The organism is Burkholderia cenocepacia, from assembly GCF_014211915.1.
GTDB classification, from domain to species: Bacteria; Pseudomonadota; Gammaproteobacteria; order Burkholderiales; family Burkholderiaceae; genus Burkholderia; species Burkholderia orbicola.
Genome location: NZ_CP060041.1, coordinates 455797 through 569214, shown reverse-complemented (window position 1 = coordinate 569214; position 113418 = coordinate 455797). Strand labels below are relative to the sequence as shown.

General features: G+C 67.7%; 105 protein-coding genes and 3 pseudogenes (2 of these 108 cut by a window edge). 67 read left to right on the top strand and 41 right to left on the bottom strand.

All coding sequences use genetic code 11. From position 1 onward, the window contains the following. The 9 genes from SY91_RS31790 to SY91_RS31750 form a co-directional block, all read left to right on the top strand. Window positions 1-527, top strand: the 3' portion of a protein-coding gene (locus tag SY91_RS31790; RefSeq protein WP_023477944.1) for an HpcH/HpaI aldolase/citrate lyase family protein. 298 nt of this gene lie to the left of the window's left edge; 527 of the gene's 825 nt are visible here — the last part of the coding sequence; the start codon falls outside the window, past its left edge; the stop codon is at window positions 525-527. Window positions 528-706: 179 nt separating this feature from the next. Beyond that, window positions 707-2119: a PLP-dependent aminotransferase family protein gene (locus SY91_RS31785; RefSeq protein ID WP_023477945.1), complete on the top strand. Its 1413-nt coding sequence runs from the start codon at window positions 707-709 to the stop codon at window positions 2117-2119. Window positions 2120-2226: 107 nt separating this feature from the next. Further along, window positions 2227-3198, top strand: coding sequence for a hydroxyectoine utilization dehydratase EutB (gene eutB, locus SY91_RS31780; RefSeq protein ID WP_023477946.1), 972 nt, complete (start codon window positions 2227-2229; stop codon window positions 3196-3198). A gap of 1 nt (window position 3199) precedes the next feature. After that, entirely contained in the window at window positions 3200-4204 is a 1005-nt protein-coding gene (locus tag SY91_RS31775; RefSeq protein WP_105798407.1) for a cyclodeaminase, read from the top strand. 10 nt (window positions 4205-4214) lie between these two features. After that, entirely contained in the window at window positions 4215-5423 is a 1209-nt protein-coding gene (gene doeA, locus SY91_RS31770) for an ectoine hydrolase DoeA (protein ID WP_006481016.1), read from the top strand. A gap of 4 nt (window positions 5424-5427) precedes the next feature. Beyond that, the gene (gene doeB, locus SY91_RS31765) at window positions 5428-6456 is read left to right on the top strand and encodes a N(2)-acetyl-L-2,4-diaminobutanoate deacetylase DoeB (protein WP_006481017.1); all 1029 of its coding nucleotides are present in this window, start codon (window positions 5428-5430) and stop codon (window positions 6454-6456) included. 13 nt (window positions 6457-6469) lie between these two features. Then, window positions 6470-6940, top strand: coding sequence for an Lrp/AsnC family transcriptional regulator (locus tag SY91_RS31760; protein ID WP_077220271.1), 471 nt, complete (start codon window positions 6470-6472; stop codon window positions 6938-6940). A 122-nt stretch (window positions 6941-7062) separates the two neighbouring features. Beyond that, complete coding sequence (locus SY91_RS31755; protein ID WP_185921434.1) at window positions 7063-8541, top strand: NAD-dependent succinate-semialdehyde dehydrogenase; 1479 nt, start codon at window positions 7063-7065, stop codon at window positions 8539-8541. Window positions 8542-8561: 20 nt separating this feature from the next. Next, window positions 8562-9956, top strand: a complete 1395-nt coding sequence (locus SY91_RS31750) for an aspartate aminotransferase family protein (protein ID WP_185921433.1) — start codon at window positions 8562-8564, stop codon at window positions 9954-9956. A 140-nt stretch (window positions 9957-10096) separates the two neighbouring features. On the opposite strand, the gene SY91_RS31745 is transcribed toward SY91_RS31750, so the two are convergent. Both SY91_RS31745 and SY91_RS31740 read right to left on the bottom strand, forming a co-directional pair. Then, the gene (locus SY91_RS31745; protein ID WP_185921432.1) at window positions 10097-11029 is read right to left on the bottom strand and encodes an MBL fold metallo-hydrolase; all 933 of its coding nucleotides are present in this window, start codon (window positions 11027-11029) and stop codon (window positions 10097-10099) included. 303 nt (window positions 11030-11332) lie between these two features. Then, window positions 11333-12718 (bottom strand): MFS transporter, encoded by a 1386-nt coding sequence (locus SY91_RS31740; protein WP_185921431.1) that lies wholly within the window; start codon window positions 12716-12718, stop codon window positions 11333-11335. A gap of 264 nt (window positions 12719-12982) precedes the next feature. Between SY91_RS31740 and SY91_RS31735 the strand changes: the two genes are divergently transcribed. Continuing rightward, window positions 12983-13270 (top strand): DUF1330 domain-containing protein, encoded by a 288-nt coding sequence (locus SY91_RS31735; protein ID WP_011549330.1) that lies wholly within the window; start codon window positions 12983-12985, stop codon window positions 13268-13270. Between the two features lie 17 nt (window positions 13271-13287). On the opposite strand, the gene SY91_RS31730 is transcribed toward SY91_RS31735, so the two are convergent. The 3 genes from SY91_RS31730 to SY91_RS31720 all read right to left on the bottom strand — a co-directional run bounded on the left by SY91_RS31730 (window position 13288) and on the right by SY91_RS31720 (window position 16585). Beyond that, on the bottom strand, window positions 13288-14997 hold the full coding sequence (locus tag SY91_RS31730) for a dihydroxyacetone kinase family protein (protein WP_185921430.1): 1710 nt from the start codon (window positions 14995-14997) through the stop codon (window positions 13288-13290). 245 nt (window positions 14998-15242) lie between these two features. Then, entirely contained in the window at window positions 15243-16370 is a 1128-nt protein-coding gene (locus SY91_RS31725; RefSeq protein WP_185921429.1) for a sigma-54 interaction domain-containing protein, read from the bottom strand. Next, window positions 16367-16585, bottom strand: a complete 219-nt coding sequence (locus SY91_RS31720) for a hypothetical protein (protein ID WP_185642901.1) — start codon at window positions 16583-16585, stop codon at window positions 16367-16369. Before SY91_RS31720 ends, SY91_RS31725 begins: the two co-directional genes overlap by 4 nt. 238 nt (window positions 16586-16823) lie before the next feature. Here SY91_RS31720 and msuE point away from each other — a divergent pair, with 238 nt between their 5' ends. After that, a complete protein-coding gene (msuE, locus tag SY91_RS31715; RefSeq protein ID WP_185921428.1) occupies window positions 16824-17384 on the top strand; it encodes an FMN reductase in 561 nt (186 codons plus the stop codon). Between the two features lie 37 nt (window positions 17385-17421). Next, window positions 17422-18525, top strand: coding sequence for a dimethylsulfone monooxygenase SfnG (sfnG, locus tag SY91_RS31710; protein ID WP_006481025.1), 1104 nt, complete (start codon window positions 17422-17424; stop codon window positions 18523-18525). Between the two features lie 59 nt (window positions 18526-18584). Here the strand turns inward: sfnG and SY91_RS31705 are convergent, their stop codons facing one another. Further along, a complete protein-coding gene (locus SY91_RS31705) occupies window positions 18585-19232 on the bottom strand; it encodes a LysE family translocator (RefSeq protein ID WP_053523905.1) in 648 nt (215 codons plus the stop codon). A gap of 111 nt (window positions 19233-19343) precedes the next feature. On the opposite strand from SY91_RS31705, the gene SY91_RS31700 reads away from it, so the two are divergent. Further along, window positions 19344-20192, top strand: a complete 849-nt coding sequence (locus tag SY91_RS31700; RefSeq protein WP_185921427.1) for a LysR substrate-binding domain-containing protein — start codon at window positions 19344-19346, stop codon at window positions 20190-20192. A 20-nt stretch (window positions 20193-20212) separates the two neighbouring features. Here SY91_RS31700 and SY91_RS31695 read toward each other — a convergent pair whose 3' ends face one another. Beyond that, window positions 20213-21103 (bottom strand): LysR substrate-binding domain-containing protein, encoded by an 891-nt coding sequence (locus SY91_RS31695; RefSeq protein ID WP_185921426.1) that lies wholly within the window; start codon window positions 21101-21103, stop codon window positions 20213-20215. Between the two features lie 153 nt (window positions 21104-21256). On the opposite strand from SY91_RS31695, the gene SY91_RS31690 reads away from it, so the two are divergent. Further along, on the top strand, window positions 21257-24313 hold the full coding sequence (locus SY91_RS31690; protein ID WP_185921425.1) for an FAD-binding and (Fe-S)-binding domain-containing protein: 3057 nt from the start codon (window positions 21257-21259) through the stop codon (window positions 24311-24313). Window positions 24314-24399: 86 nt separating this feature from the next. On the opposite strand, the gene SY91_RS31685 is transcribed toward SY91_RS31690, so the two are convergent. The 3 genes from SY91_RS31685 to SY91_RS31675 form a co-directional block, all read right to left on the bottom strand. Then, a complete protein-coding gene (locus SY91_RS31685) occupies window positions 24400-24702 on the bottom strand; it encodes a hypothetical protein (protein ID WP_006481030.1) in 303 nt (100 codons plus the stop codon). Window positions 24703-24789: 87 nt separating this feature from the next. Beyond that, window positions 24790-25944 (bottom strand): branched-chain amino acid ABC transporter substrate-binding protein, encoded by a 1155-nt coding sequence (locus SY91_RS31680; RefSeq protein ID WP_006481031.1) that lies wholly within the window; start codon window positions 25942-25944, stop codon window positions 24790-24792. 619 nt (window positions 25945-26563) lie between these two features. After that, complete coding sequence (locus SY91_RS31675; RefSeq protein WP_185921424.1) at window positions 26564-27463, bottom strand: DMT family transporter; 900 nt, start codon at window positions 27461-27463, stop codon at window positions 26564-26566. Window positions 27464-27520: 57 nt separating this feature from the next. Here SY91_RS31675 and SY91_RS31670 point away from each other — a divergent pair, with 57 nt between their 5' ends. From SY91_RS31670 to SY91_RS31660, 3 genes are all read left to right on the top strand, one after another. After that, a complete protein-coding gene (locus tag SY91_RS31670; protein WP_006481033.1) occupies window positions 27521-28498 on the top strand; it encodes a LysR substrate-binding domain-containing protein in 978 nt (325 codons plus the stop codon). Window positions 28499-28732: 234 nt separating this feature from the next. After that, on the top strand, window positions 28733-29401 hold the full coding sequence (locus SY91_RS31665; protein WP_006481034.1) for a hypothetical protein: 669 nt from the start codon (window positions 28733-28735) through the stop codon (window positions 29399-29401). A 57-nt stretch (window positions 29402-29458) separates the two neighbouring features. Beyond that, complete coding sequence (locus SY91_RS31660) at window positions 29459-29923, top strand: hypothetical protein (protein ID WP_034175422.1); 465 nt, start codon at window positions 29459-29461, stop codon at window positions 29921-29923. Window positions 29924-29958: 35 nt separating this feature from the next. Here SY91_RS31660 and SY91_RS31655 read toward each other — a convergent pair whose 3' ends face one another. The 5 genes from SY91_RS31655 to SY91_RS31635 all read right to left on the bottom strand — a co-directional run bounded on the left by SY91_RS31655 (window position 29959) and on the right by SY91_RS31635 (window position 36339). Further along, window positions 29959-31116, bottom strand: a complete 1158-nt coding sequence (locus tag SY91_RS31655) for an acyltransferase family protein (protein WP_260632529.1) — start codon at window positions 31114-31116, stop codon at window positions 29959-29961. Between the two features lie 162 nt (window positions 31117-31278). Beyond that, the gene (locus tag SY91_RS31650) at window positions 31279-31923 is read right to left on the bottom strand and encodes a glutathione S-transferase family protein (protein WP_124591823.1); all 645 of its coding nucleotides are present in this window, start codon (window positions 31921-31923) and stop codon (window positions 31279-31281) included. Between the two features lie 103 nt (window positions 31924-32026). Next, window positions 32027-33199 (bottom strand): porin, encoded by a 1173-nt coding sequence (locus SY91_RS31645; protein ID WP_023476425.1) that lies wholly within the window; start codon window positions 33197-33199, stop codon window positions 32027-32029. A gap of 176 nt (window positions 33200-33375) precedes the next feature. Continuing rightward, window positions 33376-35229 carry an ABC transporter ATP-binding protein gene (locus SY91_RS31640; RefSeq protein WP_006481038.1) on the bottom strand — a complete coding sequence of 618 codons (1854 nt, stop codon included), beginning with the start codon at window positions 35227-35229 and terminating at the stop codon, window positions 33376-33378. Window positions 35230-35319: 90 nt separating this feature from the next. Beyond that, window positions 35320-36339 carry an alpha/beta hydrolase family protein gene (locus SY91_RS31635; protein WP_023476423.1) on the bottom strand — a complete coding sequence of 340 codons (1020 nt, stop codon included), beginning with the start codon at window positions 36337-36339 and terminating at the stop codon, window positions 35320-35322. Between the two features lie 147 nt (window positions 36340-36486). On the opposite strand from SY91_RS31635, the gene SY91_RS31630 reads away from it, so the two are divergent. From SY91_RS31630 to SY91_RS31600, 7 genes and pseudogenes are all read left to right on the top strand, one after another. Then, entirely contained in the window at window positions 36487-37083 is a 597-nt protein-coding gene (locus SY91_RS31630) for a TetR/AcrR family transcriptional regulator (protein WP_006481040.1), read from the top strand. Between the two features lie 138 nt (window positions 37084-37221). Continuing rightward, a complete protein-coding gene (locus tag SY91_RS31625; RefSeq protein ID WP_023476421.1) occupies window positions 37222-37788 on the top strand; it encodes a TetR/AcrR family transcriptional regulator in 567 nt (188 codons plus the stop codon). 224 nt (window positions 37789-38012) lie between these two features. Beyond that, window positions 38013-38437 (top strand): annotated as a pseudogene (locus SY91_RS31620) (organic hydroperoxide resistance protein). Between the two features lie 57 nt (window positions 38438-38494). Continuing rightward, window positions 38495-39529: an alpha/beta hydrolase gene (locus tag SY91_RS31615; RefSeq protein WP_006481043.1), complete on the top strand. Its 1035-nt coding sequence runs from the start codon at window positions 38495-38497 to the stop codon at window positions 39527-39529. A gap of 242 nt (window positions 39530-39771) precedes the next feature. After that, a complete protein-coding gene (locus SY91_RS31610; RefSeq protein ID WP_011549311.1) occupies window positions 39772-40143 on the top strand; it encodes a CidA/LrgA family protein in 372 nt (123 codons plus the stop codon). Beyond that, the gene (locus tag SY91_RS31605) at window positions 40140-40874 is read left to right on the top strand and encodes an LrgB family protein (RefSeq protein ID WP_006490940.1); all 735 of its coding nucleotides are present in this window, start codon (window positions 40140-40142) and stop codon (window positions 40872-40874) included. Before SY91_RS31610 ends, SY91_RS31605 begins: the two co-directional genes overlap by 4 nt. A gap of 227 nt (window positions 40875-41101) precedes the next feature. Further along, the gene (locus tag SY91_RS31600) at window positions 41102-41407 is read left to right on the top strand and encodes a hypothetical protein (RefSeq protein ID WP_023476419.1); all 306 of its coding nucleotides are present in this window, start codon (window positions 41102-41104) and stop codon (window positions 41405-41407) included. A gap of 105 nt (window positions 41408-41512) precedes the next feature. Here the strand turns inward: SY91_RS31600 and wrbA are convergent, their stop codons facing one another. Continuing rightward, window positions 41513-42115 (bottom strand): NAD(P)H:quinone oxidoreductase, encoded by a 603-nt coding sequence (gene wrbA / locus SY91_RS31595; protein WP_006481047.1) that lies wholly within the window; start codon window positions 42113-42115, stop codon window positions 41513-41515. 62 nt (window positions 42116-42177) lie between these two features. Further along, complete coding sequence (locus tag SY91_RS31590; protein ID WP_011549308.1) at window positions 42178-42903, bottom strand: pirin family protein; 726 nt, start codon at window positions 42901-42903, stop codon at window positions 42178-42180. 129 nt (window positions 42904-43032) lie between these two features. On the opposite strand from SY91_RS31590, the gene SY91_RS31585 reads away from it, so the two are divergent. Further along, window positions 43033-43950 (top strand): LysR family transcriptional regulator, encoded by a 918-nt coding sequence (locus SY91_RS31585; RefSeq protein WP_023476418.1) that lies wholly within the window; start codon window positions 43033-43035, stop codon window positions 43948-43950. A 90-nt stretch (window positions 43951-44040) separates the two neighbouring features. Further along, the gene (locus SY91_RS31580) at window positions 44041-45165 is read left to right on the top strand and encodes a Fic family protein (RefSeq protein WP_023476417.1); all 1125 of its coding nucleotides are present in this window, start codon (window positions 44041-44043) and stop codon (window positions 45163-45165) included. Between the two features lie 95 nt (window positions 45166-45260). On the opposite strand, the gene SY91_RS31575 is transcribed toward SY91_RS31580, so the two are convergent. After that, a complete protein-coding gene (locus SY91_RS31575) occupies window positions 45261-46358 on the bottom strand; it encodes a LacI family DNA-binding transcriptional regulator (protein WP_023476416.1) in 1098 nt (365 codons plus the stop codon). Between the two features lie 241 nt (window positions 46359-46599). Between SY91_RS31575 and rbsK the strand changes: the two genes are divergently transcribed. From rbsK to SY91_RS31555, 4 genes and pseudogenes are all read left to right on the top strand, one after another. Next, complete coding sequence (rbsK, locus tag SY91_RS31570) at window positions 46600-47526, top strand: ribokinase (protein WP_023476415.1); 927 nt, start codon at window positions 46600-46602, stop codon at window positions 47524-47526. 60 nt (window positions 47527-47586) lie between these two features. Beyond that, window positions 47587-48906 (top strand): MFS transporter, encoded by a 1320-nt coding sequence (locus tag SY91_RS31565; RefSeq protein ID WP_034175427.1) that lies wholly within the window; start codon window positions 47587-47589, stop codon window positions 48904-48906. A gap of 43 nt (window positions 48907-48949) precedes the next feature. After that, on the top strand, window positions 48950-49897 hold the full coding sequence (locus tag SY91_RS31560; protein WP_023476414.1) for a dihydrodipicolinate synthase family protein: 948 nt from the start codon (window positions 48950-48952) through the stop codon (window positions 49895-49897). 418 nt (window positions 49898-50315) lie between these two features. Continuing rightward, window positions 50316-50962, top strand: a pseudogene (locus SY91_RS31555) (hypothetical protein). 124 nt (window positions 50963-51086) lie between these two features. Here the strand turns inward: SY91_RS31555 and fliD are convergent. Then, the gene (fliD, locus tag SY91_RS31550; RefSeq protein ID WP_185921505.1) at window positions 51087-52601 is read right to left on the bottom strand and encodes a flagellar filament capping protein FliD; all 1515 of its coding nucleotides are present in this window, start codon (window positions 52599-52601) and stop codon (window positions 51087-51089) included. Between the two features lie 468 nt (window positions 52602-53069). Between fliD and SY91_RS31545 the strand changes: the two genes are divergently transcribed. Both SY91_RS31545 and SY91_RS31540 read left to right on the top strand, forming a co-directional pair. After that, window positions 53070-54506, top strand: a complete 1437-nt coding sequence (locus SY91_RS31545) for a nitrate regulatory protein (protein ID WP_260632528.1) — start codon at window positions 53070-53072, stop codon at window positions 54504-54506. Between the two features lie 328 nt (window positions 54507-54834). Continuing rightward, on the top strand, window positions 54835-55677 hold the full coding sequence (locus tag SY91_RS31540; RefSeq protein WP_011549298.1) for a formate/nitrite transporter family protein: 843 nt from the start codon (window positions 54835-54837) through the stop codon (window positions 55675-55677). 35 nt (window positions 55678-55712) lie between these two features. On the opposite strand, the gene SY91_RS31535 is transcribed toward SY91_RS31540, so the two are convergent. Further along, a complete protein-coding gene (locus SY91_RS31535; RefSeq protein ID WP_124476941.1) occupies window positions 55713-55895 on the bottom strand; it encodes a hypothetical protein in 183 nt (60 codons plus the stop codon). 31 nt (window positions 55896-55926) lie between these two features. On the opposite strand from SY91_RS31535, the gene SY91_RS31530 reads away from it, so the two are divergent. From SY91_RS31530 to SY91_RS31465, 14 genes are all read left to right on the top strand, one after another. Beyond that, complete coding sequence (locus SY91_RS31530) at window positions 55927-56433, top strand: hypothetical protein (RefSeq protein ID WP_185921504.1); 507 nt, start codon at window positions 55927-55929, stop codon at window positions 56431-56433. Between the two features lie 6 nt (window positions 56434-56439). Then, window positions 56440-56853 (top strand): DoxX family protein, encoded by a 414-nt coding sequence (locus SY91_RS31525; protein WP_006481060.1) that lies wholly within the window; start codon window positions 56440-56442, stop codon window positions 56851-56853. Between the two features lie 334 nt (window positions 56854-57187). Beyond that, the gene (locus tag SY91_RS31520; RefSeq protein WP_006481061.1) at window positions 57188-58153 is read left to right on the top strand and encodes a dTDP-4-dehydrorhamnose reductase family protein; all 966 of its coding nucleotides are present in this window, start codon (window positions 57188-57190) and stop codon (window positions 58151-58153) included. 519 nt (window positions 58154-58672) lie between these two features. Then, window positions 58673-59533 (top strand): transporter substrate-binding domain-containing protein, encoded by an 861-nt coding sequence (locus SY91_RS31515; RefSeq protein WP_034175430.1) that lies wholly within the window; start codon window positions 58673-58675, stop codon window positions 59531-59533. Window positions 59534-59633: 100 nt separating this feature from the next. Next, a complete protein-coding gene (locus tag SY91_RS31510) occupies window positions 59634-60356 on the top strand; it encodes an ABC transporter permease (RefSeq protein ID WP_006481063.1) in 723 nt (240 codons plus the stop codon). Between the two features lie 12 nt (window positions 60357-60368). Continuing rightward, window positions 60369-61115, top strand: coding sequence for an ABC transporter permease (locus tag SY91_RS31505; protein WP_006481064.1), 747 nt, complete (start codon window positions 60369-60371; stop codon window positions 61113-61115). 27 nt (window positions 61116-61142) lie between these two features. Then, window positions 61143-61934, top strand: coding sequence for an ABC transporter ATP-binding protein (locus tag SY91_RS31500; protein ID WP_023476407.1), 792 nt, complete (start codon window positions 61143-61145; stop codon window positions 61932-61934). A gap of 7 nt (window positions 61935-61941) precedes the next feature. Further along, window positions 61942-63435 (top strand): histidine ammonia-lyase, encoded by a 1494-nt coding sequence (gene hutH, locus SY91_RS31495; RefSeq protein ID WP_006481066.1) that lies wholly within the window; start codon window positions 61942-61944, stop codon window positions 63433-63435. 50 nt (window positions 63436-63485) lie between these two features. Then, window positions 63486-64241 (top strand): histidine utilization repressor, encoded by a 756-nt coding sequence (hutC, locus tag SY91_RS31490; protein ID WP_011549290.1) that lies wholly within the window; start codon window positions 63486-63488, stop codon window positions 64239-64241. 222 nt (window positions 64242-64463) lie between these two features. Next, window positions 64464-65036: a plasmid fertility inhibition factor family protein gene (locus SY91_RS31485; protein ID WP_023476405.1), complete on the top strand. Its 573-nt coding sequence runs from the start codon at window positions 64464-64466 to the stop codon at window positions 65034-65036. A gap of 252 nt (window positions 65037-65288) precedes the next feature. After that, on the top strand, window positions 65289-66638 hold the full coding sequence (locus tag SY91_RS31480; protein WP_043887623.1) for a reverse transcriptase family protein: 1350 nt from the start codon (window positions 65289-65291) through the stop codon (window positions 66636-66638). Between the two features lie 319 nt (window positions 66639-66957). After that, window positions 66958-67287, top strand: coding sequence for an H-NS family nucleoid-associated regulatory protein (locus tag SY91_RS31475; protein ID WP_011549287.1), 330 nt, complete (start codon window positions 66958-66960; stop codon window positions 67285-67287). Between the two features lie 285 nt (window positions 67288-67572). Next, window positions 67573-68820, top strand: coding sequence for an MFS transporter (locus tag SY91_RS31470; RefSeq protein WP_023476402.1), 1248 nt, complete (start codon window positions 67573-67575; stop codon window positions 68818-68820). A 44-nt stretch (window positions 68821-68864) separates the two neighbouring features. Then, the gene (locus SY91_RS31465) at window positions 68865-69422 is read left to right on the top strand and encodes an LOG family protein (RefSeq protein ID WP_226242380.1); all 558 of its coding nucleotides are present in this window, start codon (window positions 68865-68867) and stop codon (window positions 69420-69422) included. A gap of 96 nt (window positions 69423-69518) precedes the next feature. Here the strand turns inward: SY91_RS31465 and SY91_RS31460 are convergent, their stop codons facing one another. Then, on the bottom strand, window positions 69519-70499 hold the full coding sequence (locus SY91_RS31460) for a helix-turn-helix domain-containing GNAT family N-acetyltransferase (RefSeq protein WP_023476400.1): 981 nt from the start codon (window positions 70497-70499) through the stop codon (window positions 69519-69521). 275 nt (window positions 70500-70774) lie between these two features. Between SY91_RS31460 and SY91_RS31455 the strand changes: the two genes are divergently transcribed. Then, window positions 70775-71152: a hypothetical protein gene (locus SY91_RS31455; protein ID WP_023476399.1), complete on the top strand. Its 378-nt coding sequence runs from the start codon at window positions 70775-70777 to the stop codon at window positions 71150-71152. 155 nt (window positions 71153-71307) lie between these two features. Here the strand turns inward: SY91_RS31455 and SY91_RS31450 are convergent, their stop codons facing one another. Genes SY91_RS31450 through SY91_RS31435 form a run of 4 tightly spaced genes read right to left on the bottom strand, consistent with a single transcriptional unit; the run spans window position 71308 to window position 74772 of the window. Next, complete coding sequence (locus SY91_RS31450; protein ID WP_011694963.1) at window positions 71308-72486, bottom strand: ABC transporter ATP-binding protein; 1179 nt, start codon at window positions 72484-72486, stop codon at window positions 71308-71310. Then, window positions 72483-73136 (bottom strand): ABC transporter permease, encoded by a 654-nt coding sequence (locus SY91_RS31445; RefSeq protein ID WP_006481104.1) that lies wholly within the window; start codon window positions 73134-73136, stop codon window positions 72483-72485. The genes SY91_RS31450 and SY91_RS31445 overlap by 4 nt, the downstream gene beginning before the upstream one ends. 11 nt (window positions 73137-73147) lie before the next feature. Further along, window positions 73148-74059 (bottom strand): glycine betaine ABC transporter substrate-binding protein, encoded by a 912-nt coding sequence (locus SY91_RS31440; RefSeq protein WP_023476398.1) that lies wholly within the window; start codon window positions 74057-74059, stop codon window positions 73148-73150. Next, a complete protein-coding gene (locus SY91_RS31435; protein WP_043887622.1) occupies window positions 74056-74772 on the bottom strand; it encodes an ABC transporter permease in 717 nt (238 codons plus the stop codon). The genes SY91_RS31440 and SY91_RS31435 overlap by 4 nt, the downstream gene beginning before the upstream one ends. Between SY91_RS31435 and SY91_RS31430 the strand changes: the two genes are divergently transcribed. Then, window positions 74771-74953, top strand: a complete 183-nt coding sequence (locus SY91_RS31430; RefSeq protein ID WP_023476396.1) for a hypothetical protein — start codon at window positions 74771-74773, stop codon at window positions 74951-74953. The genes SY91_RS31435 and SY91_RS31430 overlap by 2 nt on opposite strands. Before the next feature lie 164 nt (window positions 74954-75117). On the opposite strand, the gene SY91_RS31425 is transcribed toward SY91_RS31430, so the two are convergent. After that, on the bottom strand, window positions 75118-75408 hold the full coding sequence (locus SY91_RS31425) for a hypothetical protein (protein WP_023476395.1): 291 nt from the start codon (window positions 75406-75408) through the stop codon (window positions 75118-75120). 17 nt (window positions 75409-75425) lie between these two features. Then, window positions 75426-76283 carry a FadR/GntR family transcriptional regulator gene (locus SY91_RS31420; RefSeq protein WP_023476394.1) on the bottom strand — a complete coding sequence of 286 codons (858 nt, stop codon included), beginning with the start codon at window positions 76281-76283 and terminating at the stop codon, window positions 75426-75428. Window positions 76284-76512: 229 nt separating this feature from the next. On the opposite strand from SY91_RS31420, the gene SY91_RS31415 reads away from it, so the two are divergent. From SY91_RS31415 to SY91_RS31375, 10 genes are all read left to right on the top strand, one after another. Continuing rightward, window positions 76513-77721 (top strand): ABC transporter substrate-binding protein, encoded by a 1209-nt coding sequence (locus SY91_RS31415; protein WP_023476392.1) that lies wholly within the window; start codon window positions 76513-76515, stop codon window positions 77719-77721. 70 nt (window positions 77722-77791) lie between these two features. Beyond that, window positions 77792-78652, top strand: coding sequence for a branched-chain amino acid ABC transporter permease (locus SY91_RS31410; RefSeq protein WP_006481108.1), 861 nt, complete (start codon window positions 77792-77794; stop codon window positions 78650-78652). Beyond that, window positions 78649-79692 carry a branched-chain amino acid ABC transporter permease gene (locus tag SY91_RS31405; RefSeq protein WP_006481109.1) on the top strand — a complete coding sequence of 348 codons (1044 nt, stop codon included), beginning with the start codon at window positions 78649-78651 and terminating at the stop codon, window positions 79690-79692. The genes SY91_RS31410 and SY91_RS31405 overlap by 4 nt, the downstream gene beginning before the upstream one ends. Beyond that, window positions 79689-80456, top strand: a complete 768-nt coding sequence (locus SY91_RS31400) for an ABC transporter ATP-binding protein (protein ID WP_043887620.1) — start codon at window positions 79689-79691, stop codon at window positions 80454-80456. Before SY91_RS31405 ends, SY91_RS31400 begins: the two co-directional genes overlap by 4 nt. Continuing rightward, the gene (locus SY91_RS31395; protein WP_006481111.1) at window positions 80453-81154 is read left to right on the top strand and encodes an ABC transporter ATP-binding protein; all 702 of its coding nucleotides are present in this window, start codon (window positions 80453-80455) and stop codon (window positions 81152-81154) included. The genes SY91_RS31400 and SY91_RS31395 overlap by 4 nt, the downstream gene beginning before the upstream one ends. 34 nt (window positions 81155-81188) lie before the next feature. After that, entirely contained in the window at window positions 81189-82478 is a 1290-nt protein-coding gene (locus tag SY91_RS31390; RefSeq protein ID WP_023476391.1) for a Zn-dependent hydrolase, read from the top strand. Then, complete coding sequence (locus tag SY91_RS31385) at window positions 82475-83977, top strand: M81 family metallopeptidase (protein WP_023476390.1); 1503 nt, start codon at window positions 82475-82477, stop codon at window positions 83975-83977. The genes SY91_RS31390 and SY91_RS31385 overlap by 4 nt, the downstream gene beginning before the upstream one ends. Before the next feature lie 126 nt (window positions 83978-84103). Continuing rightward, complete coding sequence (locus SY91_RS31380) at window positions 84104-85291, top strand: YncE family protein (RefSeq protein WP_023476389.1); 1188 nt, start codon at window positions 84104-84106, stop codon at window positions 85289-85291. A 309-nt stretch (window positions 85292-85600) separates the two neighbouring features. Then, window positions 85601-85993 carry a hypothetical protein gene (locus SY91_RS35330; protein WP_260632527.1) on the top strand — a complete coding sequence of 131 codons (393 nt, stop codon included), beginning with the start codon at window positions 85601-85603 and terminating at the stop codon, window positions 85991-85993. Continuing rightward, window positions 85990-88413 carry a glycoside hydrolase domain-containing protein gene (locus SY91_RS31375; RefSeq protein ID WP_260632526.1) on the top strand — a complete coding sequence of 808 codons (2424 nt, stop codon included), beginning with the start codon at window positions 85990-85992 and terminating at the stop codon, window positions 88411-88413. Before SY91_RS35330 ends, SY91_RS31375 begins: the two co-directional genes overlap by 4 nt. A gap of 140 nt (window positions 88414-88553) precedes the next feature. On the opposite strand, the gene SY91_RS35325 is transcribed toward SY91_RS31375, so the two are convergent. Further along, the gene (locus SY91_RS35325) at window positions 88554-88688 is read right to left on the bottom strand and encodes a hypothetical protein (protein WP_006767081.1); all 135 of its coding nucleotides are present in this window, start codon (window positions 88686-88688) and stop codon (window positions 88554-88556) included. Between the two features lie 394 nt (window positions 88689-89082). Here SY91_RS35325 and SY91_RS31370 point away from each other — a divergent pair, with 394 nt between their 5' ends. Then, a complete protein-coding gene (locus SY91_RS31370) occupies window positions 89083-89565 on the top strand; it encodes a hypothetical protein (protein ID WP_043887618.1) in 483 nt (160 codons plus the stop codon). Between the two features lie 70 nt (window positions 89566-89635). Then, complete coding sequence (locus tag SY91_RS31365; protein WP_006481116.1) at window positions 89636-90448, top strand: alpha/beta fold hydrolase; 813 nt, start codon at window positions 89636-89638, stop codon at window positions 90446-90448. A gap of 46 nt (window positions 90449-90494) precedes the next feature. Here the strand turns inward: SY91_RS31365 and SY91_RS31360 are convergent, their stop codons facing one another. From SY91_RS31360 to SY91_RS31350, 3 genes are read right to left on the bottom strand one after another with little or no spacing between them, the layout of a single operon-like run. Continuing rightward, the gene (locus SY91_RS31360; protein ID WP_239068216.1) at window positions 90495-92483 is read right to left on the bottom strand and encodes a DUF4034 domain-containing protein; all 1989 of its coding nucleotides are present in this window, start codon (window positions 92481-92483) and stop codon (window positions 90495-90497) included. Between the two features lie 14 nt (window positions 92484-92497). Continuing rightward, on the bottom strand, window positions 92498-93280 hold the full coding sequence (locus SY91_RS31355) for a DUF1266 domain-containing protein (protein ID WP_023476385.1): 783 nt from the start codon (window positions 93278-93280) through the stop codon (window positions 92498-92500). Next, on the bottom strand, window positions 93274-94581 hold the full coding sequence (locus tag SY91_RS31350) for a hypothetical protein (protein WP_006481119.1): 1308 nt from the start codon (window positions 94579-94581) through the stop codon (window positions 93274-93276). The genes SY91_RS31355 and SY91_RS31350 overlap by 7 nt, the downstream gene beginning before the upstream one ends. 210 nt (window positions 94582-94791) lie before the next feature. On the opposite strand from SY91_RS31350, the gene SY91_RS31345 reads away from it, so the two are divergent. The 4 genes from SY91_RS31345 to SY91_RS31330 all read left to right on the top strand — a co-directional run bounded on the left by SY91_RS31345 (window position 94792) and on the right by SY91_RS31330 (window position 98729). Next, window positions 94792-95040 (top strand): hypothetical protein, encoded by a 249-nt coding sequence (locus SY91_RS31345; protein ID WP_185921503.1) that lies wholly within the window; start codon window positions 94792-94794, stop codon window positions 95038-95040. A gap of 153 nt (window positions 95041-95193) precedes the next feature. Continuing rightward, a complete protein-coding gene (gene ampC / locus SY91_RS31340; RefSeq protein ID WP_023476383.1) occupies window positions 95194-96363 on the top strand; it encodes a class C beta-lactamase in 1170 nt (389 codons plus the stop codon). A gap of 343 nt (window positions 96364-96706) precedes the next feature. Further along, the gene (locus SY91_RS31335) at window positions 96707-97618 is read left to right on the top strand and encodes an NAD-dependent epimerase/dehydratase family protein (RefSeq protein WP_023476382.1); all 912 of its coding nucleotides are present in this window, start codon (window positions 96707-96709) and stop codon (window positions 97616-97618) included. A gap of 208 nt (window positions 97619-97826) precedes the next feature. Next, complete coding sequence (locus SY91_RS31330; protein ID WP_023476381.1) at window positions 97827-98729, top strand: LysR substrate-binding domain-containing protein; 903 nt, start codon at window positions 97827-97829, stop codon at window positions 98727-98729. Window positions 98730-98832: 103 nt separating this feature from the next. Here SY91_RS31330 and SY91_RS31325 read toward each other — a convergent pair whose 3' ends face one another. The 4 genes from SY91_RS31325 to SY91_RS31310 all read right to left on the bottom strand — a co-directional run bounded on the left by SY91_RS31325 (window position 98833) and on the right by SY91_RS31310 (window position 105246). Continuing rightward, window positions 98833-100227 carry an efflux transporter outer membrane subunit gene (locus tag SY91_RS31325; protein WP_124591814.1) on the bottom strand — a complete coding sequence of 465 codons (1395 nt, stop codon included), beginning with the start codon at window positions 100225-100227 and terminating at the stop codon, window positions 98833-98835. Then, entirely contained in the window at window positions 100224-103415 is a 3192-nt protein-coding gene (locus SY91_RS31320; RefSeq protein WP_023476743.1) for an efflux RND transporter permease subunit, read from the bottom strand. Before SY91_RS31320 ends, SY91_RS31325 begins: the two co-directional genes overlap by 4 nt. After that, the gene (locus tag SY91_RS31315) at window positions 103412-104593 is read right to left on the bottom strand and encodes an efflux RND transporter periplasmic adaptor subunit (RefSeq protein WP_234621743.1); all 1182 of its coding nucleotides are present in this window, start codon (window positions 104591-104593) and stop codon (window positions 103412-103414) included. Before SY91_RS31315 ends, SY91_RS31320 begins: the two co-directional genes overlap by 4 nt. Window positions 104594-104904: 311 nt before the next feature. Continuing rightward, the gene (locus SY91_RS31310; RefSeq protein WP_023476741.1) at window positions 104905-105246 is read right to left on the bottom strand and encodes a DUF4148 domain-containing protein; all 342 of its coding nucleotides are present in this window, start codon (window positions 105244-105246) and stop codon (window positions 104905-104907) included. Window positions 105247-105580: 334 nt separating this feature from the next. On the opposite strand from SY91_RS31310, the gene SY91_RS31305 reads away from it, so the two are divergent. Beyond that, a complete protein-coding gene (locus SY91_RS31305; protein ID WP_023476740.1) occupies window positions 105581-106600 on the top strand; it encodes an aldo/keto reductase in 1020 nt (339 codons plus the stop codon). A gap of 17 nt (window positions 106601-106617) precedes the next feature. Then, complete coding sequence (locus SY91_RS31300; RefSeq protein ID WP_023476739.1) at window positions 106618-107034, top strand: SRPBCC family protein; 417 nt, start codon at window positions 106618-106620, stop codon at window positions 107032-107034. 219 nt (window positions 107035-107253) lie between these two features. On the opposite strand, the gene SY91_RS31295 is transcribed toward SY91_RS31300, so the two are convergent. The 5 genes from SY91_RS31295 to SY91_RS31275 all read right to left on the bottom strand — a co-directional run bounded on the left by SY91_RS31295 (window position 107254) and on the right by SY91_RS31275 (window position 112117). Then, window positions 107254-108165: a LysR family transcriptional regulator gene (locus tag SY91_RS31295; protein WP_011549250.1), complete on the bottom strand. Its 912-nt coding sequence runs from the start codon at window positions 108163-108165 to the stop codon at window positions 107254-107256. A gap of 279 nt (window positions 108166-108444) precedes the next feature. Further along, complete coding sequence (locus SY91_RS31290) at window positions 108445-109227, bottom strand: ABC transporter substrate-binding protein (protein WP_006481129.1); 783 nt, start codon at window positions 109225-109227, stop codon at window positions 108445-108447. 40 nt (window positions 109228-109267) lie between these two features. Then, window positions 109268-110704 (bottom strand): NAD(P)/FAD-dependent oxidoreductase, encoded by a 1437-nt coding sequence (locus SY91_RS31285; protein WP_043887790.1) that lies wholly within the window; start codon window positions 110702-110704, stop codon window positions 109268-109270. Continuing rightward, window positions 110701-111000 (bottom strand): (2Fe-2S)-binding protein, encoded by a 300-nt coding sequence (locus SY91_RS31280; RefSeq protein WP_023476737.1) that lies wholly within the window; start codon window positions 110998-111000, stop codon window positions 110701-110703. The genes SY91_RS31285 and SY91_RS31280 overlap by 4 nt, the downstream gene beginning before the upstream one ends. Then, complete coding sequence (locus SY91_RS31275) at window positions 110993-112117, bottom strand: NAD(P)/FAD-dependent oxidoreductase (RefSeq protein ID WP_023476736.1); 1125 nt, start codon at window positions 112115-112117, stop codon at window positions 110993-110995. Before SY91_RS31275 ends, SY91_RS31280 begins: the two co-directional genes overlap by 8 nt. A gap of 149 nt (window positions 112118-112266) precedes the next feature. Between SY91_RS31275 and SY91_RS31270 the strand changes: the two genes are divergently transcribed. Continuing rightward, window positions 112267-113181: a LysR family transcriptional regulator gene (locus SY91_RS31270; protein WP_011549245.1), complete on the top strand. Its 915-nt coding sequence runs from the start codon at window positions 112267-112269 to the stop codon at window positions 113179-113181. Window positions 113182-113266: 85 nt separating this feature from the next. Here SY91_RS31270 and SY91_RS31265 read toward each other — a convergent pair. Next, window positions 113267-113418 (bottom strand): annotated as a pseudogene (locus SY91_RS31265) (prenyltransferase/squalene oxidase repeat-containing protein) (its annotated part continues 676 nt past the right edge of the window); the annotation flags it as partial.

Below are 113418 nucleotides of genomic sequence, written 5' to 3'. Positions count from 1 at the left end.
AATGCGAGACGCGTGCGCAGCTCGATGCCGTACTCGCGCACGCGCACGGCGCGCTCGAACTGCTGCCGATCGTCGAGACGGCGGCCGGGATCGCGGGGCTCGATCAGGTGTGTGCCGCGCCGCGCGTCGTGCGCGTGGCGTTCGGCACGCTCGATTTCCAGGTCGATCTCGGCATCGACGGCGACGGGGAAGAGTTGAACGCATTCCGCTCGCGGATCGTGCTCGCGTCGCGGCTGGCCGGCATCGCGCCGCCGGTCGACGGCGTGTCGACGATCATCGACGATCCCGCCGCGATCGAACGGCATGCGCGCCACGCGCGGCGGTTCGGCTTCGGCGGAAAACTGTGCATTCACCCGAAGCAGCTCGACGCGGTGCATCGCGCGTATGCGTGGACCGACGCGGAGCAGGCGTGGGCGCGGCGCGTGCTCGATGCCGTCGACGCGAGCGGCGGCGCGGCGGTCGCGCTCGACGGCAGGATGGTCGACATGCCGGTGATCCTGAAGGCACGGCGCATTCTGCGCGGGTAGCCGCTTCCCCGACATTCCTCCGAACAATCGAAGTGCCGCGCCGGCGTCCGTGCGGGCACGCCGATTGCACTGTCCGATTCGACCCGCAACGTCCTGCTTTCGCGCGCGATTGCACTAGGACAATATTTTCAGGGTGTCTTTCTGAGCGACCATGCGGAAGCCACGACGGAGACATCGAGATGGGACGGACCGAGGTATCGGCAGGCTGGCGCGACGCGCTCGGCGCGGTGCACGGCATCGAGTCGAAATACAAGCGGCTCGTGAAGGCGATCGCCAGCGACATCGAGAACGGCGCGCTCGCGCCGGGCGCCCGGCTCGCGCCGCAGCGCGACGTCGCATCGAGCCTCGGCGTCAGCGTGCAGACCGTCACCAACGCGTACAAGGAACTGGAGCGCCAGGGGCTGATCCGCTGCGAGGTCGGCCGCGGCAGCTTCGTGGCCGCGCGCGTGACGGAATCGATGTCGAACTACATCCTCGATACGACCGAGCGCGAACTGGTCGACTTCTCGATCGCCCGCATCGTGCACACGCCCGAGCACGATGCCGCGTGGCGCGGCGTGTGCACGGCGCTGGCCGGCACCGACGATCAGCCGTGGATTCGCTCGTTCCGGCCGATCGCCGGCCTCGATGCGCATCGCGACGCCGGCGCCGCATGGCTCGCGTCGCTGAACATGCCGGTGCACCGCGAATCATTGCTGGTCACGAACGGCGCGGCGCATGGCATCTTTCTCGCGCTCGCGTCGATCGTCGGGCCGGGCGACACCGTGTTGTGCGAGAGCCTGACCGATCACGGCGTGATCGGCTCCGCGAACGTGCTCGGGTTTACGCTGAAGGGGCTCGAGATGGACGAGCACGGCATCCGTCCCGAACATTTCGAGGAGATGTGCGACAGCGAACGGATCAGTGCGCTCGTCTGCACGCCGACCCTCAATAACCCAACCGTGTCGCTGATGCCCGAGTCGCGGCGGCGCTCGATCGCGCGCATCGCGACGCGCTACGGCGTGTACGTGATCGAGGACGACGTGTACGGCCCGCTGCCCGAGAAGACGGGCACGCCGATCGCCAGCCTGATCCCGGAGCTCGGCTTCTACTGCACGAGCATGACGAAATCGGTGCTGACCGGATTGCGCACGGGCTATCTCGCGATGCCGCGGCGGCTCGCGTTGCGCGTCGAGAGCGTGCTGCGCGTGAGCTGCTGGATGGCGACGTCGCCGATCGCGGAGATCGCGACGCGCTGGATCGCCGACGGCACCGCGCGGCGGCTCGTCGAACTGCAGCGCCAGCGGCTCGCGGTGCGTCAGGAGAGGGTGAAGGCCGCGCTGGGGCCGTATGTGCTCGGTGCGCACCCGAACGCGCTGTCGGCCTGGCTGCGCGTGCCCGACTACTGGCAGGCCGAGCGGATCGTGCGCGAACTGCGCTCCCGCAAGATCGCGGTGACGTCGCCCGATCCGTTTCTCGTCGGCGGCACGGAGCGGCCGAACGCGGTACGCGTGTGCATCGGCGCCGAAACCTCCGATGCCGCGTGCAACGCGGCGCTCGAGACGATCGCGGGCGTGTTCGAACAGTATCCGCACCTGAACGATTTCCACTGAACCGGCGGCGCTGCCGCGATGTCGCGCGCAATGTATCAGGACATTCGAAAGCGCGATTTGGAACATTAGACTGGATCGCATCACATTCGTCGCGAGGCGCGCGTTCCATGTCTTTCCTGTCGCTGTCCGACGTTTACCGCGCGCGCCGTCGCCTCGCCGGGCGCGCCGACGGTACGCCGCTCGTCGCGTCCGCCGCGCTGTCCGCGCGCGCGGGCGCCCCCGTCTACCTGAAGCTCGAAACGCTGCAGCCGACCGGCAGCTTCAAGCTGCGCGGCGCGACCAATGCACTCGCGGAACTCGCCGCGCAACGCGTGACGCGCGTGGTCACCGCGTCGACCGGCAACCACGGCCGCGCTGTCGCGCATGCGGCACGCGCGCTCGGCATCGACGCGGCCGTCTGCATGTCGTCGCTGGTGCCGGCCAACAAGGTCGAGGCGGTCGCGGCGCTCGGCGCGCGCGTGGTGATCGTCGGCGAGAGCCAGGACGACGCGCAGGCCGAAGCACGGCGCCTGGTGCGCGACGAAGGCTATGCGTACGTACCGCCGTTCGACGATCCGCGCATCATCGCGGGCCAGGCGACGATCGGCGTCGAGATCCTCGAAGCGCTGCCCGATACGGCGACGCTCGTCGTACCGCTGTCGGGCGGCGGCCTGTTCAGCGGCGTCGCGTTTGCCGCGAAGGCGATTCGGCCGCCGATCGAGATGATCGGCGTATCGATGGCGCGCGGCGCCGCGATGCATGCGAGCCTCGCGGCCGGTCGCCCGGTCGACGTCGCCGAGCAGCCGACGCTGGCCGATTCGCTTGGCGGCGGCATCGGCCTCGACAACCGCTACACGTTCGACATGACGCGCGCGCTGGCCGACGACGTCGTGCTGCTCGACGAGCCGTCGATCGCGCGCGGCATCGCGCATGCGTATCGCGAAGAGCGGCTCGTCGTCGAAGGCGCCGGCGCGGTCGGCCTCGCCGCGTTGCTGGACGAGCGGATCGTGCGTCGCGACCGCGGCGGCCCGATCGTGGTCGTCGTGAGCGGCGCGAACATCGACATGGCCGCGCATCGCCGGCTCGTTTCGGAGAACTGACATGGCCCATCCCGTCACGTTGCTCGGCCAGGCGCAATTGCGTGCGCTGGTGCCGCTCGATCTCGCCGCGATCGACCAGGTCGAGGCCGCGTTCGCGTCGCTCGCGACCGACGCGGTCGTGATGCCGCCGATCCTGAATCTCGCGCTGCCGGCGCGCCACGCCGAAGTCGACGTGAAGACCGCATACCTGCCGCGCTTCGACAGCTTCGCCATCAAGGTCAGCCCCGGCTTCTTCGACAACCCGTCGCTCGGGTTGCCGAGCCTGAACGGGCTGATGCTCGTGCTGTCCGCGCGCACCGGCCTGACCGAGGCCGTCCTGCTCGACAACGGCTACCTGACGGCCGTGCGCACCGCGGCGGCCGGCGCCGTGGCCGCGCGCCGGCTCGCGCGCGCCGATGCGCGCCGCGCGGCGATCGTCGGCGCGGGCGAGCAGGCACGGCTGCAACTGGCCGCGCTGATGCTGGTGCGCGACATCACGCACGTGACGGTGTGGGCGCGCGACGCCGAACGTGCCGCGCGCTTCGCGGCCGACGTGCATGCCGCGCATGGAATCGACGCGATCGTCGCGCGCTCGGTGCATGCGGCGCTGGCCGACGCGGACATCGCGGTGACGACCACGCCGAGCCGAGCGCCGCTCGTGCGCGCGGAAGACCTGCACCCGGGGCTGCACGTGACGGCGATGGGCTCGGACGCCGATTACAAGACCGAACTCGCACCGTCGGTGTTCGGCGCCGCACGCTATTTCTGCGACCGGCTGCAGCAGACCCGCGTGGCCGGCGAACTCGCGCACGCGATCGCGGCCGGGGCCGTTGCAGCCGACGCCGTGTTTCCCGAACTCGGCGAAGTGATCGCCGGCCGCCGCGACGGCCGCACGCATCGCGACGACATCACGATCTGCGACCTGACCGGCACCGGCGCGCAGGACACCGCAATCGCCGTGCTCGCGCTGCAACGCGCGCGGGCGGCGCAAGCAGGCACGATCTTTCACAACGACCTCACGACTTGAGAGGAGACAGATGTCCGCAGTCATCGAAACCCAGACAGCCGCGCCGCGTCTCGCGTTCGCGCGCAGCGAATATGCCGCGCGGATCGCGAAGACGCGCGCGGCGATGGAGCGGGCCGGCATCGACCTGCTGATCGTCACCGACCCGACCAACATGGGCTGGCTGACCGGCTATGACGGCTGGTCGTTCTACGTGCACCAGTGCGTGCTGCTCGCGCTGGACGGCGAACCCGTGTGGTTCGGCCGCAACCAGGACGCGAACGGCGCGAAGCGCACCGCGTTCATGGCGCACGAGAACATCGTCGGCTATCCCGACCATTACGTGCAGTCGAGCGCACGCCATCCGATGGATTACCTGTCGACCGAGGTGATCGCGGCGCGCGGCTGGAACACGTTGCGCATCGGCGTCGAGCTCGACAACTACTACTTCAGCGCGGCGGCGTACGCGTCGTTGCAGAAGCATCTGCCGGGCGCGCGCTGGGTCGACGCGACCGCGCTCGTCAACTGGCAGCGCGCGGTGAAGTCGCCGCGCGAGATCGAATACATGCGCGTGGCCGCGCGCATCGTCGAGCGGATGCATGCGCACATCGTCGAGACGATCGAGCCGGGCATGAAGAAGAGCGACCTGGTCGCGCAGATTTACGCGACCGGCATCGGCGGCGCCGACGGCTTCGGCGGCGACTACCCGGCGATCGTGCCGCTGCTGCCGACCGGCGCCGACGCGGCCGCGCCGCACCTGACGTGGGACGACTCGACGTTCGCGCGCGGCGCCGGCACGTTCTTCGAAATCGCCGGCTGCTACCGCCGCTATCACTGCCCGCTGTCGCGCACCGTCTATCTCGGCAAGCCGCCCGCGCACTTCATCGAAGGCGAGCGCGCGGTGGTCGAAGGGATCGAGGCCGGGCTCGCGGCCGCGAAACCCGGCAACGTATGCGAGGACATCGCGAACGCATTCTTCGCGGTGCTGCGCCGCGCCGGTATCGACAAGGACAGCCGCTGCGGCTATCCGATCGGCGCGAGCTATCCGCCCGACTGGGGCGAGCGCACGATGAGCCTGCGTCCGGGCGACCGGACGGTGCTCGAACCCGGCATGACGTTCCATTTCATGCCGGGGCTGTGGCTCGACGACTGGGGGCTGGAGATCACGGAGAGCATCCTGATCACCGAGACCGGCGCCGAGACGTTCTGCAACGTGCCGCGCAAGCTGTTCGTGAAGGAGTAGGGCGATGCGTGCTTCCCCGATTACGCCGACCGTCGATTTCGACGCGGACGGCGAACAGCACGGCTTCCTGAAGCTGCCTTACTCGCGCGACGATTCCGCGTGGGGCGCGATCATGATTCCGGTGACCGTCGTGAAGCGCGGCGACGGGCCGACGGTGTTGCTGACCGGCGGCAATCACGGCGACGAATACGAAGGACCGGTCGCGCTGTCGAAGCTCGCCGGTTCGCTGAAGGCGGCCGACGTGACCGGCCGCGTGATCGTCGTGCCGTTCATGAACTACCCGGCGTTCCGCGCCGGTTGCCGCACGTCGCCGATCGATGCCGGGAACCTGAACCGCAGCTTCCCGGGCCGCCCGGACGGCACCGTGACCGAGAAGATCGCCGACTACTTCCAGCGCCATTTGCTGCCGCTCGCGACGCACGTGCTCGACATTCACGCGGGCGGCCGCACGCTCGACTTCGTGCCGTTCGCGGCGATTCACGTGCTGGAGAACCGCGATCAGGAAGCACGCTGCGAGCGTGCGATGCGCGCGTTCGGCGCGCCGTATTCGATGCGCATGCTGGAACTCGACAGCGTCGGCCTCTACGACAGCGCGGCGGAGGAAGCCGGCAAGGTGTTCGTGTCGACCGAACTGGGCGGTGGCGGCACGTCGACGGCGGCGAGCGTCGCGATCGCCGAGCGCGGCGTGTACGGATTTCTCGCGCATGCGGGCGTGATCGCGAAGGACGTCATCGACGGCAATGCCCCTCGCAGCACGACGACGCTGCTCGACATGCCGGACGGCTCGTGCTTCACGACCAGCGAGCATCGCGGGCTGCTCGAAATGTGCCGCGATCTCGGCAGCGAGGTGGAGGCCGGCGACGTGCTCGCGCGCGTGCACGACATCGATCGCACGGGCGTCACGCCGATCGAATACGTCGCGCGGCGGCGCGGGCTGCTCGCGGCCAGGCACTTCCCGGGCATCGTGCAGCCGGGCGACACGATCGCGGTGGTCGCCGACATCGTCGAGCGCAACATTCCGGTGGCCGTATGAGGACGCGCACGACGTGATCAAGCTCGACCGATACGACCTCGCGATCCTGCGCCTGCTCGAGCGCGACGGGCGCATCACGAAGTCGAAGCTCGCGGAAGCCGTGAACCTGTCGATTTCGCCGGCATGGGAGCGCGTGCGCAAGCTCGAGGAAAGCGGCGTGATCCGCGGCTATCGCGCGGACGTCGACTGGATCGGCACGTTTTCCGGCAGCCGCATCGTCGTCGAGGTGACGCTGTCGCGGCACACCGCGCCCGACATGCGGCGTTTCGAGGATCGCGTGGCCGCGGCGCCCGAGGTCGCGCAATGCTATGCGACGGGCGGCGGCGTCGATTACGTGCTGCACGTGGTCGCGCGCGACATCGACCATTACCAGCGCTTCATCGATGCGTTGCTGATGGAAGACCTCGGCATCGAGCGCTACTTCACGTACATCGTGACGAAGGTCGTGAAGTGCGCATCCGGCGGCGCGCCGGACTGGCTGTGAAAGTTCGCGCCGGCGCGCGGCAATACGGAAAAAAACCGGCATTTCGAGCCGTGCAAACCGAAATTTCCGCATGCGCCGGCGCGACACAATGAAGTCCGTGCCCACCAACGAGGAGACGCAGCATGCTGCCCGGACACCCCGTTCTGTTCAAGTCGACCTGCTACGTCGACGGTCGCTGGATCCACAGCGACAGTGCCGCGACGCTCGCCGTCGTGAACCCCGCCGACCAGGCCGTGATCGGCCACGTGCCGATGCTCGAACGCGCGCAGATCGTCGCGGCCATCGACGCCGCGCAGCGCGCGTACGACACCTGGCGCTGGACGCCGCAAGCCGTGCGCAGCGCCGCATTGCTGCGCTGGCATGCGCTGATCCTGCGTCACGTCGACGATCTGGCCGCGCTGCTGTCGCTCGAACAGGGCAAGCCGCTGGCCGAAGCGCGCGGCGAGATCCGCTATGCGGCGAGCTTCGTCGAATGGTTCGCGAACGAGGCGAAACGCGTCGCCGGGCGCACGATCCCGACCCACATCGACGGCGCGCATCTCGGCACCGTGATGGAGCCGGTCGGCGTCGCGGCGCTGATCACGCCGTGGAATTTCCCGGCCGCGATGATCACGCGCAAGGCGGCGGCCGCGATCGCGGTCGGTTGCGCGGTGGTCGTGAAGCCCGCGCACGAAACACCGTTCTCCGCGCTCGCGCTCGCGCAGCTCGCCGACGAGGCCGGCTTCCCGGCCGGCGTGTTCAACGTGGTGCTCGGCGAGCCGCAGATGGCGATGGAAACGCTGGTCGGCGATGCGCGCGTGCGTGCGGTGAGCTTCACCGGCTCGACGCGCGTCGGGCGGCTCGTGACCGAAACCGCCGCGAAGGCGGGCATCCGCAAGGTCGCGCTCGAACTGGGCGGCAATGCGCCGTTCATCGTGACCGAGGATGCGGATCTCGATCAGGCCGTGCGGATCGCCGTCGGCGCGAAGTTCCAGACCTCCGGCCAGGACTGCTGCGCGGCCAACCGGATACTCGTCGCGCGCCCGCTGTACGACGCGTTCGTCGAACGGTATGCGCACGCGGTGCGCGCGCTGAAGACGGGGCCGGCGTTCGAGCAGGGCGTGGACGTCGGGCCGCTGATGCATCAGGCCGCGTTCGACGCGACCGTGGCGCGCGTCGAGGACGCGCGGGCACGCGGCGCGCGCATCGTCGCGGGCGGCCGGCCGCATGCGCTCGGCGGCTGGTTCTACGAACCGACCGTGATCGCGGATGCCGCGCCCGGCATGCGCGTGGTCGACGAGGAAAACTTCGCGCCGATCTCGGCCGTCAGTGCGTTCGACACGCTCGACGAAGCGGTCGAAACGGCCAACGACACCGAGTACGGCCTCGCCGCCTACGTGTGCGCCACGCGCATCGACACGATCTTCCAACTGGTGCGGCGGCTCGATTTCGCGATGGTGTCGGTCAACGGCGTGAAATTCACCGGTGCGCCGATCCCGTTCGGCGGAATGAAGGCGTCGGGCCTCGGGCGCGAAGGCGGCGCCGAAGGCTTCGAGCCGTTCACCGAAACCAAGTACTTCTGCCTCGGCAATCTCGGCCTGCCTGTCGCGGCGACGGCCTGACCCATTCAAAGGAGCACACCATGCAACAATCGATCGACGCACTGCTGCGCGAGGACCGCGCCCACTTCATGCACCCCTCGACGCACGCGTACGACCACGAGACCGGCGCGCTGCCGGGCAAGATCGTGCGCGGCGGCGAAGGCATCCGCATCGAGGATCACCAGGGCAAGCGTTATATCGACGCGTTTGCCGGGCTCTATTGCGTGAACATCGGCTACGGCCGCACCGAAGTGGCCGACGCGATGTACGAGCAGGCGAAGCAGCTCGCGTACTACCACACGTATGTCGGCCATTCGTCGGACGCGATCATCGAGCTGTCGTCGTGCATCATCGACTGGTCGCCGGCGGGGATGAAGAAGGTCTATTACGGGATGTCGGGTTCCGACGCGAACGAGACACAGGTCAAGATCGTCTGGTACTACAACAACGTGCTCGGCCGCCCGAACAAGAAGAAGATCATTTCGCGCGAACGCGGCTATCACGGCTCGGGCATCGTGACGGGCAGCCTCACGGGCCTACCGAGCTTCCACCAGCATTTCGACCTGCCGATCGACCGCGTGAAGCATACGGTGTGTCCGCACTGGTATCGCAAGGCGCCTGCGGGCATGAGCGAGGCGCAGTTCGTCGCGTACTGCGTCGACGAACTCGAGAAGCTGATCGCGCGCGAGGGCGCCGACACGGTCGCCGCGTTCATCGCGGAGCCGGTGATGGGCACCGGCGGGATCATCGAGCCGCCGGCCGGCTACTGGCCCGCGATCCAGGCCGTGCTGCGCAAGCACGACATCCTGCTGATCTCCGATGAAGTCGTGTGCGGGTTCGGGCGGCTCGGTTCGAAGATGGGTGCGCAGCACTTCGGGATCGAGCCCGACCTGATTACCGTCGCGAAAGGGTTGACGAGTGCGTATGCGCCGCTGTCGGGCGTGATCGTCGGCGAGAAGGTGTGGGACGTGATCGCGCGCGGCTCGCAGGAACACGGGCCGATGGGGCACGGCTGGACGTATTCGGGCCATCCGGTGTGCGCGGCCGCCGCGCTCGCGAACCTCGCGATTCTGGAGCGCGAGAACCTGGTCGGCAACGCGGCGGAAGTGGGCAAGTATTTCGGCGCGAAGCTGCGCGACGCGTTCGGCACGCATCCGCTCGTCGGCGAGGTGCGCAGCGTCGGGATGCTGGCCGCGCTCGAATTCATGGCCGACAAGGACGCGCGCACGCCGTTCGATCCCGCGCTGAAGATCGGTGCGCAGGTGTCGGCTGCCGCGCTGCAGCGCGGCGTGATCGCGCGGGCGATGCCGCACGGCGACATTCTCGGCTTTGCACCGCCGCTCGTGATGACGCGCGAGGAAGCCGACGAGATCGTCGGGATCGTGAAGAAGGCGGTGGACGAGGTCGCCGAGCGGAATATTTCGGCTGTCGCGTGATATTCAAGTGGTCCTGATGCGCGTTTCGACGCGCGAGATGACGCCGCCGCATGCAAGTGCGGCGGCGTTTTTTCTTGCCGGTACGGTGCGGGAAAACGTCAATGCGTGGTGTACGGTGCGCGCCGGCTACCGATCGTCATTCAGTAATCCCACACGACCGGAACGAAACGGAAGCCGTCGCCGTTCCGTGCAACATGCCCGATGGACGGGAACGCGACATGCGCCGCGGCCAGCAGTGCGCCAGTGTCGGCCGCTTCGTTGAACAGCGCGAGACGCACGTCGACCGCCGCGTCCGGATCGTGTTCGAAGCCGTTTTGCCAGTCGGGATGGTCGAAGTTGACTTCGAAGATCGCGTCGCCCGCGAACGTCAGCTTTTCCCCGTTCGATGCGATGTCGACCACGCAGTGCCCCGGCGTATGCCCGCCCGTCACGCGCGCCGACACGCCCGCGGCGACTTCCACGGTGCGGTCGAATTGCACGATGTTTTCGCCATACAGTTCGACGAACCTCGCCGCCGCCTTGCGCAGCGCGGGCGGAACGGTGTCCGGCATCACCGTCTTACTGAAGTCCGGATTGTTCCAGAACGCCACTTCCGCTGCCGATACGTGAATGCGTACGTCGGGGCGCAGCTTCGCCTTGACGCCGTCGACGTTCAGCCCGCCGACGTGATCCATGTGCATATGCGTGATCACGATATCGGTGATCGCGGCCAGGTCGATGCCGGCCGATTCCACGCGCATCACCGAGCGCCCGGCGCGCGTGAAGTATTCGAAGCCATCGCCCACGCCCGAATCGATCAGGATCAGGCGATCGGCGCTGCGCACGAGCGCGATGTTGAGCGCCCAGTCGAACATGTCGCGTTGCAGGAAACGGCCGTCGAACCAGGCGTTGCGGTCCGCTTCGCTCACATTGGTGGACATGGTGGAAGTCGGCAGCGGCAGTACGCCGTCACTGATCAGCACGACGTCGACATCGCCGATGCGCACGGCGTAGCGGGACGGAACGAGCTCGCCTGAACCTTCGTTGCCCAGGCGGTCGATGACCGGCTGGACGTTGCGGATGGGTGCGTTCATGTTCAGTAATCCTGTTCTTTGAGTGAGGTAGTCCGCACTGCGCGGCGCAGAGCGGTTCGCGAGCGCGATCGCGAAGGTCGCGCATTTCGGTGCGCCCGGATTCCGATCGAGCATGTCAGCGATTGTAGTGACGGCCTACACACGCCAACAGCGCCGCAGGGGTGCACATCGTGTTGTCCGGACGACAACAATTCGACAGCGGCCTTCGCCGCCCGAAATGCGCATCGCCCGCCGTCCGTTGCCGGAAGGCGGGCGATGCAATGGATGCCGTTTATGGGATGCCGGGAACCGCCGGCGCGCGGGTCAACCCGGCTGACCGGGAAGCGTTTCCCCACGCAGCGAACACCCGCGCGTCTCGATCACCGCCAGCAGCGCGACCAGCCCGACCGCGCACGCAGCCATCATGTAGTACGCGGGAATCAGTGCGTTGCCGGTCTTGCCGATCAGCCAGTCGTTGACGATCGGCGCGGTGCCGCCGAACAGCGACGTCGACACGTTGTACGCAATCGCCATGCCCGCATAGCGGACGTGGGTCGGGAACATCGCCGGGAACATCGCGGAAATGGTGGCGAGCTGCGGCACGTAGAGCACGCCGAGTACCGCAAAGCCGATGAACGCGCCGAGCGGGCCGTGCGTCATCAGCGTGAACATCGGCACGGCCGCGACGAACAGCCCGACGAGCGAGAACCACCACATCGTCTTGCGGCCGACGCGGTCCGACAGCCAGCCGGCGAACGGCAGCAGCACCATCATCGCGAGCATGCCGATCAGAGGAATCAGCAGCGACATGTTCTCGCTCACGCCGAGTTCCTTGTGCATGTAGGTCGGCATGTACGCGAGCAGCACGTAGTTGACGACGTTCAGCGCGACGACCAGCCCGCCGAGCAGCAGCAGCGGCTTCGCATAGCGCACCAGCAGCAGCCGGATCGGCAGCGCGGCGGTGGCGTTTTTCTCGCAACGGTGCGCCTGCTCCTCCAGCTCGCGGAACACCGGCGTTTCCTCGAGACGCGAGCGCAGGTAGAAGCCGATCAGGCCGAGCGGCGCCGCGACGAGGAACGGCAGGCGCCAGCCCCACGCATGCATCGCCGAATCGCCGAGCAGCAGCGCGAAGCCGAGCATCAGGAACGCGCCGAGCGAGAAGCCGGCGAGCGTCGCGAATTCGAGGAAGCTGCCGCACAGGCCGCGCCGCGAATCGGGTGCGTATTCGGCGATGAAGGTCGCCGCACCGCCGTATTCGCCGCCGGTCGAGAAGCCTTGCACCATGCGCAGCACGATCAGCGCGGCCGGCGCGAGCCAGCCGGCCGTCGCATAGCTCGGCAGCACGCCGACGAGCAACGTGGCGCCCGACATCGTCAGGACCGTCAGCGCGAGCACGCGCTTGCGGCCGAGCCGGTCGCCGAGCGGCCCCCAGAACAGGCCGCCGAGCGGGCGGATCAGGAACGAGATCGCAAACGTGCCGAGGGCGAACAGCGTCGCGCTCGCGGTGTTGCCGGGAAACAGCGCGGCGGAAATGTACGCGAGGCCGTACGCGTAAATGCCGTAATCGAACCATTCGGTCGCATTGCCGAGCGCGGCGGCCGCGATCGCGACCCGCGGCAGGCTGTGCGGCTCGTCGCCGCGTTGGGTGGTCGCGTCGTCGGGAATCGACGACGCGGCGGAAACGGAAGTCCACGATGGCACGTATCGCATGAGGGGTCCTCGCTATCAGCATGCGCCCGGGCGGGCGCCGACGAGGATCAAAGTAATCCCGCCAATTTGCGATGCCGGATGTCATAGGACGATGTGGGAATCGGGGTTTTCCCGTGCCGGGGCGGGGCGGCCCGCGGAGGCCGTGGCCGGCTCGTCGCGGCGCCGGCTGGCGAACGGCGGTAAGCTGCGCGCTGCCACGCCGGATTCCTCGGACCGTGCCGCGCGTGGCGTCCCTTTTTTCACCCTTGATCAGGAGCGCATATCGTGGCGACCTACATCGTCTTTACGCGGGAAAGCACGCAGGACCAGCATGAGCTCGACATCTACGCGAGCCAGGTCGGCGCGACCCTTGCCGGCCATCCGGTGAAGGTGCTCGCCGCCTATGGGCCGCAGGAAATCCTCGAGGGTGAAGGCCCGGAAGGCGTCGTGATCGTCGAGTTCCCGTCGAAGGAGGCCGCGCACGCGTGGTATCGCGGCCCCGAATACCAGGCGGTCGTCCAGCACCGGTTCAAGGGCGCGCGCTATCGCGCGGTGCTGGTCGAGGGCGTCTGAGCGCGGCTGCGCGCGCGTTATCGCACGTGCGGCAGCAGCGCGCGCAGCCAGTACGACACGGCCACCGCGCCGCCGTCCGGCGTGCCGATCGCGCGCTCGCCGAGATAGCTGGCCCGTCCCGCGCGCGGCGTCATGCGTGTCGTTTCCTCCGCGCCTCGTTCCGCCGCTTCGACGGCCGCCGCCCAGGCACTCGCGGGATCGCGATCGCCGTCGAGCGCGCGGCCGAATGCGTCGACGGCCGGCACCAGCGCATCGAGCATCGTCCGATCGCCCCCCTGCGCGCCGCCGAGTTCGCTGATCGCATCCACCGCCGCGCGGAACGCCGCGGCCCAGTCGCGCGGCGACGGCTCGGCGCTATCGGCGCCATCGGCCAGCCGGCGTGACGCGCGCAGCAGCGCGGTCGCATAGAACGGCCCGGAGCTGCCGGCGATCGCGCGGCGCAATGCGGCGCCGAGCGCCGCGAGCGCACCGGCCGGCGTGCCGTACGCGGTGTCGGGCAATTCGAGGATCGCCTGCGCGGCGCGCCGCATGCTCGCGCCGAGATCGCCGTCGCCGGCTGCCGCGTCGAGATCCGTCAGCGTCTGCTCGTGGTCGATCAGCGTCTGCGCCACCGCGTGCAGCGCCGGTTGCAGACGCGCGGCCCACGCACGGCCGGCCGCATCGAGCGGCGGCGGCGGTGCATCTTGCGACACGGCTGCGGCCATGCGAATCCGCGTGTTCACGAGGCCGCCGCCCGGCCAGGCGCGCGCTTGCGTCGGCGCGTCGAGCAGCGCCGCGCGTTCGTCGTTCAGCCGCAGCACCGAGATCGAGCAGCCCGGCATGTTCAGCGCGGACAGGAACGTGCCGGCCCATGCGCGCGCGATGACGATGCCGCGCCGGCTCAGGTTGTCGAACGCGGCGCGCAGCACGATCGCGAGCTCCATGTCCGGCGTCGCGCCGAGGCCGTTGACGAACAGCGCGACGCGTTCGTCGCGGTCGAGCACGAGATCGGCGACGATGCTCGACAGCAGCGTGTCGGCCAGCGCATCGGCCGGCAGCGGCGCGCGGCGCTCGACGCCTTTCTCGCCGTGGATGCCCAGGCCCAGCTCGATCTCGTGATCGGCGAGGCTGAAGCCCGATTTGTCTGCGCCCGGGATCGTGCAGCCGTCGAGCGCGACGCCCATCGTGCCGAGCTCGGCCGCCGCGTCGCGCGCGATGCTCGCGACGCGGGCCAGCGGCAGTCCGCGCGCGGCGGCGGCGCCCGCGAGCTTGTGGATCAGCACCGTGCCGGCGATCCCGCGCCGCTGGCCGCGCTCGACGCGGCCGCGCAGCGACACGTCGTCGGCGACGATGACGGTTTCGACCGGAATGCCTTCCGCGCGCGCCAGTTCGGCGGCGAGCCCGAAATTGAGCCGGTCGCCGGTGTAGTTCTTCACGATCAGCAGCGCGCCGTTCGGGCCGGCGCTCGCGCGGATCGCGGCGAGCACGGCGTCGGTCGACGGCGACGTGAACACTTCGCCGCACACGGCGGCGCTCAGCATCCCTTCGCCGACGTAGCCGCCGTGCGCGGGCTCGTGGCCGCTGCCGCCGCCGGACAGGATCGCGACCGGCCGCTGCGACGGCTCCGGCAGCGGCTGGCGGACGAGCACGTGCTCGTCGCCGAGGATCGCGAGATGCGGCGATTGCCGTGCGATGCCTTCCAGCATTTCTCGCACGACGTCGGACGGGCGGTTCACAAGCTTCTTCATGGCGACGGATTCCGGACGGGTGAACAGGGCTCGGCCGGGGCGCGCACGGGCGCCGGTCGGCTTTCGTGTTGCGGAGGATCGTGCGTGCGTCGTTGCCGGTCGCGGATGGCCGCGTAACGGGCGACCGGGTGCGGGGTGGGCAACGAAACGTACGCTTCGCGCCAAGATACATCAGGTTCGGACGTTGCGGCACGGATCGCGCTGCGATGGCGCCGGGGCCGAGCGACGGCGCCCGCCGGATGCCGCTATTTCAGCGCGGTGATCGCCTTCGCGCGAATCAGTCGCGCGCGCAGCACGTTGCGGCTGATGCCGAGCAACTGCGCGGCGCGGATCTGGTTGCGGTGACTGAATTCGAACGCGACACGCATCACGGTGTCCTCGATGTGTTCGAACAGGTTGCCGTGCCCGTCATCGAACAGGTCGCGCAGCGCATGCTCGAGCGCCGCCTGTGCATCGGCGGACGACTCGGTTGCCTGCGCGGTCACGACCGGCACACACGGCGGCGCGATGTGCAGGTCGGTGTCCTGCAGCACGTCGTGACGGCTCACGAGCAGCGCATGATGGATCACATTCTCCAGTTCGCGGATATTGCCGGGCCAGCCGTGCGCCTGGAGCCGTCGCTCGGCGCGCGGATCGATGCGACGCGGGCCGCCGCCGAGCCGGTCGCGGTACATGTCGAAGAAGTGGCGCGCGAGCGGCAGGATGTCGCCCGGACGGTCGCGCAACGGCGGGACCGCGAGCTGCACGACGTTGAGCCGGTAGAACAGGTCGCCGCGAAACTGCCCGGCCGCGACCGCCTGTTGCAAGCCGACGTTGGTCGCCGCGACCACCCGTACGTCGACCGGAATCCCGGTGCGCGAACCGAGCCGCACGACCTCGCGCTCCTGCAGCACGCGCAGCAGCTTGACCTGCATCGCGAGCGGCAGGTCGCCGATTTCATCGAGAAACAGCGTGCCGCCGTGCGCGGCTTCGAACCAGCCGGGCTTCGCGCTGAATGCGCCGGTAAACGCGCCTTTTTCGTGGCCGAACAGTTCGCTATCGACGAGCGTTTCGGAGAACGCGCCGCAGTTCACCGCGACGAACGGCCCGTCGCGACGGGCGCCGAGCTCGTGCACGTGGCGCGCGATCAGTTCCTTGCCGGTGCCCGTCTCGCCGACGATCAGCACGTTCGCGTCGCTCGGCGCGACGCGGCGAACCTGTTCGAGCAGCGCGAGCGAACACGGATCGGCGAACACCTGCGCCTGCGCGCGGGCCTGCGCGTGACGTTCGGGCAGCGTGTGCACGGGCGCCGCGGCTTGAAGGCCTGCGGGGTCGCGGGAAGCGGTAACGACACGAAGATTGAGCGGGCGCGGCGATGCGGAAATGGAAGTCATGGCGATGAACCGTTGGATGGCCGGGCAATGCGGGCCGGCTGCTGCGTAACCAGCAAAGTGTTGAACGTTTCGCCGCGCGCGAAAAGCATCGATTTCTGATAACCAAAGCGCGATTGCTGCGGAACCCGCCATGGCGCGGAAGAGCGGCGGTGCAGTGATGTCACGGCATCAAATTCAGCGCTATCGCGCGTGATGCGCTGCTGCCTGATCAGCATCGCATCAGCAGATCCGCTGCACGGGGTTCATCGCGTGACGGAATATCGATGTGACGCGTGAGCCGGAACGCTTGCCACTGCCGCGCATTTGGCCGAGCGCCATTTCTGACGGGCGATGGCGAGAAACTTCGCGGTGCAGACGAAATTTCCGTCACGCACCCGAACCAATGGCACGCTCCTTGCTGACCCGAACCGGTATCGCCGCATTGCGCGCGGCTTCACCACGGGAACGCATTGCATGAGCCATACCCTCAACGTCGTCGCGATATCGGGCGGCCTGCAGCGGCCGTCGCGCACGCTCGCGCTGACCGACGCGATCGTCACGGCGCTCGGCGCCGCGCTGCCGATCGAGACGCGATTGATCGAACTCGGCGAGATCGGCAGCCGGCTGGCCGGCGCGCTCACGCGTGCGCAGGTACCGCCTGATCTCGATGCGCTGATCCGCGCGATCGAGACGGCTGACGCACTCGTCGTCGCGAGCCCGGTGTATCGCGCGTCGTACACGGGCCTCTTCAAGCACCTGTTCGACCTCGTGCGCCATGACGCGCTCGTCGACGTGCCGGTGCTGCTCGCGGCCACCGGCGGCAGCGAGCGGCACGCGCTCGTGATCGACCATCAGTTGCGCCCGCTGTTCAGCTTCTTCCAGGCGCGCACGCTGCCGATCGGCGTGTATGCGTCCGAAAGCGATTTCGACCAGTACCAGATCGCCAGTCCGGCGTTGCGCGAGCGCATCGCGCTCGCCGTGAATCGCGCGGTGCCGCAACTGCGCGCGCCCGTGCTTTCCGCCGCGGCCGCGTAAGCCGCTTTTTCGTTTCCCCTTCGACCAGGACACCTTCATGAGCCTTCCCGACCCTTCCGCCGATGGCGTCAAATTCGCGTACTGGGTGCCGAACGTCAGCGGCGGCCTCGTCGTCAGCACGATCGAGCAGCGCACCGACTGGAGCCTCGAATACAACCAGAAGCTCGCGCGCACGGCCGAGGCGGCCGGCTTCGACTACGCGCTGAGCCAGATCCGCTTCACGGCCGGCTACGGCGCGGAATACCAGCACGAGTCGGTGTCGTTCAGCCAGGCGCTGCTGCATGCGACGACGAAGCTCAAGGTGCTCGCCGCGATCCTGCCGGGGCCATGGCATCCGGCCGTGGTCGCGAAGCAGCTCGCGACGATCGACCACATCTCGAACGGACGCATCGCGATCAACGTCGTGAGCGGGTGGTTCAAGGGCGAATTCACCGCGATCGGCGAGCCATGGCTTGAGCACGACGAACGCTATCGACGCTCGAAGGAATTCATCCAGGCGCTCAAGGGTATCTGGACGCAGGACAATTTCACGTTCAAGGGCGACTTCTACCGCTTCAACGATTACACGCTGAGCCCGAAGCCGGTGCAGAAGCCGCATCCGGAAATCTTCCAGGGCGGCAGTTCGCGCGCGGCGCGCGACAACGCGGCGAGCGTGTCGGACTGGTATTTCACGAACGGCAATACGCCGGAGAACCTGAAGGCGCAGATCGACGACATTCGCGCGAAGGCGGCGGCGAACAACCATCGCGTGCGCATCGGCGTCAATGCATTCGTGATCGCGCGCGACACCGAGGAAGAAGCGAAGGCCGTGCTCGACGACATCATCCGGCATGCGCACGTCGAGGCCGTGCACGCGTTCGGCGATGCGGTGAAGCAGGCCGGCAAGGCGTCGCCCGAAGGCGAAGGCAACTGGGCGAAATCGACGTTCGAGGATCTCGTGCAGTACAACGACGGCTTCCGCACGAACCTGATCGGCACGCCGCAGCAGATCGCCGAGCGGATCGTCGCGCTGAAGGCGATCGGCGTCGATCTGGTGCTGGCCGGGTTCCTGCATTTCATCGAGGAAGTCGAGTATTTCGGCAAGCGCGTGCTGCCGCTCGTGCGCGAACTCGAGGCGCAGCGGCAGGCCGTTGCCGCGTGACGCGGGCCGCCGCCCGCGTGCGGCCCGCGATCGTGCGGGCCCGCGCGGCGGCACGATGCTTACGCGATGCCCGCCGACTTCGACGCCTCGACGAGCATTTCCACGCCGAGGCCGCCGAGCACTGCGCCCATCGCCCAGCGCTGCGCGAGCAGCAGCGTCGGGCGGCCGTGCAGGAACTTCGCCAGGCTGCCCGAGCAGATCGCCACCAGCCCGTTGGCCGACGCGAACGCGGCGATCAGCAGCGAGCCGAGAAACAGCGACTGGCCGAACACGCTGCCATGCCCGTAGTCGATGAACTGCGGCAACAGCGACACGAACAGCATCGCGAGCTTCGGGTTCAGCACGCTGGTCGTCGCGCCCATCGCGAGCAGCCGCAGCGGCTGCTCGTTCGGCAGCGTCTTCACCTCGAACGGCGAGCGGCCGCCGGGCCGCACCGCCTGCCATGCGAGGTACAGCAGATAGGTCGCCCCGACCGCGCCCAGCACGCTGCCCGCATAGGGCACGCTCATGAACAGCGTCGTGATGCCGAACGCCGCGGCGAACATGTAGAACAGGTAGCCGAGCATCACGCCCGCGAGCGAAACGAGGCCCGCCGCCCGCCCTTGCGCGATCGAGCGCGACATCACGTAGACCATGTTCGGCCCCGGCGTGACCGCGAGCATGCCGCCGATGACGAGAAACCCGTAGAGCGATCCGGACGTTTGCATGTTTTCCGCTTCCTGCGTCGAATGAGTGCTGACGGCGTTCATTGTCCGGCGCTGGAGGCGAACAGTAAAACGGGATAAACTGAATCGATTGATCAGTTTTTCTGAATTAAAATGAAGAAGCTCGACCTCGATGTGCTCGCGATGGTGGTGGCCGTCGCGGAATCCGGATCGTTTGCGCAGGGTGCGCAGGCCGTGCACCGGTCGCCGTCGGCGGTGAGCATGCAGATCAGGACGCTGGAAGACGCGCTCGGCAAGCCGCTGTTCATCCGCGACACGCGCAACGTGACGCCGACCGACGACGGCAGGATGCTCGCCGACTATGGCCGCCGGATGCTCGCGATGCGCGACGAGGCGTGGGCGTCGGTCGTGCGTCCGGAGATCCGCGGCCGCGTGACGATCGGCGTGCCCGACGATTACATCTCGTCGCTGCTGCCGCAGGTGCTCGGGAAGTTCGCCGCGATGCATCCGCGCGTGGAAGTGCGCGTGATCGGCCAGCCGAGCAGTGCGCTCGTGCCGATGCTGAAGGACAACACGGTCGACCTCGCGTGCCTGACCCGGGTCAAGGGCGTGTCCGGCGAGCTGATCCGGCTCGAGCCGATCGTCTGGACGGGATCGCCGAAACGGAACGTGTGGGAAGAGCGGCCGCTGCCGGTTGCGCTGTTCTCGCATGGCAGCACGGCGCGCGACCATGCGATCAAGGCGCTGAACCGGCGGAAGATTCCGTTCCGGATGTCGTACGAAAGCCCGAGTTTCCTCGGGCTGCTCAGCATGGTCGAGGCCGGCCTCGCGATCGCGCCGCTCGCGCGCTGCTGCGTGCCCGATCACCTGTTGCAGCTGTCGGAGAGCCACGGGCTGCCGTCGCTCGGCGAACTCGAGGTCGTGCTCGCGCGCAGCGCGCAGTCCGCGCGGCCGCCGTGCGACTACCTTGCCGAGCAGATTCTCGGCGAGTGGCGTGCGTGAGGCTCGCTACGCGCGATGCGTCAACACGACGTCAGCAGCCATTCGCGAAACGCGACCAGCGACGGCAGCGTTTCGTTGCCCGGCGGGTAGACGAGGTAATAGCTGCGCTGGCTGGTAATCGCGTCGCCGATCGACACGAGCTCGCCGCGGCTCAATTCGTCCTCCACCAGCACCTTCGGCACCAGCCCGATCCCCATTCCCGCGCGCACGGCCTGGATCAGGTGCGACGTCAGCTCGAAACTCGGACCGATCCGCATCTGGCGATGGTCGAGCCGATAGTGCGAGAACCACTCTGCCCAGGCCTGCTGATTGCTCGTCACGCCCAGCAGCGTCTGCCTTGCGGCCCAGGCCGGCATGCGTGCGTCGGCCTTGCGGCCGCGGCCCGTGTCGGGCGGCGCGATCGCGATCAGGAACTCGTTGTACAGCCGGTGCGCGTGCAGGCCCGGCCAGTCGCCCGCGCCGACGGTGATCGCCGCGTCGAGGTCGTCGTGGAGGAAATCGACCGCGCCGATCCTTGAATGAAGGTGCACGGTCACGCCCGGATGCGCGGCGTAGAAGCCGTGCAGGTGCGGCAGCAGCCATTTCGAGCCGAACGTCGGCAGGGTGGCCAGCCGCAGCGTGCCGGCGCCGGCCTGGTGCGACATCGCCTGCAGCGTCGCGCCGCGGATGCGCCCGAGCGCGCCGCTTAGCTCGGCGAAGTAGCGGCGGCCGACTTCGGTCAGCTTGACCGAGCGGCCCTCGCGCCGGAACAGCGGCACGCCGAGCTGATCCTCGAGCGTCTGCACCTGCCGGCTGATCGCGCTCTGGCTCAGCGACAGTTCTTCGGCCGCACGCGTGTAGCTTTCATGCCGCGCGGCGGCCTCGAACACGAGCAGCAGCGACATCGACGGGGTGAGGCGGCGGTAATTCATGAGTTTTATGCAAGCTTCGCCGGGTAAGAATTCGTTTGTTTATGGCGGAAGATCGAAAGATACTGCAATTCCCGGTTGTGCGGAAACTTGCCAAAAAATCATGTTTTGGCGTGCGTGAACCGGCCGGCTCCACCCACATTGCGCCTTTGCCCCATGTCGATCGCCCCGTTGCCCCGTCCCGCCAGCCCGTCCGCGAACGTTTACCGCGATTTTCTCGCCGCGCTGCAGGTGGCCGGCTTCGCCGGGGAAATCCGTGCGGACCACGCGAACCGGACCGTGCAGGCCACCGACAACTCGATCTACCAGCGCCTGCCGCAGGCGGTGATCTGCCCCGCGCATGCGGATGACGTGCAGCTGCTGGCCCGACTGCTGGCCGAACCCGCGCACCGCGACGTCGCGGTGGCCGCGCGCGGCGGCGGCACCGGCACCAACGGGCAGTCGCTGACCGACGGCATCGTCGTCGACCTGTCGCGCAACATGAACCGGATCCTCGAAATCAACGCGCAAGCGCGCTGGGTGCGCGTCGAGGCGGGCGTCGTCAAGGATCAGCTCAATGCGGCGTTGAAGCCGCACGGGCTGTTCTTCGCGCCGGAGCTGTCGACGTCGAACCGTGCGACCGTCGGCGGGATGATCAACACCGACGCGAGCGGGCAGGGCAGCTGCACGTACGGCAAGACGCGCGATCACGTGCTCGAACTCGATTTCGTGCTGATGGGCGGCGAGCGGCTGCACAGCGACGCGCTCGACGATGAAGAACTGGCGCGCCGCTGCGCGCGGCAGGACCGCGTCGGCAAGGTGTATCGCACCGCGCGACGCATCAGCGACGACAAGGCGGCGCTGATCGACGCGAAATTTCCGAAGCTCAATCGCTGCCTGACCGGCTATGACCTCGCGCACCTGCGCGAACCCGACGGCCGCTTCAACCTGAACAGCGTGTTGTGCGGCGCGGAAGGGTCGCTCGGCTTCGTCGTCGAGGCGAAGCTCAACGTGCTGCCGATTCCGAAATATTCGGTGCTGGTCAACGTGCGCTACGCGGGCTTCATGGACGCGCTGCGCGATGCGCGCGCGCTGCTCGAACTCGCGCCGCTGTCGATCGAGACGGTCGACTCGAAGGTACTGATGCTGGCGATGAAGGACTTCGTGTGGAGCAGCGTGGCCGAGTATTTCCCGCAGGACGACGCGCGTCCGACGCTCGGCATCAACCTGATCGAATTCAGCGGCGACGACGAACGCGACGTCGATGCACGCGTGCGTGCGTTCGTCGAGCATCTGCGCACCGATACGAGCGTCGAGCGTCTCGGCCATACGCTCGCGGCCGGCGACGACGCGGTGAAGCGCGTGTATGCGATGCGCAAGCGCGCGGTCGGCCTGCTCGGCAACGTGCAGGGCGAGGCGCGGCCGCAGCCGTTCGTCGAGGACACCGCGGTGCCGCCCGAGAACCTCGCCGCGTACATCGCCGAATTCCGCGCGCTGCTCGACGGCCACGGGCTGCAGTACGGGATGTTCGGCCACGTCGATGCCGGCGTGCTGCACGTGCGCCCGGCGCTCGACATGAAGGACCCGAAGCAGGCCGCGCTGGTGCGGCCCGTGTCGGATGCGGTGGCCGAGCTCACGCAGCGCCATGGTGGCCTGTTATGGGGCGAGCACGGCAAGGGCGTGCGCTCCGAATATGCGCCGGCGTTTTTCGGCGAGCTGTATCCGTCGCTGCAGCAGCTGAAGGCCGCGTTCGATCCGCACAACCAGTTCAACCCGGGCAAGATCGCGACGCCGCCGGACCCTACGCTGCGGCTGCTGAAGATCGACGAGGTGCCGACGCGCGGCGACCACGACCGGCAGATCGACGAGCGCGTGTGGCAAAGCTACGGCACCGCGATGCATTGCAACGGCAACGGCGCGTGCTACAACTTCGATCCGGACGACGCGATGTGTCCGTCGTGGAAGGCGACGCGCGAACGCGTGCAGTCGCCGAAGGGGCGCGCGTCGCTGATGCGCGAATGGTTGCGTCTGCAAGGGCAGGCCGGCGTCGACGTCGTCGCGGCGGCGCGCACGCGGCAGCCGTTCCTGCGCGGGCTGGCGGAGCGCTGGCGCAACAGTCGCAACGCCCGCAACGCCCTCGATGGCGACGCGGATTTCTCGCACGAGGTGTACGACGCGATGGCCGGGTGCCTCGCATGCAAATCGTGCGCGGGGCAGTGCCCGGTCAAGGTCAACGTGCCCGAGTTTCGCTCGCGCTTTCTCCAGCTGTATCACCAGCGTTACCTGCGGCCGTTGCGCGACTACCTGATCGGCTCGCTCGAATTCACGATGCCGTGGATGGCGCGCGTGCCCGCGCTGTACAACGGGATGATGGGCGCCGGCTGGGTGAGGACGCTGCTCGAGCGCCAGGTCGGCATGGTCGATAGCCCGCTGCTGAGCCGCTTCGATCTCGCGGCCGTGATCCGCGCATGGCGCGTGAAGCCGGCCGACCCGCATGCGCTCGCCGCGCTCAGCGAGGCGCAGCGCGCGCGCAGCGTCGTCATCGTGCAGGACACGTTCACGCGCTATTTCGATACCGAGCAACTGGCGACGCTGATCGAGCTGGCGGCGCGCCTGGGCTTTCAGGTGTGGCTCGCACCGCTCGCGCCGAACGGCAAGGCGCTGCACGTGCAGGGATTTCTTCATGCATTCGAAAAGGCGGCGATCCGCAACGCGACGCAACTGGCCGCACTGGCGCGCTCGGGTGTCGCGCTGGTCGGCCTCGATCCGGCGATGACGCTCACGTATCGGCAGGAATACCTGAAGGTGACCGGGCTCACCGACGTGCCGAAGGTCGCGCTGCCGCAGGAATGGTTGCTGGATGCGCTGCCGCAAGCCGGTGCGGGCGGGGCGACGGTTTCATACCGGTTGCTGCCGCACTGCACCGAAAGAACCAATGCGCCCGACAGCGGCAAGCAATGGGCGCAGGTGTTCGCGCGTCGCGGGCTGCGCTTGCAGGTTCAGGCGACCGGGTGCTGCGGGATGTCGGGCACGTACGGGCACGAGGCGCGCAATCTCGCGACGTCGAAGACGATCTATGCGCAGTCGTGGGCCGCGCACGTCGACGGGGCGCAGCAGGAGGGCGAGGCGCTGGCGACCGGGTATTCGTGTCGCAGCCAGGTGAAACGCCTGTCGTCGAAGCAGGTGCGCCATCCGCTGCAGGCGCTGCTCGATCATGTGCGGGTGGTGGGGTGATGCTGTAGCGGTGCAGCCCGTAAGGGCGCGTCCCTCGCGCGTCGAGCGGCAATCCCCGTGCCGCTTTCGACCTGGGCCGGCGCTGGTCAGGCGTCGGCTTTCGCCGCTTTCCGCGAGCGCGGTTTTTCCGCTGCGGGAAGCACGCCGACGCCGCGCGGCCGTTTCGGCTCGATCCGCATTTGTCGGATCACGCGCCGGAAGTCGATCTCGTGCGCGGCCAGCGTGCCGATCAGTTTCGCGATGACCGCGAGGTGGGAAGGGACGGTGCCCTTGCTCGAATAGTTGGTGATCGAACTTTCGTTCATCCGGATCAGGCGGGCGAACTCGCGCGCCGTCAACTGCGCCTTCTTCAACTCCTGTTGGAATTCCGCATACGCCATTGCACACATGATGCTTCGTCTCCGTGAATCGGTATTCTGCCCGCGCGGCGCCGGTGCCGACGGGTGGCGTTCCCGTCGTGCCGGCGCCGCGTCGGATTACATCTTCACCTGGTCGAGGAAAGTCTTCTTGCCGCCCTTGTAGCCGTAGATCGAGATGATCCCGTGCGTCAGGTCGCCCTTCGCGTCGAACGTCGTCGTGCCGATCACGCCGTCGTACTTCGTCGCCGGCATTGCCGCGAGGATCTTCGCCGGGTCGGTCGAGTTTGCGCGCTTCATCGCGTCGACCACGATGTAGACCGCGTCATACGCGAACGGCGCATCGAACTTGATGCCCTGGTTGAAGCGCTTCTGGTACTTCGCGAGGAAGCCCGCGCCGCCCGGCATCTTCTCGAGCGCCGCGCCTGCCTGCGAGCAGAGCACGTTGTCGGCCGCCGGGCCGGCCAGTTCGGCCAGCGAATCGGTGCACACGCCGTCGCCGGACAGGATCTTCGCGCGCAGGCCGAGTTGCTTCGCCTGCTTCGCGAGCGGGCCGCCGGTGGCGTCCATGCCGCCGTACATGATCGCGTCGGGGTTCTCGCCCTTGATTTTCGTCAGGATCGCGCGGAAGTCGACCGCCTTGTCGTTGGTCGCGTCGTGCGACAGCACCTTCAGGCCGAGCGCCTTCGCCTTCTTCTCGAACTCGTTCGCGAGGCCCTGGCCGTACGCGGTCGAATCGTCGACCACCGCGACGCTCTTCACGCCCTTCGACTGCGCGTAGCTCGCGAGCGCGGGGCCCTGCTGCGCGTCGGTGGCGACCACGCGGTAGGTCGTCTTGAAGCCTTGCTGCGTGTAGGTCGGGTTCGTGGCCGACGGCGAGATCTGCACGATGCCCGCGTCGCTGTAGATCTTCGACGCCGGAATCGACGTGCCCGAGTTCAGGTGGCCGATGACGGCGACGACCTTGTCGTCGACGAGCTTCTGCGCAACCTGGGTGGCCTGGCGCGGGTCGGCCGCGTCATCCTGCGCGTCGAATTGCAGCGTGATCTTCTTGCCGCCGATCGTAAGGCCCTTCGCGTTGATTTCCTCGACCGCGAGGCGCGCGCCGTTCTCATTGTCCTTGCCGAGGTGCGAGATACCGCCTGTCGTCGGTTCGACGCTGCCGATCTTCACGACCTGGTCGGCCATCGCGCTCGACGCGGCCGCGAACGCGGCGGCTGCCAGTGCAACGGTGATCAGGGGTTTGCAGCGCATGCCGACAGTGCTTCGTTCCATCTGCCATCTCCGGATTGAATGTCTTTCTATTGACGTCTCGACTGGCCGGCTGCGGGGCCGGGGCGATCGGACGAGTCTCCATACCCATCACGGGCTTCACTTGCATGGCGCCCGGCCGACAGACCTGCGTTGCCGCTGGACGTCACGCAATCGTATGAATATATATGAAGCCGCTTTTGCGCGCTGCGGCGAATCCCGTAGCGGGCCGGCGCGGCACGGGTCGACGCCCGGCCGTCGAAGGCTCCGGATGCCGGAAATCGTGCACTGCGGCGAGCCGCAGGTTGCGATTCGCTGTCGTCGGCCTTACGGCCGCATCCATTATTCGGCCGGTCGCCGCGACGAAGCCATGGACACTGACGCGCGGTCAATCGGGAACTGTTCGGTCGATTTGTCTGCACAGTTTGGTCACTCGAGAATCGCGTCCCCGGTTTCGGGGTCCTGCTTCATCAAGAGCGATTGCTGCCGAGATGCAACTAACGGTCAAGTTCGGTAGCGCCTGTGAGTGGGTGCCGATTGCACCGGCCGAACCATTTATCGGGTTCGGCAGAGACGGGGGCGTGTTGGGCCGGCCCGCGTGCGCTTTCGGAGCGTCGCCATGCAATCCACTGCAAGCTCGACCCTACGACCGTCCGCGCAACGCGACGACGATCACCCCTGCAATCGCCAGCACGCCGCCGCACGCCGTCGCGATGCCGGGCCGCTCTCCCGTCAGCGCCACCGACAGCAGCGTCGCGACCGCCGGCGTCAGGTAGAGAAAGCTGGCCGCGCGCGCCGCGCCGAAGTAGCCGAGCGCGAAAGTCCAGGTCGCGTACCCGAGCGCGGCGGGAAAGACGCCGAGTACCACGACGGCCAGCGCCGTGTCGCGCGACCCGCCGCCGAGCGACACGAGCGCGCAGGGCAGCCAGGGCGCGAGCAATACCGCGCCGGCCAGCAGCGTGTACGCGGTGCACGGCAGCGCGCCGTACACGGGAATCAGCCGCCGCTGCAACACGAAATAGCTGGCCGAACACAGCGCCGCGCCGAGGATCAGCGTGCTTCCGGAGCCGAGGACGAGGCCGCCGGGCTGCCCTTGCGCGATCACCGCGATGCCGGCCAGGCTGACCAGCGACCCGAGCCAGCCCCAGCGATTGAAGCGCTCGCGCAGAAACACGGCGGCCAGCAACGCGGTGAAGATCGGCAGCGTGTTCACGATGAAACTCGCCGCGCCGGCCGACACGGTCTGTTCGCCGGTATTGAGCAGCGCGTTGTAGAGTGCGATGCCGAGCAGGCCGCACGCGAGAAAGCGCCACGCATCGGCTTTCGTCGGCAGCGGCGGCCGCCGCCATGCGAGCCACGCGATCACGAGCACCGCCGCGGTCGCGAAGCGCGCCGCCGCGAGCTGCAGCGGCGCGAGGCCCTGCAGGCCGATCCGGATGAACGGGAAGGCGGACGCCCACGAGACGATCGTGAACGCCACCGCGGCTGCCGCGACGAGCGGCTGTCGCGCGCCGCGCGACGTCGATGACGAAAGAGTATTCATGCGGCAATGGTGCGGCGTGGCGAGATGCTAAGCTAGCGCACAGATCAACATCCGGATATGAATATGGCTCACAGCTCGGACGCGCGGCGTGCCGACGGTCCGGCGCGTGCGCGTCGGGTCGCCGGCGGGCTGTCGGTCGCCGCGCCGATGCCGGGCCCGCGGCCGCCGCTCGCGAGCCTGGAGACGGTCTGCACGGTGGCGCGCGAGGGTTCGTTTCTCGCCGCTGCCGACGTCTCCGGCGTCACGCACGGGGCGATCAGCCGACGGGTGGCCGCCGTGGAAAACTGGCTCGGGATGGCGCTGTTCGAACGGCATGCGCGCGGCGTGCGCCTGACGCCGGACGGGCAACGCTTCGTTGGCCGGATCGAGCAGGCGTTCGCGATCATCGACGGCGCGGCCGATCAGTGGCGCTCGCCGCGTACGCCGCGGCTGGTGCGGATGAGCGTGGTGCCCGCGTTTGCGCAGCTGTGGCTGCTGGAGCGGCAGCCCGCGCTCGAGAGCGAAGCGCCCGCGTTGCGCATCGAGCTCGGCATCGAGCTCCGCAACGTGGATATCGCCGGTGGCGAAGCCGATCTGTCGATCCGCTACGGGCGCGGCAACTGGCGTCGGCTGGAAACCCGTCCATTCATGCCGGAACGGCTGTATCCGGTCGCGCATCCGCGGCTCGCCGCGCAACTGGCCAGGATGCGTCGCGCAACGGGCGACGCCGCGCTGCTCGACATGCCGTTGCTGCACGATTCCGACGTGACCGGCTGGCGCACGTGGTTCGACGCGCTCGGCATTCCGTTCAAGCCGCGTGCGCAGGATCGCCGGTTCGAGGATTACAACCTCGTGCTGGCGGCGGCCGAAGCGGGGTTGGGCGTGGCGCTTGCGCGCACGCCGCTTGCGGATGCGTATCTGCGGCGCAGCGCACTCGTGCGCGTGAGCCGTCACGAGGTCGATTCACTGCTCAGCTATCACTTCGTGCATGCGAAGGGCGAGAATCGGCCGGAAGTCCTCGCGTTGATGGAGCGGATGGTGAAGGCGCTGGGGTAGCGCATACCCGGCGGTTCGCGCAAGCGACCGCTTGGGCACTAGCACCAGCACGCGCGTCGCGACTGCGGCCGGCCGCTCGCTCCCGGTTCGTTCGGTCGCGGCCGCCAAATCGTTACAATGCAGCCGCAGAAAACGGCGAGATCGCCGCAGTGAAGCGGAATCGAGCCTTTGCCCGATGGCAGGGCAATCACCAACCATTGCAGTACGGGTTCAAATTTGTACAAAAGGGAACCGATGAATAGACCAGACAAATCGTCGAAGGCGCGTGCGGCGCTGGATCAACTTTTTTCCGGCTTGGCCCCTGCGGACGCGAAGCGCGAATCGCCGCGTCCGGGCAATCCGTTCGCGACGGACGACGAGGTGTCGAGCGCATCCGGCGGTCGCGGCGGGGTGGAAGTCACGTTGTCGACCCGCATCCAGCTGCGCGGTTATCCGAGCGCCGACGCGTTCATGAAACGCATGGCCGAAGCGTGGGGCCTCGAGTGGGGCACGTACGACAGCATTCGTGCAGTGGCGACGCTGCCTGCCGGATGGCGCTCGCGCCGGTTGCCGGAAGTCACGCAGATCGTCGACGAACGCGACGTGCTGCGCGCCGAGAGCAGCCTGCAGGGCGGCGAGATGTCGTATCTGAAGGTGCATCCGCGCTACTACATCGATGCGCGCAAGCGTTTCGGCTGGAGCAAGTCGTCGAAGGCGTCCGACGATCCGGATCTCGACGGTCCCGACTGGAACTGCTTCGTGGTCGATCGGGAAAAGTCCGTCGAAGTGCACGAACTGACGACGTCGTCGTTGAAGGCCGACATGGACAATGCGCGGGCGACGCTGCTGAAATGGCTCGACGAGCACTATCCGAAACATCGCGACCCGTTTGCATACTGGTCGGACTGCGAAGGGGCGTCGTAAACCGGTTTGCACGGCGGCTCGCTCGATGCATCGACCGGCCCGCCATGAGGGCGATCATTGAAACGAGCGAGTGGGGTCCCGATTCTCTGGGCAGCGTTCGGCGCGGCGGTCGGATCGACCGTCATCGAGTTGCTGCTGTGGGCAATCGCCGGCGATGACGCCGTCCGGAATCTGTTGCGCGACGCGCGCCTCACGGCCGCGATCGTGATGGGGCGAAGCGTGCTCGGTGCCGGCGGCTTCGATCCGCTGGTCATGGGCGTGGCGACGCTCGTCCATGCGGCGCTTTCGCTGGTCTATGCGGCCGTGCTGGCACGGCTGGTCCGCAATCTGTCGCGCGTGGCCGCGCTGTTGGCGGGCGGCGCGTTCGGGCTTCTCCTGTACGGCGTGAACCTGTACGGATTCACGACGATCTTTCCGTGGTTCATCGCGGTGCGCGGCGCGATCACGCTGATCGCGCACCTGGTATTCGGGGTCACCGCGGCGGCTGTCTATGACGTCGCCCGGCGCGACGCCAGCCGCTGATACCGTGTACGAACGAGCGGCGCGAGCCGACGCGTCTACAGAATCGACGCGAACCGCGGCACGCGAAGCAGGAGGCCGGCAATCAGATAGCTCGCGACGCAGGCGATGCTCCCGGTCACGGCGAATTTCAGGAACGGGGACGCCGGTACGTTTCGCCACGCGAGGGCGACCGCGACCAGCACGGGCGGATGGATGACGTAGATGGCGTACGCGCGTCGCGACAGCGGCCGCCACGCGCCCGTCAATGTGTCGAAGCGCTGTTGAAAACGATCGACGAGAAACAGGATTGCGCCCCACGCGACCAGCGGCTCCCAGAATGCGTAGATGACGTCCTGCGGACGGCCGCGCCACGCAGGCACGTGCTTCGCGATCAGGTAGGCGACCGGCAGGACGGGCAACGCCATGAGCGCGATGCGTGACCAACGTCGGACCTGCGGTGCCGGCAGATGCTCGATCCAGTGCGCGCGCGCCGTCCGGCAACCCGCTGCGTACAACACGACGTAGCTCGCGAAGTAGCCGAGCTGCAGCCCCCATACGTTGATACCTACCGGCCATCGCGACCGCAATGCCAGTGCCGCGATACCGGTGAGCAGTGCGGCGGCGGCCAGCGTCGTGTCGGAAGGGACGCGCGCGACGCGGTTCGTATCGCGCGCCACGGTGCGCGGGAAGACGATATGCAGCAGCGCCGCCGCCACGCTGAAAATCAGCAATGCCTCGGCGAACCACATCGGTCCGTTTTCGAACGTACCTTTTTGCCACAGATGTCGCAGCGTATCTGGAAACGGATGACCCGCGCCCGACTGAGCCAGAGCAATCGTCGCGGGGCCGATCAGGAAGCCGTAGATGAGCAACGGCAGGCCAAGCCGGAGAGACCGGTCGGCGAGGAAGCGGACGGCGCCCTTGCGCTCGATGGATGGCGGTGTGTAATAGCCCGCGAGGAAAAAGAACAGGCCCATGAAGAACGCCTGGTTGATCGCGCAGAAGAGCGTCAACAGCGCGGACGCCACCGACGGGCCTGCGGCCACCTCGTGGTAGTACCACCCGCCGACTGCCCCGTACGTGATCGCGCAATGGTGAAAGACCACCAGCAGCGTCAGGCAGGCCCGCAACGCGTCCAGCCCCGCGTTTCGATGCACGGCAACCGCGTTGTCCTTCCGAGAAGCGAACTCGACCGGAACGTCCTGGGCGCTCATCACCTTGCCTGCGTGGTTGGTCAGTCATGACCCGCTTGGCTACGATCGTCGTCGCGACGACGCATATGCATCCGGCGGGCGTACAGGTCGGCACGATACGCCGTTGTGCTTACAACCATCCAACAAGCCGCTCCGCTGCCGGCGCAACAGTCGATCAGTCGCTCAGCCGAGCTTGCCGCGCAGATCGTCGAACGGAATCATCACGTTCGTGCGATACGCGGGTCGCGCCTTCAGGCGTTCGTACCACGCCACGACATGCGGCACGTCGGGCCGCGCGATATCGAGCTCGAAATACCGGTAAAGGTGCGTGCCGGCCGCGATGTCGGCGAGCGTGATCGCGTCGCCCGCGAGAAACGGCTGCCCGGCCAGCACGGTATCGAGCACCCGGAAATACTGCGCGCATTGCGCGATGCTCTGCTCGACGCGGACGGTGTCGCGCTGCTCGGGCGGCGTGCGGTAGTAGTCGCGGAACACGCCGTTGAGGAATGCCGGCTGCAGCGTGGTTTGCGCCCAGTCCATCCAGCGGTCCGCCCGCGACTGCTCGGCGGGATCGTCGCGCCAGAAGCCGGGGCGTCCGTAACGCGCGGCGAGGTAGCGCAGGATGCTGTGCGATTCCCACACGACGGTACCGTCGTCGTCGATCACCGGGATGCGTCCGTGCGGGTTCATCGCGAGGAATTCGGGTGTATCGAGCACGCCGAACCGGCCGCCGGCCGGCACGTGGCGATGCGCGAGCGCGAGCTCGTCGACGAGCCACATCACTTTCTGGACATTGAATGCGTTGCGTCGTCCCCATACCGTCAGCATGCCGGGCTCCCTGTGTCGTGACGAACGTGAAGAGGGACAGTGTAAACGCGGCAGGCGCGCACCGCGGTGCGCGCCTGCCGGCGATCGTCGTGCAACGTGACGATCAGAACTTGTGGCGGATGCCGACGATCGCGAGTTCCTGCGTATCGGTGCCGGAATTCACGCCGTACGAGCCGACCGACGCGGCCGCTTTCACGGTCGCTCCGCTCGCGTCGAGCGTGTTGCCGCTGGCCTTCTGATAGCCGAACAGCGCATACAGGTCGGTGCGTTTCGACAGCGCGTAATCCGCGCCGAGGTTGACCTGGTTGTAGTGCGCGGAAGCCGGGCCCGTCAGCGACGTGTAGTTGTAGCCGACGCCCGCGCGCAGTGCCGGCGAGAACTGCCAGTTGAAGAATGCCGAGCCGTTGTTGAACTTCGCGTTCTGGCTGAATGCCGACAGCGTGTCCGCGCCGTACTGCGTATTCGAATACGCGAGGCCGAAGGTCGCCGGCCCGGCCACGTACTGGCCGGCCACGCGCACGATCTGGATCGACTTCGCGCTCGAGAAGCCCTGGTTGATCACGGTGTTGAACAGCGTGTCCGAGCTGCTCGACCACGTGCGCACGCCGTTCGCGACCGTCGTGCCGCCGTTCGCGTAGAAGTAGCCGGCGCCGAGCGACAGCGGGCCGTTCGCATAGCTCGCGCCGAAGCTGTACGTGCGGCCGCTGCCGGTCGCGCCCGCGACGCCGCCGAAGCCGTACAGCGCCTCGAACTGGAAGCCGGAGATCAGCGGGCTCGTGTATTTCACCGAGTTGCTGACGCGCAGGCTGTTGTCGTAGTTGTCGAGATCCCCCGGCGTCGCGAACACGCCGCCGAAGTAGTTGTCCTGCGTGAGGCCCTGCACGAGATCGACGATCGGGTCGTACTGGCGGCCGAGCGTCACGGTGCCGTAGGTGCTGCTCGCGAGGCCGACGACGGCCTTGCGGCCGAATTCGCGCCCGCCCTGGCCGAGCGCGCCGGTGCCGATGTTGAAGCCGTTCTCGAGCTGAAACAGCGCGGACAGGCCGCTGCCGAGATCCTCGATGCCGCGCAGCCCCCAGCGGCTGCCCGACAGGTTGCCGCTGCTGAACTTCACGAGGCTCGACGCGTTGCCGCCGTTCGCGTTCTTCGCGTTGTGGACGTATGCGATGCCCGCGTCGGCGATGCCGTACAGCGTGACGCTGCTTTGTGCGTGCGCGCCGGCGGCGACGAGCGCGGCCGGCAGGGCGAGCAGCGCGAATGAACGGATCTGTTTCATCGTTGGATTCCCCCGTTGGTCGATTGGTCTGACGAATCGATGAACGATACGGACCGCGCATCGTCAAGGGAACCAATAAATTGTCGGATCGTTATGAGGCGGGGCGGCGATGGATGCGCGCGCAACGGATCGACACGCGGCGCGCGGACATCCCGTGCATCGCGACAGGGCAGTGCCTATTGCGCCACGCTTTCCGCGTCCGCCGTCTCCCCGAGGAACCCGCCGCTCTGATGCGCCCACAGCGCCGCGTAAATGCCGCCCGCCTGCAGCAACTGCTGGTGCGTGCCTTCCTCGACGATGCGCCCTTCGTCGAGCACGATCAGCCGGTCCATCGCGGCGATCGTCGACAGCCGGTGCGCGATCGCGATCACCGTCTTGCCGCTCATCAGGGTGTCGAGGCTGCGCTGAATCGCGACCTCGACCTCGGAGTCGAGCGCGCTGGTCGCCTCGTCGAGCACGAGGATCGGTGCATCCTTGAGCATCACGCGCGCGATCGCGACGCGCTGCCGCTGGCCGCCCGACAGCTTCACGCCGCGCTCGCCGACTTCGACGTCGTAGCCGCTGCGGCCGTGGCGGTCGCGCAGCCGGCCGATGAACTCGGACGCCTCCGCGCGAACGGCCGCATCCTGCATCTCGCGCTCGGTCGCCTCGGGGCGGCCGTACAGCAGGTTCTCGCGCATCGTCCGGTGCAGCAGCGACGTATCCTGCGTGACCATCCCGATCGCGGCGCGCAGGCTGTCCTGCGTCACGTGCGCGATGTCCTGCCCGTCGATCCGGATCGAGCCGCCGCCCACGTCGTAGAAACGCAGCAGCAGGTTCACGAGCGTCGACTTGCCGGCGCCCGAGCGGCCGATCAGGCCGATTCGCTCGCCCGGGCGGATCGTCAGGTTCAGCCCGTCGAATACCGCGCGATCGTTGTCCTCGTGCGCGAACTGCACGTTGTCGAACACGATTTCGCCGCGCTGCACCGTGAGCGGCTTCGCATCGGGCGCGTCGACCACGCTGCGCACCTTCGTCAGCGTGTTGATGCCGTCCTGGATCGTGCCGACGTTCTCGAACAGCTCGGTCATTTCCCACATGATCCAGTGCGAGTAGCTCGACAAACGCAGCGCCATCGCGATCACGGCCGCGACGACGCCCGCGCTCGCCTCGCCGTGCATCCACAGATACAGCGCGAGCCCGGCCGAGCCGATCAGCAGCAGCGTCGACAACAGGTGGTTGACGATCTCGAACGCGCTGACGAGCCGCATCTGCGCGTCGCCGGTCGCCTTGAACGCTTCCATCGCGCGCCGCGCGTGATCGGCTTCGCGTCGCGTATGCGAGAACAGCTTCACGGTCGTGATGTTCGAATACGCGTCGGTGATGCGGCCCGTCATCAGCGCGCGGGCGTCGGCCTGCCGGCTGCCGACCGCGCCCAGGCGCGGCACGAAATACGCGCATGCCGCGCCGTAGCCGAGCGCCCACAGCGCGAGCGGAATCATCAGCCGCCAGTCGAAGCTGGCGGCGAGCACGAGGATGCCGATCAGGTAGGCGGTGACGCCGATCACGACGTCGACCGACATGAACAGCGCGTCGCGCACGGCGAGCGCGGTCTGCATGATCTTGGTCGTCACGCGGCCCGCGAATTCGTTCGCGTAGAACGACAGGCTCTGGTCGAGCATCAGCCGGTGAAACAGCCAGCGCAACCGCATCGGGAAATTGATCGCGAGCACCTGGTGCTTGACCATCGTATGCAGCGCGATCAGCAGCGCGCTGCCGGCGAGGATCGCCGCGAAACCGGCGAGCGTGCCGAAGTGGCGGCCGCCGAATCCGGCCGGTGTCGACGACGACAGCCAGTCGACCACGTGCCCCATCATCGCGAACAGCGCGGCTTCGTACGCGGCCAGCGCGGCCGACGTCAGCGCGATCAGCAGAATCCAGCCGCGCGCACCTTTCGTGCACGCCCAGACGAACGAGAAGAATCCTTTCGGCGGCGTGACGGGATCTTCGAGCGGGAAAGTCGGCAGGCGCCGTTCAAACCACGAGTACATTGAAACCTCTCCTTGATGCGGTCGCGCGGGCGGGCGCGACCGATATTGCGTGATGCCTGTGACCTGCGCGGCGGCGCGCGGTACGCGCGCTTACTGCGACCGGATCCACGCCTCGATCGGGCCGAGCGTGTCCGGCGCATAAGCGTGACGCCCGAGCGCCATGTACAGCCACGTCTTCCATTTCGGCCAGTCGGACTCGAGCTGATAGTCGAACCAGCGGGCGCGCAGCAACGCATGCGTCGCGCCCGGCACCACGACGACGTGCCGGTCGGCCCGCTTCCCGAATGCGTGCGCGTAAGCGTTCGCTTCGTCGGCCGCATCGACGTTGCGGTCCAGCGCGCCCCACACGGCCAGCACCGGCCCTTGCATCGTCGCCAGCGCCTGCGATGCGTCTTCCCGGTAGTTCAGCGCGATGAAACCGAAGCGGCGCGGCTCGATGTCCGGGCGCCGGGCCGGATCGGCCGGCACGTCCGCCCGGCCGAAGATTGCGTCGTTGCTGCGTCGCTCGGCGGCCAGTGTCGCATCGATTCGATCCGGCTGCAGGCCGGTTGCCTCGAGTTGCCGGCGCGTCAGGTAGGCGCCTTGGCGCCGCCAGCTGACGGCGCCGCCGACGATCACCGAGAACGCGGGCCGCACCGCATTCGCCACGCGCGGAATCACCCAGCCGCCCTGCGAGAAACCGAGCAGGCCGATCTTGTGCATGGGGCCGGCGGCGGCGCGCACGCGCGCCATCGCGGCGACCGTTTCGTTCGCGCGGTCCTGCATCGATTGCGCGAGCCAGTCGCCGCTGCTGCGGCCGGTGCCCTGCTTGTCCCAAGCGAACACGCCGATGCCGGCGTCGAGCAGGCTGTTGACGAGCGGCAGCATCGCGTCGTCCGAGAAGCGCGTGCGCGGCCCGTCGCCGTGGACGAGCAGCGCGATCGGCGCGTCGGGTGCGTGCACCGGCAGCGCGAGCGTGCCGACGAGGTCGGCGTCGCCCGCGTGGAACGTCAGTGTCGATACGTTCGCGCCCTTCAGCTCGAAATCGGACAGGCCGCGCAGCGCAAGCGCGCCCGCCGCGACGCAGCCGAACAGGACGAGTGCGATACCGGCGATGACGATGCGTTTCATTGGTCCTCTGATCGTTTGTGTGAGCGGATGCCGCGGGCGACACATGCATGCGCACGCTGCCTTGACGCTCCCGACGTCTCGCATAGATAATAGATCGACTAATCAGTCTAATAAATATTTGAGCCATCGTCGAGCACGGAGTTCCCGTTGAGAAAGATCGATCCTGAAAGAGTGGAAGCGAAGCGGCGCCAGATCCTCGATGCCGCGATCGACTGTTTTGCGCGCGACGGCTTCCATGCGACGTCCACAGCCTCGATCTGCAAGGCGGCCGGGATGAGCCCGGGCAACCTGTTTCACTATTTCCCGACCAAGGCGGCGATCATCGAGGCGATCGCGCAGGACGACCAGCGCGAGATGGCCGAGCTGTTCGCGAAGCATGCGGACGCCGACGATGCGCTGGCCGCGATCGAGGAGATCGCGCTGACGTTGATGGAACTGTCGAGCGATCCCGTCTATGCGCGCATCTGCGTCGAGACCGCGGCGGAGGCGACGCGCAATCCGGACGTCGCCGCGTTGTTCGCGGCGAACGAGGCGCAGGTGAAAGGGCGGATGGTCGCGCTGATCAAGCGTGGTGTCGCGCAAGGGCGGATCGACGGAAGCCTGAAGCCGGATCTCGTCGCGACCTGGCTGCTCGCGCTGGCGGAAGGGGCGGTCGGGCGCGTCGTGTTCGAGCCGGGGTTCAAGCCGCGCGCGCATCGCGCGATGCTGCGGACGATCATTCAGCGGATGTTGAAGCCGCAGTGACGGAAGGGCGCGGCCCGCGCCCGAGCGCGGCACACCGCCCGCCGGGGCAGTGCCCGGCCGGCAGGCATCGGCACATCTTCCGCCGGGGCTGCAAAAAAGTGCTTGACTATCTATCTATGAGTAGATAAAGTTCGATCCATGGAAACGAAACCGACCGTCCGCGAACAGATTCTCGACCACGCGATCACGTTGATGATGCAGCGCGGTTACAACGGCTTCAGCTATCGAGACCTGTCCGACCTGGTGGGCGTGAAGACGTCGAGCATCCACTACTACTTCCCGTCGAAGGACGATCTCGTGCTGGAAGCGGTGGCGGCGTACAGCGACGAAGTCCTCGCGGCCATGCGGACGATCGATCCGGCGTTGCCGGCCGACGTGAAGCTGAGCCTGTACGCGAAGATGTTCGGCCGCACGCTCGGCGACGGCAACCTGATCTGCCTGTGCGGGATGCTCGCGGCCGACATCGAAACGCTGCCGGAGAACGTGCGGCAGGCCGTGCAGGCGTTCTTCACGGCCAACGAGCGCTGGCTCGCGGAATTGCTGAAGCAAGGCGTGAAGGAAGGCACGCTGCAGTTCAGCGGCGAGCCCGAAACCGCGGCGCGCACGTTGTATGCGGCGTTTCAGGGCAGTGTGCTGGCCAGCCGGTTGTTTCACACGCGGGCGCGTCTCGAGGATGTCGAGGCCGTCTGGAAAACGCGGTCCTGACGGACGGCGCAAGGAGTCGGGCGGTTCGCCGCCTTTTATTGGATCTCGTTATCTATCATGTAGTAGATAGATGATTGGCGCAGGTGGCATGTCCGCCTGCATTTTTTGGGGATGTTTGTCTATCTATGAGTAGATAAATTGATGCGAGGCCGGCGGAGCAGCCGCCGGCACGCGGTCCCCGGTTCGAAGGCTGTTTCATTCATTTGCTGAAAAAGGAGTCTGTCATGTCGATCGAAAAAGTGCTGTACCGCGCCCATGCAAAAGCCACCGGCGGCCGTGACGGCCGTGCGACGGTGCCCGAAAGCGGCCTGGACCTGAAGCTGACCACGCCGCGCGAACTCGGCGGCGCGGGCGGTGCGGGCGCGAACCCCGAGCAACTGTTCGCCGCCGGCTACAGCGCGTGCTTCATCGGCGCGATGAAGTTCGTCGCGGCGCGCGACAAGATCGCGATCCCGCGGACGCCGCGATCGAAGGCAGCGTCGGCATCGGCGCGATCCCGAACGGCTTCGGCATCGAAGTCGAACTGAAGATCTCGCTGCCGGGCCTCGATCGCGACATCGCGCAAACGCTGATCGACCGTGCGCACATCGTCTGCCCGTACTCGAATGCGACGCGCGGCAACATCGACGTCACGCTCACGCTCGTCTGATCAATCGCGCTGCAAACCATTCATCGCCATTCAAAGACCTGACCAAGGAGTTGCACCATGAAGATCGTCAAGCCGCTGTTGATCGCTGCCGCCGTGGCAGCCGCACTGTCCACCGCACCTGCCGCGTTCGCCGCGGGCGCTGACACCGTCGGTCCCGATGCGAAGACGAGCGCGTTTCTCGCCGCACTGAACGGCCAGAAGGGCCCGGGCCTCGAAACGCTGAGCCCCGCGAAGGCGCGCCAGGTGCTGGTCGACGCGCAGAACGGCGTGAAGGTCGATCTGTCGGGCATCGACGTGTCGAACCGCACGATCGAGCAGGACGGCCTGTCGGTGCCGGTCACGATCGTGCGTCCGCAAGGCGTGACGGGCGCGCTGCCGGTATTCGTGTTCATTCACGGCGGCGGCTGGGTGCTCGGCGATTTCCCGACGCATGAGCGGCTCGTGCGCGATCTCGTCGTGCAGTCGGGCGCCGTCGCGGTGTTCGTGAACTACACGCCGTCGCCGGAAGCGCGTTACCCGGTCGCGATCAACCAGGCGTATGCGACGACGAAGTGGGTGGCCGCGCACGGCGCGGAGATCGGCGTCGACGGTAGCCGCCTCGCGGTGGTGGGCAACAGCGTCGGCGGCAACATGTCGGCCGTCGTCGCACTGATGGCGAAGGACAAGGGCGGCCCCGCGATCCGCTTCCAGGGGCTGATGTGGCCGGTGACGGACCACAACTTCAACACGGGTTCGTACAACGCGTATCAGCAGGGGCATTTCCTGACGCGGCCGATGATGAAGTGGTTCTGGGACGCCTATACGAAGAGCGAAGCGCAACGCAACGAGATCTACGCGTCGCCGCTGCGGGCGAGCGTCGCGCAGTTGAAGGGGCTGCCGCCCGCGCTGATCCAGGTCGCGCAGTTCGACGTGCTGCGTGACGAAGGCGAAGCGTACGGCCGCAAACTCGACGCGGCGGGCGTGGACGCGACGACCACGCGCTACGACGGCACGATTCACGATTTCGGCCTGCTGAATGCGCTGGCCGACGATGCGCCGACGAAGGCCGCGACGAAGGCGATGGCCAACGAAATCGCGACGCGGCTGAAGTAACGCGATCGGCGGTCGTTCGACCCTGAACGGCAGGACGGCGGGCATGTGCCCGCCGTTTTTGCGTGAGGGCGTTTGGTTCCGGCCCGGCAGCGGGTCAGGGCGAAACGGTTGAATGGCGATCGCGCCCGCCCGCCGTCATTGTTGGTACGATCGCGCGTATCGTCCACGCCGGCGTCGCATGCCGCCGGCTCATCAGCCGCGCGGCTGCCCGTTCGCGCGGCCACGTTCGGGAGAAGCGGTTCATGTTGCAGGCATTCGCGGTCTTGCTGATCTTCCAGTGTCTCGGGGAAGGCGTGTCCTATCTGTTCGGCCTGCCGGTGCCGGGCCCCGTGATCGGCATGCTGCTGCTGTTCGGCTTCGTGATGCTGCGCCCGCAGGTCGCCGATGCGATCGAGCCGACCGCGCTCGAACTGCTGCGTCACCTGTCGCTGCTGTTCGTGCCGGCCGGCGTCGGCATCATGGTGTCGGCCGACCGCGTGCGCGGCGACGCGGTCGCGGTCGTCGTCGCGCTGGCCGTCAGCACGACGCTCGCGATCGCGGTGACGGCGCTCGTCACGCGCGCGCTGCTGCGGCGCCAGCGCCGCGCGGGCGGCACCGCGGAGGGCGCGCAATGACGGCGTTCCCGAAGCTCGGCGCGATCTGGGTCTATCTCGCCGCGAGCCCGCTGCTCGGCCTGACCATCACGCTGGTCGCGTATCTGTTCGCGCAGGCCGTCTATGCGCGGGCGCGTTTCAATCCGCTGGCGAATCCGGTGCTGATCGCGGTCGCGGTGATCGTCGTGCTGCTGACGCTCACGCATACGCCGTATCCCACGTATTTCGAAGGCGCGCAGTTCGTCCACTTCCTGCTCGGCCCGGCGACCGTCGCGCTCGCGCTGCCGCTGTACCGCCAGTGGTCGAAGCTGCGGCGCACCGCGTTGCCGCTGCTCGTCGGCCTGCTCGCGGGTTCGCTGACCGCGATCGTGTCGGCGGTCGGTATCGCCGCGCTGTTCGGGGCGTCCCATCAGACGATCGCGTCGCTCGCGCCGAAATCGGCGACGACGCCGATCGCGATGGCCGTCGCCGCGGAGATCGGCGGCATTCCGTCGCTCACGGCCGTGCTCGTGATCTCGACCGGGATCTTCGGCGCGGTATGCGCGCGCGGGATTCTCAATCTGCTGCGGATCGACGAGCCGGCCGTGCGCGGTTTCGCGCTCGGCGTCGCGTCGCACGGGATCGGCACCGCTCGCGCGTTCCAGGTCAGCGAGGAAGCCGGCGCGTTCGCCGGGCTCGGGATGGGGCTGAACGGCGTGCTGACGGCGTTCGTCGTGCCGATCCTGCTGCCGGTGCTGTCGCGCTGGATCTGAGCGCCGGCCCACGCCGCCCGGGTATCGGTTTCCCTGATGGCGGGGCGACAGGCCGAAAGGACGGCGCCCCCGGCTCGCATGTATCGGTGACGTTATCAGGACAATTCAGGAACGCACACGGACATTTGCGCGGCGATCGGCTAACGTTGCATCGGTGCCGTTGTCGCAGGCCGTCGCGTGCGCGCCGGTGTCCGACCCACACTCAACAATCGACAAGGAGATCGGTCATGAAGCAGTCTCGCGTGGTTTCGGTGGCAGTAGCAGTAGCGGCGTCGGTCGGTCTGTCGTTGACCGCCGTGCCGGCGGCATACGCACAGGACCCGGCGTCCGCGCCGGCGCAGAAGCAGCTCGACAAGGCGCAGAAGAAGGCGGCGCGCAAGGCGGCCCGCGCGCGGCACGCGTCGGACCTGAAGGCGATCGGCACCGGCAGCGGCTACCGGTTGACCGGCGACCAGAGCAACTATCCGCAGAACGCCGTGCAGAAGGCGCCCGCGACGAAGGCGGCGCCGGCCGCGCCGGCGTCGGGGCAGTAACGGTCGAAAGCGTTGCACAGCACGAACGGCGCCGGTTCAACCGGCGCCGTTCGTTCATGTGCGGAACCGCACAACTGCGGGGCAGCGAGGGGCGCGGCCCCCGCGTTACGACGCGAGCTTGCTCGCGAGTTCCGCGACGTGCTTGCCCTGGTAGCGCGCGATGTCGAGCTCGTTCGCGCTCGGCTGGCGGCTGCCGTCCGCGCCGGCGAGCGTGGTCGCGCCATACGGCGTGCCGCCGGTGATTTCGCTCATGTTGACGAGCCCGCTGCACGCATACGGCACGCCCACGATCACCATCCCGTGATGCAGCAGCGTCGTGTGGAACGACGTGATCGTCGTTTCCTGGCCGCCGTGCTGCGTGCCGGTCGACGCGAACACGCTGCCGATCTTGCCGACGAGCGCGCCTTTCATCCACAGGCCGCCGGTCTGGTCGAGGAACGTGCGCATCTGGCCGGCCATGTTGCCGAAGCGGGTCGGCGTGCCGAAGATGATCGCATCGTAGTCGGCGAGTTCGTCCACCGTGGCGACCGGTGCGGCCTGGTCGACCTTCACGCCGATCGCGCGGGCCTGGTCGACGGGGATCGTTTCCGGCACGCGCTTGAGCGTGACCTCGACGCCGGGCACCGATTTCGCGCCCTCCACGATGTGCTGCGCCATCGTTTCGACGTGCCCGTAGGACGAGTAGTAAAGAACGAGAACCTTGGCCATGTTGCGAATCTCCGATTAAAAGGGCCCCGCGTTTCCGCGGGGCCCGGTTTCCCGAACGGGCGTCACGCCCATTCGGCCGTCACTTCGACCGGACGCAGGTCGAACACCAGCACTTCGGCATCCTTGCCGTCGGCGATCGTCAGCGCCTGTTCGCCGCGGATGCGCGCGCCGTCGCCTTCGCCGAGCGTCACGCCGTTGACCGTCACGCTGCCGCGTGCCACGTGGACGTAAGCAAAACGGCTCGGATCAAGTTCCAGCGTCGTGCTTTCGTCGCCGTCGAACAGGCCCGCGTAAATCCGGGTGTCCTGCCGGATCTTCAGCGAACCGGCATCGCCGTTCGGCGACACGACGAGCGCGAGCTTGCCGCGCTTGTCGTCGGCCGCAACATTGGTCTGCTGATAGCGCGGCTCGGCACCCTTTTCGGCCGGCCCGACCCAGATCTGCAGGAAGTGGACCGGCGTGTCCTGCGAGTGGTTGAACTCGCTGTGGCGCACGCCCGTGCCCGCGCTCATCAACTGCACGTCGCCCGGCACGATCACCGAACCGGTGCCCATCGAGTCCTTGTGTTCGAGCGCGCCGTCGAGCACGTACGACAGGATTTCCATGTCGCGGTGCGGGTGCGTGCCGAAGCCGCGGCCCGGGGCGACCCGGTCGTCGTTGATCACGAGCAGGTCGGAGAAGCCGACTTGCTTCGGATCGTAGTAATTCGCGAACGAAAACGTATGACGGGAGCTGAGCCAGCCATGCTCCGCACGGCCACGTTGGTTTGCTGCACGGATATCGATCATGATTTTTTGTCCTTGAAGTCGCCGGACCTCGGAAGTGAGGCCGGCCGTTCGTTGAGATGAATCTTAGGTCAATCTATTTGACAAATAAATCGCTGTAGAGATAATGACTGTCGCCATGGAGTGGACAATATGGAAATCAACGACCTGAGGATCTTCGTCGCGACCGTGGACGCCGGCAGCTTCACGGCGGCGGCCGATCAGCTGATGCTGTCCAAGCAGTTCGTCAGCCGGCGCACGATGGCGCTGGAGGCGTCGCTGGGTGTCCGGCTGCTGCACCGGAATACCCGCAATCTGGCGGTGACCGAATCGGGGCAGGAGTTCTACGTGCGCGCGCAGCGCATCCTTGCGGAGATCGCCGACGCCGAGCAGGCGATGTCGGTACGCAGCACCGAGCTGCATGGCTCGCTGAAGATCAGCGCGCCGCTGTCGTTCGGGATCACGCACGTGTCGCCGCTGATCGCCGAATTCCTGTCCGCGCACCCGGCCGTGCGGCTGAACCTCGACCTGACCGACCGGCGCGTCGACCTGATCGGCGAGGGCTTCGACCTCGTGCTGCGGATCGGCTCGCTCGAGGATTCCACGTTGATCGCGCGTCCGCTCGGCGCGTGGCGGATGATCGCGTGCGCGAGCCCCGCCTACCTGAAGCGGCACGGCACGCCGCAGACGCCGGCCGATCTCGCCGGCCACACCTGTGTGCTGTACGGGCGCGAGCGGCGGGTCGGCTGGGAGTTCCGCGTCGACGGTGCGGTGCGGACGTTCGACGTGCAGGGGCCGCTCGTCGCGAACAACGGCGAAGTGGTGCGCGACGCCGCGATCGCGGGGCTCGGCATTGCGCTGCTGCCGCACTTCATCGTTGGCGCGGCGCTCGACAGCGGCGCGCTCGTGCCGGTGCTCGACGCGTACGTGCCGCCGCCGATCACGCTCAATGCGGTGTTTCCGCAGCACCGGGAAGGGTTCGTCACGCTGCGCACGTTCATCGGGTTTCTCGCGGAGCGGCTCGGGGAGCCGGCGCCCACGGCTGGGAACGGGGTGGGCCGGGTACGGTAGCCGGCCGCTTTGCGGTGAATGGGGCGATTAATCTCCGCAAATTTTGCGGAGATAGTTGAGTCGCGCGGCGAATGAGCGGATAATCTCCGCATGATGAGCGGAGATTACACCTTTATCTGGGAAGCAGCCGACTGGCCGGCATGGCGTTTCGACCTCCCGGCCCTCGCCACGCCGCTCGCCGACGTCAGCCGTGCGCAAGGCATGCTGGCCGGGCGGCTGGCGGATGTCGGGCTGGCGTTGCGCGACGAGGCGAGCCTGGCCGCGCTGACGGACGACGTCGTGAAGACCAGCGCGATCGAGGGCGAGAGCCTGAATGTCGCATCGGTCCGGTCGTCGATCGCGCGCCGGCTCGGCGTCGATATCGGCGCGCTGGCGCCGGTCGATCGCCACGTCGAGGGCGTCGTCGACATGGTGCTGGATGCGACGACCCATTCGGCGGCGCCGGTCACCGAAGCGCGGCTGTTCGGGTGGCATGCCGCACTGTTTCCGACCGGCTACTCGGGGCTGTCGCGCATCACGGTCGGCGGCTGGCGCACGGATGCGAGCGGGCCGATGCAGGTGGTTTCCGGTCCGATCGGCCGGCAGCGCGTGCATTTCGAGGCGCCGCCGGCCGCACGCGTGCCCGACGAGATCGGGCGTTTTCTCGCGTGGCTCAACGCGCCGCCGGCCGAACCGTTGCTGATCCGGGCCGGGCTCGCCCATCTGTGGTTTGTCACGCTTCACCCGTTCGACGACGGCAACGGTCGTATCGCACGCGCGCTCGGCGATCTGGTGCTGGCGCGCGCGGACCGAAGCCCGCAGCGTTTCTACAGCCTGTCCGCGCAGATCCAGCGCGAGCGCAACGCGTATTACGACGTGCTGGAGCGCACGCAGCGCGGCTCGCTCGACGTCACGGAGTGGCTCGCGTGGTTTCTGAATACGCTGGGCCGGGCCATCGATCATGCGCACACGACGCTCGATGCGGTGCTGATCAAGGCGCGCTTCTGGCAGCGGTGCGCGGGCGTCGCGATGAACGAACGCCAGGTCAAGGTCATGAATCGCCTGCTCGACGGCTTCGAAGGCAAGCTGACGACCAGCAAGTGGGCGGCTCTCGCGAAATGCTCGCAGGACACGGCGTTGCGCGACATCACGGAACTCGTCGAGCAGGGCATGCTGCGTCGCTCGGCGTCCGGCGGCCGCAGCACGAGTTACGAGCTGGTGCCGTTCGACGGGTGATGTCGTCGCCGGCGCCGAAGACGAGCCACGCGTGGCTCGACAATCTCGACGAGACGCTGCCGATCGACGTGATGCAGTCAGCCGGCGCTGCCCGGCTATTTCCTGCGTGCCGCGCGCGCCTGTGCCTGTGCCTGCGCCGGCGGCGCGGCGGATTCCCGTATGCGCAACTCGGGCTGGATGGCATGGCCGGGCCCCGTGGCGCCGTTCTCGAGCGCGTCGAGTAACGCGTGCGCGGCCTGGCGCCCGATCGCGTCGGTGTCGACCCACATCGTCGTCAGCGGCGGCTGGATCTCGCGCGCGAGCGCGACGTCGTCGAACCCGGTGATCGACAACTGCGCGGGCACGTCGATGCCGAGCGCCTGCGCTTCAAGCAGCGCGCCGAGCGCGAGCGCGTCGTTGCCGCAGATCACGGCGGTCGGCCGCGTCGCCGCATCGCTGCCGGCGATCGCGCGCAGGCTCGCTCGCCCGAACGCGATCGTGGCCGCGCCTTCGTGCTGATGCACGGGGCGCACCGCGAGCCCGTGCGCGGCCAGCGTGTCGTGAATGCCGCGCAGGCGGGCCTGGACACGGTCGTTGTCCGTCGACGGCTGCATGATGATCGCGAAGTCGCGATGGCCGAGGTCGAGCAGGTGCGTGGTGAGCCGCGCGAACGCCGCGCGGTTGTCGAAGCCGATGCAGCAGTGCGGGCTGTCGTCGCGGTACGCATACGTGACGACGTACGGCACGCGATGCATCGCAAGGAGTTCGAACAGTTCGGGCGGGTACGCTTCGCCGACCAGCGACACTGCTTCCACGCCGCGCGACAGCATCGCGCGCACTTGCGCGAGCGCCTGCGCGGGGTCGTAGTTCGAACAGCCGAGGAACAGCGTGATGCCGTGCTCGGCCATGATCGTCTGCATGCCGGCGACCTGCGACGCGAACACCTGGTCGTCGAGGGTCGGAATGATCGCGCCGGTAATGTGGGTACGCGTGGACGCCAGCGCGCGGCCGGCCGCATTCGGAATCCAGTTCAGTGCGAGCGCCGCGTCGCGCACGCGCTGCTGCACGTCGGCCGACACCTTGCCGGGGTCGTTGTACACGCGCGAGACGGTCGCGGTCGACACGCCGGCCAGTTTCGCGACGTCGCCGAGCACCGAGCGGCCGCTGCCGCGGCGTGCCCGCGATGCGCCGCCGCGGGGCGGGGCCGTGCTCATTGGCGGTCTCCCGGCGGGGTAGGCCTGCCTGCGCCGTGCGTTGCCAGTCGCGTCATTGTTTACCCTCGATTCATGGTGGCCGCGCTTGCATCCTCATTCGATCCTGTGAGAATGTAAGCGCTATCTTGATGCTGTTCCGTATTATGTCAGACATGGATTACACCTGCACCGCGAAATTTTCAGAGACGACGGCCTTTCCGGCCATTTTGTCGATCTCAAATGTAAGCGGTTACATTCAAGCATGAGCGATCTCACCTCACCGCGTATCGCTGTCGTCGGCAGCGTCAACATCGACCTCGTCACACGGGCGCCGCGCCTGCCGGTGCCGGGCGAAACGCTGCTCGGTACGACGTTCGAGACCGTTCACGGCGGCAAGGGCGCCAACCAGGCGGTCGCGGCCGCGCGCCTCGGTGCATCGGTCGCGATGATCGGCTGTGTCGGCGACGACGCGTTCGGCACGCGCCTGCACGGCGCGCTGGCGGCGGAGCGCATCGACGTGACGCACCTGCACCGGATCGCAGGCACGGCAACCGGCGTGGCCACGATCACGGTCGACGACGGTGGCGCGAACAGCATCGTCGTCGTGCCCGGCGCGAATGCATGCGTCGATGCCGACCGGATCGACGCGGCGCGCGACGCGATCGCCGGAGCCGCGCTGCTCGTGTGCCAGCTCGAAGTGCCGGTCGCCAGCGTGGCGCGAGCGATTGCATGCGCAAGCGCCCACCACACGCCGGTGCTGCTCAATCCGGCGCCCGCGCAACCGCTTTTCGATGCGTTGCTGGCGCGGGTCGACTATCTCGTCGTCAACGAAACCGAGGCCGAGTCGCTGACCGGCATCGCCGTGGGCGACGACGCATCGGCCGTGCGCGCCGCCGATGCGCTGTGCGCGAAGGGCGTCGGCAACGTGCTGGTCACGCTTGGCGCGCGCGGCGTGTGCTGGCGCGGCAGCGCAGGGCGCGGCCGCCATCGTGCGATGGCGGTGGCGGCCGTCGATACGACCGCGGCCGGCGACACGTTCGTCGGCGGGTTCGCGGTCGCGCGGGCCGGCGGCGCGTCGATGGACGACGCGATCGGCTTCGGCCAGCGTGCGGCCGCGATCAGCGTCACGCGCCATGGCGCGCAGACGTCGATTCCGACGCGCGACGAAGTCAACCGTATGGATACCTGAATTCCGCATGCGACGGAACGGCCGAACCCGGCCTCTACCAGTGACATGGAGACAATCGACATGAACGACAACCCACCTGTTCCGCACGCGCCGCCCCGGATTCGGCGCGGTCAACGCATCGCGCTCGCGCTGTTGATGGCGAGCGGGATCGTCAACTACCTCGATCGCGGCACGCTGGCCGTCGCGAGTTCGGCGATCCGCGGCGATCTCGGCCTGTCGCTCGCGCAGATGGGGCTGCTGCTGTCGGCATTCTCCTGGAGCTATGCGCTGTGCCAGTTTCCGGTAGGCGGGCTGGTCGACCGCATCGGCCCGCGCCGGCTGCTCGGCATCGGGCTGATCGTCTGGTCGTTCGCGCAGGCGTCGGGCGGCCTCGTGTCCACGTTTGGATGGTTCATCGTCGCGCGCATCGTGCTCGGCATCGGCGAGGCGCCGCAATTCCCGTCGGCCGCACGCGTGGTGAGCAACTGGTTTCCGCTGCGGGCGCGCGGCACGCCGACCGGTATTTTCAATGCCGCGTCGCCGCTCGGTACCGCGCTTGCGCCGCTGCTGCTGTCGGTGCTCGTTGCATCGTTCCACTGGCGCTGGGCGTTCATCGTGACCGGCGCGCTCGGCCTCGTCGTCGCCGTCGTGTGGTTCGCGTTCTATCGCGATCCGGTGCGCGCGCAACTATCTGCCGCCGAGCGCAATTATCTCGATGCCGATGCGCAGAGCGTCGCCGCGGCGCCGAAACTGACCTTCGCCGAATGGCGCAGCCTGTTCTCGCACGGCACGACCTGGGGGATGCTGATCGGCTTCTTCGGCTCCGTGTACCTGAACTGGGTCTACCTGACCTGGCTGCCGGGCTACCTGACGATGGAGCGGCACATGAGCCTGATCCGCACGGGCTTTGCCGCATCGGTGCCGTTCCTGTGCGGATTCGTCGGTTCGCTGGTCGCCGGCTGGCTGTCGGATCTCGTCACGCGGCGCAGCCGGTCGCCGGTCGTGAGCCGGCGCAACGCGGTGGTGGCCGCGATGCTCGGAATGGTCGCGTTCACGATTCCGGCCGCGCTCGTGCAGAGCAATACGGTTGCGCTCGCATGCATTTCGGTGGTGATCTTTCTCGCCAACGCGGCGTCGGCGTGCTCGTGGGCACTCGCGACGGCGGCCGCGCCGCCGAGCCGCATCGCGTCGCTCGGCGCGATCCAGAATTTCGGCGGCTTCATCGGCGGCGCGCTGGCGCCGATCCTGACCGGCATCATCGCGCAGAAGTGGTCGTTCGTGCCCGCGCTGCTCACGGCGGCGGCGATTGCGTTCGCCGGCGCGATGGCCTACCTGCTGCTCGTGCGCAAGCCGATTCCCGAACAGGCCGCGAACGCCGCGCCCGGACCGTTGCCGGCTTGAGCAGGCAGCCTGCACCCGCATTCATTGAAGCAAGGAGAAACCGATGCAACACTCGCAGCAATCGAACGTGACCATCGAGGGGATCGTACCGGTGATGTTGACGCCGTTCGACGACGCCGGCGCGATCGACTACGCCGGGCTCGAGCGGCTCATCGAATGGTATCTGGCACACGGTTCGGACGCGTTGTTCGCGGTTGCGCAATCGAGCGAGATGCAGTTCCTGAGCCTCGCCGAACGCGCGGCACTCGCGCGCTTCGTGGTCGAGCGGGTGGCCGGGCGCGTGCCGGTCGTCGCGTCCGGGCACATCAGCGACGATTTCGACGCTCAGGTTACCGAACTGTGCGCGGCGGCCGAATCGGGCGCGCAGGGCGTCGTGCTCGTGACCAACCGGCTCGATCCGCAACGCAAGGGCAGCGCCGCGTTGCTCGACCACCTCCACCGGCTGCTCGCGCGACTGCCGTCTGATCTCCCGCTTGGCCTGTACGAATGTCCGGCGCCTTACCGGCGGCTTCTGTCGGATGACGAACTGCGCGCGTGCATCGACACGGGCCGGTTCGTGATGCTCAAGGACGTGAGTTGCGATCTCGCGACGGTGAAGCGGCGCGTCGCGCTTGCCGAGGGATCGCCGCTGAAGATCCTGAACGCGAACGCCGCGATCGCCTGGGACGCGATGAAGGCCGGGTCCGCCGGTTTCAACGGCGTGTTCACGAACTTCCATCCCGATCTCTACCAGTGGCTGCGCACGCACGGCGAGTCGAATCCGGCGCTGGCCGACGAACTGTCGACGTTCCTGGTCGTCTCGGCGGTATCGGAGGCGCTGGGTTACCCGGCGCTCGCGAAGCTCTATCACCAGCGGATCGGCACGTTCGGGTCGATCAAATGCCGTGCGATCGACTACGACGTGCGCGAACGATTCTGGGCGCTCGACGCGGTGCTCGACAAGATCGTCGCCGGCACCGAACATTTCCGCCGGCGGATCGCTGCGTCATGACGTACGACGCGTGCCGCGCCAGTCGCGTGGCACGTGATCGCATCGCGTGCCGTGCGTGCGGCCGGCGCGCCCGTTGCCTGCAAGCACGACCCGCTTTGCGCGATGCGCCGCAATCGCGGCGCACTCGTTGCGATTTCCCTCTCGTCGATGGCGGCAACGCCTGCCGCCGCGCTCCTCCTGCCGTCATTCACGACATCATGAACGCGAACCGCCCGCGATCCGCGAGCGCGGCGTCGATGTTCGTCCGACCAACCTGCCGCGCGTTGCATCGACCATGTCCGACGGACTGTCGACATGTCTTGCGCGACGCGAGAAAAGCGCACAAATCTGCGCAATCCCGCGCCCATCCGTTGTAACGGCTCGTAATACCATGCCGCGGAGTGATTTTTACGACGAACCGCTGAAGCCGCATTCGCCCATGCAACACGTAACGACGACAAGCCGGCCGCCGATCCTGGCGGCGCCGGTGGATGCCATGCTGCACGCCGTGATCGACGAAGTCGTCCACCGGAGCGTATCGGAAGCGACGACGCGCGGCGGCTACATGCGCTGCGCCGACTATGCGATCGTCGGCGCGCGGGTGCTGACGCTGCTGACCGGCAAGCCCTATCGGCCGTTCGCGGGCGGCGAAGTGATGGATTTCGGCGGCGGCAACCTGTACGCGCTCTGCACGACGCGCGAGCGGCGCCGCACCGCGCGGCATCTGTCGCAGCTCGCGCGGTATCACTGCTGGATCGAAGCGCGCCATGACGATGCGCTCGGACGCACGCGCAAGGAGATCGTCGACTTCACGCTGCGCCACGACGAGACCGTCGCGAACCAGCTGGGCATGCCGTTCGCCCGTGCTTACCAGGCTTATTTCTGGGGTGGGAAGATGAGCACGCGGTACCGGCCGAGTTGCACGATCATCCGGTATTCGCGAAGCAGGGGCCCGTGTGGCGCTGGACCGAGCGCGAATGCACGTCGCTGCTGCGTGCGTACGAGCACGAACGGCCCGGCTATTTCGGGCGTCAGGTGTCGCGTGCGATCGATCGGTTCGCTGATCGTGTCGAAGGTCTCGGCTGACCTTTGCCTGCTTCAAGGACAGCCGCGGGCCGGCTATCCGTGATGATGCGTATCCGGCGAGCGCTGGCGCGTCGCCGGGCATGAGCGACAACTCCGGGCCGCGCCTCTCGCGCGACCCGGCCGCTCACTTGCTGGACAGCGTGCCGCTGCTGTTCGCACCCCCGAACAATCGCGTCAGGTACTGCGTGTTGGTGTTCATCCGCGCCATCAACGTGTTGAGTGCGGTGAACTGCGCCTGGTATTGCTTCGTCAGTTGCGCGGCATAGTCGGACAGATCCGACTGCTGCTGCGTGACGCGCTTCAGATCGGCGGTCAGTGCGGTCGTGCGCACGTCGATCATCCCGTTCTTCTTCGTGAACTGCGTGATCTGGTCGGCCAGGCGCGTGCCGATCCCGTTCTCCGGATTGAACAGGCGCGCGACGCCCGACGGGTTCGCAGACAACGCGCTGTCGAGCTTCGCGCTGTCGACGTTCAGCGTGCCGTCCTTCTCGAGCTTGATGCCGATCGACAGCAGGTTCACGTGTCCGTTGCCCTTCTCGGTAGTGGCGCCGCTGTCGATGCCGCGCGCGACGATCGACGCGAGCGAGTTGCGGATCGTGTTCAACGTCGAATCGCCGATCAGCGCGCCTTGCGAGCTGGCTCCGGCCGTGTAGCTCGACAGCGCGCCCATCGTCTTGACCACCGTGTTGTACAGGCTCACGAAATTCGTGATCGTGGCGGCCTGCGACTTCGTGTCGGTGCTGACCGTCAACGTCTGCGTATCGGTCGCGCTGACCGCGGCCGCCGACAGATTCAACGTGATACCGGTCAGCACGCCCGACACCGCGTTGCTCGCGCTGGTCGATGCGATCCCGTTGAGCGTGAACTTCGCATCCTGCGCGGCGGTGCTCTGCCGCCACGCGGCCGCGCCGTTCGCCGAATCGATTTTCGATGCGCCGCCTGACGGGTCGGCCGTCGACGTGACGCCGAGGTTCGACAGGCCGCCGTCGTTGGACACGTTGCCGACCGCGACGCTGATCGCGTTCGCCGCGCCCGTCTTCGACGATGCCAGCACGAGGTGCGCGCCGTCCGTGCCGTTGATGACCGTCGCGCTGATCCCCGGGTTGCCCGCCGCGCCGTTGATCGCCGCCGCGATGCCCGCGAGCGTGTTGTTCGTGCCGCCGACCTCGACCTTGAACGACCGGCTGCCGAGCGACAGCGTCAGCGTGCCGGTACCGAGCGCCTTGCTGCCGTTGAAGCCGGCGGAAGACAGCGCCTGCGCGGTCGCGATCTGCGTGACGCCGACCGTGTAGGTGCCGGCGACCGCGCCCGCGCCGGCCGTCGCGGTCAGGCCCTTGCCGCTCGCGACCGCGTTGAACGTCGACTGCAGCGCGCCGTTCTTCAGCGACGTCAGGCCCGCCTCGAGCGCGCCGAGCGCGGACGACAGCGCGCCGAATGCGGAAATCCGCGTGTTACCGGTCGTTTGCGATGCGGCAAGCGCCGCGGCCCGGCCGGCCGTTTTCGCGTTCACGAGCGTCTTGACGAGCGAGCCGACATCCATCGCCGGATTGCCGGTCGAGCCGTTGATGATCGATTGTGCCGCCTGTTGCATCAGGCTGTTCGCGTTCGCGCCGCTGTTGACGGGCGTGGTCGTTGGCATGGGTGAGCTCCGGTTGAAGGCGATCCAGTGGCGAACGGCGATGGAGCCGGCCGGCGGCGATCCGGATGGGTCCGTGGCGATCCGCGTGCGTGTCGTTTCTCGCGCTTCTCGCCCGACACCCGCCACGGATCGTGGAGGTGTCGGGAAAACGTAAGAATGATTGGGTGGGCTATCGTATTATTAAATCGGTATTGGCTGGTAATTTTTTGTAATTATTCTTGTGAAAAATGTGGGAGAAGAACGATGGGTGCGGAGCCGGTTTCTAAAAGAAGTCGGCTATTCCGAGGGTAGAAAATCGTAGCCGGCCCGAAGCGGACATGAAACCTTGGATTGTCTACGGGCGGGCAGGCTCAAAAGATTGAGAGCGTTTATTGGCAGTGCGCCTTGTGAATGTTGCCGAGGCATTGCACGCCCATGCTCGGGTAGTATTGGGTAGCGAAGCTGCGGACCGCGCCTTCGTCACGGATCTTGACCTGCAAGGCGTCAAAAAATGACGATTATTGTCCGCTCTACACTGCACCGAGTCCCTGTCGACGGTCAGTCTCCACCATGCCCGCCACCGCCCTGCAATTCGCGCTGCTCGCCAAGCATCAGGAAATCGCGTCCCTGCGCCAGCTGGCCGAGCAGATCGAATTGGTCGACCTGCTCGGCCGCCTGATCCATGCGCTGCAGCGCGAGCGCGGCGCCACCAGCATCTATCTGGCGTCGAGCGGCAAGCGCTTCGTCGCCGAACGCGCGGCTTCGCGCGGCGAATCGGTGCCGCTCGTCGCGCAGTTGCGCGAGCGCCTGGACCTGGAACTGACGCCCGCGCGCGGTTCGACGTCGCGTCTGCTGTCGCTGATCGCCTGGGTGCTGCTCGACCTGGAATCGCTGGATGTGCTGCGCGAACAGATCGACCATCTTGCACTGTCGGCGCCGGATTCCGTCCAGGCGTTCAGTACCGTGATCGGCGGCCTCGTGGAGCTGATTTTCCAATTTGCCGACAGCGCGGCGGACCCGTCGGTATCGCGCATGCTGATTGCCCTCGTCCATGTCGTCGAGGGCAAGGAGGAAGCGGGACAGGAACGCGCCGTCGGCGCGCACATGTTCGCGGCGGGCACGTTTTCGGCGGACCAGCAGCAGCGCCTGCTGTATCTGATAGCCGCGCAGGAGCGCAGTCTCGAAGTCTTCGCGAGCTTCGCAAGCACGGCGCAAAGCGCATGGTGGGAAACCCGCATGACGGAGCCGCACATGGCGGCGCTCGAGAAGCTGCGCCGCGTACTGTGCACGGCGCACGCCGGCGATGCGCTCGACGCCGTCCTGAGCGAAGCATGGTTCGACGCCGCGAGCGCCCGCATCGATGATCTCTGGCACCTTCAGATTGCGCTGACGCTGCAGGTGCAGGAAACGTGCAACGCGCGAATCGACGACGCGCACCGAACGCTGCGCGACTCCGAGCGCCTGATGGCGCAATTGCGGAACAATCCGCCCCCGCATACCCAGGCGCTCGCCCGGTTCTTCGCCGGCGATCCGTTGTCGGCGCGCGCGGCGGTTCACGAACTTCCGGAACGCCTCTCCGGCTCCGACGTGGGGACGCTCGCCAGCCTGAAATCCCTGCTGGAGTCGCAATCGGCGCGACTGGCCGGCGCGGAGGTCGAGCTCGACGCGGCGCGTCGCGCGCTCTACGAACGAAAGCTCGTGCAGCGCGCGAAAAATACGCTGATGACGCGCTTCAGCCTGCGGGAGGACGAAGCGTATCGGATGCTGCAGAAAGCGTCGATGGACGGCAATCGGCCGCTTGCCGATATCGCGGAAGACGCGCTGACGTCGCCTGAGCGATTCGTCGACGAGCACGCGCAGACTTCCGCGCGACGTCGTACGCAGCGAAGCGCGCCGGACACACCGCACGACGACGGCACGACCTGACCGGCACGCACGGCGCTTCACGCACCGCGGCTGCGCCCGACGCGCATGCGCGAGGTGCAGTTTGCACCGCGCGAGTGCGATTCGCTGCGATCGGCCGCGGCTTTCTCCCCCGGCATTTCGCGTCCGGCCAGCCTGCATCGCGATATCCCCGTCACTGGTACGAGAATTGCGAACATCTCGCTCGTCGGGCTAATGGCGGCCTGACGATCGCGCCATGTCGAACCGTGGCGACCGATCACGTGGATAACAGCGTCCGCGCCAGGCACTCGCATGTCGAGCGAGTGCCTGGCGCGTTTTTTTTGCCCGTCCAACTTTACGAGCGCACACCATGGCCTACCTCACGCCCAACGAATTCGTCACCAGGATGGTCGATGCCGGTGAATCGAAGCTGTCGATGTCGACCCGCGATACGCTGATTCGCGCGTACATGGCGGGCGCGATCCTCGCGCTCGCCGCCGCCTTCGCGGTCAGCATCACGATCAACACCGGAAACGCACTAGCCGGTTCGCTGCTGTTTCCGGTGGGATTCTGCATGCTGTACCTGCTCGGCTTCGACCTGCTCACCGGCGTCTTCACGCTCGCGCCGCTCGCGGTGATCGATCGCCGGCCCGGCGCGACCTGGGGTGGCGTGTTCCGCAACTGGACGCTGGTGTTCTTCGGCAATTTCGCGGGCGCGCTGACGGTCGCGCTGTTCATGGCGATCATCTTCACATTCGGCTTTTCGGAAGCGCCGAACGCAATCGGACAGAAGATCGGCGGCATCGGCGAAGCACGCACGCTCGGTTATGCGGCGCACGGCGCCGCCGGCATGCTCACGCTGTTCGTGCGCGGCGTGATGTGCAACTGGATGGTGTCGACCGGCGTGGTCGCCGCGATGATGTCGACGTCCGTACCGGGCAAGGTGATCGCGATGTGGATGCCGATCCTCGTGTTCTTCTACATGGGCTTCGAGCACTCGGTCGTGAACATGTTCCTGTTCCCGTCCGGCCTGATGCTCGGCGCCCACTTCACGGTCGTCGACTATCTGCTGTGGAACGAGATCCCGACGGTACTCGGCAACCTGGTCGGCGGGCTGGTGTTCGTCGGCGCGGCGCTGTACAGCACGCACTACAAGACCGCACCGAAACGCGCGCCCGCTTCGCCGGTGGGTGTCGTCGCGCGCAAGGCCTGATCGCGCTGCGCCAATTTTTAATAGGCCACCATTTTCTACAGGGCGTCTATTTCCTTGGCGATCCGGGCAACGGTTGCACCGATAAATTTTCCGAGCTCCTCTCCATTTTTGGCAGGGTCCGTAAACCATCGGTCACCAGTGGCTGGTGCGACTAAACCGGATGCGAGTGCTGTTTTGACGAGTTCGACGGCCTGCTCTGTTGCTCGTGCTGTAGTCATTAATGCTCTCCTGTTTACGCTTATTAGGCTGGTGACCGCAACCGCTCTTTGCGCTCGCGGCCATGCAGATATTGCGTTAATTGACTACTTCTGGTCAACGTCCCTGAATTATTGTGATCGTTTCGTTATTTTAATAAAACTGATGGAATTAATTGGAGTGTTTCATTATTCGAATCAAATCGCAGGTCTTTGCTCAAAAGGCCCTGGCACAAGTTTGTTTGCGTCGGTTCAAATTTTGTTTGCGATGAACCACGGCCGTCGGAGCGACGGGGCGCTCTTTCCTGATTGTCCACTTAATCGAGACAGCGAATCATGTTTTGAAGGATTGATGATTCTTGGCGGGACAGTAGACTGCACCCGTGCTTTGCCAGAACCGATCCGGCGTGCGCCGCCAGTCGCGGCGTCGCCTTTCGGATTCTTCGGCGGCGGGCCATGTGGCTTGCCGTCCGATCGTGCGAAGAGTGGTCCGTTGCCGGCTTCGCGCGCCGATTCGGCGCGCAGCGGCACCGGCTGCATCAAACCGTCAATTCAAGGGTGATTTGCCATGCGTTACGTTTCGCTGGAGTCGAAGAAGGACGAGCTGCTGCTGGCGGCTCGCGTGCTGATGATGATCCTGTTCGTGCTGTTCGGCTGGCAGAAGCTGAACGGTTTTTCGGGCACGGTCGCGTATATGGCGTCGACGGGGAACCCGGCGCCCGAGCTCGCGGCCGTGATCGCGGTGGCGGTCGAACTGGTCGGCGGCGTGCTGATCGCTATCGGCTTCTATACGCGTCCGCTCGCACTGCTGTTCGCCGCCTATACGCTCGCGACCGCGCTGATCGGCCATCGCTACTGGGCGTTGCAGGGGATGGAGCAGTACATGGCGATGATCAACTTCTACAAGAACGTGAGCATCATCGGTGGACTGCTGTTGCTCGCATTGACCGGGCCGGGGCGGTATTCGGTTGATCGGAAGTAACGCGGGACGGCGTTTCCGTTCGGTATCGGGAGCCCGGTGCGCGCAAGCGTGCCGGGTTTCGCTTTTTGCGGGCGACGGAGCGATCGGCGCGCGGGCCGACTACCGAGCCGGTGTCGTGCCGAAGCACGGCGCTCAGCGCATGCGCTCGCCGTCGGAATCCGCGTCGAGGGTCACGCATTGCTCGACGCCGGCGGCCGGCGCGAAATCGAAGAAGAACGGAGTCGATCAGCTTCGCGACAGGAGGCGAGCCAGTAGACCGAAGCGTTGCGCGGTGATCGCTCATGCTATCCAATAGGCCCGATAATCCATTCGTTTCCGTGATTGATCGCCGCCCATGCCAAACTCACCCCAGTCGACCGTACGCAAAACCGTCCTCCTCATCGGCGCCTCCGGCCTGCTCGGCCGTGCGGTTGCCGCCTGCCTGGCTCGCGAATCGTCGTTGACGCTGCTCGCCACCATACGGAACCCGCAAAGCGCCGGTGCAAAACTGCTCGCATTGCCGCCGGAAAACATCGCCGAGCTGGACGTGCTCGACCAGCCGTCCCTCGAGCGCATTTTTGAAACGCACCGACCGGCAGCGGTGATTCTCTGCGCCGCCGAACGCCGCCCCGACGTCTGCGAACGCGACCCGGACGCGGCCCGCGCGATCAACGTCACCGCGCCCGCCCGCATCGGCGCACTCGCCACGCGATACGGCGCATGGACGCTCGGCATTTCGACCGACTACGTCTTCGACGGCAAGGCGGCGCCCTACCGCGAAGACGCGACCCCGAACCCGCTGAACATCTACGGCCGCACCAAGCTCGAAGGCGAGGTCGCGCTGCTTGCCGCGTCGCCGCTGTCGTGCGTGCTGCGCCTGCCGTTGCTGTTCGGCCCGATCGCCGACTGGAGCGAATCGGCCGTCACGAGCCTCGTGCCGGCCGTCGTCGCGTCTTCGCGGCCGGGCGCCGATGCAGTCGGCATGGACGCATGGGCGATCCGTTACCCGACCTGGACGCCCGACGTCGCGCAGGTCATTCGCGACCTGACGCTGCGCCATCTTGCGGGCGAATCCGTCACGGGCATTCGCCATTGGTCGGGCGAGGAGCCGATGACGAAGTACGACATCGCGCAGCGAATTGCCGCCGCGCTCGGCATCGACGCGTCGTTCACGCCGATCACGCAGCCGACCGACGCGACACCGCGCCCGTACGACTGCCATCTCGATGCCGCGCGCGTGCGCGCGCTCGGGATCGATTACGCGACGCCGTTCGATACGGCGCTGCGGACCGTGCTACGCGACGCGCCGCGGGCGCTGTAGGCGCGACACCGGCCGCGGCTCGCGGCAATCGCCGATATCAACGAGCCGATTCGCTGAGGTGCGTGCCGCCGTTCGCCGTCTACCTGGCAGCCGGGCGATCTTCCGCCCGGTATTCATTTGACCAACGAAGCATCCGCCCCCCGACGATGGCGCGGCCGCGCGACGCCGATGCAGACGCAGTGCCGCACAGCACGGCGCCATCGATGCGGCCACGCGCAGGCATTGCGAGCCGCCAATCCTCAGGCATGCGTCGCGGGGTCGAGCGGCCTCGTGGTCGAATTCAGAATTTGTCTAGTCATCCTTGCGATTCGGCCACTCGAATTGCACCAAACGTGTGCCGGAATTCCCCGTGACGATGCACGCCAGACCCTTGAAATTAGGGGATTTCCCGCGTTTCACCCGTTTTTATTGATCACCGCTTGTCTCGTTGTTTTTCTTCTTGCATGCTTGTATAGACAAATTCCTGAGGCGGCTTGCTGCACCGAAGGGATGGCGAACTTCAACGCAAGGAGAACTCTCGTGAACGGCAAGCGCATCAAGTGGGCAATCAGGACGGTCGGCGTCATCGCGGCTGCGGCGGCGACGCTCGCGGCGCCGGTGCAGGCAAAGGAATGGAAGACGGTGACGGTCGCGCTCGAAGGCGGCTACGCGCCGTGGAACCTCACGCTGCCGGGCGGCAAGCTGGGCGGTTTCGAACCGGAGCTGCTCGCCAACGTGTGCGAGCGCATCAAGGTGCAGTGCAACATGGTCGCGCAGGACTGGGACGGGATGATTCCGGGCCTGCAGGCCGGCAAGTTCGATGTCCTGATGGATGCCATTTCGATCACGCCGGAGCGCGAAAAGATCCTGCTGTTCTCGCGTCCGTATGCGGCGACGCCGGCGACGTTCGCCGTCACCGATACGAAGATCCTGCCGAAGGCCGCGCCCGGCGCACCGATCGTCAAGCTCACAGGCGACGCCAACGCGGACAAGCCTACCGTCGACACGCTGCGCAAGCAGCTGAAGGGCAAGACGATCGGTATCCAGTCGGGCACCGTCTACACGAAATTCATCAACGACAGCTTCAAGGACATCGCGTCGATTCGCGTGTACAAGACGTCGCCCGAACGCGATCTCGATCTGGTCGCCGGGCGCATCGATGCATCGTTCGACGACGTCACGTACTACGCGGCGAACAACGCGAAAAAGGACAACGCGTCGATCGTGCTCGCGGGGCCGAAGCTCGGCGGCCCGATCTGGGGGCCCGGCGAAGGGCTGGCGTTCCGCAAGCAGGATGCCGACCTGAAGACGAAGTTCGATACGGCGATCGCCGCGGCGCTCGCGGACGGCACCGTGAAGAAGCTTGCCGACAAGTGGTTCAAGACCGACGTCACGCCGTAAGCGCTGCGCGTTCGGCCGCCGCCGCGTAAGTTCATCGAACGACGCGCGATGCGGCGGCACGCATCCAGCGGATTCACTCAACGCATGCAGGGAGGCACGCATGGCGATTCTTGAAATGCTCGGCTTCGGTACCGAAGGCTGGGGCGGTGTGCTGCTGCTCGCCGCATTGATGACGGTCGCGCTGACGCTCGCCGCGCTCGCGGTCGGCGCCGTGATCGGCGCGGCGATCGCGGCCGCGAAGCTGTCGCGCTACCGCACCCTCCGCCTGCTCGGTGATTTGTATACGACGGTATTTCGGGGCGTGCCCGAACTGCTCGTCATCTATCTGTTCTACTTCGGCGGCTCGACGCTCGTGACGGCCGTCGGCCAGTGGTTCGGCGCGGAAGGCTTCATCGGCGTACCGCCGTTCGTGATCGGTGCGCTCGCGGTCGGGATGATCTCGGGCGCCTATCAGGCCGAGGTCTATCGCGCGGCGGTGCTCGCCGTGTCGAAAGGCGAGCTCGAAGCGGCGCGCTCGATCGGCATGCCGCGCAGCATGGTGCTGCGGCGCATCCTGGTGCCGCAGGTGCTGCGCTTCGCGTTGCCCGGTATCGGCAACGTGTGGCAACTGAGCCTGAAGGATTCCGCACTGATCTCGGTCACCGGTCTTGCCGAGTTGCTGCGCACGAGCCAGATCGCAGCCAACTCGACTCACCAGTACTTCGTGTTCTTCGTCGCGGGCGGTGCGTTGTATCTGCTGATGACGGGCTTGTCGAACCGTGTGTTCAACCGGGCCGAGGCGATCGTCGGCCGGTCGTTCCGCCGCAATTTCGCGCGCAACTGACGGAGTACGGGCATGTCCATCGATTTCGCTTTTCTCCTCGATACGCTGCGCCAACTGCTCGCGGCCGTGCCGACCACGCTCGGCCTGTTCTTCGCATCGCTCGTGCTCGGCGGCCTGCTGTCGCTCGTGATCGTCACGATGCGCGTGTCGCCGCGCTGGCTGCCGAACCGCTTCGCACGGGCTTACATCCTCGTGTTTCGCGGCTCGCCGCTGCTGATCCAGATGTTCCTCGTGTATTACGGGCTCGGCCAGTTCGGCGTGATCCGCGAGAGCTTCATGTGGCCGCTGCTGCGCGAGCCGTATGTCTGCGCGGTGCTGTCGCTTGCGCTGTGCACGGCCGGCTACACGGCCGAGATCCTGCGCGGCGGGCTGATGGCCGTACCGGTCGGGCAGATCGAGGCCGGGTATTCCATCGGCCTGTCGGGCTTCTCGTTGCTGCGGCGCGTGATCGGCCCGATCGCGTTGCGCCAGTGTCTGCCCGCGTATTCGACCGAAGCCGTGCTGCTCGTCAAGTCGACCGCGCTGGCGAGCCTCGTCACGGTGTGGGAAGTGACGGGCGTCGCGCAGCAGATCATTCAGCAAACCTACCGGACGACCGAAGTGTTCGTCTGCGCGGCCATCATCTATCTGGGCCTGAACTTCATCGTCGTGCGCGTGCTCGGCGCGCTCGAATGGCGGCTCTCGGGGCACCTGCGTGCGCCGAAGCCGTCCGGCGCGCCCGCCGCGGCGACCCGCAATGCCCAGCGCGTCGCGTCCTGAGCGCGCCATTCTTTCCAGGAGAATCCGATGAACACCGCTGCTCCCGTTGCGCTGTCGGTCCGAAACATCCACAAGTCGTTCGGCGATCACCATGTGCTGAAGGGCATTTCGCTCGACGCACACGAGGGCGACGTCATCTCGATCCTCGGCGCGAGCGGATCGGGCAAGAGCACGTTCCTGCGTTGCCTGAACCTGCTCGAGACCCCCGACGACGGCTCCGTCGCGCTCGCGGGCGAAGAGCTGGCGATGAAGCGCGCCCGCGACGGCAAGCTGCATCCGAGCGACCGGCGCCAGGTCGACCGGATTCGCTCGCAGCTCGGCATGGTGTTCCAGAACTTCAACCTGTGGTCGCACATGACGGTGCTCGACAACCTCGTCGAAGGGCCGCTGCGGGTGCAGAAGCGCGGTCGCGCGGAAGCGGTGGAGGAAGCCGAGGCGCTGCTCGCACGCGTTGGCCTCGCGGACAAGCGCGGCTACTATCCCGCGCACCTGTCGGGCGGCCAGCAGCAACGTGTCGCCATTGCCCGCGCGCTGGCGATGCATCCGAAGGTGATGCTGTTCGACGAACCGACGTCGGCGCTCGACCCGGAGCTGGTCGGCGAGGTGCTGCGCGTGATGCGCTCGCTGGCGGAGGAGGGGCGCACGATGCTGGTCGTCACGCATGAAATGGGCTTTGCACGCCACGTATCGAACCGCGTGATGTTCCTGCATCAGGGCGAGGTCGATACGGACGGGACGCCCGACGAAGTCTTCGGCGGCCAGACCTCCGAGCGCTTCCGGCAATTCGTGTCGAGCCACCACGACCGCACCACGAACTGAGGCTGCCATGACCGTATTCCGTGCGGCGCGGCCGCTCGACTGGCGACAGGTTGCGGCGGTGGCGGCCGGCGAGCCGCTGGCATTGGCCGACGAGACGCGCGCGCGGGTCGTGGCCGCTCGCGAACTCGTCGACGAGATCGTCGCGCGCGGGATTCGCGCCTACGGCGTCAATACCGGCGTCGGCGCGCTGTGCGACGTGATCGTGTCGCCGGCCCAGCAGAGCACGTTGTCGCACAACATCCTGATGAGTCACGCGGTGGGCGTCGGCATGCCGCTCGGCGCGGCCGAAACGCGCGCGATCATCGCGGCCGCGATCAACAACTATGCGCACGGGCATTCGGGCGTGCGTGCCGACGTCGTCGACCAGCTCGTCGCGCTGCTCGAGCACGATTGCCTTCCCGAAGTGCCGGCGCACGGCTCGGTCGGATACCTGACCCACATGGCGCACGTCGCGCTCGTCTGCGTCGGGCACGGCCATGCGCGCCATCGCGGCGAACGCATACGCGGCGACGAGGCGCTGCGGCGCATCGGCCGCGAACCGCTCGTCCTCGGTGCGAAGGAAGGGTTGAGCCTCGTCAACGGGACGCCGTGCGTCACGGGGCTGGCGGCGCTCGCGCTGGCCCGCGCGGAACGGTTGCTCGACTGGGCCGACTGGATTGCGGCGATGAGCTTCGAGAACCTCGGCGGGCAACTCGCCGCATTCGATCCGGCTTCGCTCGCGCTGCGGATTTCCCCCGGTATCGGGCAGGTCGGCGCCCGTTTGCGTGCGCTGCTGGCGGACAGCGGCATGCTTGCCGCGGCGAGCGGCCGACATACGCAGGACCCGCTCAGCCTGCGCACGATTCCGCACGTGCATGGCGCGGCGCGCGACGTGTTCGACGTCACGGCGGAGGTCGTCGATCGCGAACTCGCATCGGTCACCGACAATCCGATCGTCGCCGGCACGCGCGAGGCGCCGGCCGTACATTCGCAGGCGCATGCGGTCGGCGCCGGCATCGCGCTCGCGATGGACAGCCTCGCGAGCGCGATGGCGCAGGTCGCGGCGATCGCCGAGCGGCGGCTCGACCGACTCGTGAATCCGCTCGTCAGCGGGCTGCCGGCGTTTCTTGCCACGCCGGGCGGCAGCTGTTCGGGTTTCATGATCGCGCAGTACACGGCGGTCGCGCTGGTCGCGCAGAATCAGCGGCTCGCGGCGCCGGCGAGCCTCGACGGCGGCATCACGTCGGGGCTGCAGGAAGATCACCTGTGTCATGCGACGCCGGCCGCGCTGAAAGCGCTCGACATCATCGAGAACACGACGCGCGTGCTCGCGATCGAGCTGCTGGCCGCCGCGCAGGCGTACGATCTGCAGCCGGGCGAAACGGGGCGCGCCGCATCGACCGACGCGCTGTGGCGACACGTGCGCGAACGTGCGCCGGCGTATCACGACGACCGGCCGCTGGCGGACGATATCGCGATCGCGGCCGGCATCGTCGCCGGTGTGCCGCCGTCGTTGCGATGACGACGGTCAACGGCGAGCCGATCACCCCATATTCATTCGGTCGAGGGCGCATGAGCGAAACGGAACGCAGACTTTCCGCCCGGCAGGCGTCGGCATCGGCAGACACCGTGCCGGCGCGGGCATTGCCGGCCTACCAGCAGATCAAGCGCTACGTCGTCGAGCGGATCGCGAAGGGCGACTGGAAGCCCGGCGGCGCGATCCCGACCGAGGCCGAGCTGGTCAAGGAGTTCGGTGTGGCCCGGATGACGGTGTCGCGCGCGCTGCGCGAGTTGACGGCCGAGCGCGTGCTGACCCGCATCCAGGGGGCCGGCACGTTCGTCGAGCGCCGGCATTACGAGTCGACGGTGCTGGAGATCCGCAACATCGCGGACGAGATTGCCGAGCGCGGCCACCGGCACAGTGCGCGCGTGCTGCTGATCGAGCGCAGCGTCGACCCGGACGCGATCGATGCGCTCGGGTTGCGCGCCGGGCCCGTGTTTCATTCGCGTATCGTCCATTACGAGGAGGACGAACCGATCCAGTTCGAGGATCGCTACGTGAATCCGGCGTTGTTTCCCGCGTATCTGGAGCAGGACTTCACGCTCGAGACGCCGAATCACTACATGGTGCGACTGGCGCCGATCCAGCGTGCGGAGTTCCGGATCTACGCGGAGAAGCCCAATGCGCAGGTGCGTCGGCATCTCGTGATGGAAATCGGCGAACCGTGCTTGCTGTTGCGACGCCGTACGTGGGTCGGCGATCAGGTCGCCACGTCGGTCAGACTGTGGCATCCGGCGTCGCGGTTTCATCTGGCGGGCAACATGTAGGGAAGCGGGGTGGCCCGTTTGCCGCGTCAGCCGTGCTGGCCGGTGGCGCCGTATGGGGCGTGACGGAGTCCTGTCGTACCTGCATCGAAAGGCGATACACTGCGCGGGTTCCCGATTCGTTCGGGAGCATCGGGGAACCGGGCGACCGCATCGCGGCGCCGGCGCGGATCGCGCGACGGGCCCCGACTCACGCGAAAAAATCGAGAGAAAGAGAGAGGGCCCATGCTGACACGTCTTCGTAACGGCATCCTTCGCGCACAGGACCTGCGCGAATCCGGAGCCGCTATACCCGCCCAGCGCCCGTCGATGGCCTGCGAACTGGTCGACCTGAGTGCGAAGCGCGCGACGTGGCGCGTTCCCGTGCCGAACCAGGCGGACTGCTATCTGAAGGCCGAGCCGGGTGGCGCGGAGCGGTTCGTCGTCCATATCGACGCGGAGACGTTCTATCGCCGCTGGCTCGAGACGAGCCCCACGTTCCCGAAACAGAATTCGCAGGATTGCGTACCGCGCCGCGCCATGTCGCTCGACAGCAAGTTCGCGACGGCGGCCGCCGCGTTCGGAAGCGGCCGCGACGCACCTGTGACGTTGCCGTCGGTCGGCTACTGGGCGGCGGCAAGCGGCTACGAGGTCGCGATGAGCGACGGCATGACGCGCACCTTCTGGCTGCTCGCCCATCGCGTACGGTCGTTTCCGGTCAGCGTGGCCGACGCGAGCTGGGCGACGATACTGAACGGCCTGGCCGGCATCGGCGTGGCGCCGATCGCGTTCAGCGAGCTGTTCAGCCGGCGCGCATAAGCGCGAGGCCGCCGCGCGACGCGCATCGTTCGGCTCGATTTGACACCTGGCGCGGCCGCCGATTAAAGTCGCGACGCGGGGCGGTGGGTCAAGCACACGCCCGGAACAGGCAGCCGATGTTCCAGGACTACGGGGCTACCCCGTGGATCAGATCGATACACCGATGCGTCGCAAGTGCGCATGTTGCGCGTTGCGCAACGACGGCTCTCGCAGCACCAGCCACGTTGACCCATCGTCCCGCCTCCGTTTCCCATGCACTCATCCCTGCGCGACACCACCCGCACGATTGCCGAGGCGATGCTCGCCGGTTCGCCCGAGCGCGACGGCATCGTCGCGCGGATGGCCGCCGTGCTCGGCGAAGCACCGCCGTGGACGCACGACTGCGCGGACCTCGCGCTCGCCCGCTTCGGTGCGGACTGGGTCGATACCGACACCGACGCGCTCGCGGCGATCCTGGCCGAGGCGCCCGCGTTCGTGCGCGTATGGTATGGCGACCGTCGGCCGGTGGTGATCCGCATCGTGCGGCGGCCGCTGGTCCAGCGACCGCTGCCCGTGCCGCTCGCCGGCTGCGACGTGCCGCACTGGCCGACGCCCGGCGATCTCGCCGGCTGGCTCGGGGTGAGCGTGCCGGAACTCGACTGGCTGTCCGATCACTGGCGTGTCGACGCGCGCAGCAGCGCCACGCCGCTGCATCACTACACATACGTCGCGGTCGACAAGCGCAGCGGCGGGTGCCGCCTCGTCGAAATCCCGAAGGGACGGCTGCGCGAAGCGCAGCGTCGCATCCTGCACGGGCTGCTCGATCGCATTGCGCCGCACGGCGCGGTACACGGTTTTCGCAAGGGGCACGGGATCGTGTCGTTCGCGGCGCCGCATGCGGATCGCGAGGTCGTCGTGCGCTTCGATCTCGCGGATTTCTTCGTGTCGGTGCGCGCCGCGCGCGTCCATGCGCTGTTCGCGACGCTCGGGTATCCGGCCGAAGTCGCGCGTACGCTCACCGGGCTGTGTACCAATCGCGTGCCGTCGGCGCGGCTGCTCGCGCCGGACCTGCGCGACCGGTTCGACTGGATCGGTCGCCAGCGCTATCGCGAACGGCATCTGCCGCAGGGGGCGCCGACGTCGCCGGCGCTCGCGAACCTGTGCGCGTTCCGGTTCGACCTGCGGCTCGCCGCGCTCGCGCGTTCGCTCGATGCGACCTACACGCGCTATGCGGACGATCTCGCGTTCTCCGGCGGCGGCGCGCTCGCGCGCGACATCGAGCGGCTGCAGATCCGGGTCGCCGCGATCGCGCTCGAGGAAGGTTTCGCGCTGCAATTGCGCAAGACCCGCGTGATGCGGCGCGGTGCGCGCCAGCAACTGGCCGGCGTGGTCGTCAACCGTCATCCGAATCTGGCGCGCGACGCGTTCGATCGCCTGAAGGCCGTCCTGACCAATTGCATCCGGCATGGCCCGGCGTCGCAGAACCACGACGCGCATCCGGATTTTCGTGCGCATCTGGCCGGACGCGTCGCGCATGCGGCGGCGTTGAACGCGGCGCGCGGCGCGAAGCTGCGCGCGCTGCTCGACCGGATCGCGTGGGAGCCCGGCGGCGGCGATCGCTGAACCGTCGGGCCCGCGCGACGCCGGTCAGCGACTTCTGCATCACGACGCCGCGCACTGCTATCATTCGCGCCATGCCGCGCCCGTGCCACGCGCGGCGATCATTTGCCGCCGCCGTTCGCCCCTTGCATGCGTACGCGGCGCCGCCTTTGCCGGCCTGGCCCTGTCTGTCAGTGACGCACGACGTCGTTTAGTGCGTATCGCGCAATCATGCCGGCTCAGGTGGACGATTCACCTATTTGACAGCCCCGATCGGCTGAACTTCGTGGTAGGTTCGGCCATCGGAGCTTTTTGCAAAAACATGCCCAAAGAGGATGAATACATGACCCAGGCCCTGCAGGAACTCGAAGCACAACTTCGGGACCTGAACATCAAGCTGTCAGAGGCGAAGCAGAAGGAGAAGCAGGCCGCGCTCGCGGCGTTCAAGGAACAGGTCGAGTTGCTGGGAATTTCGCAACAGGAAGTGCTGAGTGCGCTCGGCTACATCGTCCAGCGCAAGCGCAAGGCGCCTGCCAAGTACTACGATCCGTCGACCGGCCGCTCATGGTCGGGGCGCGGCCCGCGGCCGAAATGGCTCGAAGGCAAGGATCTCGAAACGCTTGCGGTCGATCGCGAGGCCAAGACCTGGTGGCCCGGGGACGATCAGGGCTGAAGCCCGTCGCATTGCAAGGCCATCCGGCGCCGCCCGGTTCGCGCGGGCGGGCCGGCCGGCAATCCTCCGCCCGCCTGCTGTCTTTCATCCGGTGTCCGGCCTGATCGCGACATCGCCGGCCTCGCCGCCGCACCGGATCGACGTTTTCCCTTCTCTTTTCTCTTTTCCGCTCGTTGCCTGTCATTTTCCGCCTGCCGCCCCGCCAGCGCGGGCCGACGTGCGTCCGCCTCCGTCGTTCGCGGGCACAGGCCTTAGAATGTCGCCGGACATTCGTGGCAGGACACCATGGCAGCAAACATGAAATCTTCGGCGCTCGGCGGCCCGTCGACCCCGCGCGTCGAGCAGGTCGGGGCGTACGCGTGGAAAGCGCTGGCCGGCTCGGCGATCGGCTATGCGATGGACGGCTTCGACCTGCTGATCCTCGGCTTCATGCTGCCGGCGATCACGGCGGCGTTGCACCTGACGCCCGGGCAGGGCGGCGCGCTGGTCACGTGGACGCTGGTCGGCGCGGTCGCGGGCGGCATCGTGTTCGGCGCGCTGAGCGACCGCTACGGGCGCGTGCGCGTGCTGACCTGGACGATCCTGCTGTTCGCGATCTTCACCGGCCTGTGCGCATTCGCACGCGGTTTCGAGGATCTGCTCGTCTATCGCACCATCGCGGGCATCGGCCTCGGCGGCGAGTTCGGGATCGGCATGGCGCTCGCGGCCGAAGCGTGGCCCGCAGCCAAGCGCGCCCGCGTGTCGTGCTACGTCGCGCTCGGCTGGCAGGTCGGCGTGCTGCTGGCCGCGCTGCTGACGCCGTTGCTGCTGCTCCACATCGGCTGGCGCGGCATGTTCGTGGTCGGCGTGCTGCCCGCGCTGCTCGCGTGGGTGATGCGCAACAAGCTGCACGAGCCGGAAGCGTTCGTGCAGCGCGCGACGCAGCCGAAATCCAACGCGTTCCGCATGCTCGTCGCCGACGGCCGCACCGCGCGCACGAGCGTCGGCATCGCGATCCTGTGTTCGGTCCAGAATTTCGGCTACTACGGGATCATGATCTGGCTGCCGACCTTCCTGTCGAAGCAGATGGGCTTCTCGCTGACGAAATCGGGGCTGTGGACGGCGGCGACCGTCGTCGGGATGATGATCGGCGTCTGGGTGTTCGGCCAACTGGCCGACCGCATCGGCCGCAAGCCGACGTTCCTGCTGTACCAGCTCGGCTCGGTCGTGACGGTCATCGCCTATGCGCGGCTGTCGGACCCGACGGCGATGCTGTGGGCCGGCGCGCTGATGGGGATGTTCGTCAACGGGATGGTCGGCGGCTACGGGACGCTGATGTCGGAAGGCTATCCGACGGCCGCACGCGCGACCGCGCAGAACGTGCTGTGGAACATCGGCCGCGCGGTCGGCGGCTTCGGCCCGGTCGCGGTCGGCGCGCTCGCCGCGCACTACTCGTTCCAGACAGCCATCGCGCTGCTCGCCGGCCTCTATGTGCTCGACATGGTCGCGACGCTGTTCCTGATCCCCGAGCTCAAGGGCGTCGAGCTCGAATGAGCACGGTGCGCGCATGCACCGCCACGATTTCACCGGAAACCACGATGCAACGGAACAACAGGACGATCGGCGTGATGGGCTCGGGCAAGGAGCCGTGGCTCGCGTTTTCGGAACCGCTCGGCGCGTGGCTCGCGCAGGCCGGCTTCAACCTGCTGACGGGCGGCGGGCAGGGCGTGATGCTGGCGGTCGCGCGCGCGTTCGCCGGCGTGCCCGGTCGCGCCGGCCGGTCGATCGGCATCCTGCCGACGCAGGCCGATCCGGTCGCGGGCTTCGTGCCGCTCGACGGCTATCCGCATCCGTTCGTCGACATCCCGGTCCTCACGCCGCTGCCGCGCCGCGAACCGGGCGCCGCGCCGGACACGATCAACCGCAACTACGTGAACGTGCTGAGCAGCGACCTGATCGTCGCGCTGCCGGGCGGGCCCGGTACGGCCGAGGAAATTGCGCTCGCGCAGCGCTGGCGCAAGCCGCTCGTCTGCTTCGGGCCGGACGGTGCGTTTCGGTCGCTTGCCGCGGACGCGGTGTGCACGTCGTCGCTCGACGACGTGATCCGGTTCATCGACGATGCGTTTGCGGCGGAGCAGGCGCCGGTGGCCCGATAGTTCACGGGATCGATGCGATTCCTTTCGTCGGGATGCGCATGTGTCATTCAAGACGAGAACGCATGACGACCTGCGCAGCGACGGCGGCCGCCGCTATCAGTCGCCGGACGGCCCCGGCCGGCTGAAGCGCTGCTCGACGACCTCGGTCCCCCACTGCGTGCCCGCGGATTCGCTCGTCAGCGCAAAGCCGAACGACTCGTACAGATGGCGTGCGGCATCGAGCCCCTTGAAGGTCCACAGGTAGGTTTCGCGAAACCGGTGCTCGTCGACGAAACGCATCGCGAGCGTCATCAACCGACGCCCGACGCCCGAGCCGCGCAACGCGTCGTTGACGATGAACCAGCGCAGGTGCGCGACGCCCGTCGCCGGGTCGCCGTCGATCGCGAGCGACGCGAGCGTCCGGCCGTCTTCCTGGCACAGCCAGAGCGCCTTGCCGTCGGCCGGCAGCGCACCCGCGAAGGCGGCCAGCTCGGTCGCCACGCGCTGTTCGAAGAAGGCGCCGAAACCCCAGTGTTCCGCATAGAAGCGCGCATGCAGGCTCGCGATGTCGCCGATGCAGCCGGGCTGATAGCCCTCGCGAATCGACGGCGCGTCGGCGGGCGCGACGCTCGCCCTGGCCGCGTTGTCCTGGGCGAGCGCATCGGCATACAGCGCGAGCGAACGCAGCAGCGCCTGCTGGTCGGCCGGAATCATGCGACGCAGCGCATTCGACACCTGGTCGGTCGCGAACGTGTCGATTCTTTTCTGAAGCTTTTTGCCTTCGGCGGTCAGGTACAGCTCGATCGCGCGCGCGTCCTCGCTCGATACGCGCCGCTCCACGACGCCGGCCGCTTCGAGCCGCGCGAGTTGCCGGCTCGTGTTCGACTTGTCGAGCCGCAGGATCGCGCCGAGATCCTTCGCGTTGATGCCGGGCGCCATCCCGATCTCGAGGATCGCGTGCACGGCCGACGGTGCCCAGTCGCTGTCGGCCAGCGTCGCGCGCATGAAGCCGAGCTCGCGCACCAGTTTGCGCGAGAAGTCGCGCAGCTCGAGGATGGTCGCGTCGCGCGGCTTGGCCGGTGCGTCGATGAGGTCCATGGTTGCTCCTGAAAGGTTGCGTATCGCAATCAATAATAGTTGCGAGTCGCAACTTGAGCAAGGCGGATTTTCATGCGGGACCGATTGCTTCGGGGCGGCGCTTGCGCGCGGCCGGACGGCCAGGCCGACGAGACGTGGGGGCAGCCGGAACGGCACGCTCGCGACTGGTACAGAAGCGGATGGCCCGGGGCGCAGAAGTGGCCGCATACTGGCCGGCCTGCGCGTAGGGGCATCGACCGATCCTCGATCGACGGCCACGGACCACGGAGATCACCATGAACAAGCTGTTGCCGATGACGATCGCGTTGCTCGCCGGGAGCGGCATCGGGGCGGCGCCGCTCCATGCGGCCGGCGCGATGGACGCACCGCCGTGCAGCGCCGCGCATGCGGCGGATCAGGCCGGCGGGAACGCCGCGATGCCGGGTACCTCGGTCCGCAGCTTCTCGACCGCCGGGTGTTCGGGCGCGGTATTGCAGGGCGACCGGGCTACTGCGACGGTCGACGGCGACAGGATCGAGTTGCGCGACGGCGTCGTCTATGTGAACGGTCGATCCTATGGCGCGGTCACGCCGGCGCAGACGGTCGAATACGAGGCCGCGCGCGACCGGCGCACGTTGAAGGTCGACGGAAAAGTCCGCACGCTGCAGCGCTGAGGCGGATCGCGTGTGCCGGAAAACCGGATGACGGTTTTCGTTCCAGCGGTGTTCGCCGCGGCATGCTCGAACGAACGCGATGACATTTTTCCGCAACGCGCGGCATCGATCCGCTTCCCGAAACCGGCGCCACGAAGCGCCGGCCCGGGCGCGACTCAGGACGTGGCGACCGCGGCAACCGCCTCGGCCGGGCTGCCCGGCGGCTGGCCGGTTTGCCGGCGCGATCGGCCCGAGCTGAGGTACGCGGCGATCGAATCCTGCGTGATCTCGCCGAGCCACGCACCGTCGGGGTCGAGCACCGGCATCCATGACACACTGTATTGATACATCTTCGACAGCACGATGCGCAGGTTGTCGTCCGCCGCGACGCCGGCCGGGAACGGCGTCACGCGTTCGCCGCACACGCCGCCGCCGTCGGTGCGTGCCGCGCGGCGCGTCACGTAGCCGAGCGCCCGGCCCGCGTCGTCGAGCACGGTCAGATAGCGGCAGTCGGTTTCGTCCATGACCGCCAAGGCATGCGCGAGCGGCGTATCGACGCGCGCCGTTTCGGGTTGCGTGGCGGCGTCGCCGGCCTTCACGAGCAGCAGGCGCTTGAGCGTGCTGTCCTGGCCGACGAACTGCGCGACGAACTCGTCGCGCGGGCGCGCCAGCAACGTGTCGGGGTGATCGTACTGCACGAGCTGGCCGCGCCGGAACACGGCGATGCGATCGCCCAGCTTGATCGCTTCGTCGATGTCGTGGCTCACCATGATCACGGTCTTGTTCAGTTGCCGCTGCATCTGGAAGAACTCGTTCTGGATCGATTCGCGGTTGATCGGATCGACCGCGCCGAACGGCTCGTCCATCAGCAGCACGGGCGGATCGGCGGCCAGCGCGCGGATCACGCCGATGCGCTGCTGCTGCCCGCCCGACAGCTCGCGCGGATAGCGTTTCAGGTACAGCTTCGGATCGAGCGCGACCATCGACATCAGGTCGCGCGCGCGTTCGGCGCAGCGCTTCTTGTCCCAGCCGAGCAGGCGCGGCACGACGGTGATGTTCTCCTCGATCGTCATGTTCGGGAACAGCCCGATCTGCTGGATCACGTAGCCGATGTGGCGTCGCAGGTCGACTTCGTCGAGCTGCGCCGTATCCTCGCCGTTGATCAGCACGCGGCCCGATGTCGCGGCGATCAGCCGGTTGATCATCTTCAGCGTGGTGGTCTTGCCGCAGCCCGACGGGCCGAGGAACACGCAGATTTCCCCTTCGGGCACCGACAGGCTCACGGAGTCGACCGCGCGCACGGCCTGGCCGTCCTTGCGCGTGAAGGTCTTGGTCAGTTTGTCGAGTTCGATCATGTCTTCTGCACTCCCTTCGGTGTCAATGCACGTTGCAGCATCTGCAGCAGCCGGTCGGCGACGATCGCGAGCAGGCTCACGAGCACCGCGCCCACCAGCAGTTTCATCATGCTGCTCTGTCCGATCGCACGCAGGATCAGCGTGCCGAGGCCGCCCGCGCCGATCACGGCGGCGATCGTCATTACGCCGATGTTCATCACGACCGCGGTGCGCACGCCCGCGAGAATCACGGGCACCGCCAGCGGCAGCTCGACGAGGCGCAGGCGCTGCCACGACGTCATGCCGATGCCGGTGCCGGCTTCCTTGATCCCCGCCTCCACGTTGTGCAACGCGAGGTAGGTGTTGCGCATGATCGGCAGCAGCGAGTAGAGGAACACGGCGGTGATCGCGGGCGCGGCGCCGATACCCTGGCCGAAGCGCGAGAACAACGGGATCATCAGGCCGAACAGCGCGATGGACGGCAGCGTGAGCACGAGCGTGGCAATGCCGAGCAGCGGCCCGGCGAGCCAGTCGTGGCGATTGATCAGGATGCCGAGCGGTACGCCGGCGACGATCGCGCAGCCCACGGCGATCGCGACGAGCCACACGTGCTGCAGCGTGAGCTGCAGCAGCTCGGGCCAGCTCGAAGCGAGATAGTCGAATACGCTCATCGGTTGCTCCTTCAAGGTAGCGGGTGGGTGCGCAGGAATGCATCGGCGACGTCGCGCGGCGATTTGCCATCGAGATCGACCGCCTTGGCCATCGCCTGCATCGCATCGTTGTCGAGCGCGGCCGACAGCGCGTTGAGCTGCGCCGCGAGCTTCGGGTTGTGCGCGAGCGTGTCCTGGCGGACCACGGGCGTCGCGTTGTACGGCGGGAAGAAGTGCCTGTCGTCCTCGAGCGGCACGATGCCGAAGCCCTTCACGCGTCCGTCGGTCGTGTAGACGAGGCCGATCTTCAACTGGTTGTTGTGCAGGGCCGTATAGACGAGCCCCGGGTCCATCTGCTTCAGTTGCGCGCGGCTGAACTGCATGCCGTAGGCGGCGAGCAGCGGCTTGAGGCCGTCGGGGCGGTTCGCGAATTCCGCGTCCATGCCGAACACGTAATGCTTCGCCGCCGGATCGGTCTTCAGGTGCTCGGCGAGCTGCGACACCGTCCGGATGCCGGTGGCCTGCGCGAGCTGGCTCGGCAGGCCGATCGCGTAGGTGTCGTTGAGCGGCGACGCGTCGAGCCACACGAGCCCGCGCGGCACGTCGAGCGCCTTGACGCGCCGGTACATTTCCTCGGGCGACAGCTTGTCCTGGATCTTGTTGTAGACGAGCGCCGCGGTGCCCGTGTAATCCCACATCAGGTCGAACTGGCCGTTCTCCAGCGCGCTGCGGGCGAGCGTACTGCCGAGCCCGGCGCGGACTTCGACGTCGTAGCCGCGCGAGCGCAGGTACTGCGACGTGAGTTCCGCGAGCACGTATTGCTCGGTGAAGTTCTTCGCGCCGAGCACGAGCTTCGCGGCGAATGCCGGCGTGCCGGCCGCGACGCACAGCGCACTGGCGGCGCACAGGCGTGCGAGCGATCGAAGGATGCGATGAAGCGTCATGCGGCACCTCCATGGCGTGCGAGCCAATGGCGGCTGCCGGCCGCGACGATGCCGTCCAGCACCAGTGCGAGGATCGCGGTGAGCGATGCGCCGAGCAGCAGCAGCGGCTGATTGTCGAGGTAGATGCCCGGGAAGATCAGCGAGCCGAGGCTGTCCGCGCCGATCAGGTACGCGAGCGGCGCCGTCCCGACGTTGATCGCGAGCGCGGTGCGCACGCCGCCGACGATGATCGGCAGTGCATTGGGCAGCTCCACGCGAACCAGCGACTGCCAGCCGGTCATGCCGATGCCCTTGGCGGCCTCGCGCAGCGCGGCCGGCACGTTCTTCATGCCTTCGTACGCATTGCGCGTGACGGGCAGCAGCGACGCGAGGAACAGCGCGACGATCGCGGGCACGTTGCCGATGCCGAAGATGCCGAGCGCGATGGCGAGCACCGCGAGCGACGGGATCGTGTTGCCGATGTTGAAGACCTGCATGAAGCGCTCGGCCTGATGCTGGAATCGCGGCCGGCTCAGCAGCACGCCGGCGGGCACGCCCACGGCGATGGCCAATGTCATCGAATAGACGACCAGCAGCATGTGCTGGCCCGCGTAGTAGGCGAGATCGTCCGCGCGCTGATGGAACGTTTCGGCGCCAATGCCGCGCGCCAATGCCCATCCCACGGCGATGATTGCCACCAGGCTGCCCACCCGCTGGACAGTGCGTCGAGTCATGAAGATACGCCTCCTCGATTCGGTGCGGCGCGCGCAGGCGCACGCCGCGATGACGCCGCATGGCGTCGCGATGGAAGTTCGTGATCCCGGCATGGCCGCGATTGAACTGACGGAAACAGTGCTGCCGGCTGCACCGAGGTGCGGCTGGCGGTCGGGTGAACGCAACGACGCGTTCGTCTGATTGTCAGGTTCAGCCCGGCGGCGCCGTAACGGCGAGGCGCGTTCGAGCAGGGCACCGTCCTGTGAAGACGGCATGGATGCGGACGGCTGGAAGCCGACCGCTGGGGCCGGAGGCCCCTTTGACGTGGCGAAACGGATGCATGCGCAACGAAGTGCGAAATGGCATCACGTTACGCACGAGATCATGCGTTTTGTGATGAAGTTGACGCGAGTATAGAACAATCGATAAATCGCGTCTACCCGCGGGAGATCGCGGCGATGCGTCGCCGGGAGCGCGGTAGCGAAGCGCTGCGTGCGTAAAAATTGATTCGAAGACCGAATCAGTTCGGTAAAACCGTCGTCGCGGCGCACGCGTGCGATCGTCGGCGCGGTCTTCCCGAGCACGCCGAGTGCCGCGCGATATTCGACGACTTCGATTCCCGCGAAGCGGTCGGCCCTTGCAGCCCTCGACGCCACGCCGCATGTGCCGCGGCTCAGCGTTCTTCCGGGTCCGCCGCGGCCGTACCGGATTCGGCGACGGGTGCGGCGGCGGCCCGCCTGCGGATCTCGGAATCGAGGATCAGCCGCCCGCGCAGCTTGCCTTTCATCCGCTTCACATGCTTGGGCGCTTCGGTCATGTGCTCGACCATCAGCGCACGGACGCGTTCGGCATCACGCTCGCGCGCGGCCTGCAGGATCGCCTTGTGGATCGATACGTTCGCCTCGCCGAAGCGCTTGTGCTCGGCGAGCGGCGTATCGTTCCGGAACTCGATCAATTGCCGGATCATCTCGTTGATCAGTTCGCAGCTGAAGCGCAGGAACGGATTCGGATTCGCGGCCGCGAGGATGTCGTGGAACGTCGTGTCCTCCTGCCGCTGACGCAGCATGTGGCCGCGATCGTGCACGCCCGACCCGCCGTCGCAGCACGCGATGTTGGATTCCAGCGCCGCGAAGTCGCGCTCGGTCAGGTGCGGTACGGCGCCGGCAGCGAGCTCGGGTTCGAGCAGCTTGCGCACCGTATAGATGTCGTCGATCGTCACGTCCTTGAAGAACAGGTAGTTCTGCAGCAACTGAAGCGTGCGGTCGAGTGGCACCTCGACGACCATCCCGCCGCCCGACGGCCCTGTCGTGACCTTGATGAGCCCCTGCACCTCGAGCGATTTCAGCGCCTCCCGGATCGTGCTCTTGCTCACCGCATAGAGCTGCTGCAGCTCGGCCTCGCGCGGCAGGCGGTCGCCCGGCTTCAGGTCCTTCTCGGTGATCAGCCGCTTGATCTCCTCGGCGACGAGGTCGGCCCGCTTCGGCTGCTTGATTTCGACCGCGAGGCCCGCCCTGGCTCGGTCCATGACCATCTTCACGACTCCTTTGTCTGACCGCGCGCCCGCGTCATCGTCGACGATCGGTCCCGGCGCGGGTACGGAATTTTGCCTGATTGACACCAATTTTGATCAACTCTAGCATCAGGTTGATTCTATTTATCATGATAAATAGGATCAACCGGCGGCGCGCATCGAAGAGTGGCGTGGGCACGGTTTGGCAGTCGGTCGTATCGCGTGTGTCCCCCTCATGAGGAGCGTCAACTTGAATCGCCGAGAACTGTTGAAACTGGCCGCGCTGTCGGCCGTGCCGGGCGCGCTCGGCAGCATGTCGTCCCGGGTCGCGTTCGCGCAGGGCGCGCCCATCCAGCTTGCCTGCCCGGTGCCGATGTCCGGCCCGTTCGCCGCCAACGGCAAGTACGCCGATCTCGGCATGCAGCTCGCCGTCAAGCAATACGGCAAGGTGCTCGGCGCGCCGCTCGCCTATACGGCGCTCGACACCGAGGGCAAGCCCGCGACGGCCGTGCGGCGCGTGCAGGAGATCGCGCAGCAGAAGGGCGTGCGTTTCTTCGCGGGCGGCATCCTGTCGTCCGAATCGCTGGCGATGGGCAAGGAAGTCCAGAAGGCGGACGGCGTGTTCATCACGACGGCCGGCGCGGACGAGATCACCGGCAAGGACTGCAACGCGGCGACGTTCCGCTGGTCGGTGCCGACCTTCGGCGCGATCGAGCAGACGGTGCGCCCGTTGATCCAGATGCTGCCGAAGGCGAAGCGCTGGTACACGATCACGCCGCAATACGTGTTCGGCGACGGCCTGCTGTCGGCCGCGAAGGCGGTCTTCAAGGAGAAGGGCATCGAGCACGTCGGCAACAGCTATCACTCGCTCGCCGAGAAGGAGTTCAGCGGCTACCTGACGAATGCGGCGGCCGCGCAGCCGGACGTGCTGCTGATCCTGAACTTCGGCTCGCAATCGTCGGACACGCTGCGCCAGGCCGTCAGCTTCGGGATGAAGCGCAACTGCACGATCCTGCTCGCGTGGGCATCGGGCCTCGAGCAGTTCGAGGCGCTCGGGCCGGACATCTGCGACGGCGTGTATTTCGGCGCGCAGTACTGGCACGGCATCGATTCGCCGCTGAACCGCGATCTCGTGAAGCGCGCGAACGCCGCGTTCAAGGCGAACCCGAACTACAGCCTCGCGGGCTCGTACATCTGCTCGAAGATCCTGATCGACGCGATGGTGAAGGCCGGCAGCGCCGATCCGAAGAAGGTCGTCGCGGCGATGGAAGGGATGAAGTACGACGGGCTCACGGGTCCGGAGGAAATCCGCAAGGGCGACCACCAGGTGCTGAAGAACTACTACCTGCTGAAGGGCAAGCCGAAGAGCCGGATGAAGAACGCGGACGACTATGCCGACATCGTCAGCTCCGGCCAGTCGTTCCTGCCGCTCGACAAGACGGGCTGCAAGCTCGCGTGACGCCGTGCATGCGTTCGCGGCGCCACGCGCGCCGCGGGCGTCCGTTACCTTCCTCTCCGACACGGAAGCCATGAACGTCTATCTGCTGCAGATCGTCAACGGCATCGGCGTGGGCATGCTGTATTTCCTGCTCGCCGTCGGCCTGTCGATCGTGTTCGGCCTGCTGCGCTTCGTGAATTTCGCTCACGGCGCGTTCTATCTGCTCGGCGCGTATCTCTGCTACCAGGCGCTGCAATGGTCGGCGAATTTCTGGGTCGCGCTCGCGATCGTGCCGCTCGTCGTCGGCGCGTTCGCATGGATCGTCGAGAAGCTGGTGCTGCGCCACGTGTACGCGCAGCAGCACGAATTTCACATCTTGGCGACGGTCGGCCTCGCGCTCGTGCTGCAGGAGTGCGCGATCCTCGCGTGGGGCCCGCTCGGCGACAACGTGCCGCCGCCCGACGCGCTGAACGGCGTCGTGATCTGGGGCGGCTTCGTCTATCCGAAGTACCGGCTGTTCGTGATCGGCTTCACGGCCGTGCTCGCCGCGCTGCTGTGGTGGGTGCTCGAAGGTACGCGGCTCGGCAGTACGGTGCGCGCGGGCAGCGAGTCGACGGAGATGGTGTCGCTGCTCGGCATCAACGTGACGCGTGTGTTCAGCCTCGTGTTCGCGCTCGGCGCGGCGACGGCCGCGCTGGCCGGCGTGCTCGCCGCACCGATCCGCGGCGTCGATCCGTTCATGGGGATCGAGGCGCTCGGCGTCGCGTTCGTCGTGGTCGTCGTCGGCGGGATGGGGAATTTTCTCGGTGCGCTCGTCGGCGGGCTGCTGGTCGGCATCGTGCAGAGCCTGATGAGCACGCTGTGGCCGGAAGGCGCGCGATTGATGATCTACGTCGCGATGGCGGCCGTACTGCTGCTGCGTCCGAACGGTTTGCTGGGGAGGGCCGCATGATCGATTCGTCGAAACCGTTGCCGCCGGGCGCGGCGGCGTCGCAACGCCCGCGGCCGTGGCGCGGCGTGCTGCAGCGGCCGGAAGGCTGGCTCGCGGTGGTCGCCGCGTGCGTGTTGCCGCTCGTGTTGAGTTCGGGCTCGCTCGCGACCGAAGTGCTGGTGTTCGCGCTCGCCGCGCTCGGCTGCAACCTGCTGCTCGGGTACACGGGCCTGCTGTCGTTCGGGCAGGGCATCTTCTTCGGGCTCGGCAGCTACGCGGCGGGGCTGGTGCTGACGCGCGGTGTCGCATCGGTGAGCGTCGCGCTGCTGGCGGCGGCGGTGCTCGGCGCCGTCGCGGCCGCACTCGTCGGCTGGTTCTCGATCCGGCAGCGCGGCACTTACTTCGTGATGCTGACGCTCGCGTTCGGGCAGTTGTTCTACTTCCTCGCGTATACGACGCCGGATGTGACGGGCGGCGACAACGGGCTGCTCGACATCCCGCGCCCCGCGCTCGCCGCGTTCGGGCATCCGCTCGTCGCGCTGGATTCGCCGTGGCGTTACTACGGCTTCGTCGCGGTGTTGTTCGTCGCGGTGTTCTGGCTGCTGCTGCGCGTGTCGCGCTCGGTGTTCGGCCGCACGCTGCTCGCGATTCGCGACAACGAGGCGCGCGCGGCGGCGGCCGGCTACGACGTGAAACGCTTCAAGCTCGCGGCGTTCGTGATCTCGGGCGCGGTCACGGGCCTGGCGGGGGCGCTGCACGCGCTGATGACGGGCATCGCGCCGCTGTCGAACATCGACTATCACACGAGTGAAATGATCCTCGTGATGACGGTGATCGGCGGCACGGGCAACCTGTTCGCGTCGGTGCTCGGCGCGGCGTTCTACGTGCTGTTCGCGGACTGGCTGTCGACGCTGTGGCCGCGCTGGCTGCTGCTGCTCGGCCTCGTGCTGATCGCGGTCAGCCTGTTCATGCAGCGCGGGTTGTGGGGGCTGGGCGAACGCATCGTGGCGTCGCTGCGGCGTGGCGATCGCGCGGCGGTCACGGTCAAGGAGCGGCAATGAGCGAAGCGATTCTCGAAGCACGCGGCATCGTCAAGCGTTACGGCAAATTCACGGCGCTGGGCGGCGTCGATCTGCGCATCATGCCGCGCACCGTGCATTCGGTGATCGGCCCGAACGGCGCGGGCAAGACGACGCTGTTCCATACGCTGACGGGCACGCTGCCGATCACGTCGGGCTCGATCCTGTTCGACGGTCACGACGTGTCGCACGAACCCGATCACAAGCGCGTGCGGCGCGGCATCGCCCGCTCGTTCCAGGTCACGAGCCTGTTTCCGAACCTGAGCGTGCGCGAGAACCTGCGCGTCGCCGCACAGGGCGTCGAATCGCGGCGGGCGCTGAATCCGTGGACGCCGCCGCGCGGCGCGCTCGCGCATGACGGCATCGTCGACGACGTCCTCGAGCGGCTCGGCCTGCAGCGCTTCGCCGACACGGCGGCCGGCGTGCTGTCGCATGGCCAGCAACGCCGGCTCGAGGTCGGCATGGCGCTGGCGGCGCGGCCGCGCGCGATCTTCCTCGACGAGCCGACGTCGGGCATGGGCATCGACGATCTCGACGACATGAAGGCGCTGATCCGCGGCCTGCGCGACGACTACACGGTCGTGCTGATCGAGCACAACATGGGCATCGTGATGGATATCTCGGACACGATCACGGTGATGCAGCAGGGGCGCGTGCTGGTCGAAGGCCAACCCGACGTGATTCGCGGCGACGCGCGCGTGCGCAGCGCGTATCTCGGCAACATGATCACCGGAGGCCGCGCATGATGCTCGACGTGAAGGAGGTGCACGCGTGCTACGGCAAGAGCCACGTGCTGCAGGGCATTTCGCTGAACGTGAACGAAGGCGAGACGGTGACGCTGCTCGGCCGCAACGGCGCGGGTAAATCGACGACGCTGAAGACGATCGCGGGCGTCGTCGCGCCGACCGGCGGCACGGTGACGTTCGCGGGCCGGCCGGTGGCCGGGCAGCCGGCGCACCGGATCGCCGCGGGCGGACTGTGCTTCGTGCCCGAGCATCGCGGGATTTTCCGGCTGCTGTCGGTCGAGGAAAACCTGCGGCTCGGCGCGCGCCGCGATTCGCCGTGGCAGCTCGACGATATCTACCGGATCTTTCCGCGCCTGAAGGAGCGCCGCCGCAACGGCGGTGCGCAGTTGTCGGGCGGCGAGCAGCAGATGCTCGCGATCGGCCGCGCGCTGATGAATCATCCGCGGCTGCTGATGCTCGATGAGCCGGTCGAGGGGCTCGCGCCGGTGATCGTCGAGGAGATCGTCGAGCAGTTGAAGCGGATCAAGGCGGCCGGCGTCGCGATCCTGCTCGTCGAGCAGAACCTCGAAGTGTGCACGCAGCTCGCGGACCGCCACTTCGTGATCGAACAGGGCGTGATCGTCTACGAAGGCAGCAACGCGGCGTTCGCGGCCGATCATGACGTGAAGGACCGCTACCTGGGTGTCGGTGTGGCATGAGCGCCGTGCCCTTTCAATGCGAGGAATGGCAACGATGCAAGTACAGGATTTGACTCCGGGCGTCGCGGCGTCCGGCTTGCGCGTCGATGGCGCGCGGCTGTGGGACAGCCTGATGCGGCTCGCGCGGATCGGCGCGACCGACAAGGGCGGCGTGTGCCGCCTCGCGCTCACCGAACTCGATCGCGACGCGCGCGACCTGTTCGTCGCATGGGCGAAGGACATCGGCTGCACGGTGCGCGTCGATGCGATCGGCAATATCTTTGCGCGGCGCGCGGGCGAACGGGACGACCTGCCGCCCGTGACGACGGGCAGCCATATCGACACGCAGCCCACTGGCGGCAAGTTCGACGGCAACTACGGCGTGCTGGCCGGCCTCGAGGTGCTGCGTACGCTCGACGACGCCGGGGTTCGCACGCGCGCGCCGCTCGAGGTGGCCGTCTGGACCAACGAGGAAGGGTCGCGCTTCGTGCCGGTGATGATGGGTTCCGGCGTGTTCGCGGGCGCGTTCACGCTCGACCATGCGCTCGCGCAATGCGACCGCGACGGCGTGTCGGTGCGCGATGCGCTGGCCGCGATCGGCTATGCGGGCAGTGCCGACGAGGGGCACGGCGCGCATCCGGTCGGCGCGTATTTCGAAGCGCATATCGAGCAGGGGCCGGTGCTGGAAGCGCATGACACGACGATCGGCGTGGTCGACGGGGCGCTCGGACAGCGCTGGTACGACGTGACCGTCCACGGGATGGAGGCGCATGCGGGCCCGACGCCGATGGAACTGCGCCGCGACGCGCTGCTGGTCGCAGCCGATCTCGTGCGTGCGGTGAACGGCATCGCGCGTGCGCATCCGCCGCACGGACGCGGCACGGTCGGCTGGGTCGACGTGCACCCGAATTCGCGCAACGTGATTCCCGGCCGTGTGACGTTGACCGTCGACCTGCGTGCGGCCGACGACGCGACGCTGACGGCGATGGATGCGGAATTGCGTGCGGCATGTGCCGACCACGGCGCGGCGGCCGGGATGCGGATCGACATCGAGCCGGTCGTGTACTTTCCGCCGCAGCCGTTCGATCCGGCGCTGGTCGAGCAGGTCCGCGCCGGCGCGAGCGCGCTCGGGCTGTCGTCGATGAACGTGATCAGCGGTGCGGGTCACGACGCGGTGTATCTCGCGCGCGTCGCGCCGACCGCGATGATCTTCGTGCCGTGCAAGGACGGCATCAGCCACAACGAGATCGAAGACGCCGATCCGGCGCATCTGGAAGCCGGCTGCAACGTGCTGCTGCATGCGATGCTGGCCGCGGCCGGGATCGCGGAGGGCCAAGCGCGATGAAGATCCTGATCGCCCGGATGAACCACGAGACCAACACGTTCTCGCCGGTGCCGACGCCGCTCGCCGCGTTCGGCCGCAACGGCCCCGACTGGGGCGACGACGCGTATCGCGCGAATCGCGGGATGCGTACCGCGATGGCGGCGTTCATCGACGCGGCCGAACGCGCGGGCGCGGACATCGTGACGCCCGTGTCGGCGGCTGCGAACCCCAGCGGGCCGGTCGCGGCCGACGCGTATGCGGCGATCTGCGATGCGATCGTCGCCGCGGCGCCGGGCTGCGACGCGGTGATGCTCGACCTGCATGGCGCGATGGTTGCCGAACAGAGCGCGGACGGCGAGGGCGACCTGCTCGCGCGCGTGCGTGCGGCGCTGCCCGACGCGCCGATCGCGGTCGCGCTCGACCTGCACGCGAACGTCACGCAGAAGATGATCGACAACGCGGACGTGCTCGTCAGCTTCAAGACTTATCCGCACGTCGACATGTACGAGACCGGCGAGCACGTGGCGCGGCTGCTGCTCGACCGGCTGTACGGCCGCGCGCGGCCCGTGCTCGCGTGGCGGCAGCCGCCGCTGATGACGTCGACGCTGCGCAGCGCGAGCGCCGAAGGCGCAATGCGGCGCGCGGTGGAGGCCGCGCGCGCGGCCGAGGCCGACGGGATGCTCGCGGTGTCGATCCTGCCCGGCTTCTCGCTCGCGGATATTCCTGCACCGTGCATCAGTGTGGTCGTGGTGGCCGATGGCGACCGCGCCGCCGCCGACGCAGTGGCCGAGCGCATCGCGCGGCAGATCTGGGATGCGCGCGACGAATTCGTCTATCGCAGCGCGCCGCTCGCCGAATCGGTCGCGCAGGCCGCCGCGCTTGCGCACGGCGCGGACCGCCCCGTGCTGATGCTCGATCACGGCGACAACTGCATGTCGGGCGGCCCGTGCGACACGATGGACCTGCTCGAAGCCGCGCTCGCGCACGGGCTCGACGGGATCGTCAGCGGACCGTTGTGCGACCCGGACGCGGTCGCGGCGCTGATCGACGCGGGCGTCGGCGCAACCGTCACGGTGCCGGTCGGCAACCGGCTGCCGTCGCACGGCGGCGTGCGGCGCGAACCGTTTCGCGCGACGGGCATCGTGCGCGCGATCACCGACGGCGAATACGTGATCACCGGGCCGACGTATACCGGGCAGCGTGCGTACATGGGCCGCGCGGCCGTGCTCGACATCGGCACGGCCACGCTCGTCGTCACCGAGCGCACGCAGGAGCCGTGGGATCTCGGCGTGTTCGAGAGCGTGGGCGTCGATCCGCGCCGCGCGCGCTTCCTGCTGCTGAAGTCGCGGATGTATTGCCGGCCGGTGTTCGTGCCGATTTCGTCCGCGCTGGTCGAATGCGACAGCCGCGGCGTGACGGGCTCGGACTACGGACTGTTTCGCTACGAGCGGCTCGCGCGGCCGGTGTATCCGCTCGACGACATCGTCGAGTGGTCGTCGGACACGCGACGCACGGATTGACGGAACCGAACCGGAACGAGACGCCGGGTCGGCCCGCTTTCGGGCATCATGCGATGGCGCCGGCCCGTCGAGCAGCAGGGTCGGGCAATCCATTGCGTCCGCAACCGATCCGGAGAACCGACCGCCATGCATTCGAACCTTTTCCGCCTGCGCAGCGCGCGCCTGCTCGCCGCGCTGACCCTCGCCACGACGGCCGTTGCCGTGCACGCCGCCGACTGGATCGTGTCCGGCAACGACGGCAAGTACCAGCGCGTCGAGGGCCGCGACACCTATTTGCCCTCCCCGCCCGCCGACACGCTGACGCTGCTCGATGCGAGTACCTTCCCGCCGAAGGTCGCGCTGCAGGTCGACGTCGAGAACGGCATCCAGGGGCCGCCGCAGGCCGTCGCGATCACGCCCGACGCGAAGCTTGCGCTGGTCGGCGCGCCGACGCGCTATGACACGGCCGCGAAGCAGCTCGTATTCGACACGTTTCTGCAAGTCGTGAATCTCGACAGCGCACCGCCCGCGATCACGCGCATCGAGCTCGGCACGCATCCGCAAGGGATCGCGATCGATCGCTCGGGCCGGCTGGCGCTCGTCGCCAACGTCGACGGCAGCGTGTCGATCCTGCGCATCGACGGCACGCAGGTGACGCTCGAAGGCAACCTGAAAATCGGCAAGAAGCGGCTGGCGGGGATCAGCTTCACGCACGACGGCAGGCATGCGCTCGTGTCGCTGCGCGACGAGCAGGGCATTGCGGTGCTGAACGTCGACGACGGCAAGGTGACCGACAGCGGCACGCGCCTGAGCACGGGCGTCGCACCTTACACGATCGACGTGTCGAGCGACAACCGCTGGGCCGTCGTCAGCAACGTCGGGCTCGCCGGGCTGCCGGGTTACACCGGCACGCTGGCGGGCGACGCCGATTCGGTCGCGCTGATCGACGTGTCGCGCGTGCCGTTCCGCACGGTTCAGTACCTGACGGTGCCGTCGCTGCCGGAAGGCGTCGCGATTTCGCCGAACGGCAAGTGGATCGCCGTGCAGGCGATGGACGGCTCGAACCTGACGGCCGACAACCCGGGCCGCCACAAGCTCGGCAAGGTGCTGCTGTTCGAGATCCGCGACGGGCGGGCCGTGAAGGTGAACGAGGTGCCGGGCGGCGAAGCCGCGCAGGGCATCGTGTTTACCGCCGACAGCCGGCACGTGATCGTGCAATTCAACGTCGAACGGCAGCTTGCGCTGTATGCGGTGGAAGGCGGCAAGCTGCGCGATACGGGCAAGCGGATCGCGCTGACGGGCGGGCCGTCTTCGTTGAGGACGTTGCCGCGCTGACGCGTCGCACGCTTCATCCATTCGTTCGTATCCCTGAGTGAAAACGGCACCCGGTTTCTTCGGGTGCCCGTCGAGCCCCCTCCTTTCCAGTCTGGTTGCAACGCAACAAGCCTCGGCAATTTATACCCAAAGCCACTTAACTCCCATTTGTTTAGTTAAACAAACTGAAAATTCGGGAAACTTCTTGTGGTGAATAAACAGTCGTTGCGGCACTGTAGGCCCGCGGGAACGGCGCCGACGGTCCGAGGTAAATCGCGGGCCGCGCGATAGCGCGCCGGGTAGTCACAAGCGGAAGTCCGTGCGACGCCGATGGGAGACCAGCCGGCGTCGCGCCGCGCCGCGCAAGGTGGCAAGCCTGACGTCCCGCCGGAACATCGTCGATGCAGGATGATTCGTTTAATTAACGGTGCTAAACGAAAAATGAAAAATACACGACTCTTGATCGTCGCTGCGCTGACGTGTGCGGCGCTCGCCGCGTGTGGCGGCGATGACGTGAACAGCCCGTCGATCGCCGGCAGCGGCGGCACCGTCGGTAATGGCGGCACGGACGGGCCATCGACATCGGGGCCATCGCAGCCCGGGCAGCCATCACAACCCGGCCAACCGTCCACGCCCGCGCGCACCAACATGCAGCTGACGCAGTTCGTCAACCCGCTGATCGGCACGCAGGTCAACAATGACTCCGGCTACGGGGCAACGTGAACCCGGGCGCCACCGTGCCGTTCGGAATGGTGGATTTCGGTCCGAACACACCGCGCTACAACTTCAACGGCTCGGGCGGCTACCTGTCGTCGGGTGGGTCGGGCGGCACGATCGACTTCTTCAGCGTCACGCACCTGAGCGGCGTCGGCTGTCCGGGGCAGGGCGCGGTCGCGATGCTGCCCACCGACGGGGCGAACGCCATCGCGCCGGGCGGCAGACCGACCGGTATCGCATACAGCTATTCGGACGAAGTGGCTCAACCGGGCTACTACAAGGTACGCCTCGCGAGTGGCATCACGACGGAGGTGAGCGCGACCGCGCGCGCCGGCCTCGCGCGCTTTACGTACACGGACAAGGACAAGGGTTTCTTCTCGGTCGATGCGAAGCTGAACGGCAACAGCGATTCGGGCAGCACGAGCATCACCGCGAACAACGTGGCGCTTGCGATCGCCGGCGACGGCAAGTCGATGAGCGGGCAGGCGGTCGCGCCGGCGTTCTGCACGCCGTACGGCACGATCTGGAATGCTCCCGTGTATTTCTACGCGACCTTCGACAAGCCGCTGCGCAAGCAAACCGGTACGTCGTCGGTGAATACCGCGAGCAACGGCGCCGCGACGCTGCAGTTCGACCTGACCGATGCCGACAAGACCGTCACCGTGAAGGTCGGCATCTCGTCCGTCAGCGTGTCGAATGCGCAGGCGAACCTCGCGGCCGAGGGTGAAAAACTCGCGTTCGACGATGCGCGTGCGAAGGCATCGGCGGCGTGGAACGACCGGCTCAATACGATCCAGATCGATCAGGCGAAGGACCCGGCTGTGCTGAACGCCACGCAGAAGGCGAACCTCACGAAGTTCTATACGGCGCTGTATCACGTATTCAGCGCGCCGACGCTCTATAGCGACACGAATGGCGAGTTCCGCAGCATGCGTCAGCCGAGGAACGCGAACGGCAGCTATCCGACCTCGGTCGACCGGACCGGCACCGTCCCGCAGCGTGCCACCGCGAACGTGAAGGACTACGCGTACAAACGTCCGGACGGCTCGCAAGGCGGTGGCGCCAATCACTACACGGGCTTCTCGCTGTGGGATACGTACCGGTCGCAGGCGCAACTGCTGGCATTGCTTGCCCCGCGGGAAGCGAGCGACATGATGCAGTCGCTCGTCGTCGACGGGCTGCAATGCGGCGCGTTCCCGCACTGGGTCGACGGCAGCGACGATTCGACGCCGATGGCGGGCGACAACGCACTGAACGTGATTGCCGGTTCCTACAAGTTCGGCGCGACCGACTTCGACCTGGTGTCGGCCGCACGGCTGACGAAGCAGTCGGTGTTCGATCCGTCGAGCGCGTGCAACGACCGCGCGAGTGCGCCCGGGCTCGCCAACTTCCTGACGGCCCATTACCTGTCGCAGAGCGACGATGGCCATTCGTCGTCCGCGACCATCGAGCGCGTGCTGAGCGACCGCTCCGCGGCCGCGTTCCTGCAGGCGCTGCCTGCCGGCGTGCTGAACGCGCCGTCGGTCGGCGTGACGGCGGACAACATCGGCACGCTGTATACGCGTGCGTCGTGGTGGCGCAACATCTTCGACTACCCGAACAAGGTGATCGCCGCGCGCAACGCGCCGCCGGCCGGGGCGGCGCCCGGCACGCTGGGCACGCTCGTGCAGGGCGCGTTCCATGAATCGACGGAGCCGAACTACTTCTGGACCTTCGCGCAGGACTGGTCCGCGCTGATCGACGCGATCGGCGGCAAGCAGGCGGCCGTCGCGCGGCTCAACAAGCTGTTCTCGATCACGACGCCGTATTCGACCGTGCCGACCGCCGGCAGCCTGAACGGTGGCGAATCGTCGAACGGCCTCTATATCGGCAACGAACCGTCGTTCCAGTCGCCGTGGGGCTACAACTGGGCCGGGCAACCGAGCGGGGCGCAGTACATCCTGCCGATCATCATGGCGCAGACGTTCGGCACCGGCCGCGACGGCCTGCCGGGCAACGACGACATGGGCGCGACGTCGAGCTGGTACGTGTGGGCGACGCTCGGCATGTTCCCGGTGATTCCGTCGGAAGCCGGTCTTGCGCTGTCGACGCCGCAGTTCAGCGGGATCACGGTCTGGCTCGGCAACGGCAAGACGCTGCGACTCGAAAGCGACAAGCAGGTCGCGGCCGACGATACCGGCCATGCCGCGTTCCCGTACATCCAGTCGCTGAAGGTCAACGGCGCGGACTACGCGGGCTCGTGGCTGCCGCTGGGCAAGATCGCCAATGGCGGCGCGATGAGCTATGCGCTGTCCGCCACGCCGACGCAATGGGCGGCCGCGGACAACCTGACGCCGCCATCCGGGCCGAATGCGGACTACACGCAGATGACGGCGGGCGGTGCCTCAACCGCGATGCGCATGCAGCACCAGGGCGGCGTGCGATGAACGCAAGGGTGCGCGCGGGGCGCCGCGCTGCGCGCATCCGTCGAGCGCGTCGCAGCGCTTCAAGGATTGAAGGAACTGGCGAACCTGCGACGCACGCACGAGGATGCGTGCGACAAGAGGCACCCGGTACGGCCGCGCACTTACGGACGCAGCAGATCGAATCCGCCGAACACCACGACACCGCTGAGCACGATCATCGCGACGGAGTGCTGGCCGAAGTAGAGAATCGCGGCGGCGAGCCACGTCGTGATGCAGAAGGCGCCGATGCGGGCCATCGTGTGTTCCTCGAATGCGTGATGAGGTGAATGTGTGCCGCGCGGCGTTCGCCGCTCGAGCGGGCGAGCGCATGCGGACGGAAACGGCTACTCGGGAAGCCGCGATCGCGGCGCCGGCCCATGTCGCATGCCGCGCGCAACGGGGGCCGGGAGTCGAAGCCGGCGGCGTCGCGGTCGAGCACGGGAAGGCGCTCGACATGCGTAGCCAGCCGGCGAAGCGGCGATTTTACCAGCGCCGTCATGCCGCCAATCTGGCCCTTTCCCGATCCATTGTGCTCATCGCACGGCAATCCACCCGGCCCCGATATTCAAGTTTCGTGTGACGAATGCCGTAAACGAACTGGAAGGCGATTTTCGCCCTGTCACTTCGTTTACCGACATACGGACCGACACGATGCAGATCGATTTCCCCCCGACCGTGCGATCCCCGCTCGCGGATAGCGGCGCGGCCGCGAATCCGCCCTCCGCGACGTCGCCCACCGGCGCAACGAATGCCGCGAGCGCGACGGGCACGGACGGCACCACGGGTGCGACCGGTACGACAAATACCTCCCGCACCTCCGGCACGAAGGATTCGGCCGGCGCCACCGGCGAAACGCCCGGTGCGGCGGGCGCATCGTCGGAAGACCCAGCAGTTGCCCAGTTGAAGGCGCTGATCGAGCGGCTGCAGAAGCAGCTCGCGACGCTGGAGCGGCAGATGGCTACCGCCGCCCAGCGCGCGAAGGACGACCCGGCCGCGGCCGTCGAACAGCAGTCGCTGAGCGCGGAAGCCAGCGCGATTTCGGCCGCGCTGGCGACGGCGATCTCGCAACTCGCCGCGGCACTCGAGAAATCCGGCGGCTCGCCGTCGGGCGGCCTGGTGTCGACGCAGGCCTGAGCGGCCACGGCGGCGTCGGCCGCCCGCATTACAATCGCAAGCTCGTCTCCTTCTCGAGGATGGCTGAACGATGAATGCGGAACTCGACGACGACGAACTCATTCGCTTCGACGCGCACGGCGGCACGCCGCTGCCGGCAGCCGACGCCGAAGGGTGGCTCGACCACGACGGCGCGCGCATCTGGCACGCGTCGTTCGGCCGGGGGCCGGCGGTCGTGCTGCTGCACGGCGGCCTCGGCCACGGCGGCAACTGGGGCAACCAGGTGCCGGCACTGCTCGCGGCCGGCTACCGCGCGATCGTGATCGACAGCCGCGGCCACGGCCGGAGCACGCGCGACGAACGCCCCTACTCCTACGAACGCATGGCATCGGACGTGCTGGCCGTCCTCGACGCGCTGCAGGTCGACCATGCACGCTTCGTCGGCTGGAGCGACGGCGCATGCATCGCGCTCGTGCTGGCCGCGCGCGCACCGGAACGCGCGGCCGGCGTGTTCTTCTTCGCCTGCAACATGGATCCGGGCGGCACGAAGGAGATGGCGCCGAGCCCGCTGATCGACCGCTGCTTCGCGCGGCATCGCAAGGACTATGTGAGACTGTCCGCGACGCCGGAGCAGTTCGACGCGTTCGTCGCGGCCGTCAGCGAAATGATGCGCACGCAACCGAATTACACCGCGCAGGATCTCGCGGCGATCGCCGTACCGGTCGCGATCGTGCAGGGCGAGCACGACGAATTCATCCGGCCCGAGCATGCGGCATACCTCGCGCGGACGATCCCCGGCGCGACGTTGACGATCCTGCCCGGCGTGAGCCATTTCGCGCCGCTGCAGCGGCCCGCGCGGTTCAATGCGGCGATGCTGGCGTTTCTCGACCGGCTGCCGGGGTGATGCACGCACGGCCCGCCGGCGAGCGGGCGCGTGCGTCAGCCCGGGTTCAGACCATCGCGTTGTCGGCGCCCGGAATCTCGTGCGCCTTGATCTGCTTGCGCTGCAGCTTGTAGCGAAGCTTCCCGAGCATGCCGTCTTCGTGGCTGACACGCGTGATGTTCAGCACGTATTCGTCGTCCGGTGCGATGGCCTGGGCGCCCATGATCCATCGCACGCTTTCGCGATAGTCGTACAGCGACTTGTCGTTGATGTCGGCAAGGAAGAACGATAGCGCGGCCATCGCGGCCGGGTGACCGCCTTCGGCATGTCGGCGCAGTTCGTCGACGTAGCGATGGCGCGACGGATAGTCCTCGATGTCGCCGATGAACATCAGCATGCACTCCAGGCCGTCCGTATGCCCCATCTCGTGCGCCTTGCGCGCGGCCTCGACGGCCTCGGTCTGCATGCGCACGCGTTCGGCACGGTCCGTGCTGGTCTGCCCGATGTGATGGTACGTGTAGCCGAGCCGGTACGCTGCCATGTTGCCGCCGGCCTCCATCGATTCGCGGAAGTAGTGGGCGGCGCGGTACGGGTCGGCCTCGACATGCATGCCTTCCTTGTAGAAGCAGCCGAGCAGGTAGTCGCACGAATCGCCGCCCGCCTCGTAGCCGAGCTGGCAGATGGCGAGGGCATCGGCGGGGCGCCGGTTTTCATACTCGAACGCGGTGGCGATCTGGTTCCATGCGAGCGAGCCGGGCTCATTCTCGCGCGCGGCTTCGAGCCAGGCGTCGCCGCGCGCGTCGTCCTGGGCGAAGCCGAACGTGCCGGTGCGATGGGCGTAGCCGCGCAGGATCATCGCCGACGTGCAGGCGCGTGCGTCCGATGCACGTTCGATCGCGCGGGGCAGCCAGCCGCCCTGTGGATCGAGGCCGAGCGCCAGCCGCAAACCCATCGCCATGGCGCGGTTGTCGTCGATCGGCTCGTTGCGTTCGGCTTCCTGCAGCCGCGCGTAGGCCTGTTCGTACTCGCTGCGCTTGAAATGGCTGTACGCGAGCCAGTGCAGCGTCTCCCAGCGGTGGTACGGATGCAGCGCGGCCTGCGCACGCGCGAGCGTCGCGGTCATCGCGCGGCGCGCATCGTCTTCGTCGTCATCCGCGTCGAGCGTGTTGCCGGCGTAGTCGTCGCGCCAGATCTCGTGCAGCAGCCGGTCCTTCTCGATCGCATCGAGGTGCGCGCACGCGTCGGACGCGACGAACGCGCGAATGTGATCGTGCGAGCCGCCCCAGCGCGGCTGCATGTACCAGATGAACGTGCGCATCGGGAAGAACAGCGTCGGGTGGATGTGCAGCGTCGCCTCCATCCAGTACCACTTTTCCTTGCGCAGCTTCTTGCCCTGGACGGCGCCGGGCAGCGCGTCGGGAAATTCCGGCGGGCAGGCGGCCGGCACGTCGGGATTCAGTCCCGAACGCGCGAACATGTGCTGCAGTTCGGCGCGCGTGGCTTCGTCCTCGGCGCCGGCGTTCAGGTGCAACTCGGTGACGGGCCAGCGGCGCTCGCGCACGAGCTGCGCGAGCCACTCGGGTTCGCCGAACGACGACACGCTCGTGAAGATCACCATCGGCGCGCTCCACATCGTCGGCGCGAGCACCAGCGCGCGCAGCGCGGCGACGAGCGTCAGCGTCGCGCACGCATGCGCGCCGATCCAGCCGGCTTCGGTCACCGTTTCGGCCCACCCGCTGCCGCGGTACTCGTAGGCCCAGTGATGCCAGTAATGCGCTTCGCACAGCCATGCATGCGCGGAGCGCGGGTTCGCGGCCTGCCACGCGCGCAGGCGCGCGAGGCCTTCGGCGCCGGCGTCGATGCACGGCTGCACGTCGGCCGGCAGCGCGTCGACGTATCGCGCTTCGGCGGTGCGATCGGCGAAGCTGGCGGCGAGCGCGGCATCGAGTTGCGCGTCGAGCGCGGCATGGTCGCCCGCGCGCAGCAGCGCGTCGACGTCGCAAATGTGCCAGCGGGATGGCGCGGGCGGAATCAGGTCGGCGGAAGCGGAGGACATGTCGGTATCGGCGGTCATGACGAAACGGGTTGGGGATCGAAGATGCGGTAGCGCTTCCACGGCAGCGCAAGCCAGTTTCCGGACGGATTGCGCAGGTGCTCGCGCACTTCCTGCGTGGCGCGCGACGACGCGGGGCCGTCCTGGCCGCTGCCGCGCAGCCACTGCTGGCGCGCCCGCGCATACGCGAGCCCGAAATCTTCCCAGCTGTCGAAGCTGTCCTGCGCGCGCTGCGCATTGAGCAGCAGCACGACCCACGCGTGCTGTTCGGACGCCCAGCCGAGCAGCGCGATGCAGCGCACGAGAAACGCGGTGCGCGCGCAGTCGAACGCGAGTGCGTCGCGCACGCGCCCGAGCGCGGCGAGTTGCTCGTAGAAGCCGTCGTGCGAGCGACCGACGCCGCGAATCCAGCCCGCGAGGATCGACGGCACGCGCTGCACGATTTGCCACTCGGGCAGGTCGGCCGGCAGGTCGAGTTCGCGCCGCAGCTGGCGCGCGAGCTGTTCGCGCTGCGAGTCCGGCAGCGTATAGACGAGGTCGTCGCAATCGCAGCGCAGCCCGTTGCGGATCAGCAGGATGTCGGCCAGCGCGAGCGCCCAGCGGCGGCGGTTCGGCGGCGCCTGCTCGGCCTGCGCATGCGCGAGCCGGACGGCCGTGGTTTGCCGCACCGGCACCGCGCCGTCGGCGCCCGCGGCCTGGTCGGCGTCGACTTCGCGCACCAGCCGCGCGGCGACCCGGAACGAGCGCCATACGTACCACACGAGCCATAGCACGGCCGCGCCAAGCAGCAGTTTCAGCATGATGGACTCCCGTCCGCCGGCACGGGCAACGCGAACGCCGCGCACAGCGCGGGATCGATCGCGATGCCTTCGATCTCGAATGCGGCCGTGGCCGGCGGTGCGTCGGGCGTGCGCGCGGCGGGCAGCGCATCGGCCGGCAACGCATGGCGCGCGGCCGCCGCGACGGCCGGATCGATCTGCCGCAACTGGCCGAGCGCATAGGGTGCGTTGCGCAACAGCAGCCATTGCAGCACGGCCGGCGGCTGCTCGAAATGCTCGATCAGATGGAAGTTGGCGCTCATCACGCTCAGCAGATGGTCGGGCGAGCGCACGTCGGTGACGAAGGTCCAGGCGCCGGTGGCCGCGCCCGGTGCATCCGGCTCGAACACGAGGCCCATGCCCTCGCAATCGGGGTGACGCTCGCCGCGCGGCGCGAGCGCGCGCAGGAACTGGCGGACGTCGTCGGCATAGCGGCGCACCGGATGGCGATTCTGCTTGCCCTTGATCTGGTCGATGCGCAGGCCGTCGCCGCTGACCTGCAGGCTGATCGTCACATGCGGCTGGTTGCCCGCGCCGCGCAGCGTGAACAGGCGCAGCCGGCCGTCCCGCGCGGCTTGCGCGTACTGCTCGCCGTAGCCGCCGCGCAACCGGCGGCGATCGGCGAACTGGCCGAGGCAGTGCTGCATGTAGTACGACTCGTACGCGAGCTCCTCACGCAGCGCCGCATGATCGCCGACGAATTCGAACACGATCCCGTTCGGCGTACGCAGTACCTCGCGCAGCGCGAGGCCGCTGCTCGGCACCCAGCCTTTGTCGCGGCGCGCCTGCATCCGCTGGTGCTCGCGTTCCCACATGTCGAGCGCCATCGCGCAGGTGATGCGCTGCAGTTTCTGCGCGAGCCGCGTGCCGGCGCGCGAGCGCAGGAATTCGACCAGCACGCGTTCGCGATCGATCAGCAGCATGTGCTCGGAATCGATGAAGTAGAGCGGCGTCGGCTCGGCGGCGGGCGGTAGCGCCGCGTCGGCCGCCGCGCCGGAGGTCGCGGGGGTCGCAGATGCCGGTTGCGCGCGGAACCGGCGCACGAGCCATTCGGGTGCCGGCCGGTCGGCGCCGGCGAGCGCGCGGTAATCGGCGAGCGAAGCGAGCGGCTGCGCCTGCTCGAACGCACCGACGACCCAGCGGAAGAAATGATTGCCGAGCCATGCGCGGATCTCGGCCGGATCGCCGCGCGCGGCGCTGCGGCGGGCGATGGCCGCCTTGATGTCGGGCGCATTGACGACATCGCGCGGCCGATAGGCCGACGCGGCCAAGGTTTCGGTCACGGGCTCACTCTCCGGTCGGGCAGGGCGTGCGCGGGCGGTGCGCGCGGGACCCTGGCGGTTCTTCTGACTCAACGGCGAAACGACGAGCGTACGCGCGCAAACAAACGCGGCGGCGTCGCGTAGTCCGGTTCAGGTCGGGCGGTGCGTGAACGTCACGCGAGCGCGCGGGAGCCGATGACTCGGGAGCGGACGAGCGGAAAAGGGCGATTCATGGATTCTCTCAGGTCGGATCTTATTTTTGGCTTCCGCGAGTCTACTTCGATCCGTGCGGATGAATCAATCGCGCGGCTGGCCGGCACCCGTGGATCTGACAAGACTTATCTCTTTTTCGTCGATTTTCGACGCGGCGCCATTCGGCCGCCGGATTCGATGCTGTTAAAACCGACAGGTTTTCCCGGAAAACGGGTGAGTGGTCCGGCCATGGCGGCTGCCTCGTCCCGCATTCCGCCTATTTCATAAGTTTTTCTTTCGGCTCGCGCAACATATCGTCGATTGTTGGCGGTCGGACGGTAGCGGATAGTCCTGCTTCGACAGGACGGCCGCCGCCTTTTCCGCGCGGCGCGGCCGGATCTGTTGTCCATGCAACCATCGGAAATAGAAGGAACCGCCCTCATGCGATTCAATGCGACACGTGTCGCCGCGACCCTGTTCGTCGCCGCATGCGCGACCGCCACGGCCGGTCGCGCGGCCGCCGTCACGCAGGACGACCTCCACGACACCGTCACGCGCCATATCGCGCCGCTGATGAAGCAGTATGCGATCCCCGGCATGGCGATCGGCATCGTCGCCGACGGCAAGCCGCAGGTGTTCGACTACGGCGTGATGTCGAAGCAGACCGGCAAGCCGGTGACCGGCGACACGCTCTTCGAGATCGGTTCGGTCAGCAAGACGCTGACCGCGACGCTCGCCGCGGACGCGCAGGAGGGCGGCGAACTGTCGCTCGCGGACCCGGTGGCCAGATATCTGCCCGAGTTGCAGGGCAAGCCGTTCGGCGTCGTCACGCTGCTTCAGCTCGGCACGCACACGCCCGGCGGGACGCCGCTGCAGGTGCCGGACAGCATTCGCGACGATGCGGACCTGATCCGCTACCTCGACGCGTGGCGGCCCGAGTATGCGCCGGGCACGCACCGCAAGTATTCGAACGTCGCGATCGGCATGCTCGGCTGGCTCACCGCGAAGGCGATGCACGAGGATTTCGCGACACTGATGGAGCAGCGGCTCTTTCCCGCGCTCGGGATGACGCACACGTACATCGACGTGCCCGCCGCGCGCATGGCCGACTATGCGCAGGGCTACACGAAGGACGGCAAGCCGGTGCGGATGACGCAAGGCATGCTGTGGCAGCCGGCGTACGGCGTGCGGACCACGGCGGCCGACCTGCTGCGCTTCGTGCAGGCGAACCTGGGGATGATCCAGACGGCGCCGCGCCTGCAGCGCGCGATCGAACGCACGCACGCCGGCTATTTCCGCGCGGGGCCGCTGACGCAGGACCTGATCTGGGAACAGTATCCGTACCCGGTCGCATTGCCGACGCTGCTGGCCGGCAACGCGCCGAAGATGCTGTTCGACGCGGTGCCGGCCAGCGCGATCCAGCCGCCGCTCGCGCCGAACCCCGCGACCTGGATCAACAAGACGGGCTCGACCGGTGGCTTCAGCACGTACGTCGCGTTCGTTCCCGCGAAGCGGATCGGGATCGTGATGCTCGCGAACGGCAACGTGCCGATCGAGGACCGCGTGAAGGTCGCCTACCGGATTCTCGGGTCGCTCGGCGACGGGCGGTGACGTCGCCATGCCCGCCTGTCGGGAAATGCCCGTGATGGGCGGGCAAGCCGGTGCGCGGCGAGCGCGACACCGGTCGACGGAGGCGGACCGATCGAGCATCGCATGGGGCGGAATCACGGGCGGGGCCGCGCTCGACGACGCGCGGCCGGCGGCGCGAGATCACAGCGAACGGCTGCACGCCCATCGAAGCGGGTTTCGTCCGACACGACCCATCATCCCGCCGCGCGCAAAACTGTTTTAGCGATTCACCTCTTCCGCCGACGGCACCGGCCGTCGATACTGCGACGCACGATATTTCGCGAGACGTGCGCCGCATGGCCCGCCTCGCTTCCCGGAGCAGCGGATGAAAGGCAGCAGGATATTCGTGACGGGCGCGACCGGCTACATCGGCGGATCGGTGGCCGCGCGGCTCGTCTCGGCCGGGCACGTCGTCACCGGCTTGACGCGCGATGGCGACAACGCCGCGAAACTCGCGGCGGCCGGCATCATGCCGGTCGTCGGCACGCTCGACGACACGGCGCTGCTGCATGCGTTCGCGCGCGACGCGGACTGCGTCGTCAACGCGGCGAGCAGCGATCACCGCGAGGCCGTCGAGACGATCATCGCGGCGCTGAGCGGCTCGGGCAAGGCGTTCCTGCACACGAGCGGCACGAGCGTGATCGCGGACGATGCGCAGGGCGCGCACGGCGATGCGATCGTGTTCGACGAAACGACGCCGATCGTCCACCCCGCGAAGGCCGAGCGCCGCGCGATCGACCGGCTCGTGATGTCGGCCGCCACCCTCGGCATCCGCTCGGCCGTGATCTGCAACAGCATGATCTACGGCGACGGCCTCGGGCTGCGTCGCGACAGCGCGCAACTGCCGCTGCTCGCGGCCATCGCGCGCGACGCCGGCGCGGTGCGCGTGATCGGCAAGGGGCTGAACCGCTGGTCGAACGTGCACGTCGACGATGTCGCCGATCTCTATCTGCGCGCGGTCCATGCCGCGCCGCCGGGCGCGTTCTACTTCGCGGAAAACGGCGAAGCGTCGTTCGCGGAAATCGGTCTTGCGCTCGCCGCGCGGCTCGGTTTGCGCTCGGTCGTCGAATGGGACGTCGCCGATGCCGTCGAGGTGCTCGGTCACTCGCGTGCGCATTTCTCGCTCGCCTCGAACAGCCGCGTGAAGGCGCTGCGGGCGCGACGGGAACTCGGGTGGGCGCCGCGGCACGGCGCGATGCTCGACTGGATTCGCCACGAGATGCCCGTCGCGGCCTGACGCTGCCGCACCGCGTTGCCTGCTGAAACGCGCGTCGATCCGCGCGTGCTTGCAGGCCCGGCTGCCCGTTTCACATCCGAATATTCCGACAATATTCGCCGCGCATTATTGAATCGAAATCAACTATGATTCGCACGCGAACCCGCTTATCAAAGCGGCGCGGCGGCACTATCGTGACGGTCCCTGATACCGCTGACGACTGCCGACCATGAAGACGACCCTCGACGAGATGCTCGCGTTCGTGACTATCGCCGATACCGGTTCATTGACGGGCGCGGCGGACAAACTGCATCAGCCGACCTCGGTGATGAGCCGGATTCTGCGGCGTCTCGAGGAGAAACTCGACACCACGCTGATCCGCCGCACGACACGCCGCCTCGAAATGACCGAGGAGGGCAAGCTCTTTCTCGACTACGCGCGCGAGATCATCGCGTCGGTCGAATTCGCCGAGGAACAGATCGTCAGCCAGCGCGAGGCGCCGGCCGGGCGGTTGCGGATCAATGCGGCGATGCCGTTCATGCAGCATGTGATCGCGCCGATGATGCCGGGCTTTCGCGACGCGTATCCGGCGATCGAGGCCGAACTTCATACGAGCGACGAGATCATCGACCTGCTCGAACAGCGCACCGACGTCGCGATCCGGATCGGCGAGCTGCGCGATTCGACGCTGCATGCGCGCCGGCTCGGCAGCAGCCGGCTGCGCATTCTGGCGGGCCCGGCCTATCTGGAGAAAGCCGGCGTGCCGGCGAGCGTCGCCGATCTCGCGAACCACACGCTGCTCGGCTTCGTGCAGCCGGAAACGCTGAACCACTGGCCGCTGCGCACCGCGGACGATGGCGTGTACCGCATTCATCCGGCGCTGCAGGCGTCGAGCGGCGAGACGCTGCTGACGCTCGCGCTCAATGGCGCGGGCGTCGTATGTCTCGCCGACTACATGACGGGCACGCATCGCCGCGATGGCAGCCTCGTCGAACTGCTCGTCGACGACACCCTCGAGTTCCGCCAGCCGATTCATGCGGTGTTTTATCGCAACACGACGCTGTCGTCGCGCATCGTCAGCTTTCTCGACTATGTGAGCGCGCAGTTGAAGGCAGGCGGCGACATCGATTGATGTCGATGCCGCCCGCACGGGTTCACGCCACGTAAAAGGGCGACGGGTTCGAATGACATCGAACCCGTCGCCCTTCGCGCATGATCGAACCCGAACCGCGCGCTTACTGCCCCAGCGCACTCATCAGCCTGACCCGGCTCAGCGTTTCCTCGGTGCGCGCCCGTGCGAGCGAATCCTCGGCCGCGAGCAGCGCACGCTGCACTTCCAGCGTATCGATGAACGCCGATTCGCCGCTGCGCCACGACCGGTTGATCTGCGTATACGCACCCCGCGCATTCGACACCGCGCGCTCGAGGCGTTCGGTCCGGCCGTGATTTCGGGCGGTCGCGGCCACCGACGTCTCGACGTCGCCGACGGCCGTCAGCACGGCCGTGCGATAGGCGGCGAGCGCCTGGTCGGCCTGCGCGCGCCGCAACGCGACGACGCTGCGGCGCCGGCCGCCGTCGATCAGCGGCGCGCTCGCGCCGGCGCCGGCCATCCATACGAGCGAACGCGCGAGCGACGCGCCCGAGAAACCGTCGATCGCCGCGCCGATCACGCCGATCAGTTGCAGGTGCGGCTTCAGGTCGGCCTCGGCGACGCCGATGCGCGCATAGGCCGCGACGACGCGCGCCTCGGCCGCGCGCACGTCGGGCCGCCGACGCAGCAGGTCGGCCGGCGTGCCGATGCCCGGCGCGCCGGCGGTCCACACCGGCTCGGGCGCGGGCGGGTCGAGCCGCGCATAGATATCTTGCGGCGTCGATGCGGTGATGATCGACAGCCGGTGAATCGCGGCCTGCCGCTGCAGTTGCAGCGCGGGCAGTTCGGCCAGCGTCGTTTCCGTCTGCGCGGCGGCGCGGTCGACGTCGGCGATCGGCACGACGCCCGCGTCGAACAGGCGCCGTGTCGATTCCTCGGTGCCGCGCTGGCTCGACGCGTTGGCCTCGACCAGCGCGAGCCGCTGTTCGAGGCCGCGCACCGTCACGTAGGTGCGCACGGTTTCGTCGATCGTCGCGATCCGCACGGCCGCCGCATCGTTTTGCGCGGATGCGATATCCGCGTCGGCTGCCGACACCCCCTGGCGGATGCGGCCGAAGATGTCGATTTCCCATGCGAGGCTCGCATTCAGGTCGAACGCGTTGCCGGTCGTCGGCGTATCGGTCGGGAACGCCTGCGATGCGGACTGCCGCTGACGGCCGGCGCCGGCATTCAGGTCGACGGACGGGAACCATTGCGACGCCGCGCCGATCCGTACCGCGCGGGCCGCGTCGATGCGAGCGACGGCCGCCTGCAGGTCGAGGTTGTTCGCGAGCGCGGTGTCGACCAGCCGGTCGAGGATCGGATCGCGGAAGCCATGCCACCACGCACCGGTGTCGGCGGCCGGGCCGCCGGCCGCGAGATCCGCGTTCGCATAGGTCGCGGCCAGCGGCGGCGGGGTGACGGTGGCGACCGGCGCGCTCGTGCACGCGGTCAGGACGGCCGCCGCGGACAGCGCGGCCACGAGTCGAACGAACTTCATTGCACAGCCTCCGTCGCGACGGCTGCGACAGCGGTCTTGCGCATCGCGAGCCGGCGAACCATCACATAGAACACGGGCGTAAACAGCAACCCGAAGAACGTCACGCCGATCATCCCGAAGAACACCGCCGCGCCGACGGCCTGGCGCATTTCCGCACCCGCGCCTTCGGAGATCACGAGGGGCAGCACGCCGAGGATGAACGCGAGCGACGTCATCACGATCGGGCGCAGCCGCTGCACGCATGCCTCGACGACGGCCTCGACGAGCTCGGCGCCGTCGGCCTCCAGCTGCCTGGCGACCTCGACGATCAGGATCGCGTTCTTCGCGGCGAGCCCGACCAGCACGATGAAGCCGATCTGCGTGAGGATGTTCACGTCCTGGCCGAGCGCGCGCACGCCGAGCGACGCGGCCAGCAGGCACATCGGCACGATCAGCAGGATCGATACCGGCAGGCTCCAGCTGCCGTACTGCGCGGCGAGCACCAGGTAGACGAGCAGCACGCACAGCGGGAACACGAGCAGCCCCGTGTTGCCGGCCGTGGTCTGCTGATACGACAGATCGGTCCACTCGAACGAAATGCCGGGCGGCAGCACCTGCTTCGCCAGCGTCTCCATTGTCTTGATCGCGAAGCCCGAGCCGAGGCCCGGCGCGGTATCGCCGTTGATTTCGGTGGCCGGATACAGGTTGTAGCGCGGTGCGCGGTCGACGCCGAGCATGTCGTCGATGCGCGTCACGCTGCCGATCGGCACCATCTCGCCGTCGCGGTTGCGCACCTTCAGCCGCGCGAGATCCGACGCGCCGACGCGGAACGGCAAGTCCGCCTGCGCGGTCACGCGATAGGTGCGCCCGACGATGTTGAAGTCGTTGATGTAGGTCGAACCGAAATACGTCTCGACCGCATCGTTGATCGCCTGGCTCGGCACGCCGAGCATCTCGGCCTTCTCGCGGTCGAGTTCGACGTGCACCTGCGGGCTCGTCGCGGAGTAGGGCGTGTAGACGCCGACCATGCCGGGCGTGCGGTTCGCGGCCGCGACGAGATCCTGCGTCGCCTTCGCGAGCGCGGCGGTGCCGAGGCCGTTGCGGTCTTCGAGCCGCATCGCGAAGCCCCCCGTGCTGCCGAGCCCCTGCACCGGCGGCGGCATCGCGACGACGATCGACGCTTCGGTGATGGTCGCGAGCCGCTTGCGCATCTCGGCGGCGATCGTGTCGATCGTCAGGCCGCGCGCCTTGCGTTCCGGCCAGGGCTGGAACACCGGGAACAGGCCGGCGCTGTTCGCCGAGTTCGTGCCGGTCGCCGCGTTGACGCCGGAGAACACCGGTACGCGCGCGACCCCGGGCACCGACAGCGCGATGTCCTCGATCTTGCGCGCGACCGCGCTGGTGCGTTCGAGCGTCGCGCCGTCGGGCATCCGCACGAGCACGACGAGGTAGCCGCGATCCTGCGCGGGAATGAAGCCCTTCGGGCTCGATACGAGCAGGTAGCCGGTTGCGGCAATCAGTACCACGTACAGTGCGGTCATGGCGGGGATGATCCGGACGACTTTCCGGACCAGCCGGCCATACGCATCGGACAGGCGCTGGAACAGGCGGTTGAACGCGTTCGAGAAGCGTCGCGCGACGCGCATCGCCGGCGCGAACAGCATGGCGATGCGTGAGGTCGGCGCGGGTGCGTCATGGTCGCCGGCGTGCGCTTTCAGCATCATCGCGGACAGCGCGGGCGCGAGCGTCACCGACGTGAAGAACGAGATCGCGGTCGACACGGCGATCGTCACGCCGAACTGACGGAAGAACTGGCCCGAGATGCCGGGAATGAACGAGGTCGGCACGAACACCGCGCACAGCACGAGCGTGATCGCGAACAGCGCGCCGCCGACTTCCTTCATCGTCAGCAGCGTCGCGTCGCGTGGCCCGGCGCCGGCCGCCAGGTGCCGCTCGACGTTCTCGACCACGACGATCGCGTTGTCGACGACGATCCCCACCGCGAGCACGAGGCCGAACAGCGTCAGGTTGTTGATCGAGTAGCCGAGCACGGCCATCGCCGCGAACGTGCCGACGAGCGATACCGGAATCGACAGGATCGGGATGATCGACGGCCGCCAGCCCTGCAGGAACAGCAGCACGACGAACACGACGAGCACGACGGCTTCGTAGATCGTCTTGACGAGTTCGTGGATGCTGTCGCCGATGAACGCGGTCGGGTTGTAGCCGATGTTGTAGACGATGCCCTTCGGGAAGTCGCGGGACAGTTCGGCCATCTTCTTCTCGACCGCGGCCATCGTCGCGACCGCGTTCGCGCCGGGTTGCTGCAGCACCTGCAGCGCGATCGTCGGATGGCGCAGCATGTAGCTGTCGGTCGCATACGCGAGCGCGCCGACTTCGACGCGAGCCACGTCCTTCAGCCGCACGAGCCTGCCGTCCTTGCCCTGCTTGACGACGATGTCGCTGAAATCCTCGGGGCGCTTGAGCCGCCCCTCGAAGACCAGGTTCGGCTGGAACGCCTGGTTCGTGATCGGCGCCTGCGCGACCACGCCGCCCGCGAGCTGCGTATTCTGCGCGCGTACCGCGGCGATCAGGTCGGCCGGGCTCAGGCCGAACGACGCGACGCGCTCGGGGTCGAGCCAGATGCGCATCGAGTATTCGCGCGCGCCGAGCGCGTTGATGTCGCCGACGCCTTCGATCCGCTTGAGCACGTCCGCGACGTTGCGGATCGCATAGTTCGATACGTACAGCGGATCGTAGCGCTGGTCCGGCGAGTACAGGAAGATCGTGCCGAGCTGCGTCGGCGACGACTTGCGTACCGACACGCCGCTGCGCTGCACGGGCTCGGGCAGACGCGGCGTCGCGAGCGCGACGCGGTTCTGCACGAGCACCTGCGCCTTGTCGACGTCGGTGCCGGGCTTGAACGTCACGGTGATGTTCAGGCTGCCGTCGGACGTCGCCTGGCTGTACATGTACAGCATGTCTTCCACGCCGTTCACTTCCAGTTCGATCGGCGTCGACACCGTTTGCGAGACCGTTTCCGCGGAGGCGCCCGGATAGGTCGCCTGGATCACGACGGTCGGCGGCGCGATGTCCGGATACTCGGATACCGCGAGCGAGAAATAGGCCAGCGCGCCCGCGATCGTCAGCACGATCGACAGGACGATCGCGAGCACCGGCTGCTGGACGGACAGGCGGCCGAGGTTCATTGCGCGCTCCCGGTCGTGCCGCTCGCCGCGCGGGCCACCGCGGCCGCTTCGATCGCGCGCGGCACGGCCTTGACCTTGTCGCCGGCCTGCACGCGCTGGAAGCCGTCGACGATCACGGTATCGCCCGCGTTCAGCCCCGCATCGATCTCGCGTAGGTTGCCGTACAGGCGGCCGGGCGTCACCGGGCGGATCGCGACGGTGCCGTTCGCGTCGACGAAGTACAGCACGCGGCGCGTCGCATCGGTCGCGACCGCCGCATCCGGCACGAGCAGCGCAGGGTGCGCGACGCGGCTCGACAGATACACGCGGCCGAACTGGCCAGGGCTCAGGCGCCGGTCCGGATTCGCGACGCGCGCACGCTGGCGCAGGGTGCCGGTCGAGTCGTCGAGACGGTTGTCGACGAAATCCATCGTCCCCGTCAGCGACGGCTGCACGTCGCCCGGCAGCGCGATCGCGACCTGCCGCGACGACGCGTTGCCGCCGCTTTTCCGTGCTTCGCGCGTATAGCGCAGGTAGCTTTCCTCGTCGACGTCGAAGTAGATGTCGATCGGGTCCTGCGACACGATCGTCGTCAGCACGGTCGCGTCGCTGTCGCCGCCTTTCACGAGATTGCCCTCGCTCACGAGTTTGCGGCTGATGCGGCCGGACATCGGCGCGACGATGCGCGTGAACGACAGGTCGAGCCGCGCGCGTTCGAGTGCGCCTTGCGCGCTGGTCACCTCGGCCTGCGCGCTTTGCACCGCCTGCCTGCGCTGGTCGTAGAGGCTCTGCGCGATCGTGTCGGTCTTGATCAGGATGCTCGCGCGCTCGAAATCCTGCCGGCTCAGCTTCAGTTGCGACTGCGCGCGTTCGAGCGCGCCCTGCGCGGCGGTGACGGCCGCCTGGTACGGGCGCGGGTCGATGACGAACAGCAGGTCGCCCTTGCGGACGGTCGCGCCGTCCTGGAACGCGACCTTGTCGAGATAGCCGCTCACGCGCGGGCGCACGTCGACGGTGTCGACCGCCTCGAAGCGGCCGGTGTAGACGTCGACGTCGTTGACGTCGCGCGCGACGGGCGCGCTGACGATCACGCTCGGCGTCGTGGCCGGGGCCTTGTCGTCCGACTGGCAGCCGGACAACGCGACGAGCGCGGCCAGCGGAACGGCGGCCAGCGCGGCCGATCGCGCGATGCGCTTCAATCCTGGATATCGGTTCATATGCGTACGAGATGGCGAGTGGGGCGCGTGGCGCCTGACGGTGCGAAGTATCGTGCGCGGCGCGTGCCGGATAAACGGATGAAGCGGCATAAGAACTTGTACTGCGCAGTCACGAATCGCTGCCTGCGGCGGCCACGCGCGAGCCGGTTTCGCGGAGCAGGGCGACGGAGCGCAAGGGCAGCGACGACGCGCGGCCCGAATGCCTGTTCAGGCGATTCGGGCCGGCCATGCGGAGGGGATGGACGAGCGGTTGCGCGTATCGAAAGGCGTGCTTGCTTGCACGCCGACGTGACTCAATGACCGCGATAGATCGAGTTGCGGCCGTTGATCATCATCGCGCGGCCGGATTCGCCGCTCGTGCGGGCTTCACTGCCGTAACCGGTGTTGTCCGCGGTCGGGGCGGCGTTCGGGGCGGATTGCGCGACGGTGTTTTCACGCACACGCTGTTCGGCGGCGAGGATTGCGGCCGGGTACTGGTTGTGATCCAGCGCCGGGGTGTAGCCGACGGCCGCGAGACGGGCCATCTCGGCCTTCACGTCGGCGCGGGTCAGCGGATGGTCGGCTTGTTGCGCGAACGACAGCGCCGGTGCGGAAAGGATCAGTGCTGCAAGGGTGGAAGAAACGAGCGTTTTCATCGTGGGTACCTGTCTGGTTGAGTGAGCCGCAACCACCGTCGACCACGTCGATGTCGTTGCGAGTGCAGCCAATATAGGTACGCCGGCACTCGGGAAAAACGGCCGCCGCGCCAAATCATTTTTGATCCTGCGTCACGAATCGAACGTGGATTCGGTCGGCAGCCTTGCCGGTCGGGCGTCTCGGCCGAACACCGCGCCGGAGCCGGTGTTCGAAACAGGCCGCAAATCCCTGTATCAGACCTCGCGGGACTCAAGTGTGTCGAATTCCGTCTTGGACAGACTTAACCCGTTTCCCTAGACTGAACTCGCTTTCCTTTACTCCCTGGAGAAAATCATGAGTCTCGAAGACAAGCTGCCCGGCAACAAGATCCTCGGTTTCGGTACGGCGCCGCTCGGCAACATGTTCCGCAACATCCCCGACGCGGAAGCCGCGGCCACCGTTGAAGCGGCATGGCAACACGGCATCCGTTATTTCGACTCGGCCCCGTTCTACGGCGCAGGCCTCGCGGAAATCCGCCTCGGCGACGCCTTGGCGAGCCATCCGCGTGACGAATACGTGCTGAGCACGAAGGTCGGCCGCGTGATCCTCGACGAAATCGAAGACGTGTCGGCGCGCGATCTCGGCGAAAAAGGCGGCCTGTTCGAACACGGCCGGCCGAACCGCATCGTCAACGACTACACGGCCGACGCGACGCTGCGCTCGATCGAGGACAGCCTGAAGCGCCTGCGCACCGACCGCCTCGATATCGTGTGGGTGCACGACATCGCGCAGGATTTCTACGGCGACGAATGGCTCGCGCAATTCGAAGTGGCGCGCAAGGGTGCCTTCCGCGTGCTGAGCAAGCTGCGCGAGGAAGGCGTGATCAACGCATGGGGCCTCGGCGTGAACCGCGTCGAGCCGATCGAACTGGTGCTCGACCTCGCCGAACCGCAACCGGACGGCATGCTGCTGGCCGGCCGCTACACGCTGCTCGATCACGAACGCGCGCTGCAGCGCGTGATGCCGGCGGCGGCCGCGCAGAACGTCGGGATCGTCGTCGGCGGCCCGTACAGCTCGGGCGTGCTCGCGGGCGGCACGCACTTCGAATACCAGAAGGCGTCGCCGGACATTCTCGCGAAGGTCGACCGGATCAAGGCGATCGCCGCGCGTTACGACGTGCCGATCAAGGCCGCCGCGCTGCAGTTCTCGATGTCGCATCCGGCCACCGTCGCGGTGATTCCGGGCGCGAGCCGTCCGGAGCGGATCGCGGAAGACCAGGCGGCGCTGAACGTGGCGATTCCGGCCGACTTCTGGCGCGAGATGCGTGAACAAGGTCTGATTGCGGCCAATGCGCCGCTGCCGACCGATCGTTGATCCTGAAAGGTGATGACATGGCACAGGCCCATGCAGGTATCGAGATCGCGGCGTCGGCCGACACGGTCTGGCAACTGATCGGCGGCTTCGGCGCACTGCCCGACTGGCTGTCGTACATTCCGGCCAGCGAACTGAGCGAAGGCGGGCGCGTGCGGCGTCTCGCGAACCCGGCGGGCGACGCGATCGTCGAGCGGCTGGTCGCGTTCGACGAAGCGGAACGCAGCTATACGTACGCGATTCTCGAAGCACCGTTCCCGGTCGTGAACTATCGCTCCACGCTGCGCGTGCGCGAGAACGGCCCGAACGCATCGAAGGTCGAGTGGTCGGGCACGTTCACGCCGCACGGCGCGACCGACGACGAAACCGTCCGGCTGTTCCGCGGGATTTATGAAGACGGTCTCGCGGAACTCGCGAAGCGTTTCGCGACGGCCTGACGGCGGCACATCGCATCGTGCGATGGGGGCGGGCTTTCCGGCTCCGGCCACGCCTTCGCCGCGGTTTCGACCGGCTGCGAAGGCGTTGGCGCACCTGTGGCGCGCGTCGATCGGGAATCGCGCATCGTACGACGAAGATCAGGGTTGCAAAGCAATCGGCACACTCGCTGCGGGTGCGCAACGCGCCGTGATGCAACGGCGCTTCGCGTGTTCATGGCTTCATTTTCCAGCTGCCGCGACGACCTCCTCGCCGGTCAGGATCTCGCGGAAGATGCCGACCAGCGGCCGCAGGTTGACCTTGTGCCATGCGGCCCACAGCGGCGTGCGGTAGCTGAACCACGGCAGCTCGCGCAGCACGACGCCTTCCGGCACCTGGTGACGCAGGCTTTGCTGGATCATCGTCACGCCGAGCCCGGCGGCGACGAGCCCGAGCGCCGCGAGCGGCTCGGTCGCTTCCACCGAAATGTCCGGCGAAAAACCGGCCTTCGCACAGGCCGCGACGAATGCGCCGTGCCGCGGCGCGCTTTCCTGCTGCGTGACGCCGATCCACGCCTGCGCGGCGAGATCGTCGGCGCTCAGCGTCTTCTTCTTCGCGAGCGGGTGTCCGTCGGGCAGCGCGAGCAGCATCGGATCGTTCAGCACCATCGTCGAATCGAGTTCCGGATCGTCCGGCGCGGGCGGCTCGGTCACGAGCGCGATGTCGAGGCTGCGTTCGCGCAGGCCTTCGAGCTGCGCGGCGGATGGATAGTTGTACAGCGCGATATGCACCGACGGGCGCTCGGCGCGCAGCGTTTTCAGCGCACGCGGCAGCACGCCCGAGTGGGTGGCCGTTTCCAGGTAGCCGATGCACAGGCCGCCTTCGTCGCCGCGGCCGAGCCGGCGCGCGAGCGATTCGAGCCGGTTCGCATGGCGCAGGAACGCGTGCGCTTCGCTGAGGAACGTGCGCCCGTCACGCGTCAGACGAATGCGCTGCTGGCTGCGTTCGAACAGCGTCAGGCCGAGCTTTTCCTCGAGCTGCGCGATCTGGCGGCTGAGCGGCGACTGCGAGATGTGCAGGCGTTCGGCCGCCCGGCCGACGTGTTCCTCTTCCGCGACCGCGATGAAATATTGAAGCTGGCGGATGTCGAGCATGTCAGACCTGATGGGACTCAATATTGATGAATTATGTCCCATTCGGACTTATTCGTGCAACCTGGGCCGGATTCACTTTCCTGCCGCACCAGGAGAAACGCGTGAGCCTCGACCATCGCCGCCGCGAAAGCTGCGTCAGCACGAAAGTCGGCGAAGACCGTCCATCGACGGAGAAAAGCGCGGGATGTTCACGCCTGGCCCGCGCGAACCGGCTGCGGCGCGACGGCTAGACGTCGCGCTCGCATGGGTCACACGAGCGAAACCGAGCCCGCGCTGCCGTCAGTTCCCGTACATGTCGAAGTCGAAATATTTCGCCTGGATCGTGTTGTAGGTGCCGTCGCCGCGAATCTGCGCGATGGCGCGATTCAGCGCGTCGCGCAGGTCGGTGTCGGCCTTGCGCACGCCGGCCGCATCGCCGTTGCCCATGATCTTCGCGTCGTACACCACGCCGCCCGCGAACGAGAAGCCCTTGCCGCGCGGCGTCGCGAGGAACCCGAGCTGGCCTTGCACGGCGTCCATCAGCACGCCGTCGACGCGCCCCGTGACGAGGTCCGCATACGCCTGGTCGTAGCTCGGATACGGCACGACCTCGACCTTCGCGGGCGCCCACTTCTCGCGCGCATAGGTTTCCTGGACCGTGCCCTGTTCGACCGCGACGCGCTTGCCGGCGAGCTTCGCCGCGTCCGGCAGCAGCCCCGACCCGGTGCGCGCGATCAGCCGCGTCTGGTTGCGGTACAGGCGATCGGTGAAGTCGATCTGCTGGCGCCGCTGTTCGGTCGCGGCCATCGACGACAGGATCACGTCGAACTTGCGCGCCTGCAGCCCGGGAATCAGCCCGTCGAAACTGCTCGACACCCACACGCATTTCGCCTTCAGCTTCGCGCACAGCGCGTTGCCGAGATCGATGTCGAAGCCTTTCACGCTGCCGTCGGTCGCGGTCGATTCGAACGGCGGGTAGGTCGGGTCGACGCCGATGCGGATGGTCGTCCATTCCTTCGCCGACGCCGGCGACGCGAAGGCCATCGCGGCGGCGGACAGGAGAATCGTGAGGCGCGTCTTCATGGTCAGGCTCCGTTCGTGTGGGGAAGAGTGGGCGTGCGCGTCAGCTCGGAAATTCGCCGCGCTGAAAATCGTTCGACAGTTCGAGGGCGTCGGCCATCTCGCCGACGGTGACGGGCTTGATCGGCGCGCGAATCCGGTAGTGGCCGACGTCGCCGACGCCGCGCTGCTGCACGTCGGCGATCAGCTCGCCGACCGTCGTGCCGCACCAGCGTCCCTGGCACGGACCCATGCCGCAGCGCGTAAACGCCTTCATCTGGTTCGGCCCCTGGCAGCCGAGCGCCGCGAGCCGGCGGATCTCGCCGGCCGCGACTTCCTCGCAGCGGCACACGATCGTGTCGTCGTCGGGGCGGCGCAGCGCGGTGGGCGGCGTGTACAGCGCGTCGAGCAGCGGGCGCACCGCGAGGTGGCGGTGCAACGCGCGCAGCACCGGGCGTTCGCGTGCGGCCTGTCGTTGCGTGTCGAGCGCGCCGAGTCGCGCGGCGATGTCGAGCGCCGACACTTCGCCGGCGAGTGCCGCCGCCCGCGCGCCGCCGATGCCCGCGCCGTCGCCCGCGATCCACACGTGCGGTACGCTGCTGCGGCCGCGCGCGTCGCACTGCGGCCGCCAGCATGCCGACGATTCATCCCATTCGTGTGCGCAGCCGAGCGAACGCGCGAGCTGCGTCGACGGAATGACGCCCTGATGCAGCAGCACGAGCGACGTGTCGAGTGTTTGCACGATGCCGTCTGCGTCGCGAAAGCGGATGCGTTCGGCGCGGCTTTCGCCGTCGATGCGGACGTCGGTCGCGCCGCGATACACCGGAATCCCGGCGCGGCGCACCGCGCGCAGCATGCGCCAGCCCTTGAGCAGATAGTCGGCGCCGCGCAGTGCCGGTAGCGCATGCGGAAGCGCGCGGCGCCACGCATCGCGCGGTGTCGTGTCGACCAGCGCGCGCACGCGCCGGCCGGCATTCAGCAATTGCGCGGCGAACAGCCACAGCAGCGGGCCGCTGCCCGCGAGCACGGCGTCGGCGGACGGCGCGAGGCCGGACGCCTTCAGCAGCGTCTGCGCGGCGCCGACGCCCATCACGCCGGGCAACGTCCAGCCGTGTACCGGCCACGGCCGCTCCTGCGCGCCGGTCGCGATCAGCACCGCGCGCGCGCCGATTTCGAGCGTGCCGCGCGCCGGGCCGCCTTGCGTGAGCATCGCGACGGGCGCCGGCTCGAACGCGATTTGCCACACGACGCTGCGGGGCAGGTAATGCGCGCCGCTGGCGAGCAGGCCGTCGACGAGCGGGCGGCCCGCCGTGTAGTCGGCGCCGAGCCATTGCGCGAGCGGTGGCGGCGCATCGGCCACGTTGCGGTAGATCTGGCCGCCGGGCGCGCGCCCTTCGTCCGCGACGACGACCGACAAGCCGGCCGCATGCGCGGCAGTCGCCGCCGCCATTCCCGCCGGCCCGGCGCCGACGATCAGCAGGTCGCACTGGCGGCGCGTCATGCGAGCCTCGCCTTGCCGTGCATCGTGTGGACCTGCATGCCGTCGGCAACGGGTGTCATGCAGCCTTGCACGTTCGGTACGCCGTCGATTTCGACGAGGCAGTCGAAGCACACGCCCATCATGCAGAACGGGCCGCGCGGCGCGCCGCTCACGGCGCTCGTGCGGCACGCGGCCGAGCCGGCGGCGAGCATCGCGGCCGCGACGCTGTAATGCGCGGGTACGTCGTGCGGCGTGCCGTCGATATGGATGCGCACGCGCTCGAGCATCGCGGCGGCGGGAATGAGGGATTCAAACATGCCGGGCTTCCGTGGGCGCGTCGAAGCGCGCGGTGGTAAAGGCGGACAGGTCGGCCGGCGCGGCGCCGCCTGCGATCCACGGCGCGACGAGATCGGCGTGGGTCGCCGCGAGCGTCACGCCGCTGTGGCAGATCGCGATGAACGCGCCGGGGTACGTGGCCGACGCCTCGTAGACGGGCAGGCCGTCGGGCGTCATGATGCGCAGCGCACCCCATGCGCGCACGATGCGCGCATGGGCCAGCGCCGGGAACGCGGTGCGGGCGCGGCGGGCGATGTCGACCATCGCGGGGCGTGTCTGGCCGTCGTCGAAGCCGACGTCTTCGGCCGAGTCGCCGAGGAGCACCGAGCCTTCCGGCGTTTGCCGGACGACGAGTGTCGGATAGTCGAGAAACGGCGCGAGGCGTTCGGTGACCATGATCTGGCCGCGCAGCGGCGAGATCGGTGCGCGCAGGTCGACCATCGGCGCGAGCCGCGCGTTGTCGAGACCGGCCGCGAGCACCACGCGCCCGGCTTCGAGCTGCGCGTGGCGCGTGTCGATCTCGAAGCGCCCGGCGCGCGGCCGGATCTCGGCGACTTCGCTGCGCGGCAGATAGACGCCGCCGCACTGCTGAAACGCCTGCAGCATCGCGCGCAGCGTGGTGAGCGGATTCGCGTGACCGTCGTTCGGCGACCACAGCGCGCCGGCCAGCGACGGCGACGCCGCGGGAACGCGCCGGCGCAGCGCCGCCGGATCGAGCACCTCGTACGACAGCGCGGTTTCCTGCCGGCGCAGCGATTCGAGCAGGTCGGTCGCGCTGTCGAGTTCCGCGCGATGCTCGAACAGCTCGATGCCGCCCGGACGCTCGAACGCGCAGTCCACGCCCGTTTCGCGCCGCAACTGCGCGGCGAAAGCGTGCCAGCGCGCCGACGATTCGCGCGACCAGCGCGCATACGGCAGGCAGCGGCCGCCCTTGCCCTGCACCCACACGAGCCCGAAGTTGCCGCGCGCCGCGCGAAACGCGATGTCGTCGCCGTCGCACACCGCGACGCGCTGGCCGAGACGTGCGATGCCCCATGCGATGGCCATGCCGACGAGACCGCCGCCGGCCACGACGACGTCGAAGCGGCGCACGGTCATGCGCGGCTCCGGTGTCGCGGGTGAGGCGGTTGCGTGTTATATCCCATGGCGGCGCGGCTCCTTGCTTTCAATACGTTGCGGAACCGATGTTCGGGCAGGCAAAATGGGCTGTCCAATACAGCTTGATCAACGACCCATAATCCAGTGTTATGACCACGCCCTCGCTCAGGATTCGTCAGATCGAAGCGTTTCGCGCAGTGATGCAGCGCCATACCGTCACGCGTGCGGCACGCGATCTCCATATCTCGCAGCCGGCCGTGAGCCGGCTGATCGCCGATCTCGAGGACCGGGTCGGCTTCGTGCTGTTCGAGCGGCAGCAGGGGCGCTTCACGCCGACCGCGCAGGCACGTGTGCTGTACGAGGAGGTCGAACGCGCGTTCGTCGGCCTCGACCGCGTCGCGCAGGCCGCCGAGCAGATCCGCGCGATGCGGCGCGGCACGCTGCGCGTGGCCGGCTCGCCGGCCGTCGCGCTCGACCTGCTGCCGCAGCTCGTCACGCGTTTCTCGCATGCGCATCCGGGCGTCGACATCACGTTGCTCGCGCACAGTGCGTCCACCGTCGTCGACAAGGTCGCGTCGGGGCAATGCGATGTCGGGCTGATTGCCGAACCCGTCCCGCATCCGGCCGTGCGCGGCGAGCGGCTCGCGGAAAGCGCGATGCGCTGCATCGTGCCGCGTGGGCATCGGCTCGCGCGCAAGCGCGTCGTGCGGCCGGCCGACCTGCGCGACGAAGCGTTCATCTCGTTTCCGCCGAGTTTCGAGGCGCGCAGCGCGATCGATCGCGTATTCGTCGAAGCCGGCGTGTCGCGCGTGCTGTCGATCGAGGCGCAACTGTCGCAGACCATCGTCGCGTTCGTCGCGAACGGCGCCGGCGTCGCGCTGATCGATCCGGTGACGGCCGCATATGCGGGGCATCGCGTGGCCGTCAAGCCGTTCGAGCCGGCCGTGCCCGATCACTTCTATCTGGTGACGTCCGCGTCGCAGCCGCTGTCGATGATCGGCGACGCGTTCTGCGCGGATTTGCGTGACGCGTTCGCGCGGATGCGGGCGCCGCGCGACATGTAAGCGGGAATAGGGAGGGGAGTCGTCGCGAGCGCGCCCGACGCCGTCGGGCGTGCCGGGGCGTTGCCGTTTCGGCCGAGGTCCCGGCTCAGGCGAGCGCGTCGTCCGTTACGGATGTGGCGGACGCACCGGACGCGCACGACCTGGTTGCGCCCGCATCCTTCGCCCCTGCCAGCCGCCGATAACGCGCGAGCGCCCACAGCGGGAAGTAAGCGGTATAGCCGTGATACTTCAGATAGA

What these genes read in the sequence shown, in the direction of transcription:
- SY91_RS31785 (WP_023477945.1), top strand. Translation starts at nt 707, where the DNA reads ATGGGACGGACCGAGGTATCGGCAGGCTGGCGCGACGCGCTCGGCGCG.
- eutB (WP_023477946.1), top strand. Translation starts at nt 2,227, where the DNA reads ATGTCTTTCCTGTCGCTGTCCGACGTTTACCGCGCGCGCCGTCGCCTC.
- SY91_RS31775 (WP_105798407.1), top strand. Translation starts at nt 3,200, where the DNA reads ATGGCCCATCCCGTCACGTTGCTCGGCCAGGCGCAATTGCGTGCGCTG.
- doeA (WP_006481016.1), top strand. Translation starts at nt 4,215, where the DNA reads ATGTCCGCAGTCATCGAAACCCAGACAGCCGCGCCGCGTCTCGCGTTC.
- doeB (WP_006481017.1), top strand. Translation starts at nt 5,428, where the DNA reads ATGCGTGCTTCCCCGATTACGCCGACCGTCGATTTCGACGCGGACGGC.
- SY91_RS31755 (WP_185921434.1), top strand. Translation starts at nt 7,063, where the DNA reads ATGCTGCCCGGACACCCCGTTCTGTTCAAGTCGACCTGCTACGTCGAC.
- SY91_RS31750 (WP_185921433.1), top strand. Translation starts at nt 8,562, where the DNA reads ATGCAACAATCGATCGACGCACTGCTGCGCGAGGACCGCGCCCACTTC.
- SY91_RS31745 (WP_185921432.1), bottom strand. Translation starts at nt 11,029, where the DNA reads ATGAACGCACCCATCCGCAACGTCCAGCCGGTCATCGACCGCCTGGGC.
- SY91_RS31740 (WP_185921431.1), bottom strand. Translation starts at nt 12,718, where the DNA reads ATGCGATACGTGCCATCGTGGACTTCCGTTTCCGCCGCGTCGTCGATT.
- SY91_RS31730 (WP_185921430.1), bottom strand. Translation starts at nt 14,997, where the DNA reads ATGAAGAAGCTTGTGAACCGCCCGTCCGACGTCGTGCGAGAAATGCTG.
- SY91_RS31725 (WP_185921429.1), bottom strand. Translation starts at nt 16,370, where the DNA reads ATGACTTCCATTTCCGCATCGCCGCGCCCGCTCAATCTTCGTGTCGTT.
- SY91_RS31720 (WP_185642901.1), bottom strand. Translation starts at nt 16,585, where the DNA reads ATGCTGATCAGGCAGCAGCGCATCACGCGCGATAGCGCTGAATTTGAT.
- msuE (WP_185921428.1), top strand. Translation starts at nt 16,824, where the DNA reads ATGAGCCATACCCTCAACGTCGTCGCGATATCGGGCGGCCTGCAGCGG.
- sfnG (WP_006481025.1), top strand. Translation starts at nt 17,422, where the DNA reads ATGAGCCTTCCCGACCCTTCCGCCGATGGCGTCAAATTCGCGTACTGG.
- SY91_RS31705 (WP_053523905.1), bottom strand. Translation starts at nt 19,232, where the DNA reads ATGCAAACGTCCGGATCGCTCTACGGGTTTCTCGTCATCGGCGGCATG.
- SY91_RS31700 (WP_185921427.1), top strand. Translation starts at nt 19,344, where the DNA reads ATGAAGAAGCTCGACCTCGATGTGCTCGCGATGGTGGTGGCCGTCGCG.
- SY91_RS31695 (WP_185921426.1), bottom strand. Translation starts at nt 21,103, where the DNA reads ATGAATTACCGCCGCCTCACCCCGTCGATGTCGCTGCTGCTCGTGTTC.
- SY91_RS31690 (WP_185921425.1), top strand. Translation starts at nt 21,257, where the DNA reads ATGTCGATCGCCCCGTTGCCCCGTCCCGCCAGCCCGTCCGCGAACGTT.
- SY91_RS31685 (WP_006481030.1), bottom strand. Translation starts at nt 24,702, where the DNA reads ATGTGTGCAATGGCGTATGCGGAATTCCAACAGGAGTTGAAGAAGGCG.
- SY91_RS31680 (WP_006481031.1), bottom strand. Translation starts at nt 25,944, where the DNA reads ATGGAACGAAGCACTGTCGGCATGCGCTGCAAACCCCTGATCACCGTT.
- SY91_RS31675 (WP_185921424.1), bottom strand. Translation starts at nt 27,463, where the DNA reads ATGAATACTCTTTCGTCATCGACGTCGCGCGGCGCGCGACAGCCGCTC.
- SY91_RS31670 (WP_006481033.1), top strand. Translation starts at nt 27,521, where the DNA reads ATGAATATGGCTCACAGCTCGGACGCGCGGCGTGCCGACGGTCCGGCG.
- SY91_RS31665 (WP_006481034.1), top strand. Translation starts at nt 28,733, where the DNA reads ATGAATAGACCAGACAAATCGTCGAAGGCGCGTGCGGCGCTGGATCAA.
- SY91_RS31655 (WP_260632529.1), bottom strand. Translation starts at nt 31,116, where the DNA reads ATGAGCGCCCAGGACGTTCCGGTCGAGTTCGCTTCTCGGAAGGACAAC.
- SY91_RS31650 (WP_124591823.1), bottom strand. Translation starts at nt 31,923, where the DNA reads ATGCTGACGGTATGGGGACGACGCAACGCATTCAATGTCCAGAAAGTG.
- SY91_RS31645 (WP_023476425.1), bottom strand. Translation starts at nt 33,199, where the DNA reads ATGAAACAGATCCGTTCATTCGCGCTGCTCGCCCTGCCGGCCGCGCTC.
- SY91_RS31640 (WP_006481038.1), bottom strand. Translation starts at nt 35,229, where the DNA reads ATGTACTCGTGGTTTGAACGGCGCCTGCCGACTTTCCCGCTCGAAGAT.
- SY91_RS31635 (WP_023476423.1), bottom strand. Translation starts at nt 36,339, where the DNA reads ATGAAACGCATCGTCATCGCCGGTATCGCACTCGTCCTGTTCGGCTGC.
- SY91_RS31625 (WP_023476421.1), top strand. Translation starts at nt 37,222, where the DNA reads ATGGAAACGAAACCGACCGTCCGCGAACAGATTCTCGACCACGCGATC.
- SY91_RS31615 (WP_006481043.1), top strand. Translation starts at nt 38,495, where the DNA reads ATGAAGATCGTCAAGCCGCTGTTGATCGCTGCCGCCGTGGCAGCCGCA.
- SY91_RS31610 (WP_011549311.1), top strand. Translation starts at nt 39,772, where the DNA reads ATGTTGCAGGCATTCGCGGTCTTGCTGATCTTCCAGTGTCTCGGGGAA.
- SY91_RS31605 (WP_006490940.1), top strand. Translation starts at nt 40,140, where the DNA reads ATGACGGCGTTCCCGAAGCTCGGCGCGATCTGGGTCTATCTCGCCGCG.
- SY91_RS31600 (WP_023476419.1), top strand. Translation starts at nt 41,102, where the DNA reads ATGAAGCAGTCTCGCGTGGTTTCGGTGGCAGTAGCAGTAGCGGCGTCG.
- wrbA (WP_006481047.1), bottom strand. Translation starts at nt 42,115, where the DNA reads ATGGCCAAGGTTCTCGTTCTTTACTACTCGTCCTACGGGCACGTCGAA.
- SY91_RS31590 (WP_011549308.1), bottom strand. Translation starts at nt 42,903, where the DNA reads ATGATCGATATCCGTGCAGCAAACCAACGTGGCCGTGCGGAGCATGGC.
- SY91_RS31585 (WP_023476418.1), top strand. Translation starts at nt 43,033, where the DNA reads ATGGAAATCAACGACCTGAGGATCTTCGTCGCGACCGTGGACGCCGGC.
- SY91_RS31580 (WP_023476417.1), top strand. Translation starts at nt 44,041, where the DNA reads ATGATGAGCGGAGATTACACCTTTATCTGGGAAGCAGCCGACTGGCCG.
- SY91_RS31575 (WP_023476416.1), bottom strand. Translation starts at nt 46,358, where the DNA reads ATGAGCACGGCCCCGCCCCGCGGCGGCGCATCGCGGGCACGCCGCGGC.
- rbsK (WP_023476415.1), top strand. Translation starts at nt 46,600, where the DNA reads ATGAGCGATCTCACCTCACCGCGTATCGCTGTCGTCGGCAGCGTCAAC.
- SY91_RS31565 (WP_034175427.1), top strand. Translation starts at nt 47,587, where the DNA reads ATGAACGACAACCCACCTGTTCCGCACGCGCCGCCCCGGATTCGGCGC.
- SY91_RS31560 (WP_023476414.1), top strand. Translation starts at nt 48,950, where the DNA reads ATGCAACACTCGCAGCAATCGAACGTGACCATCGAGGGGATCGTACCG.
- fliD (WP_185921505.1), bottom strand. Translation starts at nt 52,601, where the DNA reads ATGCCAACGACCACGCCCGTCAACAGCGGCGCGAACGCGAACAGCCTG.
- SY91_RS31540 (WP_011549298.1), top strand. Translation starts at nt 54,835, where the DNA reads ATGGCCTACCTCACGCCCAACGAATTCGTCACCAGGATGGTCGATGCC.
- SY91_RS31535 (WP_124476941.1), bottom strand. Translation starts at nt 55,895, where the DNA reads ATGACTACAGCACGAGCAACAGAGCAGGCCGTCGAACTCGTCAAAACA.
- SY91_RS31525 (WP_006481060.1), top strand. Translation starts at nt 56,440, where the DNA reads ATGCGTTACGTTTCGCTGGAGTCGAAGAAGGACGAGCTGCTGCTGGCG.
- SY91_RS31520 (WP_006481061.1), top strand. Translation starts at nt 57,188, where the DNA reads ATGCCAAACTCACCCCAGTCGACCGTACGCAAAACCGTCCTCCTCATC.
- SY91_RS31510 (WP_006481063.1), top strand. Translation starts at nt 59,634, where the DNA reads ATGGCGATTCTTGAAATGCTCGGCTTCGGTACCGAAGGCTGGGGCGGT.
- SY91_RS31505 (WP_006481064.1), top strand. Translation starts at nt 60,369, where the DNA reads ATGTCCATCGATTTCGCTTTTCTCCTCGATACGCTGCGCCAACTGCTC.
- SY91_RS31500 (WP_023476407.1), top strand. Translation starts at nt 61,143, where the DNA reads ATGAACACCGCTGCTCCCGTTGCGCTGTCGGTCCGAAACATCCACAAG.
- hutH (WP_006481066.1), top strand. Translation starts at nt 61,942, where the DNA reads ATGACCGTATTCCGTGCGGCGCGGCCGCTCGACTGGCGACAGGTTGCG.
- hutC (WP_011549290.1), top strand. Translation starts at nt 63,486, where the DNA reads ATGAGCGAAACGGAACGCAGACTTTCCGCCCGGCAGGCGTCGGCATCG.
- SY91_RS31485 (WP_023476405.1), top strand. Translation starts at nt 64,464, where the DNA reads ATGCTGACACGTCTTCGTAACGGCATCCTTCGCGCACAGGACCTGCGC.
- SY91_RS31480 (WP_043887623.1), top strand. Translation starts at nt 65,289, where the DNA reads ATGCACTCATCCCTGCGCGACACCACCCGCACGATTGCCGAGGCGATG.
- SY91_RS31475 (WP_011549287.1), top strand. Translation starts at nt 66,958, where the DNA reads ATGACCCAGGCCCTGCAGGAACTCGAAGCACAACTTCGGGACCTGAAC.
- SY91_RS31470 (WP_023476402.1), top strand. Translation starts at nt 67,573, where the DNA reads ATGGCAGCAAACATGAAATCTTCGGCGCTCGGCGGCCCGTCGACCCCG.
- SY91_RS31465 (WP_226242380.1), top strand. Translation starts at nt 68,865, where the DNA reads ATGCAACGGAACAACAGGACGATCGGCGTGATGGGCTCGGGCAAGGAG.
- SY91_RS31460 (WP_023476400.1), bottom strand. Translation starts at nt 70,499, where the DNA reads ATGGACCTCATCGACGCACCGGCCAAGCCGCGCGACGCGACCATCCTC.
- SY91_RS31455 (WP_023476399.1), top strand. Translation starts at nt 70,775, where the DNA reads ATGAACAAGCTGTTGCCGATGACGATCGCGTTGCTCGCCGGGAGCGGC.
- SY91_RS31450 (WP_011694963.1), bottom strand. Translation starts at nt 72,486, where the DNA reads ATGATCGAACTCGACAAACTGACCAAGACCTTCACGCGCAAGGACGGC.
- SY91_RS31445 (WP_006481104.1), bottom strand. Translation starts at nt 73,136, where the DNA reads ATGAGCGTATTCGACTATCTCGCTTCGAGCTGGCCCGAGCTGCTGCAG.
- SY91_RS31440 (WP_023476398.1), bottom strand. Translation starts at nt 74,059, where the DNA reads ATGACGCTTCATCGCATCCTTCGATCGCTCGCACGCCTGTGCGCCGCC.
- SY91_RS31430 (WP_023476396.1), top strand. Translation starts at nt 74,771, where the DNA reads ATGAAGATACGCCTCCTCGATTCGGTGCGGCGCGCGCAGGCGCACGCC.
- SY91_RS31435 (WP_043887622.1), bottom strand. Translation starts at nt 74,772, where the DNA reads ATGACTCGACGCACTGTCCAGCGGGTGGGCAGCCTGGTGGCAATCATC.
- SY91_RS31420 (WP_023476394.1), bottom strand. Translation starts at nt 76,283, where the DNA reads ATGGTCATGGACCGAGCCAGGGCGGGCCTCGCGGTCGAAATCAAGCAG.
- SY91_RS31410 (WP_006481108.1), top strand. Translation starts at nt 77,792, where the DNA reads ATGAACGTCTATCTGCTGCAGATCGTCAACGGCATCGGCGTGGGCATG.
- SY91_RS31405 (WP_006481109.1), top strand. Translation starts at nt 78,649, where the DNA reads ATGATCGATTCGTCGAAACCGTTGCCGCCGGGCGCGGCGGCGTCGCAA.
- SY91_RS31400 (WP_043887620.1), top strand. Translation starts at nt 79,689, where the DNA reads ATGAGCGAAGCGATTCTCGAAGCACGCGGCATCGTCAAGCGTTACGGC.
- SY91_RS31395 (WP_006481111.1), top strand. Translation starts at nt 80,453, where the DNA reads ATGATGCTCGACGTGAAGGAGGTGCACGCGTGCTACGGCAAGAGCCAC.
- SY91_RS31390 (WP_023476391.1), top strand. Translation starts at nt 81,189, where the DNA reads ATGCAAGTACAGGATTTGACTCCGGGCGTCGCGGCGTCCGGCTTGCGC.
- SY91_RS31385 (WP_023476390.1), top strand. Translation starts at nt 82,475, where the DNA reads ATGAAGATCCTGATCGCCCGGATGAACCACGAGACCAACACGTTCTCG.
- SY91_RS31380 (WP_023476389.1), top strand. Translation starts at nt 84,104, where the DNA reads ATGCATTCGAACCTTTTCCGCCTGCGCAGCGCGCGCCTGCTCGCCGCG.
- SY91_RS35330 (WP_260632527.1), top strand. Translation starts at nt 85,601, where the DNA reads ATGGGAGACCAGCCGGCGTCGCGCCGCGCCGCGCAAGGTGGCAAGCCT.
- SY91_RS35325 (WP_006767081.1), bottom strand. Translation starts at nt 88,688, where the DNA reads ATGGCCCGCATCGGCGCCTTCTGCATCACGACGTGGCTCGCCGCCGCG.
- SY91_RS31370 (WP_043887618.1), top strand. Translation starts at nt 89,083, where the DNA reads ATGCAGATCGATTTCCCCCCGACCGTGCGATCCCCGCTCGCGGATAGC.
- SY91_RS31365 (WP_006481116.1), top strand. Translation starts at nt 89,636, where the DNA reads ATGAATGCGGAACTCGACGACGACGAACTCATTCGCTTCGACGCGCAC.
- SY91_RS31360 (WP_239068216.1), bottom strand. Translation starts at nt 92,483, where the DNA reads ATGTCCTCCGCTTCCGCCGACCTGATTCCGCCCGCGCCATCCCGCTGG.
- SY91_RS31355 (WP_023476385.1), bottom strand. Translation starts at nt 93,280, where the DNA reads ATGCTGAAACTGCTGCTTGGCGCGGCCGTGCTATGGCTCGTGTGGTAC.
- SY91_RS31345 (WP_185921503.1), top strand. Translation starts at nt 94,792, where the DNA reads ATGGATTCTCTCAGGTCGGATCTTATTTTTGGCTTCCGCGAGTCTACT.
- ampC (WP_023476383.1), top strand. Translation starts at nt 95,194, where the DNA reads ATGCGATTCAATGCGACACGTGTCGCCGCGACCCTGTTCGTCGCCGCA.
- SY91_RS31335 (WP_023476382.1), top strand. Translation starts at nt 96,707, where the DNA reads ATGAAAGGCAGCAGGATATTCGTGACGGGCGCGACCGGCTACATCGGC.
- SY91_RS31330 (WP_023476381.1), top strand. Translation starts at nt 97,827, where the DNA reads ATGAAGACGACCCTCGACGAGATGCTCGCGTTCGTGACTATCGCCGAT.
- SY91_RS31325 (WP_124591814.1), bottom strand. Translation starts at nt 100,227, where the DNA reads ATGAAGTTCGTTCGACTCGTGGCCGCGCTGTCCGCGGCGGCCGTCCTG.
- SY91_RS31320 (WP_023476743.1), bottom strand. Translation starts at nt 103,415, where the DNA reads ATGAACCTCGGCCGCCTGTCCGTCCAGCAGCCGGTGCTCGCGATCGTC.
- SY91_RS31310 (WP_023476741.1), bottom strand. Translation starts at nt 105,246, where the DNA reads ATGAAAACGCTCGTTTCTTCCACCCTTGCAGCACTGATCCTTTCCGCA.
- SY91_RS31305 (WP_023476740.1), top strand. Translation starts at nt 105,581, where the DNA reads ATGAGTCTCGAAGACAAGCTGCCCGGCAACAAGATCCTCGGTTTCGGT.
- SY91_RS31300 (WP_023476739.1), top strand. Translation starts at nt 106,618, where the DNA reads ATGGCACAGGCCCATGCAGGTATCGAGATCGCGGCGTCGGCCGACACG.
- SY91_RS31295 (WP_011549250.1), bottom strand. Translation starts at nt 108,165, where the DNA reads ATGCTCGACATCCGCCAGCTTCAATATTTCATCGCGGTCGCGGAAGAG.
- SY91_RS31290 (WP_006481129.1), bottom strand. Translation starts at nt 109,227, where the DNA reads ATGAAGACGCGCCTCACGATTCTCCTGTCCGCCGCCGCGATGGCCTTC.
- SY91_RS31285 (WP_043887790.1), bottom strand. Translation starts at nt 110,704, where the DNA reads ATGACGCGCCGCCAGTGCGACCTGCTGATCGTCGGCGCCGGGCCGGCG.
- SY91_RS31280 (WP_023476737.1), bottom strand. Translation starts at nt 111,000, where the DNA reads ATGTTTGAATCCCTCATTCCCGCCGCCGCGATGCTCGAGCGCGTGCGC.
- SY91_RS31275 (WP_023476736.1), bottom strand. Translation starts at nt 112,117, where the DNA reads ATGACCGTGCGCCGCTTCGACGTCGTCGTGGCCGGCGGCGGTCTCGTC.
- SY91_RS31270 (WP_011549245.1), top strand. Translation starts at nt 112,267, where the DNA reads ATGACCACGCCCTCGCTCAGGATTCGTCAGATCGAAGCGTTTCGCGCA.